This is a genomic window from Paraburkholderia sp. BR13439, assembly GCF_040948805.1.
GTDB classification, from domain to species: Bacteria; Pseudomonadota; Gammaproteobacteria; order Burkholderiales; family Burkholderiaceae; genus Paraburkholderia; species Paraburkholderia youngii.
Genome location: NZ_JBFPKN010000007.1, coordinates 223078 through 336592 on the forward strand (window position 1 = coordinate 223078; position 113515 = coordinate 336592).

The 113515-nt window shown below is 64.1% G+C and carries 103 protein-coding genes and 6 tRNA genes (2 of these 109 running past the window's edge); 74 read left to right on the forward strand and 35 right to left on the reverse strand.

Annotated features, from left to right (window positions below; genetic code table 11):
* On the reverse strand, positions 1-375 hold the 5' portion of the coding sequence (locus AB3X96_RS16710) for a Maf-like protein (protein WP_176366102.1). 240 nt of this gene lie to the left of the window's left edge; only the first 375 of its 615 coding nucleotides appear in the window; its start codon is at positions 373-375; its stop codon lies beyond the left edge, outside the window.
* A gap of 309 nt (positions 376-684) precedes the next feature.
* On the opposite strand from AB3X96_RS16710, the gene AB3X96_RS16715 reads away from it, so the two are divergent.
* The 22 genes from AB3X96_RS16715 (at position 685) to nagZ (ending at position 21063) form a co-directional block, all read left to right on the forward strand.
* A complete protein-coding gene (locus AB3X96_RS16715) occupies positions 685-1341 on the forward strand; it encodes a DUF177 domain-containing protein (RefSeq protein WP_368590557.1) in 657 nt (218 codons plus the stop codon).
* Between the two features lie 102 nt (positions 1342-1443).
* On the forward strand, positions 1444-1623 hold the full coding sequence (rpmF, locus tag AB3X96_RS16720) for a 50S ribosomal protein L32 (RefSeq protein WP_006401275.1): 180 nt from the start codon (positions 1444-1446) through the stop codon (positions 1621-1623).
* Positions 1624-1746: 123 nt separating this feature from the next.
* A complete protein-coding gene (plsX, locus tag AB3X96_RS16725; protein ID WP_013090058.1) occupies positions 1747-2853 on the forward strand; it encodes a phosphate acyltransferase PlsX in 1107 nt (368 codons plus the stop codon).
* Positions 2853-3842, forward strand: coding sequence for a beta-ketoacyl-ACP synthase III (locus AB3X96_RS16730; RefSeq protein ID WP_368590558.1), 990 nt, complete (start codon positions 2853-2855; stop codon positions 3840-3842). Before plsX ends, AB3X96_RS16730 begins: the two co-directional genes overlap by 1 nt.
* A gap of 118 nt (positions 3843-3960) precedes the next feature.
* A complete protein-coding gene (gene fabD, locus AB3X96_RS16735) occupies positions 3961-4896 on the forward strand; it encodes an ACP S-malonyltransferase (RefSeq protein WP_368590559.1) in 936 nt (311 codons plus the stop codon).
* A gap of 112 nt (positions 4897-5008) precedes the next feature.
* Complete coding sequence (gene fabG, locus AB3X96_RS16740) at positions 5009-5758, forward strand: 3-oxoacyl-ACP reductase FabG (protein WP_368590560.1); 750 nt, start codon at positions 5009-5011, stop codon at positions 5756-5758.
* 151 nt (positions 5759-5909) lie between these two features.
* Positions 5910-6149 (forward strand): acyl carrier protein, encoded by a 240-nt coding sequence (gene acpP, locus AB3X96_RS16745; protein ID WP_004197638.1) that lies wholly within the window; start codon positions 5910-5912, stop codon positions 6147-6149.
* A gap of 255 nt (positions 6150-6404) precedes the next feature.
* Positions 6405-7643 (forward strand): beta-ketoacyl-ACP synthase II, encoded by a 1239-nt coding sequence (gene fabF / locus AB3X96_RS16750; protein WP_176105457.1) that lies wholly within the window; start codon positions 6405-6407, stop codon positions 7641-7643.
* Between the two features lie 108 nt (positions 7644-7751).
* The gene (locus tag AB3X96_RS16755) at positions 7752-8168 is read left to right on the forward strand and encodes a hypothetical protein (protein ID WP_176105458.1); all 417 of its coding nucleotides are present in this window, start codon (positions 7752-7754) and stop codon (positions 8166-8168) included.
* A 101-nt stretch (positions 8169-8269) separates the two neighbouring features.
* Entirely contained in the window at positions 8270-8869 is a 600-nt protein-coding gene (gene rpoE, locus AB3X96_RS16760) for an RNA polymerase sigma factor RpoE (protein WP_006051939.1), read from the forward strand.
* 93 nt (positions 8870-8962) lie between these two features.
* Entirely contained in the window at positions 8963-9577 is a 615-nt protein-coding gene (locus tag AB3X96_RS16765) for a sigma-E factor negative regulatory protein (RefSeq protein ID WP_368590561.1), read from the forward strand.
* A gap of 4 nt (positions 9578-9581) precedes the next feature.
* A complete protein-coding gene (locus tag AB3X96_RS16770) occupies positions 9582-10622 on the forward strand; it encodes a MucB/RseB C-terminal domain-containing protein (protein WP_368590562.1) in 1041 nt (346 codons plus the stop codon).
* 37 nt (positions 10623-10659) lie between these two features.
* Positions 10660-12180 carry a DegQ family serine endoprotease gene (locus tag AB3X96_RS16775; protein WP_368590563.1) on the forward strand — a complete coding sequence of 507 codons (1521 nt, stop codon included), beginning with the start codon at positions 10660-10662 and terminating at the stop codon, positions 12178-12180.
* Positions 12177-12449, forward strand: a complete 273-nt coding sequence (locus AB3X96_RS16780) for a glutaredoxin family protein (RefSeq protein ID WP_368590564.1) — start codon at positions 12177-12179, stop codon at positions 12447-12449. The genes AB3X96_RS16775 and AB3X96_RS16780 overlap by 4 nt, the downstream gene beginning before the upstream one ends.
* Before the next feature lie 228 nt (positions 12450-12677).
* On the forward strand, positions 12678-14471 hold the full coding sequence (gene lepA, locus AB3X96_RS16785) for a translation elongation factor 4 (protein ID WP_368590565.1): 1794 nt from the start codon (positions 12678-12680) through the stop codon (positions 14469-14471).
* Positions 14472-14489: 18 nt separating this feature from the next.
* Complete coding sequence (gene lepB / locus AB3X96_RS16790) at positions 14490-15383, forward strand: signal peptidase I (RefSeq protein WP_013090047.1); 894 nt, start codon at positions 14490-14492, stop codon at positions 15381-15383.
* Between the two features lie 192 nt (positions 15384-15575).
* Positions 15576-16859 carry a ribonuclease III gene (gene rnc, locus AB3X96_RS16795; protein WP_368590566.1) on the forward strand — a complete coding sequence of 428 codons (1284 nt, stop codon included), beginning with the start codon at positions 15576-15578 and terminating at the stop codon, positions 16857-16859.
* Positions 16860-16913: 54 nt separating this feature from the next.
* On the forward strand, positions 16914-17813 hold the full coding sequence (gene era, locus AB3X96_RS16800) for a GTPase Era (protein WP_050783920.1): 900 nt from the start codon (positions 16914-16916) through the stop codon (positions 17811-17813).
* Entirely contained in the window at positions 17800-18714 is a 915-nt protein-coding gene (recO, locus tag AB3X96_RS16805; RefSeq protein ID WP_368590567.1) for a DNA repair protein RecO, read from the forward strand. Before era ends, recO begins: the two co-directional genes overlap by 14 nt.
* Positions 18711-19475 (forward strand): pyridoxine 5'-phosphate synthase, encoded by a 765-nt coding sequence (gene pdxJ / locus AB3X96_RS16810; RefSeq protein WP_176105465.1) that lies wholly within the window; start codon positions 18711-18713, stop codon positions 19473-19475. The genes recO and pdxJ overlap by 4 nt, the downstream gene beginning before the upstream one ends.
* A 24-nt stretch (positions 19476-19499) precedes the next feature.
* Positions 19500-19967, forward strand: a complete 468-nt coding sequence (gene acpS / locus AB3X96_RS16815; protein ID WP_368590568.1) for a holo-ACP synthase — start codon at positions 19500-19502, stop codon at positions 19965-19967.
* 67 nt (positions 19968-20034) lie between these two features.
* The gene (gene nagZ, locus AB3X96_RS16820) at positions 20035-21063 is read left to right on the forward strand and encodes a beta-N-acetylhexosaminidase (protein WP_368590569.1); all 1029 of its coding nucleotides are present in this window, start codon (positions 20035-20037) and stop codon (positions 21061-21063) included.
* Positions 21064-21145: 82 nt separating this feature from the next.
* Here the strand turns inward: nagZ and AB3X96_RS16825 are convergent, their stop codons facing one another.
* The 4 genes from AB3X96_RS16825 to earP all read right to left on the reverse strand — a co-directional run bounded on the left by AB3X96_RS16825 (position 21146) and on the right by earP (position 25339).
* The gene (locus tag AB3X96_RS16825) at positions 21146-22528 is read right to left on the reverse strand and encodes a sigma-54-dependent transcriptional regulator (protein WP_368590570.1); all 1383 of its coding nucleotides are present in this window, start codon (positions 22526-22528) and stop codon (positions 21146-21148) included.
* Between the two features lie 187 nt (positions 22529-22715).
* A complete protein-coding gene (locus tag AB3X96_RS16830) occupies positions 22716-22922 on the reverse strand; it encodes a CsbD family protein (RefSeq protein ID WP_176105468.1) in 207 nt (68 codons plus the stop codon).
* Positions 22923-23195: 273 nt separating this feature from the next.
* Complete coding sequence (gene efp / locus AB3X96_RS16835) at positions 23196-23753, reverse strand: elongation factor P (protein ID WP_176105469.1); 558 nt, start codon at positions 23751-23753, stop codon at positions 23196-23198.
* Between the two features lie 392 nt (positions 23754-24145).
* A complete protein-coding gene (earP, locus tag AB3X96_RS16840; protein ID WP_368590571.1) occupies positions 24146-25339 on the reverse strand; it encodes an elongation factor P maturation arginine rhamnosyltransferase EarP in 1194 nt (397 codons plus the stop codon).
* Between the two features lie 244 nt (positions 25340-25583).
* Here earP and uvrC point away from each other — a divergent pair, with 244 nt between their 5' ends.
* The 8 genes from uvrC to AB3X96_RS16880 all read left to right on the forward strand — a co-directional run bounded on the left by uvrC (position 25584) and on the right by AB3X96_RS16880 (position 32107).
* On the forward strand, positions 25584-27815 hold the full coding sequence (uvrC, locus tag AB3X96_RS16845) for an excinuclease ABC subunit UvrC (protein ID WP_368590572.1): 2232 nt from the start codon (positions 25584-25586) through the stop codon (positions 27813-27815).
* Positions 27816-28026: 211 nt separating this feature from the next.
* The gene (gene pgsA / locus AB3X96_RS16850) at positions 28027-28620 is read left to right on the forward strand and encodes a CDP-diacylglycerol--glycerol-3-phosphate 3-phosphatidyltransferase (RefSeq protein ID WP_368590573.1); all 594 of its coding nucleotides are present in this window, start codon (positions 28027-28029) and stop codon (positions 28618-28620) included.
* 199 nt (positions 28621-28819) lie between these two features.
* Positions 28820-28895 (forward strand) — tRNA-Gly (locus AB3X96_RS16855).
* 63 nt (positions 28896-28958) lie between these two features.
* Positions 28959-29034, forward strand: a tRNA-Gly gene (locus tag AB3X96_RS16860).
* A 129-nt stretch (positions 29035-29163) separates the two neighbouring features.
* A tRNA-Cys gene (locus tag AB3X96_RS16865) sits at positions 29164-29237 on the forward strand.
* Positions 29238-29616: 379 nt separating this feature from the next.
* Positions 29617-30366, forward strand: a complete 750-nt coding sequence (locus AB3X96_RS16870) for a TraB/GumN family protein (protein ID WP_176105473.1) — start codon at positions 29617-29619, stop codon at positions 30364-30366.
* Between the two features lie 141 nt (positions 30367-30507).
* Positions 30508-31488 carry a sensor domain-containing diguanylate cyclase gene (locus AB3X96_RS16875; RefSeq protein WP_368590574.1) on the forward strand — a complete coding sequence of 327 codons (981 nt, stop codon included), beginning with the start codon at positions 30508-30510 and terminating at the stop codon, positions 31486-31488.
* A gap of 118 nt (positions 31489-31606) precedes the next feature.
* The gene (locus AB3X96_RS16880) at positions 31607-32107 is read left to right on the forward strand and encodes a GNAT family N-acetyltransferase (protein WP_176105475.1); all 501 of its coding nucleotides are present in this window, start codon (positions 31607-31609) and stop codon (positions 32105-32107) included.
* A gap of 11 nt (positions 32108-32118) precedes the next feature.
* Here AB3X96_RS16880 and AB3X96_RS16885 read toward each other — a convergent pair whose 3' ends face one another.
* From AB3X96_RS16885 to AB3X96_RS16895, 3 genes are read right to left on the reverse strand one after another with little or no spacing between them, the layout of a single operon-like run.
* Positions 32119-33003, reverse strand: coding sequence for a cytochrome c oxidase assembly protein (locus AB3X96_RS16885; RefSeq protein WP_368590575.1), 885 nt, complete (start codon positions 33001-33003; stop codon positions 32119-32121).
* 39 nt (positions 33004-33042) lie between these two features.
* Positions 33043-33504, reverse strand: coding sequence for a copper chaperone PCu(A)C (locus AB3X96_RS16890; protein WP_368590576.1), 462 nt, complete (start codon positions 33502-33504; stop codon positions 33043-33045).
* Positions 33505-33532: 28 nt separating this feature from the next.
* Positions 33533-34159, reverse strand: coding sequence for an SCO family protein (locus AB3X96_RS16895; protein ID WP_368590629.1), 627 nt, complete (start codon positions 34157-34159; stop codon positions 33533-33535).
* A 470-nt stretch (positions 34160-34629) separates the two neighbouring features.
* On the opposite strand from AB3X96_RS16895, the gene otsB reads away from it, so the two are divergent.
* Positions 34630-35379 (forward strand): trehalose-phosphatase, encoded by a 750-nt coding sequence (gene otsB, locus AB3X96_RS16900; protein WP_176124153.1) that lies wholly within the window; start codon positions 34630-34632, stop codon positions 35377-35379.
* Positions 35380-35431: 52 nt separating this feature from the next.
* Positions 35432-36910 carry an alpha,alpha-trehalose-phosphate synthase (UDP-forming) gene (otsA, locus tag AB3X96_RS16905; protein WP_368590577.1) on the forward strand — a complete coding sequence of 493 codons (1479 nt, stop codon included), beginning with the start codon at positions 35432-35434 and terminating at the stop codon, positions 36908-36910.
* Between the two features lie 85 nt (positions 36911-36995).
* On the opposite strand, the gene AB3X96_RS16910 is transcribed toward otsA, so the two are convergent.
* Positions 36996-38831: an ABC transporter ATP-binding protein gene (locus tag AB3X96_RS16910; protein WP_176105481.1), complete on the reverse strand. Its 1836-nt coding sequence runs from the start codon at positions 38829-38831 to the stop codon at positions 36996-36998.
* A 696-nt stretch (positions 38832-39527) separates the two neighbouring features.
* Between AB3X96_RS16910 and AB3X96_RS16915 the strand changes: the two genes are divergently transcribed.
* The 3 genes from AB3X96_RS16915 to AB3X96_RS16925 all read left to right on the forward strand — a co-directional run bounded on the left by AB3X96_RS16915 (position 39528) and on the right by AB3X96_RS16925 (position 42316).
* A complete protein-coding gene (locus AB3X96_RS16915; protein ID WP_368590578.1) occupies positions 39528-40592 on the forward strand; it encodes a glycosyltransferase family 4 protein in 1065 nt (354 codons plus the stop codon).
* Between the two features lie 254 nt (positions 40593-40846).
* Positions 40847-41701, forward strand: a complete 855-nt coding sequence (locus AB3X96_RS16920; RefSeq protein ID WP_368590579.1) for a hypothetical protein — start codon at positions 40847-40849, stop codon at positions 41699-41701.
* A gap of 150 nt (positions 41702-41851) precedes the next feature.
* Positions 41852-42316 (forward strand): DUF2214 family protein, encoded by a 465-nt coding sequence (locus AB3X96_RS16925; protein WP_176105484.1) that lies wholly within the window; start codon positions 41852-41854, stop codon positions 42314-42316.
* A 77-nt stretch (positions 42317-42393) separates the two neighbouring features.
* Here the strand turns inward: AB3X96_RS16925 and AB3X96_RS16930 are convergent, their stop codons facing one another.
* The 5 genes from AB3X96_RS16930 to AB3X96_RS16950 form a co-directional block, all read right to left on the reverse strand.
* Positions 42394-44268 (reverse strand): ABC transporter ATP-binding protein, encoded by a 1875-nt coding sequence (locus AB3X96_RS16930; RefSeq protein WP_368590580.1) that lies wholly within the window; start codon positions 44266-44268, stop codon positions 42394-42396.
* Between the two features lie 509 nt (positions 44269-44777).
* Positions 44778-44852 (reverse strand) — tRNA-Val (locus AB3X96_RS16935).
* Positions 44853-44900: 48 nt separating this feature from the next.
* Complete coding sequence (gene dnaQ, locus AB3X96_RS16940) at positions 44901-45635, reverse strand: DNA polymerase III subunit epsilon (protein WP_176366081.1); 735 nt, start codon at positions 45633-45635, stop codon at positions 44901-44903.
* Between the two features lie 83 nt (positions 45636-45718).
* Positions 45719-46165, reverse strand: coding sequence for a ribonuclease HI (gene rnhA, locus AB3X96_RS16945; protein WP_176105530.1), 447 nt, complete (start codon positions 46163-46165; stop codon positions 45719-45721).
* Positions 46162-47043: a class I SAM-dependent methyltransferase gene (locus tag AB3X96_RS16950; RefSeq protein ID WP_368590581.1), complete on the reverse strand. Its 882-nt coding sequence runs from the start codon at positions 47041-47043 to the stop codon at positions 46162-46164. Before AB3X96_RS16950 ends, rnhA begins: the two co-directional genes overlap by 4 nt.
* 18 nt (positions 47044-47061) lie before the next feature.
* On the opposite strand from AB3X96_RS16950, the gene gloB reads away from it, so the two are divergent.
* The 7 genes from gloB (at position 47062) to AB3X96_RS16985 (ending at position 57279) form a co-directional block, all read left to right on the forward strand.
* On the forward strand, positions 47062-47853 hold the full coding sequence (gene gloB / locus AB3X96_RS16955; RefSeq protein WP_368590582.1) for a hydroxyacylglutathione hydrolase: 792 nt from the start codon (positions 47062-47064) through the stop codon (positions 47851-47853).
* Positions 47854-48010: 157 nt separating this feature from the next.
* Positions 48011-49696: a transglycosylase SLT domain-containing protein gene (locus tag AB3X96_RS16960; protein ID WP_368590583.1), complete on the forward strand. Its 1686-nt coding sequence runs from the start codon at positions 48011-48013 to the stop codon at positions 49694-49696.
* 264 nt (positions 49697-49960) lie between these two features.
* Positions 49961-51202 carry a nitrate/nitrite transporter gene (locus AB3X96_RS16965; protein ID WP_368590584.1) on the forward strand — a complete coding sequence of 414 codons (1242 nt, stop codon included), beginning with the start codon at positions 49961-49963 and terminating at the stop codon, positions 51200-51202.
* Between the two features lie 328 nt (positions 51203-51530).
* Positions 51531-52685: a glutamine-hydrolyzing carbamoyl-phosphate synthase small subunit gene (gene carA / locus AB3X96_RS16970; RefSeq protein ID WP_368590585.1), complete on the forward strand. Its 1155-nt coding sequence runs from the start codon at positions 51531-51533 to the stop codon at positions 52683-52685.
* Between the two features lie 168 nt (positions 52686-52853).
* Complete coding sequence (gene carB, locus AB3X96_RS16975) at positions 52854-56120, forward strand: carbamoyl-phosphate synthase large subunit (protein ID WP_368590586.1); 3267 nt, start codon at positions 52854-52856, stop codon at positions 56118-56120.
* A gap of 152 nt (positions 56121-56272) precedes the next feature.
* The gene (greA, locus tag AB3X96_RS16980) at positions 56273-56749 is read left to right on the forward strand and encodes a transcription elongation factor GreA (protein WP_176105537.1); all 477 of its coding nucleotides are present in this window, start codon (positions 56273-56275) and stop codon (positions 56747-56749) included.
* A 20-nt stretch (positions 56750-56769) separates the two neighbouring features.
* On the forward strand, positions 56770-57279 hold the full coding sequence (locus AB3X96_RS16985; protein WP_368590587.1) for a DUF4149 domain-containing protein: 510 nt from the start codon (positions 56770-56772) through the stop codon (positions 57277-57279).
* Positions 57280-57480: 201 nt separating this feature from the next.
* Here AB3X96_RS16985 and AB3X96_RS16990 read toward each other — a convergent pair whose 3' ends face one another.
* Positions 57481-58008 carry a YhbY family RNA-binding protein gene (locus tag AB3X96_RS16990; protein WP_176105539.1) on the reverse strand — a complete coding sequence of 176 codons (528 nt, stop codon included), beginning with the start codon at positions 58006-58008 and terminating at the stop codon, positions 57481-57483.
* A 197-nt stretch (positions 58009-58205) separates the two neighbouring features.
* Here AB3X96_RS16990 and AB3X96_RS16995 point away from each other — a divergent pair, with 197 nt between their 5' ends.
* The 11 genes from AB3X96_RS16995 to phoR all read left to right on the forward strand — a co-directional run bounded on the left by AB3X96_RS16995 (position 58206) and on the right by phoR (position 70530).
* Positions 58206-58868, forward strand: a complete 663-nt coding sequence (locus AB3X96_RS16995) for an RlmE family RNA methyltransferase (RefSeq protein ID WP_176124230.1) — start codon at positions 58206-58208, stop codon at positions 58866-58868.
* 189 nt (positions 58869-59057) lie between these two features.
* The gene (gene ftsH / locus AB3X96_RS17000; RefSeq protein ID WP_013090008.1) at positions 59058-60947 is read left to right on the forward strand and encodes an ATP-dependent zinc metalloprotease FtsH; all 1890 of its coding nucleotides are present in this window, start codon (positions 59058-59060) and stop codon (positions 60945-60947) included.
* A gap of 83 nt (positions 60948-61030) precedes the next feature.
* A complete protein-coding gene (folP, locus tag AB3X96_RS17005; protein WP_368590588.1) occupies positions 61031-61930 on the forward strand; it encodes a dihydropteroate synthase in 900 nt (299 codons plus the stop codon).
* A 29-nt stretch (positions 61931-61959) separates the two neighbouring features.
* The gene (gene glmM / locus AB3X96_RS17010) at positions 61960-63318 is read left to right on the forward strand and encodes a phosphoglucosamine mutase (RefSeq protein ID WP_368590589.1); all 1359 of its coding nucleotides are present in this window, start codon (positions 61960-61962) and stop codon (positions 63316-63318) included.
* Positions 63319-63714: 396 nt separating this feature from the next.
* Positions 63715-64746, forward strand: a complete 1032-nt coding sequence (gene pstS, locus AB3X96_RS17015) for a phosphate ABC transporter substrate-binding protein PstS (protein ID WP_368590590.1) — start codon at positions 63715-63717, stop codon at positions 64744-64746.
* A 160-nt stretch (positions 64747-64906) separates the two neighbouring features.
* Positions 64907-65908, forward strand: coding sequence for a phosphate ABC transporter permease PstC (gene pstC, locus AB3X96_RS17020; RefSeq protein ID WP_176105542.1), 1002 nt, complete (start codon positions 64907-64909; stop codon positions 65906-65908).
* Positions 65905-66801: a phosphate ABC transporter permease PstA gene (gene pstA, locus AB3X96_RS17025; protein ID WP_176105543.1), complete on the forward strand. Its 897-nt coding sequence runs from the start codon at positions 65905-65907 to the stop codon at positions 66799-66801. Before pstC ends, pstA begins: the two co-directional genes overlap by 4 nt.
* 16 nt (positions 66802-66817) lie before the next feature.
* On the forward strand, positions 66818-67666 hold the full coding sequence (gene pstB, locus AB3X96_RS17030) for a phosphate ABC transporter ATP-binding protein PstB (protein ID WP_018433457.1): 849 nt from the start codon (positions 66818-66820) through the stop codon (positions 67664-67666).
* Between the two features lie 28 nt (positions 67667-67694).
* On the forward strand, positions 67695-68399 hold the full coding sequence (gene phoU / locus AB3X96_RS17035) for a phosphate signaling complex protein PhoU (protein WP_176105544.1): 705 nt from the start codon (positions 67695-67697) through the stop codon (positions 68397-68399).
* A 26-nt stretch (positions 68400-68425) separates the two neighbouring features.
* Positions 68426-69127 carry a phosphate regulon transcriptional regulator PhoB gene (phoB, locus tag AB3X96_RS17040; RefSeq protein ID WP_008922879.1) on the forward strand — a complete coding sequence of 234 codons (702 nt, stop codon included), beginning with the start codon at positions 68426-68428 and terminating at the stop codon, positions 69125-69127.
* 89 nt (positions 69128-69216) lie between these two features.
* Positions 69217-70530: a phosphate regulon sensor histidine kinase PhoR gene (phoR, locus tag AB3X96_RS17045; protein WP_368590591.1), complete on the forward strand. Its 1314-nt coding sequence runs from the start codon at positions 69217-69219 to the stop codon at positions 70528-70530.
* A 118-nt stretch (positions 70531-70648) separates the two neighbouring features.
* Here phoR and ppk1 read toward each other — a convergent pair whose 3' ends face one another.
* The gene (ppk1, locus tag AB3X96_RS17050) at positions 70649-72712 is read right to left on the reverse strand and encodes a polyphosphate kinase 1 (RefSeq protein WP_368590630.1); all 2064 of its coding nucleotides are present in this window, start codon (positions 72710-72712) and stop codon (positions 70649-70651) included.
* A gap of 204 nt (positions 72713-72916) precedes the next feature.
* Between ppk1 and ppx the strand changes: the two genes are divergently transcribed.
* Positions 72917-74569: an exopolyphosphatase gene (ppx, locus tag AB3X96_RS17055; RefSeq protein ID WP_368590592.1), complete on the forward strand. Its 1653-nt coding sequence runs from the start codon at positions 72917-72919 to the stop codon at positions 74567-74569.
* A 96-nt stretch (positions 74570-74665) separates the two neighbouring features.
* On the opposite strand, the gene AB3X96_RS17060 is transcribed toward ppx, so the two are convergent.
* The 3 genes from AB3X96_RS17060 to AB3X96_RS17070 all read right to left on the reverse strand — a co-directional run bounded on the left by AB3X96_RS17060 (position 74666) and on the right by AB3X96_RS17070 (position 76640).
* The gene (locus AB3X96_RS17060) at positions 74666-75478 is read right to left on the reverse strand and encodes a GNAT family N-acetyltransferase (RefSeq protein WP_368590593.1); all 813 of its coding nucleotides are present in this window, start codon (positions 75476-75478) and stop codon (positions 74666-74668) included.
* A 155-nt stretch (positions 75479-75633) separates the two neighbouring features.
* On the reverse strand, positions 75634-76092 hold the full coding sequence (locus AB3X96_RS17065; protein WP_176105547.1) for a histidine phosphatase family protein: 459 nt from the start codon (positions 76090-76092) through the stop codon (positions 75634-75636).
* A gap of 137 nt (positions 76093-76229) precedes the next feature.
* Positions 76230-76640: a hypothetical protein gene (locus AB3X96_RS17070; protein ID WP_368590594.1), complete on the reverse strand. Its 411-nt coding sequence runs from the start codon at positions 76638-76640 to the stop codon at positions 76230-76232.
* 6 nt (positions 76641-76646) lie between these two features.
* Here AB3X96_RS17070 and AB3X96_RS17075 point away from each other — a divergent pair, with 6 nt between their 5' ends.
* A complete protein-coding gene (locus AB3X96_RS17075; protein ID WP_368590631.1) occupies positions 76647-76919 on the forward strand; it encodes a hypothetical protein in 273 nt (90 codons plus the stop codon).
* A gap of 476 nt (positions 76920-77395) precedes the next feature.
* On the opposite strand, the gene AB3X96_RS17080 is transcribed toward AB3X96_RS17075, so the two are convergent.
* The 3 genes from AB3X96_RS17080 to AB3X96_RS17090 form a co-directional block, all read right to left on the reverse strand.
* A tRNA-Pro gene (locus AB3X96_RS17080) sits at positions 77396-77472 on the reverse strand.
* 70 nt (positions 77473-77542) lie between these two features.
* Positions 77543-77701: a DUF3309 family protein gene (locus AB3X96_RS17085; protein ID WP_176105549.1), complete on the reverse strand. Its 159-nt coding sequence runs from the start codon at positions 77699-77701 to the stop codon at positions 77543-77545.
* A 395-nt stretch (positions 77702-78096) separates the two neighbouring features.
* Positions 78097-78273, reverse strand: a complete 177-nt coding sequence (locus AB3X96_RS17090) for a hypothetical protein (RefSeq protein ID WP_018421224.1) — start codon at positions 78271-78273, stop codon at positions 78097-78099.
* Positions 78274-78453: 180 nt separating this feature from the next.
* Between AB3X96_RS17090 and AB3X96_RS17095 the strand changes: the two genes are divergently transcribed.
* A complete protein-coding gene (locus tag AB3X96_RS17095; protein WP_368590595.1) occupies positions 78454-78621 on the forward strand; it encodes a hypothetical protein in 168 nt (55 codons plus the stop codon).
* A 221-nt stretch (positions 78622-78842) separates the two neighbouring features.
* On the opposite strand, the gene AB3X96_RS17100 is transcribed toward AB3X96_RS17095, so the two are convergent.
* The 5 genes from AB3X96_RS17100 to AB3X96_RS17120 form a co-directional block, all read right to left on the reverse strand.
* Entirely contained in the window at positions 78843-80210 is a 1368-nt protein-coding gene (locus AB3X96_RS17100) for an MATE family efflux transporter (protein ID WP_368590632.1), read from the reverse strand.
* 26 nt (positions 80211-80236) lie between these two features.
* Positions 80237-80545: a DUF2288 domain-containing protein gene (locus AB3X96_RS17105; protein WP_013089991.1), complete on the reverse strand. Its 309-nt coding sequence runs from the start codon at positions 80543-80545 to the stop codon at positions 80237-80239.
* Between the two features lie 993 nt (positions 80546-81538).
* Complete coding sequence (locus tag AB3X96_RS17110; protein ID WP_018433468.1) at positions 81539-81865, reverse strand: hypothetical protein; 327 nt, start codon at positions 81863-81865, stop codon at positions 81539-81541.
* 97 nt (positions 81866-81962) lie between these two features.
* The gene (locus tag AB3X96_RS17115; protein ID WP_368590596.1) at positions 81963-82691 is read right to left on the reverse strand and encodes a peptidoglycan DD-metalloendopeptidase family protein; all 729 of its coding nucleotides are present in this window, start codon (positions 82689-82691) and stop codon (positions 81963-81965) included.
* Positions 82692-82843: 152 nt separating this feature from the next.
* Complete coding sequence (locus AB3X96_RS17120) at positions 82844-83752, reverse strand: aldose epimerase (protein WP_368590597.1); 909 nt, start codon at positions 83750-83752, stop codon at positions 82844-82846.
* A gap of 588 nt (positions 83753-84340) precedes the next feature.
* On the opposite strand from AB3X96_RS17120, the gene AB3X96_RS17125 reads away from it, so the two are divergent.
* From AB3X96_RS17125 to AB3X96_RS17145, 5 genes are all read left to right on the forward strand, one after another.
* Positions 84341-85171 (forward strand): undecaprenyl-diphosphate phosphatase, encoded by an 831-nt coding sequence (locus AB3X96_RS17125; protein ID WP_368590598.1) that lies wholly within the window; start codon positions 84341-84343, stop codon positions 85169-85171.
* A gap of 119 nt (positions 85172-85290) precedes the next feature.
* Positions 85291-85367, forward strand: a tRNA-Arg gene (locus AB3X96_RS17130).
* 186 nt (positions 85368-85553) lie between these two features.
* Entirely contained in the window at positions 85554-87119 is a 1566-nt protein-coding gene (locus AB3X96_RS17135) for a methyl-accepting chemotaxis protein (protein ID WP_368590599.1), read from the forward strand.
* Positions 87120-87240: 121 nt separating this feature from the next.
* Positions 87241-87624: a hypothetical protein gene (locus tag AB3X96_RS17140; protein ID WP_176124129.1), complete on the forward strand. Its 384-nt coding sequence runs from the start codon at positions 87241-87243 to the stop codon at positions 87622-87624.
* A complete protein-coding gene (locus AB3X96_RS17145; RefSeq protein ID WP_368590600.1) occupies positions 87621-88070 on the forward strand; it encodes an NUDIX hydrolase in 450 nt (149 codons plus the stop codon). The genes AB3X96_RS17140 and AB3X96_RS17145 overlap by 4 nt, the downstream gene beginning before the upstream one ends.
* Before the next feature lie 16 nt (positions 88071-88086).
* Here AB3X96_RS17145 and AB3X96_RS17150 read toward each other — a convergent pair whose 3' ends face one another.
* Both AB3X96_RS17150 and AB3X96_RS17155 read right to left on the reverse strand, forming a co-directional pair.
* A complete protein-coding gene (locus AB3X96_RS17150; protein WP_368590601.1) occupies positions 88087-89001 on the reverse strand; it encodes a transporter substrate-binding domain-containing protein in 915 nt (304 codons plus the stop codon).
* Positions 89002-89179: 178 nt separating this feature from the next.
* On the reverse strand, positions 89180-90904 hold the full coding sequence (locus AB3X96_RS17155) for a glutamine--tRNA ligase/YqeY domain fusion protein (RefSeq protein WP_368590602.1): 1725 nt from the start codon (positions 90902-90904) through the stop codon (positions 89180-89182).
* Between the two features lie 348 nt (positions 90905-91252).
* On the opposite strand from AB3X96_RS17155, the gene ggt reads away from it, so the two are divergent.
* Positions 91253-93064 (forward strand): gamma-glutamyltransferase, encoded by a 1812-nt coding sequence (ggt, locus tag AB3X96_RS17160; protein WP_368590603.1) that lies wholly within the window; start codon positions 91253-91255, stop codon positions 93062-93064.
* 55 nt (positions 93065-93119) lie between these two features.
* The gene (locus AB3X96_RS17165; protein ID WP_176107976.1) at positions 93120-93680 is read left to right on the forward strand and encodes an alpha/beta hydrolase; all 561 of its coding nucleotides are present in this window, start codon (positions 93120-93122) and stop codon (positions 93678-93680) included.
* Positions 93681-93698: 18 nt separating this feature from the next.
* Here AB3X96_RS17165 and AB3X96_RS17170 read toward each other — a convergent pair whose 3' ends face one another.
* On the reverse strand, positions 93699-94919 hold the full coding sequence (locus tag AB3X96_RS17170; RefSeq protein ID WP_368590633.1) for a CaiB/BaiF CoA transferase family protein: 1221 nt from the start codon (positions 94917-94919) through the stop codon (positions 93699-93701).
* A 323-nt stretch (positions 94920-95242) separates the two neighbouring features.
* Here AB3X96_RS17170 and alaS point away from each other — a divergent pair, with 323 nt between their 5' ends.
* Positions 95243-97867 (forward strand): alanine--tRNA ligase, encoded by a 2625-nt coding sequence (alaS, locus tag AB3X96_RS17175; protein ID WP_368590604.1) that lies wholly within the window; start codon positions 95243-95245, stop codon positions 97865-97867.
* 163 nt (positions 97868-98030) lie between these two features.
* On the opposite strand, the gene AB3X96_RS17180 is transcribed toward alaS, so the two are convergent.
* A complete protein-coding gene (locus tag AB3X96_RS17180; RefSeq protein WP_368590605.1) occupies positions 98031-98951 on the reverse strand; it encodes a LysR family transcriptional regulator in 921 nt (306 codons plus the stop codon).
* A gap of 101 nt (positions 98952-99052) precedes the next feature.
* Here AB3X96_RS17180 and AB3X96_RS17185 point away from each other — a divergent pair, with 101 nt between their 5' ends.
* The 9 genes from AB3X96_RS17185 (at position 99053) to AB3X96_RS17225 (ending at position 107704) form a co-directional block, all read left to right on the forward strand.
* A complete protein-coding gene (locus AB3X96_RS17185) occupies positions 99053-100366 on the forward strand; it encodes a YbfB/YjiJ family MFS transporter (RefSeq protein ID WP_368590606.1) in 1314 nt (437 codons plus the stop codon).
* An 86-nt stretch (positions 100367-100452) separates the two neighbouring features.
* Positions 100453-101484, forward strand: coding sequence for a low specificity L-threonine aldolase (locus AB3X96_RS17190; RefSeq protein WP_368590607.1), 1032 nt, complete (start codon positions 100453-100455; stop codon positions 101482-101484).
* A gap of 126 nt (positions 101485-101610) precedes the next feature.
* Positions 101611-102141, forward strand: coding sequence for an NUDIX domain-containing protein (locus tag AB3X96_RS17195; protein ID WP_176107984.1), 531 nt, complete (start codon positions 101611-101613; stop codon positions 102139-102141).
* A 153-nt stretch (positions 102142-102294) separates the two neighbouring features.
* A complete protein-coding gene (locus AB3X96_RS17200) occupies positions 102295-103443 on the forward strand; it encodes an iron-containing alcohol dehydrogenase (RefSeq protein WP_368590608.1) in 1149 nt (382 codons plus the stop codon).
* 40 nt (positions 103444-103483) lie between these two features.
* Positions 103484-103933, forward strand: a complete 450-nt coding sequence (locus AB3X96_RS17205) for an acyl-CoA thioesterase (protein ID WP_368590609.1) — start codon at positions 103484-103486, stop codon at positions 103931-103933.
* Positions 103934-103937: 4 nt separating this feature from the next.
* On the forward strand, positions 103938-104876 hold the full coding sequence (locus AB3X96_RS17210) for a branched-chain amino acid ABC transporter permease (protein WP_368590610.1): 939 nt from the start codon (positions 103938-103940) through the stop codon (positions 104874-104876).
* Positions 104869-106185: a branched-chain amino acid ABC transporter permease gene (locus AB3X96_RS17215; RefSeq protein WP_368590611.1), complete on the forward strand. Its 1317-nt coding sequence runs from the start codon at positions 104869-104871 to the stop codon at positions 106183-106185. Before AB3X96_RS17210 ends, AB3X96_RS17215 begins: the two co-directional genes overlap by 8 nt.
* Positions 106182-106982, forward strand: a complete 801-nt coding sequence (locus AB3X96_RS17220; RefSeq protein WP_368590612.1) for an ABC transporter ATP-binding protein — start codon at positions 106182-106184, stop codon at positions 106980-106982. The genes AB3X96_RS17215 and AB3X96_RS17220 overlap by 4 nt, the downstream gene beginning before the upstream one ends.
* The gene (locus tag AB3X96_RS17225) at positions 106979-107704 is read left to right on the forward strand and encodes an ABC transporter ATP-binding protein (RefSeq protein ID WP_368590613.1); all 726 of its coding nucleotides are present in this window, start codon (positions 106979-106981) and stop codon (positions 107702-107704) included. The genes AB3X96_RS17220 and AB3X96_RS17225 overlap by 4 nt, the downstream gene beginning before the upstream one ends.
* Positions 107705-107880: 176 nt before the next feature.
* On the opposite strand, the gene AB3X96_RS17230 is transcribed toward AB3X96_RS17225, so the two are convergent.
* Positions 107881-110436, reverse strand: a complete 2556-nt coding sequence (locus AB3X96_RS17230) for a YadA-like family protein (RefSeq protein ID WP_368590614.1) — start codon at positions 110434-110436, stop codon at positions 107881-107883.
* A 637-nt stretch (positions 110437-111073) separates the two neighbouring features.
* Between AB3X96_RS17230 and AB3X96_RS17235 the strand changes: the two genes are divergently transcribed.
* Positions 111074-111151 carry a hypothetical protein gene (locus tag AB3X96_RS17235; protein WP_368590634.1) on the forward strand — a complete coding sequence of 26 codons (78 nt, stop codon included), beginning with the start codon at positions 111074-111076 and terminating at the stop codon, positions 111149-111151.
* Between the two features lie 126 nt (positions 111152-111277).
* On the opposite strand, the gene iolB is transcribed toward AB3X96_RS17235, so the two are convergent.
* The 3 genes in view from iolB to iolD are tightly spaced (at most 19 nt apart) and all read right to left on the reverse strand, a layout consistent with a single transcriptional unit that may run on beyond the window.
* Complete coding sequence (gene iolB, locus AB3X96_RS17240; protein WP_368590615.1) at positions 111278-112078, reverse strand: 5-deoxy-glucuronate isomerase; 801 nt, start codon at positions 112076-112078, stop codon at positions 111278-111280.
* A complete protein-coding gene (gene iolE / locus AB3X96_RS17245; RefSeq protein WP_368590616.1) occupies positions 112075-112983 on the reverse strand; it encodes a myo-inosose-2 dehydratase in 909 nt (302 codons plus the stop codon). The genes iolB and iolE overlap by 4 nt, the downstream gene beginning before the upstream one ends.
* Positions 112984-113002: 19 nt before the next feature.
* On the reverse strand, positions 113003-113515 hold the final stretch of the coding sequence (iolD, locus tag AB3X96_RS17250; protein ID WP_368590617.1) for a 3D-(3,5/4)-trihydroxycyclohexane-1,2-dione acylhydrolase (decyclizing). The gene runs 1461 nt beyond the window's last position; only the last 513 of its 1974 coding nucleotides appear in the window; the start codon falls outside the window, past its right edge; the stop codon is at positions 113003-113005.

The following is a 113515-nucleotide window of genomic DNA, read 5'->3' on the forward strand; positions in this document are numbered from 1 at the left end:
GCTGTCCGTCGCGCTGTCGAACAGACACAGTGCGCTATGGAACAGCACCTCGCGACCACGCATCGCCTGCAACTGCGCGAGCGCCCTGTCGTGCGTGCCGGGTTTGCCGATCTGCAGGCCGTCATAGGTGGCGACCTGGTCGGAGCCGATCACGAGCGCGCGTTCGGCGGCGGCGAGGCCTTTGGCGACCGCGCGCGCTTTGGCTTCGGCGAGGCGCAGCGCAGTGGTATCGGGTGTTTCACCGGCGAGTGGGGTTTCGTCGATCGCGGGCACGACGATGTCGAACGGCACGCGCAGGCGTTCGAGCAACTCGCGGCGATACTGCGAACTCGACGCCAGAATCAGGCGTGGCGGGCGTTTGGAGGAATCAGACATGGTTTGCGGGCAACGGAAGAGGCGGGTCGTACGGGGTCGCGCGAGGCTAGTGTGCGTACGGGCTTAAGTGTTTGACTCGAAAAGACAAAACGGATATGATTTTGGGCTTTTCACGGTATGCTTGCGCCTGAAGGGTCTCGGCGCGTTCAGCGGCTTTCGGCAGCCGGAAGGTCGAAGAAAGCTCGGCAGGTTGAACGCAATGGCCACTGACCCCCCCTGGCTGCCTCGCACACCGGATTATCTTCGCGGCGGATCTGATCGTCCTTCGCGAATCACCCCGGCAACTTGCTTGCCGACGCAGGAGCGCACATGACTCAACATCCTGGCAAACCTGCAGGTCCGTCCGACCCGCATGAACTCGATCTGTTCGAATTTGCGCGAAGTGGGCGTCAGGCTGCGGGTGTCGTGCGCGTCTCGCAACTGCCGCGCATGTTAAACGAAGTCCCGGCGGAAGCGCCAGATCGCGACACCGCGTTCACATGGCAGGCCGAAGGGACGACGCAACCGGAATTGCAGGACGACGGCACCGAAGGTCTCCAGCCTTATCTGCGGCTGGCGATTCATGGTGCCGCGTGGCTCGAATGCCAGCGGTGCTTGACGCCGTATTCGCAGGCGTTCAACGTCGATGCAACTTACCGGATCGTCAGTACGGAGGCGGAAGCCGAAGAGTTTCCGCTCGACGAGGATGAAGTCGAGGTGATCGTGGGCTCGCGCCAGTTCGATCTCATCGACTTGATCGAAGAAGAGTTGCTGCTTTCCTTGCCGCTCGTGCCGAAACACGAGATCTGTCCTGAAGTGCACGAGAGCCTTGTCTCGGGTGCGGACGGCAGCGAAGGGGAGGGTGACGAAGCCGCGCAGCACGAAGCTGGCGATGTCGGCGAGCCGGATCAATCCAGCGAGCGGCGCAATCCGTTTGCGGCGCTCGAGAGTCTGAAGCGCGACGAACCGGGCGGCAAGAAGCACTGAATAGTTGCAGGGGGCGCGATGCTGGCGCATTGGCCATTCGGCCAGTGGTTAAGTCCGTATCGGGCTGTGTTAGAATTCGGAAAATTTTTTGGAGTTTTAGTCATGGCAGTTCAACAAAACAAGAAGTCGCCGTCGAAGCGCGGCATGCACCGTTCGCACGATTTCCTGACGGCAGCGCCGCTGGCCGTTGAGCCGAGCACGGGCGAAGTGCATCTGCGTCACCACATTAGCCCGAACGGCTACTATCGCGGCAAGAAAGTTGTCAAGACGAAGAACGACTAATCGTCGACTGCGATGCGCCCTGTGGCGTTTCGCGTAGCGATCGGCTCGCTTGACATTTTCCCGGTTCGGCAAAAAGGCGGCATTCAACTGCCGCTTTTTTGTGTCTGAAATTCGTCGCACTCCATGACAGTAAAGCTCACGATAGATTGCATGGGAGGCGACCACGGCCCGTCCGTGACCGTTCCCGCTGCCGTCAACTTCGTTCGTTCGCATCCCGATGCGCAGTTGCTGCTCGTCGGCATTGAAAGTGCGATTCGTGCGCAGCTGAAGAAGCTCAAGGCTCAGGATCTGCCGGCGCTGACCGTCGTGCCTGCTACCGAGGTCGTCGCGATGGACGATCCGGTCGAGGTCGCGCTGCGCAAGAAAAAAGATTCGTCGATGCGCGTGGCGCTGAACCGCGTCAAGGAAGGCGAGGCGCAAGCCTGCATTTCCGCCGGCAACACCGGCGCACTGATGGCGGTCTCGCGTTATGTGCTGAAAACGCTGTCGGGTATCGAACGCCCGGCCATCGCGTTCGCCCTGCCCAATCCCACCGGCTATACGATGATGCTCGACCTGGGCGCCAACGTCGACTGCGAGCCGCAGCACCTGCTGCAGTTCGCCGAGATGGGGCACGCGCTCGTGTCCGCGCTCGAAGGCAAAGAGCGGCCCACCATCGGCCTGCTCAACATCGGCGAAGAAGTCATCAAGGGCAACGACATCATCAAGCGCGCCGGCGAACTGCTGCGTGCGAGTACACTGAACTTTCATGGCAATGTCGAAGGCGACGACATCTACAAGGGCACCGTCGACGTAATCGTCTGCGATGGCTTTGTCGGCAATGTCGCGCTGAAGACGTCGGAAGGTCTCGCGCAGATGCTGTCCAACATCATCAAGGAAGAGTTTGGCCGTTCGTGGCTGACCAAGGTGATGGCGGTGCTCGCGCTGCCGGTATTGATGCGCTTCAAGAAACGCGTCGACCATCGGCAATACAATGGCGCCGCGCTGCTCGGCTTGCGCGGTCTCGTGATCAAAAGCCACGGTTCCGCCGATGCCTACGCGTTTGAGTGGGCTATCAAACGCGGGTATGATGCCGTCAAAAACGGCGTGCTGGAGCGCCTTGCGCGAGCGATGGAAGAGAACGCAGGTTCTCTCGAACAGGCGGCGCGCGACGCAAGCGGTGCGGGTCACGCAAGCCCGATCGCAGGCCAGCCGGCCGAGCCCTACGCTGCGCAATCCTCGAAGGCATAATGGCTCAATCCACAATCTACTCCCGCGTGCTGGGCACCGGCAGCTATCTGCCGTCCAACCGCGTCACCAATCAGGATCTGGCTGAGCGTCTCGCCAGGCAAGGTGTCGAAACGAGCGACGAATGGATCGTCGCGCGCACGGGCATCCATGCCCGCCACTTCGCCGATCCCGACGTCACGACCAGCGACCTCGCGTTGATCGCCTCGCAACGCGCGATCGAAGCGGCGGACATCGATCCCCAGTCCATCGATCTGATCGTCGTCGCCACTTCCACGCCGGACTTTGTGTTCCCGAGCACCGCCTGCCTGCTGCAGAACAAGCTCGGCATCAAGAATCAGGGCGCCGCGTTCGACGTGCAGGCGGTCTGCTCAGGCTTCGCTTACGCGGTCGCGACAGTGGACAGTCTGATTCGCACCGGTCAGCATCGCACGGCCCTCGTGGTCGGCGCGGAAACCTTCTCGCGCATCCTCGATTTCAACGACCGCACCACCTGCGTGCTGTTCGGCGACGGCGCCGGCGCGGTGATCCTGCAGGCCTCCGACGAACCGGGCGTGCTCTCGAGCGCGCTGCACGCGGACGGCAGCCATTCGAACATTCTGTGCACGCCGGGCAACGTGAACGGCGGCGTGGTCGCTGGCAGCGCGTTCCTGCACATGGACGGCCAGGCGGTGTTCAAGCTTGCCGTCAACGTGCTGGAGAAGGTCGCAATCGAAGCATTGGAAAAAGCCGATCTGAAGCCCGAGCAGATCGACTGGCTGATTCCGCATCAGGCCAATATCCGCATCATGCAAAGCACCTGCCGCAAGCTCGGCCTGCCGCAGGAGCGCATGGTCGTCACGGTGGGCGAGCACGGCAATACGTCGGCGGCGTCCATTCCGCTTGCACTCGACGTCGCGGTGCGCGACGGCCGCATCAAGCGCGGCCAGAACGTGCTGATCGAAGGCGTCGGCGGCGGCTTCACGTGGGGCGCGTCGGTCATTCGCTACTGAGCGCGACGACGCATCGCAGGGCGTAGCTGGCGGCGCCTGCGCGGCCGGACCAATACCGCGCGCCATCGTGCAGCCGCGGCCGGCAGCCACATCCGATTAAACAGATTTTGGGGACGATATGAAATTCGCGTTCGTTTTTCCTGGGCAGGGCTCGCAGGCGGTCGGCATGCTCAATGCATTCGCCGGTCACGCAGTCGTGCGTGAGACGGTTCAGGAAGCCTCCGACGCACTCAACCAGGACCTCGGCAAGCTGATCGCCGAAGGCCCCGCCGAAGATCTCAATCTCACCACCAACACCCAGCCGGTCATGCTGACCGCGGCCTACGCTACCTATCGCGCGTGGCAGCAGGCGGGCGGCCCGGCGCCGGCGATCGTCGCCGGCCATAGCCTCGGCGAATACACGGCGCTCGTCGCGGCCGGCGCGCTAGCTTTCCGCGACGCGGTGCCGCTCGTGCGTTTCCGCGCGCAGGCGATGCAAACCGCGGTGCCGGTGGGCGAAGGCGGCATGGCCGCGATTCTGGGCCTCGACGACGACACGGTGCGCGCGGTCTGCGCGGAAGCGTCGGTCGCGGGCGTCGTCGAAGCGGTCAATTTCAATGCGCCGGCGCAAGTCGTGATCGCGGGCCACAAGGCCGCGGTCGAGAAAGCCTGCGAATTCGCGAAGGCGAAAGGTGCGAAGCGCGCGCTGCCGCTGCCGGTGTCGGCGCCGTTCCACTCGTCGCTGCTCAAGCCGGCGTCGGATCAATTGCGGGAATACCTCGCGAGCATCGACGTGCAGGTGCCGTCGATTCCCGTCATCAACAACGTCGACGTCGCCGTGGTCAACGAGCCGGCCAAAATCAAGGACGCGCTGGTGCGCCAGGCGGCTGGTGCGGTGCGCTGGGTCGAATGCGTGCAGGCAATGGCCGCGCAGGGCGTCACGCACGTGATCGAATGCGGCCCGGGCAAGGTCCTTGCGGGTTTGACCAAGCGCATCGACGGCAATCTCGGCGGCGCATCGGTGTTCGATCCGGCATCGCTCGAAGAAACGCTGAAGCTCGTGACGGCAGGCTGAGCGCTTTCGCGGGCGGGTATCGGCAGAGCCGTGCCGCGCTGGCGCGGCATCCCTCGACAGACGAATCAACAAGAATCAATGAGCCCTATTTGAAGGGCATCCGGACTGACAGATGGAAAAGACTCTCGACAAGCAGATCGCAATCGTAACGGGCGCATCGCGCGGAATCGGCCGTGCGATCGCGATGGAACTCGCGCGTCAGGGCGCGACGGTCATCGGCACCGCGACCAGCGAAAGCGGCGCGACGGCGATCACCGAGGCGTTCAAAGCGGCCGGGGTGAGCGGCCGCGGCGCGGTGCTCGACGTCAACGACGTGGCCGCGGCCGAAGCGCTGATCGACGGCACGGTCAAGGAATTCGGCGCGCTGAACGTGCTGGTGAACAACGCCGGCATCACGCAGGATCAACTGGCGATGCGCATGAAGGACGACGACTGGGACGCGGTGGTCGACACCAACCTGAAGTCGGTGTTCCGTCTGTCGCGTGCGGTGCTGCGCCCGATGATGAAAGCGAAGGGCGGTCGGATCATCAATATCACGTCGGTGGTCGGCTCGGCCGGCAACCCTGGCCAGATCAACTACGCGGCCGCGAAGGCGGGCGTCGCGGGCATGACGCGCGCGCTCGCGCGCGAGATCGGCAGCCGTGGCATCACGGTCAATTGCGTGGCGCCTGGCTTCATCGATACCGACATGACCAAGGCGCTGCCCGAAGAGCAGCAGACCGTGCTGAAAACGCAGATTCCGCTCGGCCGTCTCGGCAGCCCGGAAGACATCGCGCACGCGGTCGCTTTCCTCGCCTCGCCGCAAGCGGGCTACATCACCGGCACGACGCTGCACGTGAACGGCGGCATGTACATGCAGTAACCAAATTCGGTTACTATCCGCGCCTTGATGCGTTCGCAGAAGCACGAGGCGCATGCGTTGACAGGAACCCGAAGCGCCGCTTTTTTGCCGGGTCAAACCTGATAAAATGCGCGCACCTGTATTTTTGAACTTCTTTTCCCTTGGAGGGGTAATGGACAATATCGAACAGCGCGTCAAGAAGATCGTCGCGGAACAACTGGGCGTTGCGGAAGCGGAAATCAAGAACGAAGCGTCGTTCGTGAACGATCTGGGCGCGGACTCGCTCGACACCGTTGAGCTCGTGATGGCCCTCGAAGACGAATTCGGCATGGAAATTCCGGATGAAGAAGCCGAGAAGATCACCACCGTTCAGCAAGCGATCGACTACGCTCGCGCGAACGTCAAGGCCTAAGGTCATTCGCGCCTGCGTTTCTGCACGGGTCGCGCATGACGCCCTGCCGTGCCGCTTGCCGGCGCCAGCAGGGTCGGCGCTATGGGGTGTGTCCATTGACACGTCATACGCCACGCCGCTTGCCACGCAGGAGCCAGCGATGTTGACAGCGCAACTTTCCGCGCGATTGCCGACTTAAACAGCCACAGGGCACACAGGGCGATTCCTGTGGGCGCTGTGGCTTTTGCTTTTGTCATCTATGAAAAAGGGGTTACCGTGAGCCGCCGTCGTGTTGTTGTTACAGGCCTGGGGCTGATTTCGCCTGTTGGCAATAATGTTGCCGATGGCTGGGCCAATCTGGTCGCCGGCAAGTCTGGGATTGCCAATATCACGAAGTTCGATGCGTCGAACTTCTCGACTCGTTTCGCCGGCGAGGTGAAGGGCTTCAATATCGAGGACTACATCCCCGGTAAGGAAGCGCGCCACATGGATACGTTCATCCACTACGGCGTGGCCGCGGGCATCCAGGCGATGCAGGACAGCGGGCTCGAAGTCACCGACGAGAATTCGGAGCGCATTGGCGTAGTGGTCGGTTCGGGCATCGGCGGTCTGCCGATGATCGAAATCACCCAAACCGAATTGCTCAATCGCGGCCCGCGCCGCATTTCGCCGTTCTTCGTGCCGGCTTCGATCATCAACATGATCTCCGGCCACCTGTCGATCAAGTTCGGCATCAAGGGTCCGAATCTGTCGATCGTCACCGCGTGCACGACCGGTCTGCACTGCATCGGCGAGGCTTCGCGCCTGATCGAATACGGCGACGCCGACGTGATGATTGCCGGCGGCGCGGAATCGACCGTGTCCCCGCTCGGTATCGGCGGCTTTGCGGCGGCGCGCGCGCTGTCGCAACGCAATGACGATCCGGCAACCGCTAGCCGTCCGTGGGACAAGGACCGCGACGGCTTCGTGCTCGGCGAAGGCGCGGGCGTGATGGTGCTCGAAGAATACGAGCACGCGAAGGCGCGTGGCGCGAAGATCTACGCGGAAATCGGCGGCTACGGCATGAGCGGCGATGCGTACCACATGACCGCGCCGCTCGAAGACGGCGACGGCGCACGCCGCTGCATGCTCGCGGCGCTGAAGAACGCGGGCATCAACGGCGATCAGGTGAACTACCTGAACGCGCACGGCACGTCCACGCCGCTCGGCGATCTGGCGGAAACGACCGGCATCAAGCGGGCGTTCGGCGACCACTCGAAGGACATGGTCGTCAATTCGACCAAGTCGATGACGGGTCACCTGCTGGGCGGCGCCGGCGGTCTGGAGTCGGTGTTCACGGTGCTCGCCGTGCATCACCAGGTCTCGCCTCCGACCATCAACATCTTCAACCAGGACCCGGCCTGTGATCTCGATTACTGCGCAAACACCGCGCGGGACATGAAGATCGACGTCGCGCTGAAGAACTCGTTTGGGTTCGGCGGTACGAACGGCACGCTGGTGTTCAAGCGCGCCTGATCAAGGGTGACGCATCAGTTCGCGACGCCGGCCTTGCCGGCGCTTTCCCCCGCACCGGCAACGTTGAGCAGGACGACGCAGCGGATTGCGTTGCGTCGCTCTGTCGCAATGCGTGCCGCGGCGGGGGCGTTCGTGCTGATTGCGACGTTAGCCGTCTATACCTGTCTCGCGCCACGCTTGGGCGCGTGGCAGGCCGCTGCGTTGACGCTCGCCGTCGCAGCGGTCCTTGCACTGTGCGCGGCTAGGCATGACGCGGCGCAGCCCACCGCGCTGCATATCGCGATGGGCGAGATTTCCGCCTGGAACCGCGCAGGTGAATTGCTCGCGCGAGGTCGCGTCGTCGGTTGCGCGCAGTGGAGCAGCCGTTTGTTGGTGCTCGCGCTCGCGCCCGAGAGCGGTCGAAGGCGTGGCCTCATGCGTGCGCCGCTGGGCCGTACGCGCTCCCTGCTGCTCGCCGCCGACGCGCTGCCGCCGAATGTTTTCCGCGAACTTTCCGTGCTGGGCCGGCGTGCGGCCGGCGCCTGACTGTAACGACTGTAACCGCTGTTACCGTAGTAACGTGCCCTCACGAGGGGGACGCTACAATGGTCCCCCGCCATGCGCCCTATAGTTAACGGATTTATCAGGTGAGCGAAAAAGAAATTGATCAGGTGCTGGTCGAACGCGTCCAGAAGGGCGACAAGGCCGCGTTCGAGCTTCTGGTCTCCAAATACCACCGCAAGATTCTCCGGCTGATCTCGCGCCTCGTGCGGGACCCCGCCGAAGTCGAAGACGTCGCACAGGACGCATTTATCAAGGCGTATCGCGCGTTGCCGCAGTTTCGCGGCGAGTCGGCGTTTTATACGTGGTTGTACCGGATTGCGGTTAATACCGCGAAGAACTACCTTGCCACCCAGGGCCGGCGCGCGCCGACCTCGACCGAAGCGGATGCTGAAGAAGCTGAAACTTTCTCCGACGCTGACCAACTAAGGGATATCAACACGCCTGAGTCGATGTTGATGAGCAAGCAGATCGCCGAGACGGTCAATGCTGCGATGGCGGTTTTACCGGAAGAATTGCGCACCGCCATTACTCTTCGAGAAATTGAGGGTTTGAGCTACGAGGAAATCGCTGAGATGATGGGTTGCCCGATTGGCACGGTCAGATCACGAATTTTCCGCGCTCGCGAAGCCATTGCGGCAAAATTGCGACCGCTGCTTGACACACCCGAAGGCAAGCGCTGGTAGAGGTTTTTGAACGTCCAGCAGGCTTGGCGGGACAGCGGCGCAATATCTGGATTAGTGGTGTCACTACGGGGTAATTGGAAGATGGGGAGCATCATGGGGTCGGTCTCGATGCAATCGCAAGCGGGCTCGCGCGGCGAGCGTCTGTCCGCTTTCGTCGACGGTGAATTGTTTGGCGAAGAGCATCTGAATCTGGACAAGTTTCTTGCGGAACTGGACGGCGATGATCGCGCCGCCTGGTCGAGCTACCACCTGATCGGCGACGCGCTACGTTCCGACGATCTGGCAGTCAGCCCCGCGCGGAGCAGCGCCTTTCTCAGCGGTTTTGCCGCGCGCCTCGAAAGCGAGCCGCATGTGCTGGCGCCAGCCGCCGCGTCCGCGTCGGTCACGCGCCGCCTGCTCGGGCTGCGCCGGCGAGTCGTGCCGGCTTTTGCCGTCGCTGCCGCGGCCGCTACCTTGACCTGGATCGTCGTGCCGCAGCTGCAGGGCGCGCCGGGTGGTCCGGGTGCCCAGCTCGCTTCGCTACAATCGCACGCCGACCCGGTGCAGCGTGTCGCCATGGCCTCGGTGCCCGCGCAAGACTCCAACATCATTCGCGACGCGAGCCTCGATCAATACTTCGAAGCTCATCAGCAATTCGCGCAGCAACCGGCGATGGCAGGCTCGATGCCGGTGATTCGCGCTGCCTCAGTCTCCACGCAGGGCCAATAGTTTGATGCAGACTCCGCGGTTCAATAAAACGACTATCTGGGGGCGGTTGCCAGCATTTCTATTCTGTGCAGCCGTGTTGTTGTCCGCTACACCGCGGGTCTTTGCTCAAGACGATCCGGTCGTCGCCCGTCGCACGGCCGCGGAACTGCTCGACCGCATCCATCAGGCCGCCCAACAGCAGAACTACGAGGGCGCCTTCGTCTATCAGCGCGGCAATTTCGTGCAGACGTCGCGCATTGCGCATTACTCCACGCATACGGACGGCGAGTTCGAGCAGCTCGAAAGCCTCGACGGCAAGCCGCGCAAAATGCTGCGCCACAACGACGACATGTACACGTTCCTGCCGGAACGGCGTATCGTGGTCTTCGAAAAGCGGCAGAACAAGGATTCATTCCCCGCGCTGCTGTCCGTGAACGGCGAGCAGGTACTGTCCGTCTACGAGCCGAAGATGCTGGGCGATGACCGCGTCGCGGGCGTCGACAGTCTGGTGATGGAACTGGATCCGAAAGACGCGTACCGGTTCGCGTACAAGCTGTGGGCCGACAAAAAGACCGGTCTGCTGCTGCGCGCGCAGACGCTCGACCCGAGCGGCCAGGTGCTCGAGCAACTGTCGTTTTCGCAGGTCCGCATCGGCGTGCCGGTCGACAAGGCGGGCATCGTCAACGGCATCCGCAATCTCACGGGCTGGACGGTCGTGCGTCCGCCAGTCGAGCCGGTCGACATGGCCGCGCAGGGTTGGCTAATCAATCCGTCGGTGCGGGGTTTCCATATCATCCGTCAGTTGCGCCGTCCGATGGCGTCGCGCGAGGCGGGGCAGCCGCCGATCCCGGTCGACCAGGCCGTGTTTTCCGACGGCCTCGCGGCGATTTCGGTTTTCGTCGAGCCGGTCGAGAACAACACGCGCAAAGAGGGCACGGGCGATAGCGGCGCGACGCACGTTCTGGTCAAGCGTCAGGGTGACTTCTGGATTACCCTGCTCGGTGAGGTGCCCCAAACCACATTGCAGCAATTCGCGTCTGCCATAGAATACAAAGCTCCGAAGTAACCCTTCCGAATCCTGAAATCCCTCGGCTTGCTACGATATGACGACTTTCTCGGTGCGCAAATTCCTCGCGGCCGTAGTGGTGGCGGCGTGTTTGCCGCTTGTGCCGCATATGGCATCAGCGGCTCCCGCTGCCAATCTGCCCGACTTCACTGACCTCGTCGACAAGGTCGGCCCGGCGGTCGTCAACATTCGCACGACAACGCGCGTGTCGAACGGTAGTTCCCGCGGCGGCCTGCCGCCGGGTATGGACGACGGCGATATGTCGGAGTTCTTCCGGCGCTTCTTCGGGATTCCGTTGCCGCAGTCACCGCAATCACCGCGCGGTGGTGATAACGGCGGTGGCGGTGGAGGGGGTGGCGGCAGCGGCGGCAGTCCGGATTCACAGGACAACACCGACCCCGAACAGAACAGCGGGGTGGGCTCGGGCTTCATCCTGTCGGCGGACGGCTACGTAATGACCAACGCTCACGTCGTCGACGACGCGGACACGATCTACGTGACGCTGACCGACAAGCGCGAATTCAAGGCGAAGCTGATCGGGGTCGACGACCGTACCGACGTCGCGGTCGTGAAGATCAACGCGTCGAATCTGCCGACCATCACGATCGGCGATTCAAACAAGGTGCGCGTCGGCGAATGGGTCGTCGCGATCGGGTCGCCGTTCGGTCTCGAAAACACGGTGACGGCCGGTATCGTCAGCGCGAAGGGACGCGACACCGGCGACTACCTGCCGTTCATCCAGACCGACGTAGCCGTCAATCCGGGCAACTCGGGCGGCCCGCTAATCAACATGCAAGGCGAAGTGATTGGCATCAATTCGCAGATTTACAGCCGCACCGGCGGTTTCATGGGCATTTCGTTCGCGATTCCGATCGACGAAGCGATGCGCGTGGCCGATCAGCTGAAGAGTTCGGGCAAGGTGGTGCGCGGCCGCATCGCGGTGGCGATCGGTGAAGTGACGAAAGACGTCGCCGATTCGCTCGGTTTGCCGAAGGCGCAGGGCGCGCTCGTCAGCAGCGTCGAGCCGGGCGGCCCGGCCGACAAGGCCGGCGTGCAGCCGGGCGACATCATCCTGAAGTTCAACGGTCATTCGGTCGACACCGCCACGGACCTGCCGCGCATGGTCGGCGATACGAAGCCGGGCACGAAGACGTCGATCTCGATCTGGCGCAAGGGTCAGACGCGCGAACTGCCGATCACGATCTCGGAAATGCAGTCGGACAAGGTCGCGAAAGCGGATCAGAAGAAGCCACAGGCGCCGAAGCAGCGCGCGACCAACGCGCTTGGCATCGCGGTCAGCGACATTCCCGCCGATCAGCAGAAAGCGCTGAAGATTCAGAACGGCGTGCAGATCGACGCGGTCGACGGTCCGGCAGCCCGTGTCGGGCTCCAAAAGGGCGACATCATCCTGCGGGTTGGCGACATGGATGTGACGAGCGCGAAACAGTTCGACGAACTGACCTCACACCTCGATTCGCAGAAGATGGTCGCGTTGCTGGTGCGTCGCGGCGACAACACGCAGTTTGTGCCGATCCGTCCGCGCAGCGCGCAGAAATGACAAAGACGGCATCGCTCACGCTCTATGGGCGCGCGTGGTGCCATCTGTGCGAGGACATGCGCGCCGCGCTCGAGCCGTTGCTGGCCGAGTTCGGTGCGCAACTGGCGGTGATCGACGTCGACAGCGATCCGTTGCTCGAAGCGCGTTACAACGAGTGGGTGCCGGTGCTGGTATGCGATGGCGTCGAGTTGTGCCACTACCATCTCAACGAAGCGCGAGTGCGCGCAGCATTGGCGGCGCATGCGTCGCGTGTGGCCGCGGCGTCCTGATGTACATCCGCGCGGCATGGCGATTCGCGCGATCCATGCGCGTGTTTGTCGCGACTCGCCACGATGCGCAGGGTAAATTTCTCGCATCTTCTACGCCGTCTTGAGGCCCGCGCTATGCAAGATGCGCCGGCCGAGGGGCTTTTCGGCTAAAATAGATAGGTTTTTCACCTACTTACAAGGCGTGCTCCGCTATTGTCCGGGCGCGCCTTTTCGCTTGATCGGCACTGAATGGATCATATTCGTAACTTCTCGATCATTGCGCACATCGACCATGGCAAGTCGACGCTCGCCGATCGCATCATCCAGATTTGTGGTGGTCTGTCCGACCGCGAGATGGAAGCTCAGGTGCTCGACTCGATGGATCTCGAGCGCGAGCGCGGCATTACCATCAAGGCGCAAACCGCCGCGTTGTCGTATCGCGCACGCAACGGGCGAGTCTACAACCTGAACATGATCGACACCCCCGGGCACGTCGACTTCTCGTACGAAGTCAGCCGCTCGCTGTCCGCGTGCGAAGGTGCGCTGCTCGTCGTCGACGCGAGTCAGGGCGTGGAGGCGCAAACCGTCGCCAACTGCTACACGGCCATTGAACTCGGCGTCGAAGTGGTGCCGGTGTTGAACAAGATCGATCTGCCGGCGGCGAACCCCGAAAACGCGATCGCCGAGATCGAGGACGTGATCGGCATCGATGCGACCGAAGCCACACATTGCAGCGCGAAGACCGGCCTCGGCGTCGAAGACGTGCTCGAAGCGCTGATCGCGAAAGTACCGCCGCCGAAGGGCGATCCGGAAGCGCCGCTGCAGGCGCTCATCATCGACTCGTGGTTCGACAACTACGTCGGTGTCGTGATGCTCGTGCGCATCGTCAACGGCACGCTGCGCCCGAAGGACAAGATCCGCCTGATGGCAACCGGCGCGCAGTATCCGGTGGAACATATCGGCGTGTTCACGCCGAAGTCGAAGAATCTCGAATCGCTGTCGGCGGGGCAGGTGGGCTTCATCATCGCCGGCATCAAGGAACTCGCGGCGGCGAAGGTCGGCGACACGGTTACGCTGGTGAACCAGCCGGCGGCCGAGCCGCTGCCGGGCTTCAAGGAGGTGAAGCCGCAGGTGTTCGCGGGTCTCTATCCGGTCGAAGCGAACCAGTACGACGCGCTGCGCGACTCGCTCGAAAAGCTGAAGCTGAACGACGCGTCGCTGCAGTACGAGCCGGAAGTGTCGCAAGCGCTCGGTTTCGGGTTCCGCTGCGGCTTCCTCGGTCTGTTGCACATGGAAATCGTGCAGGAACGTCTCGAGCGTGAGTTCGACATGGACCTGATCACGACGGCGCCGACCGTGGTCTACGAAGTTCTGCAGCGCGACGGCACGACCCTGATGGTCGAGAATCCGGCCAAGATGCCGGAGCCATCGAAGATCGAGGAAGTGCGCGAGCCGATCGTCACCGTGAACCTCTATATGCCGCAAGACTACGTCGGCGCGGTGATCACGTTGTGTACGCAGAAGCGCGGCAACCAGATCAACATGCAGTATCACGGTCGTCAGGTCCAGCTGACGTACGAAATCCCGATGGGCGAAGTCGTGCTCGATTTCTTCGATCGTCTGAAGTCGATTTCGCGCGGTTACGCGTCGATGGATTACGAGTTCAAGGAATACCGCGCGTCGGACGTCGTGAAGGTCGACATGCTGATCAACGGCGACAAGGTCGATGCGCTGTCGGTGATCGTGCATCGCTCGCAAAGCCAGTATCGCGGCCGCGAAGTGGCAGCGAAAATGCGCGAGCTGATTCCGCGTCAGATGTACGACGTAGCGGTTCAAGCCACGATCGGTTCGAACATTATCGCGCGCGAAAACATTAAAGCGTTGCGTAAGAACGTGCTGGCAAAATGCTACGGCGGTGATATCACGCGTAAGAAGAAGCTGCTTGAAAAGCAGAAGGCAGGCAAGAAGCGAATGAAGCAGGTGGGCTCGGTTGAAATCCCGCAAGAGGCTTTCCTCGCTATTCTGCGTGTCGAAGACAAATAAGTTGAATAACGGAACCCTATGAATTTCGCGCTGATTCTTTTTGTGCTCGTCGTTTTGACGGGTGTCGCATGGGTCGCGGACAAACTGGTTTTCCTGCCGAAACGGCGCCGCGAGGCAGAAGCCGCAGTCGCCGAATTTGATCGTCAGCAGGCGCGCATCGGCGAGCGTTTCGCCGATGAAAACGCCGCGCAAACCCGCGCGCGTTTGCGTGACGATAAGCTGCGTCAGCCGTGGTGGCTCGAATATACGGCGAGCTTTTTTCCGGTGATTCTGGTGGTGTTCGTCGTGCGCTCGTTCGTGGTCGAGCCGTTCAAGATCCCATCCGGCTCCATGGTGCCGACGCTGCTGGTGGGCGACTTCATCCTCGTCAATAAATTCGAATACGGTCTTCGATTGCCGATCACCAACACGAGGATCACGCAGGGCCGTCCGGTCCAGCGCGGCGACGTCGTGGTGTTCCGTTATCCGAAAGACGAATCGGTCGACTACATCAAGCGTGTGATTGGCCTGCCGGGCGATGTGGTCGAGTATCAGGACAAGAAGTTGACCGTCAACGGCAAGCCGGTGCCAGAAACGCCGCTGCCCGATTATCTCGACGAAGAGCGGCTCGGCTATGCGAAGCAGTTCCAGGAAGATATCGACGGCCGCAAGAACGCGATTCTGAATAATCCGGCGGTGCCGCCGTTCATCGTTGGTGCGGAAGACTTCCCCTATCGCGACAACTGCCAATACAACGCACGTGGCGTGATCTGCAAAGTGCCGCCGGGCAACTTCTTCATGATGGGCGATAACCGAGACAACAGCGCGGATAGCCGGTACTGGGGTTTTGCGCCTGAACGCAATATCGTCGGCCGCGCATTTTTCATCTGGATGAACTTCAGCGATCTGCGACGCATCGGCTCCTTCCAGTGAGTCGTGTGCATTGATCGCTTCGTGATCACTTCATGAGCGATCACACGCCGCGCGAATAACCGGCACCGGTTATCTCGGTCGCGGCGTGTTGTCATGCTACTTTAAGAACTCGCGGTAACGTCGCTTCACCACGCTTTTTCCTCTGGCGCCCCGCCTTTCCGCCGGGTCAGGCGCCCGCGTTATACTCTGCCCATGCCTCTATCTCCGTTGGAAAGCCGTTTGCGCTATGAATTTCGCAATGCGGAATTGCTGCGCCAGGCTTTAACACACCGCAGTCACAGCTCCACGCACAACGAACGGCTCGAATTTCTCGGCGACTCCGTTCTGAATTGCGCGGTGGCTGCGCTTTTGTTCCAACGTTTCGGCAAACTCGACGAAGGCGATCTGTCGCGCGTGCGTGCCAATCTGGTCAAACAGCAGTCCCTTTACGAGATTGCTCAGGCACTCAATATCTCCGAGGGCCTGCGCCTCGGCGAGGGTGAATTGCGCAGCGGCGGCTTCCGCCGGCCGTCCATCCTTGCGGATACGCTCGAGGCGGTGCTCGGTGCGATATTTCTCGACGGCGGCTTCGACGCTGCGCAGACGGTCATCAAACGCCTGTACGTGCCAATCCTCGACCATATCGACCCGCGTACGCTCGGCAAGGACGCTAAGACGCTGCTGCAGGAGTATCTGCAGGGCCACAAGATTGCGTTGCCTACCTATACGGTCGTCGCCACCCATGGTGCGGCGCACAATCAGCAATTCGAAGTCGAATGCACGGTGCCAAAGCTCGACGTCAAGGTGTCCGGCTCGGGCGCGAGCCGTCGCGCGGCGGAGCAGGCGGCCGCAAAGAAAGCGCTCGACGAAGTAATGGCCGCGGCGCCTGCCGTAGTTGCGAAGCCGAAGCGTTCGAAAAGCGCGCGCGCCGCGAAAAACGCCGAGCAGGACATCGTGCCGGGTGTGACCGGCGTGCAGGCCGCACTGGATTTACGCACACCGGATCGCAAGAGCGCGCGCGGCGAAGGGCGGGCGCCTGCTGCGGTTGAAGCCCACGCCGACAAGTCTGCCGCGGAAAAGTCAGCGGTTGAAAGGGCTGCAGCCGAGCGTGCAGCGCCGGGCGCCGCCGGTGCGCCGTTGGCTGTCATCCGTGCCGCGCATGTGGAGTACAGCGGACATGACAAGCCGGAGCGCGCCGAGAAGTCCGAAAAGGCGGAGAGAGCCGACAAGGTTTCGGTGCACTCAGGCGAGAAACCTGTCGACAAGCCGGCCGAAAAACACTCAGCGGACAAAACCCCCGACCTCAAAGCCGACGCGCCGTCACACGCGCGCAGCGCAGAGCGTCAGCGTAACCGCGAAGCCGCGCCGGGCACTACCTCATCGAGCGTTTCCGCCGCGCCCGCATCGGTTGTCTCGGCGGCCCCGGCCGCACCTGCCGAACACGAACCCGGCGTCGCCGGCGCGGTGCAAACGCGCGTCGCCGATGCGGGCCATTGATTGCCATCGGCGTGCGCGTCGCGCGCGCCGACCTGAACCTGCCGTAGTCCGAATATGAACGCTCCCACTCCCACTGGTTTTCGCTGCGGCATGGTCGCGATCGTCGGCCGCCCGAACGTCGGCAAGTCCACGCTGATGAATGCGCTGGTCGGCCAGAAAGTCAGCATCACGTCGCGCAAGGCGCAGACCACGCGCCATCGCATCACCGGCATCAACACGCTCGAAGACGCCCAGTACATCTTCGTCGACACGCCCGGTTTCCAGACCAAGCACAGCGGCGCGCTAAACCGCTCGCTGAATCGCGCCGTCACGTCGACGCTGACCTCGGTCGATGCGATCCTGTTCGTCATCGAAGCAGGCCGCTTCGGCCCCGACGACCAGAAGGTACTCGACCTGATCCCGGCGAAGGTGCCGACGTTGCTGATCGCGAACAAGCTCGATCGCGTGTCGGATAAAGACTCGCTGTTCCCGTTCATGCAGCAGATGAGCACGCTGCGCGAGTTCAACGAGATCGTGCCGCTGTCCGCGAAAAATACCGACGACATCAAGCGTCTGATGGCGACCATCAAGCCGTTCCTGCCGGAAGGCGAGCCGATCTACGGTGAGGACGACCTGACCGATCGCAGCGAGCGCTTCCTTGCGGCCGAAATCCTGCGCGAGAAAGTCTTCCGCTGGACCGGCGACGAACTGCCGTACACCAGCACCGTGCTGATCGACAAGTTCGAAACCGAAGGGCGACTGCGCCGTATCTTCGCGACGATTCTCGTCGATCGCGACACGCACAAGGCGATGATCATCGGCCAGAAGGGCGCGAAGCTGAAGCAGATCAGCACCGAGGCGCGCCTCGACATGGCGAAGCTGTTCGACGGGCCGGTGTATCTCGAGACCTTCGTCAAGGTGAAGAGCGGCTGGGCCGACAACGAAGCTGGGCTTCGTGCGTATGGGTACGAATGACGCGTGGATGACGCTCAATTCAGACGAGGCTCCGGACCAACCGGAGCACGAGCCGTCGCGACCCGCGCGTAGCGCGAGGCAGTCGTCGGCTCAGGCAAAAGGCGCGAAAAGCGCGAATAGCGCGCCGGCCGGCAATGGCGAGCCGCGCAAAGCGCCGGCGCGTCGCGCGCCGCGCACCTCCCTATCCGAATACCGGATCACCGAGCAGCCCGCGTTCGTGCTGCATAGCTACCCGTATCGCGAGACCAGCCTGATCATCGACGTGCTGTCGCGCGACCACGGTCGTCTCGCGCTCGTCGCGAAGGGCGCAAAGCGCCCGCACTCCGCGTTGCGCGGCGTGCTGCAAACGTTCCAGCCTTTGTCGCTCGCATGGTCGGGCAAATCCGAAATGCGCACGCTGACCGGCGCCGAGTGGGTCGGCGGCATGCTGCCGCTGACCGGCGACGCGCTGCTGTGCGGTTTCTATGTCAACGAACTGCTGGTGCGCTTCTGTGCGCGCGAAGACCCGCATCCGCAGTTGTTCCATCACTACGTCGTCACGCTGACTCGTCTTGCGCACGATGAGCCGCCGGTGCAGGTGCTGCGCTCGTTCGAGCGCGTGCTGCTGCGCGAGACCGGCTACGCGATGGCGCTCGACCGCACGGTCGCGCGCAAGGCCGTGCTCGTCGACGGCCGCTACGTGTTCGATCCCGAGCGCGGCGTGCGCGAGGCATCGGACGAATGGCCCGCGCAGTGGCCGGTGGTATCGGGACAAACCTTGCTCGATATGGAAAAGGACGATTACCATCGAGCGCAGACCGTCGCGCAAAGCAAAACGCTGATGCGCTTCCTGCTCAACACCTATCTCGGCGGCGCGTCGCTTGCTACCCGCCAGATCCTGATCGACCTGCAGAACTTATGAGCTTCTTCCTGACTTCGCCGACCGTGATCGACCTCGGCGTGAATATCGACCACGTTGCCACGCTGCGCAACGCGCGTGGCACGTCCTATCCCGATCCGATCCGCGCCGCGCTGATGGCCGAAGAAGCCGGCGCCGATGCGATCACGCTGCACCTGCGCGAAGATCGCCGGCATATCGTCGACGCCGACGTACACAAGCTGCGTCCGCTGCTGAAAACGCGTATGAATCTCGAATGCGCGGTCACGGCCGAAATGCTCGACATCGCGTGCGAAGTGCAGCCGCACGACGTGTGCCTCGTGCCGGAAAAGCGCGCGGAGCTGACGACCGAAGGCGGTCTCGACGTCGCCGGCCAGTTCGAGGCGGTGCGCGCCGCATGCAAGCAACTGGCGGATGCCAACTCGCGCGTGTCGCTGTTCATCGATCCCGACGAAACGCAGATTCGCGCCGCGCACGAAGCCGGCGCACCGGTGATCGAGCTGCACACCGGCCGTTACGCGGAAGCGCACGATCCCGCCGAACAGCAGCGCGAATACGAGCGCATCGTGCGCGCCGTCGAATTCGGCACGACGCTCGGCCTCAAGGTGAACGCGGGCCACGGCCTGCACTACACGAACGTGCAGCAGATCGCGGCTATCGACGGCATCGTCGAACTCAACATCGGCCATGCGATCGTCGCGCACGCGATCTTCGCGGGCTGGGACAACGCGGTGCGCGAGATGAAGGCGATCATGGTCGCCGCGCGTCTCGGCGCGCGCGCGTAACCCAATCTCGCGACGGACGCACGCATGGCAATCTACGGAATCGGCACCGACATCGTTCAGGTCAGCCGTGTCGCAGCGGTGATGACTCGCACCAATGGCCGTTTCGCTGAGAAGGTGCTCGGTCCCGACGAACTTCGCGTCTACCACGCGCGTCAGGCCCGTTCGGCGGCGCGCGGTCTCGCGTTTCTCGCGACACGTTTTTCGGCGAAAGAGGCGTTCTCGAAGGCAATCGGCCTCGGCATGCACTGGCCGATGAGCTGGCGCGCGTTGCAGACGCTGAACCGACCGAGCGGCGAGCCGATGGTGGTCGCCTCCGGCGAGCTGGCCGATTGGCTCGCCGCGCGCGGCATCACGGCGCGCGTGACGATCAGCGACGAGCGTGATTACGCGGTGTCGTTCGTGATCGCCGAGACGCAGCGGCCGGACGAGACGGAAGGTTCGTTTGCCGCGCCGGCGTCGCGGGCTTCGTCCGCGCACTCCGCCACCGAATGAAAACGTTGAACGCGGCCGCTCACGGTCGCGTTTGTCTTTGCGACAGACTCTTTTCCAGCGGAATTCGATGAAAACCACACCCGGACCGGTGATGCTCGACGTGGTCGGCAAAACGCTGAACCGCGATGACAAAAGGCGTCTCGCTCACCCGATGACCGGCGGCGTGATCCTGTTCGCGCGCCACTATGAGAGCCGCGCGCAACTGGTCGCGCTGACCGATGCGATCCGCGCGATTCGCCCGGATCTGCTGATCGCGGTCGATCACGAAGGCGGCCGCGTGCAGCGCTTTCGTACCGACGGCTTCACGGTGCTGCCGTCGATGGGCAAGCTCGGCGCGTTGTGGGACGAGGACGTGCTGCACGCGACGAAGGTGACGACCGCGGTCGGCTACATCCTCGCCGCGGAATTGCGCGCATGCGGTGTCGACATGAGCTTCACGCCAGTGCTCGACCTCGACTATGGGCACTCGCAGGTGATCGGCGATCGCGCGTTCCATCGCGATCCGCGCGTGGTCGCGTTGCTCGCGAAGAGCCTGAATCACGGTCTCGCGCTCGCCGGCATGAGCAACTGCGGCAAGCATTTTCCGGGGCACGGATTCGCGCAGGCAGATTCGCACGTCGCGATGCCCGTCGACGAACGCCCGCTCGACGAGATCCTCGGCAACGACGTCGCGCCGTACGACTGGCTCGGTCTGTCGCTTGGCGCGGTGCTGCCCGCGCATGTCGTCTATCCGGCGGTCGATGCGAAACCGGCCGGCTTCTCGCGCATCTGGTTGCAGGACATCCTGCGCGGCAAGCTCGGCTTCGAAGGCGCGATCTTCAGCGACGATCTATCGATGGAAGCGGCGCGCCAGGGCGGCACGCTGACCGAAGGCGCGCAAGCCGCGCTGGAGGCCGGCTGCGACATGGTGCTGATCTGCAACCAGCCGGACGAAGCGGAGAAGGTGCTCGACGCACTGCGCGTCACGCCGTCGAAGGAATCGCAGCGGCGGCTGAAGCGCATGCGGCCGCGCGGCAAGGCGCTCAGGTGGAGCAAGCTGATGGCCGAGCCACGGTACGCCGAAGCGCAGAAGCTGGTTCGCAGTACCTTTGCATAAATGGCAATGGCGCCTTGAAGCAATTCAAGGCGCCATTTTTTTTATCAGCTTCGACTGGCTCGAACCGCCGTCGAGCAATCGCTCAGTTCAAGCGCATGCGCTGCAGCTTGTTGTAGAGCGTCTTCGGGCTGATTCCCAGCAACGACGCGGCGCGATGCCGCGTGCCGCCGACCGCATCGAGCGTCGCTCGAATCAGCATTTCTTCGACATCCGCGAGCGGCGTGCCGACCGTCACCTGCACGCGGCTGCCGTTCAGATCGCGGCCGTTGGCCGTGCCGGCTTCGTCGGCGCGCAACGATTCGATCACGTCGCCCGATGCCTGATAGGCGCGCCGCACGCGTTCCTGCAGCTCGCGCACGTTGCCCGGCCAGTCGTACGCGAGGCATTCGCGCAGGAAGTTCGGCCCCGCCTGCTTCGCGACCTCGGGCGTGCCGCGCGCGGTCGCTTCCACATTCAGTTCGTCGACGACTGCCTGCGCGATCAGCATCGGATCTTCGCCGCGCTCGCGCAGCGGCGGCAGGTTGACAGCGGCGGCCTCGAGACGCAGCGCGAGGTCCTGATGCAGCGAGCCGTCCGCGACCGCCGCGCGCGGGGGTTTGCGCGTCGACGCGATCAGTCGGAAGTCGGTCACGATCTGGTTGCTACCGCCCACGCGCATAAAGGTCTGCGAATCGAGCGCGCGCAACAGCGCTTCCTGCTGCGCGCGCGGCAGCTCGGTGATTTCGTTGATGAACAGCGTGCCGCCGCTCGCCTGTTCGAAGAGGCCTGGCTCGCGCTGCTCGGCGCCGCCGAACGCGCCGCGTTCGTGGCCGAACAGCATGCTGTCGAGCGAGCGATTGAGGCCGCCGGCCGCCGCGCCGCGGCAATCGAAGGTGACGAATGGGCCTTTGCGACGGCGGCTCATGTCGTGCAGCGTGTGCGCGGCGATCTCCTTGCCGGTGCCGGCTTCGCCGGAGATCAGCACCGCCGCTTCGGTCGGTGCGAGCCGCTCGATCGTGTCGTACACGTGCTGAATCGTGCTGCTGCGGCCGAGCATCGAACCGAAGCGTCCCAGTTGACGCAGCGATGCGCGCAGCGCCTGGACTTCCTCGGTCAGTTCATAAGGCCGCGGAATGCGCGCGAGCAGGCTGCGCAGACGCGGGATGTTGACCGGCTTCAGCAGATAGTCCCAGATACCGTGCCGCAAGCCCTCGATCGCACTCTCGACGGTCGCATTGCCGGTCATCACGATCACCGGAAGCGCGCCGCCTGGCGGATGCGCGGGCAGATGCTGCAACAAATCGAGTCCGCTGCCATCCGGCAGATTCAGGTCGACGAGCACGACGTCCGGAATGAAGCGCGTCAATGCGCCGCGCGCCTCGGCGAGCGTGGTCGCGGTGTCGACTGAAAAGCCGTCGGCGGCGAGGATTGCCGACAGCCCGGACAGGCTATTGGGATCGTCTTCAACAATCAGGGCGTGTGGCATGGCGAGCGCAATTTTATGAATGGGTTGAATGCCCGGCACCGCCAACGCTGATGGCGCGCACCGCGGGCTCCTGGGGGCTCGATGACAGGGCTAAACGAACGGTCCTTGTTCGGTGAAAAAACGACAGCCGCCGGCACTGCGTCTTGAGCGGCGCGGGCCGGCGCCTGTAGTTCCTTCACTGCTCCTGTCAGAAATCCCGGTTGCTATCGAAAAACCGGCGCACTTCGAGTTCCGCCTGTTCACGGGTTTTGCCATAGCGTTCCTGAATCAGACCGGCGAGCTTGTCGGCTCGGCCTTCGGCCTTGGTCAGCTCGTCGTCGGTCAGTTCGCCCCATGCGGCCTTCGCCTTGCCGACCATCTGTTTCCATTTACCTTCAGCAATGTCGTTGTTCATGGTGGCTCTCCCAAGGTGGAAATTGAGCGGTACTCGCCTAACTCTCTCCACCTAGCAGGGATCGTGCCAAAAAGCTTGGATGAAATGGATCAAGGGCCTGCCGCGCGCGCGACGCGAATTCAGGAAGTCGCGATGGCAATTTTGAGAAATTTGCCGGTAAAGTTTTCCTAAACCATACACGGCGCGACAGAAAAGAAAAAGCGCCCAAAAATTGAGCGCTCTGGGTGCAGGCCGGCAGGGCGCCGGCGCTGGCGGGATGACGCAGGCCGCCGTTTAGGCGCGGCTGCGGTACTCGTGCGTACGGGTGTCGATTTCGATCTTGTCGCCGATGTTGCAGAAGAGCGGCACTTGCAGTTCGAAGCCGGTGTTCAGCTTGGCGTTCTTCAGGACCTTGCCCGACGACGTGTCGCCCTTGACTGCCGGTTCCGTGTAGATGATTTCGCGAACCAGCGTGGTCGGCAGTTCGACCGAGATGGCCTTCTCGTTGTAGAACACGACTTCGCAAGCCATGCCGTCTTCGAGGTAGTTCATCGCGTCGCCCATCATTTCGGCTTCGACCTCGTACTGGTTGTAGTCGGCGTCCATGAACACGTACATCGGGTCGGCGAAGTACGAGTACGTCACTTCCTTGCGCTCGAGCACGACGACGTCGAACTTGTCGTCCGCCTTGTACACGGTTTCCATGCCTGCGCCGGTCAGCAGGTTCTTGAACTTCATTTTGACGACGGCGGAGTTGCGGCCCGATTTGTTGTATTCGGCCTTTTGCACGACCATTGCGTCTGCGCCGATCATCACGACGTTGCCGGTGCGGAGTTCCTGTGCGGTCTTCATAAAACTGTCCTGTACGAGATAAATAGCTTAACTGTTGCTCAACGGCATAGGTGCCAAGCGGCTTCGGCGTTTCGCCACCGCCTGCCGCGCGCCGCTCGAAGCGACCGCAGCCCGGATGCGTGAAACGGGACCGGCTCACGGCGAAAATCGCGGCGTGATGCCCCGGCGTTTCCACCTGTCCGTTACCTGAGTTTTTACCCTGTTCGGGCGTGTACACGAGTGGCGCCGATCTGCAACACGCCCAAACATACGTCCCTTTTTTGACATTCGCGTGCCCGACCAGGAGATTGGGACACGTGCTGTGTTTTTCGAGGGGACCGGTCAGACGGGCTGACCATGGGGTTGCTGCTCGAATCGGGCCGCGCTTGCGTCGTCGGCCGTTGGATAACCGCTTATTTTAACTGAGTTTTTGCGAACGAGGTCAGATTTCCGGCGAGATCGCCGACTTGCGCGAGTTCGACCGCCCAGGCGGCGGCGCGCCGCTTAAGCGCCGGATAGTGGCGCTGGAATTCCGCCCAGTCCGGCTGACCCGCGCCGTTCCACGCGTGCCAGAAACGCCCGAGCGCGGCGCGGGCGTCCCTGGACAGCGTGCGCGTGTAGTGCGCGAGCGCGGCGTCGAGCTTTGGCAGATGGGCGTCGTCGGCCTGTGGATAGATGTGCCAGACGAACGGCTTGGCGGCCCACTGCGCGCGCACGAACGAGTCCTCGCCGCGGACGAAATTGATGTCGCTCACCCATAGCAGTGCGTCGTAGCCCGGCTGTTCGGTGAAGGCGAGTGCGTCCGCGCTGAGGTTGCCGCGCGTCGCATGGGTGCCCTCCGCAAACGACGGTAGGCCGAAAAAACGCGCGAGCGCGCCGGAAATGCGACCTTCGGGCACCAGCAGCACGATCGGGCTTGCGCTGTCGCGCCATTGTTCGAGCAGACTGTCGACGGTCGGGTTTTCGTATGCGAACAACGACACGACGGTCGCGTCGGGGGGCGGCGGCGCGTGGCCCGTGACGTTGCGCCACCAGTCGGTGCGCGCGGCCGGCGAGCCTTCGAACGCGGCGCGCGCCGCGTCGAGATCGCGCTCCTTCAAGACGCCACCGGTGCCGGGGCCGAGGCCGGGAAAAAAGAAGAACTTGCTGAGCGCGTAGCGCGGATGCGGCGACGGCCGCAAATGAAAATCGGCGATCCAGTCCTCGGCGCTCAGATATTCGAGGTTGAACCACAGCGGCGTGCGCGCTCGCTCGGCCATCGCCGTGATATAGACGGGAGGCAGTTCGCAGCCGAACGCCTCGATCACGATGTCGGCGACTTCGAGCGTGTCGCCCGCATGGGACGGCTCGTGCCAGTGCTCGATGACAATGCCGTCGAGCGTTTGCCGCGCACGCTCGAGCACGAGCGACGGGCACAGCCTCTTGAACGCATGCAGATCGTCGACGAACACTCGCACCTGCCAGCCATGCTCGTGCGCGAGTTGGCGAGCGAGGCGCCAGCACACGCCGATGTCGCCGAAGTTGTCGATGACCGCGCAGAAGATATCGCAGGCGATCGGGTTGGCAGGGGCGGCGGGTGATCCGGAAGCGGGTGCGACGGAGGACATGGCGGCTCGGCTGGCTCGGTGACTCCGGCGACGCGGAGCGGGTTCGAACGAACGCGGAATGTTCTAAACTGGCGATTCTAAAGCCTCGCTCGCGATCGCGCGCGGTTTGTCCGCCACGCGGGCCGCATGGCGCGACGCGCGACACGACCCCCGGTGCATGGTGCCGGGCACCCGCCGGCGCAATCGGCGCAATCGGTGCAAGCGGCGAGGCAGCGCGAGACAGTCCCACCCCAATCGATCCCGCATGACCGAACCCGAAGCAACCGACGTCCCCGACACCTTCGAGCCGAAAAAAGTGCTCGCCCAATTGCCGCATCTGCCCGGCGTGTACCGCTATTACGACATGAGCGGCGTGGTGCTCTACGTCGGCAAGGCGCGCGATCTGAAGAAGCGCGTATCGAGCTATTTCACGAAGACGCAGCTGTCGCCGCGTATCGCGATGATGGTTACGCGCATCGCGCGCATCGAGACGACGGTCACGCGTTCCGAGGCCGAGGCGCTGCTGCTCGAAAACAACCTGATCAAGGCTCTCACGCCGCGGTACAACATCCTGTTTCGCGACGACAAGTCGTATCCGTATCTGAAGTTGACCGGCCACAAGTTTCCGCGCATGGCCTATTACCGCGGCTCGGTCGATCGCAAAAACCAGTACTTCGGTCCGTTCCCGAGCGCGTGGGCGGTGCGCGAGAGCATCCAGATCCTGCAGCGCGTGTTCCAGCTGCGCACCTGCGAGGACTCGGTGTTCAACAACCGGACGCGGCCGTGTCTGCTGCATCAGATCGGCCGCTGCACGGCGCCGTGCGTTGCGAATATCAGCGAAGAGGACTACGCGCGCGACGTCGCCAACGCGTCGCGCTTTCTGCTCGGCCGCCAAGGCGAGGTGATGAAAGAGCTCGAGCAGAAGATGCACGCGTTCGCGAGCGAGCTGAAGTTCGAACAGGCCGCGGCGGTGCGCAACCAGATGAGCTCGCTGTCGACGGTGCTGCATCAACAGGCGATCGAAGTCGGCAGCGATAGCGACGTCGACATTCTTGCGGTGGTCGCACTGGGCGGCCGCGTGTGCGTGAATCTCGCGATGGTGCGCGGCGGGCGGCATCTCGGCGACAAGGCGTACTTTCCCGCGCACGTGGAGAGCGCGTTGACGGCGGAAGAAGGCGGCCTGGAAGAAGACGGCGATCAGGACGATGCATCGGCGGGTGGGCAAGCAGTCGCGCCGTCGGCCGCAGCGGCGAGGGTCACGGCCGATGCGCTCGCGATCGCGCAGGACATGCCATCGGAAGACGAAGACACCGATGGTAGTGACGAAGAAGCGCTCGACGAGGCTACCGAAGCGACCGCGGACGCCATCAGCGACGAAGGCACGGACGAAGGCGCCGACGGGAACCCAGGATCCGGCCCGGCGGCGAAGGGGCGCAAAGGCCGCGCGCCCGGCGGCGTCGAATCCGAAGTGCTCGAAGCGTTCATCGCGCAGCATTACCTCGGCAATCGCGTGCCGCCGGTGCTGGTGGTCAGCCACGCGCCGGCGCGCGAACTCGTCGACGTGCTGATCGAGCAGGCGGGCCACAAGGTGAGCGTGCTGCGTCAACCGCAGGGACAGCGGCGCGCGTGGCTCGCGATGGCCGAGCAGAACGCGCGGCTCGCGCTCGCGCGGCTGCTCTCCGAGCAGGGCTCGCAGCAGGCGCGCACGCGCGCGCTGACCGACACGCTCGGCATGGAGTGCGACGACCTCGCGCATCTGCGCATCGAATGCTTCGACATCAGCCACACGATGGGCGAGGCGACGCAGGCGTCGTGCGTCGTCTATCACCACCACAAGATGCAGTCGTCCGAGTATCGCCGCTACAACATCACCGGCATCACGCCCGGCGACGATTACGCGGCGATGCGCCAGGTGCTCACGCGCCGCTACGAGAAGATGGTCGCGCAAGCCGCCGCGAACGCGAGCGACGAAGCCGCCGAATCGCAAAGCGACGCGGCCGCCGATCCGTCGCTCGCCGCCGATGCCGCCGAGCCGGCCGCGGCCGGCGGCGTGCTGCCGACCATCGTGCTGATCGACGGCGGCAAGGGGCAGGTGGAGATCGCGCGGCAGGTGTTCACCGAGTTGGGGCTCGATACCGGCATGCTGGTCGGCGTCGCGAAGGGCGAGGGGCGCAAGGTCGGTCTCGAGACGCTGATTTTCGCCGACGGCCGTGCGCCGCTCGAACTCGGCAAGGAAAGCGCCGCGCTGATGCTGGTCGCGCAGATCCGCGACGAAGCGCACCGCTTCGCGATCACCGGCATGCGCGCCAAACGCGGCAAGACGCGCCAGACCTCGCGGCTCGAAGAACTCGAAGGCGTGGGGGCCAAGCGGCGTCAGCGCCTGCTCGCGCGGTTTGGCGGCTTGCGCGGTGTGGTGGCGGCGAGCGTCGAGGATCTCGCGAGCGTTGAAGGTATTTCGCAGGCGCTCGCCGAGCAGATCTACCGGCAACTGCATTGAATCGACGAGCCGCGTTGCGCTGTTATCGGCACCACGGCCCGCTGGAGCCGACGCGTCGCGCAGCGGATGTGCCGGCTGGCGCGTCCGCGAACCACGCGCCGGGCGCGGCCCGCTTGCCGCCTCCGCGCGGCCATGCCCGGGCCGCTTGCTTGTGGCAGGCCTTGCGACACGGCACAATTGCAACTCACTCGTCAGACGCTGCGCCTGCCCCATGCCGTTTAATTTCCCGATATTCCTGACCTGGCTGCGGATCGTGCTGATTCCGCTCGTCGTCGGCGTGTTCTATTTGCCTGACATGATGATGAGCCCCGCGCACCGCAATCTCGCAGCCGCGACGATCTTCATCCTGGCGGCGCTCACCGACTGGTTCGACGGCTTTCTGGCCCGTAAATGGAATCAGACCTCGGCGTTCGGCGCGTTTCTCGATCCGGTCGCCGACAAGCTGATGGTCACTGCGGCGCTGCTCGTGCTCGTGCAGCTCGCGCGGATCGATTCGGCGATCGCGCTCGTGATCGTCGGACGCGAAATTGCGATCTCGGCGCTGCGCGAATGGATGGCGCAGATCGGCGCATCGAAGAGCGTCGCGGTGAATTCGCTCGGCAAGTTCAAGACCGCTTGCCAGATGGTCGCGATTCCGATGCTGCTGTTCTATGGTCCGCTGCCGCTCGGCGGCGGCGCGACGGTCGACACACGGGTGTGGGGCCTGTGGCTGATCTATCTCGCCGCGTTCCTGACGATCTGGTCGATGCTGTACTACATGAAGCTCGCGTGGCCGCAGATTCGCGAGCGCGGTGGTGTCGCGTGATGGCGTGAACAAAAAGGAGCGCGCGGACGCAAAAGTGTGATCGAACCCTTCGCTACTACGAGCGAAATATTTCTTTAAAACAGATGGGCCAAAAGGGGTTGACACGTTTCAGTCGTTTCTCCATAATCTCGTTTCTCCGATGCACGCAACGCGAAACACCGGAGACGCGGTAAAGCAGTAGCAGTAAATGCAGTACGACGCGGGAATAGCTCAGTTGGTAGAGCGCAACCTTGCCAAGGTTGAGGTCGCGAGTTCGAGCCTCGTTTCCCGCTCCAGTTTTCGAAGCATCGCGTTGTTTGGCGAAGTAAAAAACGCAGCGCGGTGTGAAGCAGTTCAATGCGGGAGTAGCTCAGTTGGTAGAGCGCAACCTTGCCAAGGTTGAGGTCGCGAGTTCGAGCCTCGTCTCCCGCTCCATACATCAGGGGAAGCAACGCTTCCCTTTTTGTTTGGAAGGCCGGTCGTTCTGAACTTTCCAGAGCTTCGGTTCTTCTGGTGACCACCAGATAAATCTGCGAACCCGTGTCTAGGTTCCAGTCCGCTTGCGGCGCGATAGCAAAGCGGTTATGCAGCGGCCTGCAAAGCCGTTTAGGCCGGTTCGACTCCGGCTCGCGCCTCCAGTCTTTGATGTAAAGCGAAAGCCCCGACTTGTCGGGGCTTTTCTTTTTTCTATTTCCTCTTTCGCCAGCTTTTGCCGACCGTCGTCAGCGATGTGAGCGAACCGGTCGATCCCATCGCGTGCTGTAGACGTCGCTTCGAATCGATCAGAAACGGAGAGCGGATTTGATTGGCGGCAGGGCAGCGTTGTTCAGGAACCAGCATGACCGCATTTTTCGGCGTATCGCTATTGCCGGGTTTGACTCCGGCTCACACATGAGCAGCGCATTCTGATTAATGGCGTGTCCGGCTCACGGAGAAGGACAAAGCACGTCGGCGCGCCGCATCCGGAACGGACGATAGAATCACGGCACCGTCATCGCCCGCTCTCATTCAAGCCGCATGTATTTCCACCTCACCGGCACACAGGTCCGCTTGCTCGGCTCGATGCATCTTTTTCCCGCGACGAGCCGTCGAACGCCGCCATGGATCGCCGACGCCTATGACTGGGCTGAGACGCTCGTATTCGAATCCGATCCAGCGACGATCCTGCCGTTTCTCAAAGCCGACGCACACCCCGCTGCCGCACAACTGCGACCCTTGATGCGCGACGAGGCCTGGACCCAACTGCACGTGCTATGGCCAACCGATGGTCTGCTCGCGCCGCTTGAAACACTGCGTCCGTGGGCCGCGCTGATCGTCGCGCCCACGCTGCTGCAGCAGGTCGTCGAGGGTGTCGAGCCGCGCATGTTGCGCTCGGCGATCGCGCAGGCGAAGCCGTACCGCTATCTCGAGTCCGCACAGGACGTCGCTGTCACGCTCGAATCGATTCCGCTCGAGGCCATTGCCGCCGCGCTCGACATGCTGATGGCCGATCGTGGCGAGCCGCAGCGCACGCTCGAACGGATGCACGCGGCGTGGCTGGACGGCGATCTGCAAGCGATACAGCAAATCGCCGTCGAATCGCCGATGTTCAATCTGCCCGGCATCCGTCAGGCGATTCTCGACGTGCGCAATCGCGCATGGGCTGCGCGGCTGAACGAATTGCTGGACGTGCGCGAGCGCACGCTGGTGGTCGTCGGCGCGCTGCATCTGTGCGGTCCCGACAATCTGCTCGACTGTCTCGCGCGACCCCTGCAAGCAGTGTTCTGAGCGCGTGCGCGGATTTCGCGACTGCACACGGCCCTGTCGACCGCCCGGACGACTGGCCGTTTCCTCAATTCCACGCGCCGGAATGCCGCTATACACTAATCCTTACCCCTTAGAACATCCGACACCCGCCGACCTCACTCCATGCTCGTTCCTCCGATCCCCAGCAATGAAAGCGCCCGTCTCGACGGATTGCACGCACTGCATATTCTCGACACGGCGCCGGAAGAGCGCTTTGATCGCCTGACCCGCCTCGCGCGGCGGCTGTTCGGTGTACCGATCGCCGTCGTCAGTCTCGTCGATGCGAACCGGCAGTGGTTCAAATCGTGCATCGGCCTGGAGGCGAGCGAGACCTCGCGCGACGTGTCGTTTTGCGCGCACGCCATTCTCGGCGACGATATTTTCATGGTGCCCGACACGCTCGCCGATCCGCGCTTCAACGACAATCCGTTCGTCACCGACGAACCGCAGATCCGCTTCTACGCAGGCTGTCCGCTGCAGGTTGCGAACGGCGGCAAGGTCGGCACGCTGTGCCTGCTCGACACGAAGCCGCGCATGCTCGATGACGAAGATCGCGCGTTGCTGCGCGACCTCGCGCGCATGGCCGAACAGGAACTCGCCGCGATCCAGCTGGCCACGCTCGACGACCTCACGCTGCTGTCGAACCGACGCGGTTTCGAAGTGCTCGCACAACACGCGCTGAACGTCTGTCGGCGCATGAATAAGCCGGCGTCGCTGCTGTTCTTCGATCTGAACGACTTCAAGCAGATCAACGACACGCTCGGACACGCCGAGGGCGACCGCGCGCTGCAAGCCTTCGCCGAGGTGCTACGCGCTGCGCTGCGCGAAAGCGACGTGATCGGGCGGCTCGGCGGCGACGAGTTCGTCGCGCTGCTGACCGGCGCCAGCAACGTGGAGACGCATGAAGTGACGCAGCGTCTCGAGCACCTGCTCGACCAGCGCAATGCCGAGTTGCTGCGCGGCTATCAGATCCACTTCAGCGTCGGCCAGGTGACGTACGAGCCGACGCGCCACGGCACGGTCGCCGAACTGCTCGCCGCGGCCGATGCGGCGATGTATAGCCACAAGCAGGCGTCGAAGGCGCGCTCGGCGCAACGGCACTGACGGGCGCCCGACCCGCGGCCAATCTCCAGCCGACTCGCGCGATGGCCGAACACAGGCACGCGCGGCATAATTGCGGATCGTTGCCCGCGCTGTCGCGCATTGACCCTGAAAGCTACCGATGACTGATTTGCAGCACACCGCCGCCGCACGGCTCGCCCAACTCGAATGGCGTTGGAAGCCGTTTGCGGACCTCACGAGCGTCGAAGTCTATGAGATGCTGGCCGCCCGCAGCGCGGTGTTCGTCGTCGAACAGAACTGCGTGTATGGCGATATCGATGGGCTCGATGTCGAAGCCTGGCATCTGCTCGCGTATGGCACTGGCGGCGACGCGGCGCTGCCGCCGTTGGCCGGCTATTTGCGCGTGTTGTTGCCCGATGCGACGGATGCCGACGTACGCATCGGCCGGGTGTTGACCACCGCGTCGTTTCGAGGCATCGGTCTCGGCAATACGATGCTCGAACGCTCGCTCGCGCATATTCGTGCGCAGTGGCCCGATACGCCGATCCGTCTGCACGCGCAGGCGCATCTGCAAGGCTTCTACGGTGCGTTCGGCTTCGAGCCGGTCTCGGAGATTCACGACGAAGACGGCATCCCGCATGTGTGGATGCGCTCGCCCTGAACGCGAGCGGGTCAGCGAGGCCCGTTCGCGGTCGTCGACGCCACATGCGTGAGCCCGCGCGCCGCTTTCGCACGCCGCTCGGCGCGCAGGCGTCCGCGCGCCGACAGCCGCATCCAGTGACGCAGCGCGATCAGCGCGCCGACCACGCTCATCATCGAACCCGGAATCCATAGCAGCAGCCCGCCGATCTGCTGATCGCGCATCGGGCTCAGCCATGTGAACGCGCGGCCGCAGATCGAATAGATAGGATACAGCTCGTGCGGCGTAAAGAAGATGAACGCGCCGAGGATGATCTGCGGCGGAATCGCCGCAATGACGACGAGTACGCGCTTGCCCGGCGACAGACGCGCGGGCGGCGCCGGACGCGGATCGAGCACGAGCCACCAGAACAGCAGGCCGTCGATCGCCATACTCCAGTTCATCACGCGATAGATCCGCCAGTCGAGCATCGCGATGAAATGGATCGGCGACAGCAGCCAGAAATAGATCAGCCCGACGAACAGCGTGACCGCCACGACCGGGTGCATGACCACATCGAGCGCCCCGCGCACGAGCGGAGTTTGCAGCGCGGGCCGCACGAAGCGCTGTCGCCAGCGCAATGGAATGCCCGCGCGCAACGCCGCGCCTGGATACGACAGCGCAATGAAGAACGGCCCGAGATGGTGCAGCACCAGATGCTGCAATCGATGCATGAAGAACTCATGCTCAAAGAAATAATCGAGCCGTGTATGCAGCACGACATACAGCGCGACCAGCCCGAACCAGAAAGACAGACGCCGCGCGAACGACAGCCGCGCCTTGCGCGCGCCGCGCACGAACAGGATCGCGGGAATCAGCAACGCGATCACGACGGTCGGCGAAAACTCCCAGGGATCGAGCCAGTAGAGCAGGTTCATGGCGATGGCGTGTGCGGTGGCGGCGGCCCGTGTTGCCGCTTACTTGGTCTCGCCCGGCCCTTTGACCGCGAACGGCGCTCTCAACGTTTCACCATCGGAAAACTTCAGCGTCAGATGCACGGTGTCGCCCGGCGCGACCTTGTGCTTAGCATCCTCGAGCATCAGGTGATAGCCGCCCGGCGTGATCGCGACCTGGCCATGCGCGGGCACCGTCAGCTTGTCAACCATCACCATCTTCTGGGTCGAACCGTTCGATACGGTTTGATGCAGCATCGCGTCGCCGTAGTCGTCGCTCGATACGTCAACGAGGTCGATCGGCTTGTCGCTCGCGTTGACGAGCGTCGCATAGCCGGCCGCGGGCAGGTTGTTCGGCAGCCACCGGACCCACGCGTCCTTGATGCTGATCGCGTGAGCATCAGCCGCGTGCGCGGCGGACGCGACGCCAAAAGACAGCACGAGCGTGCAGGCGAGGGAAGCGAATGGGTTGAGCTTGATCGTCATGGTGGATTGGAGTGGGATCAAAGAAGAGTCAGGATTGGTCATCGATGATGCGGCGCAGGTCCTGCGCAATCGCATCGGGCGTGTCGTGATCGGTGGCGAGCAGGCGCGCGCGGCCCTGGCTGTCGAACACATAGACGGCGGAGCTGTGCGTGACCTCGTAGTTGCCGTTCGGGTCGCGCTTTTCCATCTGATACGCAACACGATAGCGCTGCGCCAGCGACTCGATCTGCCAGTCGGTGCCGGTCAGCCCTTCGGCGTGCTGCGCGTCGAACGCGCCGACATAGTCGTGCAGGGCCCGCGGCGTGTCGCGCGCGGGATCGACGGTGATGAACAGGATGCGCACTTTCTGCGCCTCGGGGCCGAGCTTGCCCAGCACCTGCATCAGACGGCCCATCGTTTCGGGGCAGACGTCCGGGCAATGCGTGTAGCCGAAGTAGACCAGTGAGGTGCGGCCCTTGAACGAAGCGGCGCTGACGGGCCGGCCGGTGTCGTCGGTCAATGAAAAGTCCAGATCCGGCAGGTGCCCGGTCACGTTGGTCAACCGCCACGGCTCGGCGCGCTGCGTGCAACCGGGCAGTGTGGCGAGCGCGACCAGCGTGCCCAGCGCCGCTGCCGCCGCAAACCGGCGTGCCACCCCGTGCGTCAACCGGTGCATGGACCGGTTGGATCGTGAGCGGGACAGCTTTGGCTGCGGGCGCTGGGGTGGAAAGATCGGGAACAAAGCAGGGTTCAATGACTCGATTGGGGAGCAGGCCACACGAATCGATGGAGCGGGGAGGCGCACCGTCGCCCGATCATGCCGTGCAAGATTCGCGCGCGGCACGCAATTGAGCGGCAGGTGCAACGATGCGCATTACGCCGACGGTCTGTGTGGCAGCGACTGTAGCGCAAAATTGGCGCCAGCGTCGCGCGGCGCGCCGGGCGTACGATTTGCGAGTCAATATGACGCAGCAAGCTGAAAATCGGGCGAAGCCCGATTGTTGCGCCTTGAATGCAATCACCGCGAGCGGGCGGGCATACGGCCCGCCGGGCTTGAGCCCGGCTTACTTTCTCGAAAAATTGACCGATGCGCGGTAAGATGCGCACACTTTTCCGGCCCAGATGGCTGAAAGGCGAACCCAGGCAATGCAAGCACTTCCGGCTGTTCTGTCTCCGAGCGAGACGGCATTTTTCTTCGACTTCGATGGCACGCTCGTCGAACTCGCCCCCACGCCGGACGGCGTGCTCGTGCAGCCGCGCGTGATCGACCTGCTGCGCGAACTGCGCAGCCTGACGAATGGCGCGGTCGCGGTGGTGTCCGGGCGCGGCATCGACAGCATCGACAGTTTTCTCGGCATGCCCGATCTGCCGGTCGCTGGTCTGCACGGCGCCGAGCGGCGCGATGCGAACGGCGACACGCAGCGAATCGGCTTTCACGACCAGCGCCTGTTGCGCATGGAGCAGGTGCTCGCGCAAGTCGTCAACGAGCATCCGGGCATGCTGCTCGAGATCAAGGGCGCGGCGCTCGCGCTGCACTACCGCAATGCGCCGGACCGCGAGCCGGTCGCGCGCGAGGCAACCGAGCGGCTCGTCGCCGATTACCCCGCGTCATACGTGCTGCAGCCCGGCAAGATGGTCTACGAGATCAAGCCGAAGGACGTCGACAAAGGCCGCGCGACGCGCGCGTTCCTGGAGGAGCTACCGTTCACCGGCCGCACGCCCGTGTTCGCCGGCGACGATCTGACCGACGAGAAGGGCTTCGCGGTCGTCAACGAACGTGGCGGTCTGTCGATCAAGGTTGGCGCGGGCGAAACGATGGCGCGCACGCGCGTCGAGTCGGTGTCCTCACTGCTCGACTGGCTCGAAACGATTGTCGCGGCGGCGCGCGGCGCATGACGCCGGCGCGACGTTCAACAAAAACAACATACTGCATCGGGAATCGCGCTTCATGAGCCGACTGATCATTGTTTCGAACCGGGTGGCGCCCATTTCGGAGGGCGGCCCGGCGGCGGGCGGTCTGGCGGTCGGCGTGTACGACGCGCTGAAAGAGACCGGCGGCATGTGGTTCGGCTGGAGCGGCGACGTGCTCAGCTCCGGCCAGCCGCAGATCAAGCTCGAGGAGCGCGGCCCTGTCACCTTCGCGACCGTCCCGTTGATGCGCCGCGACTACGACCAGTACTACCGCGGTTTCTCGAACGCGACGCTGTGGCCCGCGTTCCACTATCGTTCCGACCTGCTGCACTACGACCGGCACGACTTCGAAGGCTACTGCCGCGTCAACGCGTGGCTCGCGCAGCAACTCGTGCCGCTCTTGCGCGAAGACGACGTGATCTGGGTGCACGACTATCACCTGATCCCGTTCGCGCAGGCGCTACGCTCGGCAGGGGTGAAGAACCGCATCGGCTTTTTCCTGCACATTCCGTTTCCGGCCGCGCAGGTGCTGCTGACGGTGCCGCCGCATCGCGAGCTCGTCGAGGCGCTGTGTTCGTTCGACCTGCTCGGCTTCCAGACCGGCCCCGATCTGCGGGCGTTCTGCGACTACGTCACTAACGAGGCGGGTGGCTCGATCGGCCCGTCGCCGAAAGGTCCGCTCACCGTGCATGCGTTCGGCCGCACGCTGCGCGCGTCGGCCTATCCGATCGGCGTCTATCCGGACGAAATCGCCGAGCTCGCGAAGGCGGGCGAGCGCGGCAAGCCGGTGCGCACGATGAAGGCGACGCTGCATTCGCGCAAGCTGATCATGAGCGTCGACCGGCTCGATTATTCGAAGGGGCTGGTCGAGCGATTCCGCGCGTTCGAGCGCCTGCTCGAGCATACGGCCGCGCAGCGCAACAAGGTGTCGTTCCTGCAGATCGCGCCGCCGACGCGCGCCGACTTGCACGCGTATCAGGACATCCGGCTGCAGCTCGAAGGCGAGTCGGGACGGATCAACGGACGTTTCGCCGAGCTGGACTGGACGCCGATCCTGTACATCCACAAGCAATACGAGCGCTCGGTGCTGGCGGCGCTGTTCCGCACCGCGCACGTCGGCTATGTGACGCCGTTGCGAGACGGCATGAACCTCGTCGCGAAGGAATACGTGTCGGCGCAGGATCCGGAGAATCCCGGCGTGCTGGTGCTGTCGCGCTTCGCGGGCGCGGCGCAGGAGCTCGACGGCGCGCTGATCGTCAATCCGGTCGATATCGACGGCATGGCGGAGGCGCTGGCGCAGGCGCTCGACATGCCGCTCGCCGAGCGCCAGGCGCGCTATCGCGACATGATGGCGCAGCTGCGCGAGAACAACGTGTCGGTGTGGCGCGATAACTTCATGCGCGATCTGCAGAGCGTCGATGGCGCGAAGCGCGCTAGAAGCGGGAAGGCGCGCGCGGCCACGGGTGCGGGTCACGCCGGGCGGAAGAGGGCTGCGCGCGAGCGCGTGACCGGCTAAGCTAGCCGCGAAGCCAGACAGCAAAAAGCCGCTCCCTGGAGCGGCTTTTTGCATGCGACGCGCAGCGCCTGGACCCTGCGTGGCGTCAGGCCACGTGCTGTTCGTCGACTTTTTTGCCGCCGATATGCAGCGTCTGGCCCTTGCCATACTGCTTGGCGAGCAGGTCGCGATAGAGGCCCGGACGCTGACGCAGTTCTTCCGGCGAGCCGTCGTCGATGACCTTTCCGGCGCTCATCACGATGATCCGGTCGAAGTTGTTCAGCGTCGATAGACGGTGTGCGATCGCGATCACGGTACGACCGACCATCAGGCGGTCGAGCGCCTTCTGGATCGCTTCCTCGGACGCGCTGTCGAGCGCTGACGTGGCTTCGTCGAGCAGCAGGATCGGCGCGTTTTTCAGAATCGCGCGCGCAATCGCGATGCGCTGGCGCTGGCCGCCCGACAGCTTCACGCCGCGGTCGCCGACGATCGTGTCGTAGCCTTCGGGCATCGCTTCGATAAAGTCCGCGCAACGCGCCTCGCGCGCTGCGGCGAGCACTTCCTCGCGGCTCGCTTCCGGGCGGCCGTACGCGATGTTCTCGTACACCGTGCGATGGAACAGGGAAATGTCCTGGGGCACCAGCGCGATCGCGTGGCGCAGGCTGTCCTGAGTGATCGACGCGATGTCCTGGCCGTCGATCTTGATCGCGCCACCCTGGGTTTCGTAGAAGCGCTGCAACAGCGCGAGCACCGTCGATTTGCCGGCGCCCGACTTGCCGATCAGGCCGACGCGCTGGCCCGGCTCGATATTGAGGTCGAAGTGATCGAGGATCGGCCGGCGGCGCGGATAGGCGAACGTGACGCCGTCGAACGTGACGCGGCCGCCCTGGGGCACGAGTTCGGTCGAGTCGTCGCGATCGGGCATGCCGTGCGGTTCGAGCAGCGTGCGCACCGCCTCCGCGAGTCGCGCGACGTGCTGGGTGACGTCGACGAGCGCGACCGCGAGATCGCGCGTGCCGTGCAGGATCGTGAAACCGAGCGAGCTGACGAGCACGATGTCGCCCGAAGTCGCGCGCCCCTGGTCCCACAGCCACAGCGCCCAGCCGAGCAGGCCGGCCGACAGCAGCGCGGTGATCACGGCGTGCAGCAGACGCAGCTTTTCCAGGTACAGCAGGCTTTGCTGGCGCGCGTCCATTTCCGACTTGACCGTTGACGCAAAACGTTGCTGTTCGCGGAACGTCATGCCAAACGCGCGGACGAGGCCCATGTTGCTGATCACGTCGACGAGCTCGCCGTCGACCGATGCCGCCTTTGTCGCAAAATTATGGTGACGCGCGGAGCCGCGGCCCGCGAGCTTGTACAGCACGACCGCCAGGATCGCCGAGCACAGCATCAGGCCGGCGGCCATCAGCGGGTTCACCGAGATGATCATCACGATCGCGCCGAGCACGGCGATACACGGCGGCAGCACGTTCCACGCGGTGGTGTTTTCGGCGGTGTAGACGGCGTTCGAGGTCGCGGTGATGCGGCTTGCCAGCATGCCGGGCTGCTTTTCGGCGTAATAGGTCGGCGAATGGCCGCTCAGGTACTGGAACAGGTCGCGCCGCAAATCGCCCGTCACGGCGACGAACGTGTGTGCGGCGAACCAGCCGCCGAGCCGCCATAACAGGTTATCGGCGGCGATCAGGCCGACGAGGATCGCGAACGCGCCCCACAACGGCCCCGGATGATGGCGGCCACCGCCGAGCACGTCGATCAGATGTTTGATCGCGTATTGCGAAGCGAGTGCACAGCCCACGGCCGCAAACACGCTGCACAGCACGATCGCGTGCGCGACCGGATGGCGGCGGATAAAGCGGAAGAGAAACGCAAGCGGCCGGTGCGCATAGCTCGCGAGCTTTGCGTTCTGGGCGTTTCGCTGGGCGATGGTCAAGTGTTCCAATTGAGCTGAGATCGATGTGTTGCGGGTTGTGCATGCAATGCGCGGACCACACGGACAAGCATGGCTCTCCGTGAAGCCGATGCTTCGCATTGTAAACATGCAAAGACGATTGCGCCCTGTGTATCCGGGCTTTGACGCGATTGATTTCGCGATAGACCTCCGCGATCTGCGTCGTCTCGACACGCCAGCCGACGGGCCCTTCAGGCAGATTGCGGAAAATTTCAAGATATAATTACAGTTTGCATTCAACCGGGCCGTGGCGATTTTGCAATTCCTACCGGCAACGTTTGATGCGCGAGAGTTCACCGCTTGGTACGTCGTACCTCCCCGAACCTCGTGGACACTGTAGAACTGTCTTTGAAAACAAGGGTTTGCAAAGTGTTTCGCGTTTGTAACAACGTAAAGACTTTGAAATGTTGTGGTGCGGCGACAATTCGGGCATCGATAATGCGTGCTCGTTAGCCCCGGCAAATTTTCTGACAGTTTGTCAACGTAGGTGCCCCATGCGCGTTTACTCGCACATGCGCAGACGCTGATCCACTTGTCTGGGCTCTTGACCCAAGCGATCCATCGCAGGATTTCTCAAAAGAATCAGGCCCGCGCCGGTATCTCCGGCCAGACTGCCCTGGCGAGCAAGCGAGTCGCTTTTTCCAAATGCAGTACCTTTGCCTGATTTTTTACTAGGAGTTCGTCAATATGCGAATCGCTCAAATCGCTCCGCTGCACGAGGCGGTTCCTCCCAAGCTGTACGGTGGTACGGAACGCGTGGTGTCCAATCTGACCGAGGCGCTGGTCGAGCAGGGCCACGACGTCACGCTGTTTGCAAGCGGTGATTCGCAAACCACGGCGAAGCTCGAAGCTTTCTGGCCGCAGGCGCTGCGCCTCGACCCGACGATCCGCGACGTGATGGCGCCGCACATGCTGCTGCTCGAAGAAGTGCGCCGCCGCGCGGACGAATTCGATGTGCTGCACTTCCACATCGACTACTACCCGTTCTCGCTGTTCGCGCGTCAGCCGGTGCCGTTCCTGACGACGATGCACGGCCGTCTCGACCTGCCGGAACTGCAGCCCATCTTCAATACGTTCAAGGACGTGCCGGTCGTGTCGATTTCCGACAACCAGCGCATCCCGCTGCAACAGGCGAACTGGCTGCAAACCGTCTACCACGGTCTGCCGGAAAACGTGCTCACGCCGATCCCCGACGTCGAACCAGGCTACCTCGCATTCCTCGGCCGCGTTTCGCCGGAGAAGGGTCTCGACCGCGCGATCCGCATCGCCGGCCAGGCAGGCATGAAGCTCAAGGTCGCCGCGAAGATCGACAAGGCCGACCGTGCCTATTACGAAGAAGTGATCAAGCCGCTGATGGCGCTCCCGCATGTCGAGTACATCGGCGAAATCGGCGAAGCCGAAAAGCGTGAGTTCCTCGGCAACGCGCATGCGCTGGTGTTCCCGATCGACTGGCCGGAGCCGTTCGGCCTGGTGATGATCGAGGCGATGGCTTGCGGTACGCCGGTGATTGCGTTCAATCGCGGTTCGGTGCCGGAAGTGATCGAAAACGGCGTGTCGGGTTTCGTCGTCGAAGACGAAATCAGCGCGGTCGCTGCGCTCAAGCGTCTGCACACGCTGCCCCGCGCTGGCGTGCGCAAGGCGTTCGAAGCACGCTTCACGTCGAAGGTGATGGCGAAGAACTACGTCGCCGTCTACGAAGACCTGCTACGCAGCAAGCATCGCACGGTGCTGCGCGAAGTCAACGCGGGCTGATTGGCGGTTGATTCGCCGCGGTTGTTTCGCGGTAGATGAGACGCCGGCAGCAGGAATCACGCTTCCTTCGCTGCTCTGAACGCCCCGCCGGCATGTTGCCGGCGGGGCGTTGTTGCATGCGCGCCGCGTTTTTCGTCGGTGCACCGATGAAAATACCGGTTTCCGCGCGGCGCGAACGAGCCAGGCTCGGTAATATCCCTATAATTGCCGTGCCGCAAATTGGGCTGCGGTGCCGCCGACGACAGGAGGATGCCTTGGCGAGAACGAAAGAGACGCGCGCGAACGCCGCGCCCGGCGCCGGAACGATTTTTACGTTGCGCGCCATCGGTCTCGTGCTCGCCGCCCGCTGGCTTTTCTCGATGTCCGAGATGAGGCTGACCACCGCGCTGACCGCGATGGCGTCTTCGCCGTGGGCATGTATCAACCTCGTCTTTCTGTTCCTGCTGATCTTCCTGCCCGGCGCGCGCGCCGTCGCCGAGCGTCCGTTCCATCCGTTGCCGCAATGGCTGCGTCAGGCGCTGCGCCTGTTCGCGTTCCTCGGGTTTCTGTTTGCGCTGTGGTCGGTCGGCGCGTTCGTCGCGAGCGCGGGCTGGCGTCGCGCGATGCAGGCGGTCGCGGCCACCAACGGCTGGCTCGTCGCGGCGCCGGTGCTGTATGCGATCGTCTTGTGGATCTGCCGGCCGCTGCCGTTGTGGCGCACCAATGTGGCGGCGCGGCGCTTTGCGATCGGCCGCTATGCGGTTTCGCTCGATCCGGTGACGCGCACCGTCGTCGTGTGGGCCGAGCGGCGCAAGGTGGGGCAATACGATGCGCGCGAATTGTCGGTGCGCTGGGCGAGCGGTTCCGATGCGCGCGCGACGCCGGCGCCCGCGCCCGCAGTTGCGTTCGGCGCGGCGGGCGAGGCCGGTGCGTCGGCGGCGCCGATGCCGTCGGTCGCGGCGCCCTCGCTGGCGCGCAGCACGTTCGGCGTACGTCCGAAGGTCGAGTTGCTGTGGGATTCGCCGGCCGCCGCGGGGCACAACCGGCAGACCGTTTTCCGCGCCGCGCTGACGACCGAAGGCGATCGCGTCGCCGCCCGCGCGCTCGATACGACGCTGCGCCAGGTCTGACGCTGCACGTTTTGTGCTATCGGTCACGTCGCGTGGCCATTGCACGCATCCCGAAGCGAAGCTTCGTCGATAATGCAATCAAGGCGCCCGGCCTGCCGGCGGGCGAGTGGGACACTCATCGATCGTATCGCGTCTTTCGCAGGAGTCGCTATGCTGGTTCGCTGGTTGCTTGCCGCCCTTCATCTGCTCGCTTATGGCTTTGCGCTCGCGTCGATTCTCAGACGCACGTGGTCGCTGCGTCGCGCATCGGTGCCCGCCGCGCTGCGTTCGGTGTTTCGTGCCGATTCACGCTGGGGCATCGCCGCGCTGGTGCTGATCGTGACCGGCCTGATGCGCGTGTTCGGCGGCTATGAGAAGGGCGCCGACTACTACCTGCACGAACCGCTCTTTCACGTGAAGATGACGTTGCTGGTGCTGATCCTGATCCTCGAAGTGCCCACGATGCTCGGCCTGATGCGCTGGCGGGCGTCGATCCGCAGCGGCGCGGCGCCGAATCTGAAGAAGGCGCGTTCCTACGCGCATTTCAGCGTGATCCAGACCGTGCTGCTGGTTCTGATGGTGTTTGCGGCGACGGGAATGGCGCGCGGCATCGGGCTGCCGGCCGGCGCGGTGTAGCGCGGCAGGCCTTCTTTCCATTGCGACGGGCTGGTGGCGCGCGCCAAGCGTTGCGCCTCGTGCAGGCCTGCGTCGCGCTAGCCGACCAGCAAGCCAGAATCGTCGACCCGGTCGGCCTTGACCTCTGCCGACTCGCGCACGAGTTCCGGCTCGCCGAGACCCTTGATCAACTCCAGCGCCTGACGCTCGAACAAGCGACGGTACAAGCCGTTGTCGCGTTTGATCAGCGCGACGTGGCTGCCTTCCTCGATCACCTTGCCCTTGTCCAGCACGAGCAACCGGTCGAGCGCGCGCACCGTCGACAACCGGTGCGCGACCACCAGCGTGGTGCGCCCCTGCATCAGCCGCTCCATCGCGCGCTGGATCAGTACTTCGCTTTCGCTGTCGAGGCTCGACGTGGCTTCGTCGAGAATCAGGATCGGCGCGTCGGCGAGAAACGCCCGCGCGATCGCGACGCGTTGACGCTCGCCGCCCGATAGCTTGATGCCGCGTTCGCCGACCAGCGTGTCGTAGCCGTTCGGCAGCGCGGCGATGAAGTCATGCGCGCTGGCGAGCCGCGCGGCGCGCTCGATGTCGGCGCGGCTCGCGCCGGGCCGTCCATACGCGATGTTCTCGGCAAGCGAGCGGTGAAACAGCACCGGCTCCTGCTGGACGATCGCGATCTGGCTGCGCAGCGACGCTTGCTGGACTTGCGCTATGTCCTGGCCGTCGATCGTGATCCGCCCGCCCGAAATGTCGTGAAGGCGCTGGATCAGCTTGATGAAGGTCGTCTTGCCCGAGCCTGAATGACCGACCAGCCCGACGCGCTCGCCCGGCGCGATGCGGATGGAGAAGTCGTCATAGAGCGGCCGGCTGTGCGCGCCATAGTGAAACGACACATGCTCGAAGCGGATTTCGCCGTTGCGGATCGCGATCGGACCGGCACCGGGACGATCCTCAATGCCGAGCGGCTGGCTTTCGAGCGACACCAGTTCCTCCATGTCGTTGACCGAGCGCTGCAGGTTGCGGATGTGCATGCCGATGTCGCGGAGGTAGCCTTGCAGCATGAAGAACATCGTCAACGCGAACGTGATGTCGCCGACGCTCGCTTCGCCGCGTGCCCACAGCAGCAACGCAACGCCGAGAATCGCGGCCTGAATCGCGGCCAGCATGCCGCCCTGGAGGCCGCCGTTGAGCGTGCCGCGCACCCACGTGCGGCGCGTGCGCTGCCGCCATTTGCCGATCACGTACCCGAGGCGCGCTTCCTCGCGCGCTTCCGCGCCGAATGCCTTGACGACGCCGTTGCAGCTGACCGCATCGGCGAGCGCGCCGCCCATGCGCGTGTCCCACGCGTTCGCGAGACGCGCGGACGGCGCGACGAAGCCCAGCGACACCGTCACTGTCACGCCGATGTACAGCAGCGAGCCGATGCCGACGACGACGCCCATCATCGGCCAGCGCGAACCGAGCAGCAGCGTCGCGCCGACCAGCATCACCAGCGACGGCAGCAACGCGATCAGCAGCGTGTCGTTCAGCAGGTCGAGCGCCCACATGCCGCGCGTGATCTTGCGCACGGTCGAGCCGGCGAAGCTGTTCGCGTGCCAGTCGGTCGAAAAGCGCTGCACGCGATGAAACGCGCGTGCGGCGATCTCGCTCATCATCTTCAGCGTGAAGCGGATGATGTTGAAGTACACGCCCTGACGCAGCAGCGTCGCGGTCAGGCCGAGCGCGGCGAGCACGCCGAAGGCCTCGAGCGCGTGATGCCAGATGGGCGCCGACGACGCCGGACCGGCCGCGATCGCGTCCACCAGACGTCCGGCGAAGACCGGCGTGAGGATGTCCGCGCCCGCCGTGAACAGCGCGAGGGCCGCGATCACGACGATGCGCCACGGCTGTTGCGCCCAGTGACGGAAAGTGAAGCCGAGGACATCCTTGAAGGCTTGTCCGCGAAAGTCGAGTTTTTTGTTGGCCATTTGCTTTCGACCCGGCGACGCACGAGCGCGCCGAGGTTCCAGTCAGAAGCGAAAAAGGGTAGACAGCCAGCGGATGCCGGAATGCGCGCGGGAACGCGCGAAAAAATACGGCGGCAAACAACGGCAACGGAACAACGGACTGTCTGGAGTGAACGCGGCGCGCCTGTCGAGGCGGCGGCGCATCTGCTGCGATGCTGCGGCGTTTAAGGTCGCAGCGGTCGTGGCGGACGGGCTGACGGTCGTGGGACCATGCGAGGGAGCGCGCGATACACTGCGAACATGTGGCGCCTCCCTGAGATGGTTCAAGATGGAAAAACCGGACAGAGCCGGACCGGGTGAATGCCCGTCTGCCGAATATAGCAACAGTGCGGGGTGCTCGCCAACCTACGGAACGACGTGGTTCTGCAGCCAGTGAAATCTCGTGCTGCGCACGAGCCGGCAAATAGAAAAAGGGCTTACGCATTGCTGCGTAAGCCCTTTTGTCTTCGGTGATCGACACACCAAGAATCTGGTGGGTAGTACTGGGATCGAACCAGTGACCCCTGCCGTGTGAAGGCAGTGCTCTACCGCTGAGCTAACCACCCGAAGAGATCGAAATTATGTCAGGGAATTTGGGGTTCGTCTAGTCTTTTTTAAGCAGTTTGCTCATCAGTTGCTGGCGCGGGTTCAAGACGCCATACGCTCGCACCCTTGATCGCCTTGTCGAGATCGTCGAGCACGGCTTCGTGCGCGGCGCGTTCGTCGTCGCTCGCGGTGATCACGACCAGTTCCAGCGATTCGAGCGCTACACGCGGCGTATCTGTAGCGCCGCCGGTCTGCGCTTCGCCGAGCATGTCGATGACGAGGCTTTCCTGGCCCCGCGTCATCGCCAGATAGACCTCGGCGAGCAATTCCGAGTCGAGCAGCGCGCCGTGCAGCGTACGGTGCGCATTGCTGATGCCGAAGCGGTCGCACAGCGCATCGAGCGAATTACGCTTGCCGGGGAACATCTGCTTGGCTTGCGCGAGCGTGTCGATGATCTCGCCGCAGTGCGTGCTCACCGGCGGCAGACCGAGCAGCGCGAACTCGGCGTCGAGAAAGCCGATGTCGAATGGCGCGTTGTGGATGATCAGGTCCGCACCCTGGATGAAGTCGCGGAACTGGTCGATTATCTCCGCGAACTTCGGCTTGTCGCTCAGAAATTCCGTCGTGAGCCCGTGCACCGCGAGCGCGCCCGGATCGCTGTCGCGCTCTGGGTTGATATAGAAGTGCAGGTTGTTGCCGGTCAGTCGGCGGTTCACTAGCTCGACGCAACCGAGTTCGAGAATCCGGTCGCCGCCGCGGGCGTTCAGGCCGGTAGTTTCGGTGTCGAGGATCAGTTGACGCATGTCGGATTAGCCTGCTTCGAAAAAAGTGCAGTAAAAAAGCGAAGAGGGCGGCGCGCGTCGTTGGGCCGCTGCGCGCACGCTCCTTACATTTCGGCGAGCGACGCCACGCCGCGATTGGCCAACTGATCGGCGCGCTCGTTCTCCGGGTGGCCGTTGTGGCCGCGCACCCAGCGCCATTCGACTTCGTGCTGCGCGACGAGCGCATCGAGCCGCTTCCATAGATCGGCGTTCTTGACCGGCTGCTTCGCCGCGGTGACCCAGCCTTTCTTCTTCCAGCCGTGAATCCACTCGCTGATGCCTTTCTGCACGTACTGCGAATCGGTGTGCACGATCGCCTTGCAAGGGCGCTTCAACGCCTCGAGCGCGGAAATCACGCCCATCAGCTCCATGCGATTGTTGGTCGTGTTGGCCTCGCCGCCGAACAGTTCTTTTTCCTGGTTGCCGAAGCGCAGCAACGCGCCCCAGCCGCCAGGGCCGGGATTGCCCTTGCAGGCGCCGTCGGTATAGATGTCGATGTGGTCCGGTGTCATTCGGTGTGGTTACGTGTGTTCGGGGTGGCGGCGGGCGCGAGGCCTGCCGCGAGCACGGGCTTTTTCACTTTGAGCGGCCCGACGAGACGCATGCCGCGCACGCGCTTGATCGCCTTGATCATGTAGGTTGCGCCGAAAATCGGCCACCAGCGGTCGCCAGCGGCTTCCATGAAGCCGTAGCGCGCGAGCCATTGATCACTCGCGAGCGGCGGACGATAGCAGCCGAAGCGCCCGCGTTCAAGATCGAAGCCGAGCAGCTTGATCCAGTCCTTCAGACGCGTGAACGCGATCAGGTCGACGGCCGAAGGCACGAACGGGCGGCCTGTCATCTTGCCGATCGATTGCCGTACGCCCCACAGCGACAACGAGTTGAAGCCGAGGATGATCAGTTGGCCTTCGGGCACCAGCACGCGTTCGGCTTCGCGCAGCAGCCGATGCGGGTCGCTGGTGAATTCGAGCGTGTGCGGCATCACGAGCAGGTCGACGCTTTGCGCTTCGAAGGGCAGATCGAGCAGGTCGCACCAGACCGCGCTGCGGCCGGCCGGCGCGTGCAGCCCCGGCGCGCCTGGCGCTGCGTTGACGGGATTGTCGCCACCAGGGTTGCCCGCGCCGCCGATGCCGCCGGCGCTGCCACGACGTGCCGCCGGCGGATACGTGTACGGCGCGCTCGCGCCGCTCGCCGCGTCGAGCACGAGGCCGCGGCACGGCATCCGGTTTTCGCGCAACGCGTCGAGCTGCGGCAGGCCGAGTTGCAGCGCATGATAGCCGAACACGTCCGACACCACGCGATCGAGCTGGGTTTGCTCCCAGTCGAGCACGTAGCGGCCTGGCGGCGAATCGGTCCAGGCGGGCCAGTCTATAATCGCTCGGTCAGTCATATTAAAAATGCGTCGCCTATGAATGCGCTCGAGTACGTGCCGGTCCCGGCGTTTGAAGACAATTACATCTGGGTCATTGCCGACGGACACCATGCGGTCGTCGTCGATCCGGGCGAAGCCGCCCCTGTGCGCGCCTGTCTGGCCCAACGAGGCTGGCGGCTGAGCGCTATTTTACTCACGCACCATCATCAAGACCACGTCGGCGGGGTGGCCGACCTGCTGAACGGCCAGGACGTGCCTGTCTACGGCCCCGCCGGCGAAGCGATCGCGCACCTTACGCATCGTCTCAAAAGCGGTGATCACGTGACGATCGCGGCACCCGCACTCGAATTCAGCGTGCTCGACGTGCCCGGCCACACCAGCGGACACATTGCCTATTTCCAGGTGGCCGATACGCGCGGCACGCCGCACGTGTTTTGCGGCGACACACTGTTCGCGTGCGGTTGCGGGCGCCTTTTCGAAGGCACGCCGCAGCAGATGCTGAATTCGCTCGATGCGCTCGCCGCGCTGCCCGGCGCAACCGAAGTGCATTGCGCGCACGAATATACGCTGTCGAACATCCGCTTCGCGCTCGCTTGCGAGCCGCACAATGCGGAACTGCTGGCGTGGCGCGACAGGGCGAACGAACTGCGCTCCCGCCACCAGCCGACGCTGCCGACCACCATCGCGCACGAGCGCGCGGTCAATCCGTTCCTGCGCGCAGACGAGCCGGCGATCCAGTCGAACCTCGAAGCACAATTGCACGAAACGGTCTCTGACAGGCTGAAGGCCTTCACCTTGATGCGCGAATGGAAGAACCGCTTCCGTTGATCCGGAGCGCATTCGGCAGTTCTTCACGCGATGAATCGGAAAAATTCGCCAAGCCCCAGATTTGGTTGATTTTTTTCTTGATTTTCCAATTGACGGAAACGTTGACGTTTCGTACTATCGGCTGCAAATTCCAGCCCTTGTGGAAACCGAGACGTTCATGCGATTTATCTTAAGCGCGTTATTGGTCCTGACACTCGCCGCGTGCGCGAGTCAGGGACCGACGACGAATACCGCCAATAACCCCGCCAGCCAGCAAGCCGTAGCCGACGCACTTCGCAAGAACGCCACCGCTAAAGAAACCATCAATGTCGACCAGGGCTCGGTCAATCAGTTGACGAGCGAGGACGCCGATCTGTGGGGCCGCATTCGCCGTGGCTTCCAGATGCCCGATCTGCAGAGCGACCTCGTGGACATGCAGCTCAACTGGTATCTGCAACGCCCCGATTACGTGCAGCGCATGACCGAGCGCTCGCAGAAATATCTCTATCACATCGTCGAAGAACTCGAGTCGCGCCATATGCCGACCGAGCTCGCACTGCTGCCATTCATCGAGTCCGCGTATAGCCCGCAGGCTTTGTCGGTCGCCAAGGCGGCGGGCATGTGGCAATTCATGCCGGGCACGGGCCGTACCTACAACCTGAAGCAGAACATGTGGCAGGACGAGCGCCGCGACGTGCTCGCGTCGACCAGTGCCGCGCTCGACTACCTGTCGAAGCTGCACGATATGTTCGGCGACTGGCAGCTCGCGCTCGCCGCGTACAACTGGGGTGAGGGCAACGTGCAGCGCGCGATCGCGCGCAACGAGGCGGCGGGTCTGCCGACCGACTACCTGAGCCTGCGTATGCCGAACGAAACGCGCAACTACGTGCCGAAGCTGCAGGCGGTCAAGAACCTCGTGATGAACCCGCAGGTGTACGGGCTCGCGCTGCCGGCGATTCCGAACCACCCGTACTTCGTGACGGTCACGACCTCGCACGATATCGACGTCGACGTCGCCGCGCGGCTTGCCAACATGTCGACCGACGAGTTCCGCTCGCTGAACCCGTCGTTCAGGAAGCCGGTGATTCTCGGCGCGACGCAGCCGCAGATTCTGTTGCCTTTCGACAACGCGTCCGCGTTCGAGCGCAATCTGAAAACGTACTCGGGCTCGCTGTCGTCCTGGACCACCTACACCGTCGACGCACGGGCGACACCCGCGGCGATCGCACAGAAGATCGGCGTCGACGCAGACACGCTGATGGAAGTGAACAAGATTCCGGTCGGCATGCGCCTGAAGCCTGGCTCGACGATCGTCGTGCCGCGCGGCTCGGACGACGACGAGGACATCAGCGCCGACATCGCCGAAAGCGCGGTGCTCGCGATGGAACCCGACGTGCCCGACACGCGCAAGATGCTGATCCGCGTGCGCCGCAATCAGTCGATGGCCGCCATCGCGCTGCGCTACGGCGTGTCGGTCGGTCAGCTGAAGGCATGGAACAAGACACATCGCGATCAGGTTTCGCGCGGCCAGGTGGTCGTGCTGCACGTGCCGGTCGGCAAGCCGGTACCGAGCGAGCCCGGGCCGGAAAAGATCGCCGCCGATGTGCAAGGCGGCAGTGTGCAGAAGATTGGCGTCCATGCCGCAGACGCACGCGGCGATTCGCGCTACGATAAGAAGAAAGGGCGCGGCCACTCTGCCATCGTCAAGGTCTCCCAGCCGGGCGGCAAGGGTGACAAACCGGCGGCGCCTGCCAGCAAGGGCAAGGTCGAGAAGGTGTCGGCCTCGGTGCCCGGCAATGCGTCGAAGGCCGCGGCTGAGAGCCGCCCGAAGACCGTGGCCAACGCGAAGAAGAAGGGTAAATAGACCAATAGCGGCTCTCACGGTAGTGACCACATGCGTTGCGGGGGCAGCGCATGGATTGCGCTCCGATCACGCACCGTGTTCATCCAACGCCGTCACCTCAGGGTGACGGCGTTTTTCATTGCGCGGACGGTTCCTGCGGGTTTGCCGTATTTACTTTATTGTTCGTGCTTCGGCCGCGTTGGCCGCGGGACGCCGTTCTGTCCTGATCCGTCGGAACCTCGGGTAAGGTTCTTGAGGTCCATTTCCAGGTTTTCTTCCTGATTTATGTCGTCGACCCAACTGCGCGTCTTTCTGCTTTTTTCCGCCGGCTACTTCGTCTCTTACGTGTTTCGCGGCGTCAATCTTGGTTTCGCGCCGTTCATCACGCGCGATCTCGGTCTGTCAGCCGCCGATCTGGGTGTGCTGACGAGTCTGTATTTCCTCGGCTTCGCGGGAGCGCAGATCCCCGCTGGCGTGCTGCTCGACCACTTCGGCGCGCGTCGCGTGACGGCCGTCACGCTGCTCTTCGCCGCGCTCGGCATCTGGGTGTTCGGCGCGGCGCACAGTCTCGGCATGATGATGGTCGGGCGGCTGCTGATCGGCGTCGGCGTCTCGGTATGCCTCGGCGCCGCGTTCAAGGCGCTCGCGCAGCATTTTCCGGTCTCGCGTTTGCCATTGATGAACGGGCTCGTGATGGCGATCGGCGGTTTCGGCGGCGTGATGGTCGGCTCGCCGCTCACGTGGGTGCTCGGCTTCTCCAGTTGGCGCTCGGTCTGCGCCGGGCTCGGGGTGCTGACGGTGGTGGTCGCGCTCGCGCAATGGACGCTCGCGCCGGACGCGCGCGACACGCATCGCCAGACGAGCCTCGTTGCGCAGTTCAAGGGCACGTGGCATATCCTGCGCAGCGCCGCATTCTGGAAAATCGCGTCGTTCTCGGTCGTTACGCAGGGCGTTTTCTACGCGATGCAGTCGTTGTGGGTCGGAGCATGGCTGCGCGACGTACAAGGCTTCGAACCGCACGAGGCGGCGGCGCTCGTGTCGATTCTCGGCTTCGCGATGATGGCGGGGTGCGTCGGTTTCGGCGCGGCGGCGCGTAGTCTCGAGCGGCGCGGTCTCTCGTTGTACGCGTTCTGCGGCATCGGCATGGCGTTATACGTGCTGACGCAGATGCTGATCATGTTCAATGCGCCATTGCCGGCGAGCCTGTTGTGGGCCGCGTACGGAATCTTCGGTGGCACTGGCATTCTGAGCTACGCGGTGATGGCGCGACATTTCCCGCCGCAGATGATCGGCCGGGTCAACACGACGCTGACGCTGATTATTTTTCTGCTGATCTTCGGTTTTCAGATCGGCGTTGGCGCGGTGCTTTCTCACTGGCCGGCGAGCGGCGGGCACTATCCGGCGGTCGCGCATCTGAGCGCGTGGGAAATCCTTGTCGCGCTGCAGGTGCTGAGCGCAATCTGGTACGCATTGCCGGGACGGCAGCTTGCCCGGTCCGGCGAAATGCGCGCGGAGCAGGAAGCCTGAACGGCCGCACGGCGCGCCGCCCCAAGTCCTTGTCCTATCTCAGATTTGGAAGGAAGGGCGGTTTCAGGCTATAATTTCAAGGTTTGAGCTTATCAACCCGCACCCTAGCGCCTACCTCCCCCATACCGTTCATCCGCCGCGCGCCATTGGCGTAGCAAGAAGGGCCCCGCACCCAGCCGAAGTCGTCCACACAATGGGACTCATCGCGCCCCTTGCATCGTTACCGGCAGCTCGCGAGCGAGTCTGCGCGCGCATCCAGAATGTGTTTCGCTGCGGCTCGAAATCGGATAGACAGGTGGCAACAGGGTGTTCCCCCAAGGAGTCTCCCGTGTTGCCGTCATTTTCTCCCGCTCTTCTCGCGCTCGCCGACGGCACGGTCTTTCGTGGTTATTCGATCGGGGCCCCCGGGCACACCATCGGCGAAGTCGTGTTCAACACCGCCATCACCGGCTATCAGGAAATCCTGACTGACCCGAGCTACGCGCGCCAGATCGTGACCCTCACGTACCCGCATATCGGCAACGTCGGCGTGAACGCCGAAGACGTCGAAGCGACGAAAGTCCATGCCGCCGGCCTGATCATCCGTGATCTGTCGGTTCTCGCGTCGAACTTCCGCATGGAGCGTACGCTCCCGCAATATCTGCAGGACGAAGGCGTGGTCGCCATCGCCGGCATCGACACCCGCAAGCTGACCCGCCTGCTGCGCGACAAGGGCGCGCAAAACGGTGCGATCCTCGCTGGGTCCGACGACGAAGCCAAGGCCATCGAACTCGCGCGCTCGTTCCCGGGCCTCGCCGGCATGGACCTCGCGAAGGTCGTGTCGACGCCGGAAACCTACGAGTGGACCAAAACCGAATGGCGCTTGGGCACGGGCTACGGCGAGCAGAAGGCGCCGAAGTACCGCGTGGTCGCATTCGATTACGGCGTCAAGCAGAACATCCTGCGTATGCTGGCCGAGCGCGGCTGCCATGTCACCGTGCTGCCGGCGCAAGCGAGCGCCGCCGACGCGCTCGCGCTCAACCCGGACGGCGTGTTCCTGTCGAACGGCCCCGGCGACCCGGAGCCGTGCGACTACGCGATCGCGGCGACGAAGGAGTTCATCGAGCGCGGCATTCCGACCTTTGGCATTTGCCTTGGCCACCAGATCATGGGCCTTGCGGTCGGCGCAAAGACGATGAAGATGAAGACCGGCCACCACGGCGCGAATCACCCAGTCAAGGATCTCGAAGACGGCCGCGTGGTGATCACGTCGCAGAACCACGGCTTCGCGGTCGATGCCGACACACTGCCCGCCAACGCGCGCGTGACCCACGTATCGTTGTTCGACGGCACGCTGCAGGGCTTTGCGCTGACCGACAAGCCGGCGTTTTGCTTCCAGGGCCACCCGGAAGCGTCGCCCGGTCCGAACGACATCGCGTATCTGTTCGATCGCTTCACCGCGTTGATGAACGCGCAGAAGAGCGGCAAGAGCGCAGCGGCTTGAAGCACTAAAGGCCGGCCGTAAAGCCAGCCCGAGACGGAAACGAAAGCGGCTCGCGGCGGCCGCGGCGCCCCGCGGCACGATGCGGCGGGCGCGCCGCAAACAGCGTGCGCAACGTGAAAACGGCGCGCGCCGACGGAAAGAATTCAGGAATACATTAGCGAGAGCGTTATGCCCAAGCGGACAGACATCAAGAGCATCCTCATCATCGGCGCGGGTCCGATCATCATCGGCCAGGCGTGCGAGTTCGATTACTCGGGCGCGCAGGCATGCAAGGCGCTGCGTGAGGAAGGCTACAAGGTCATTCTCGTCAACAGCAATCCGGCGACGATCATGACCGACCCGAACACGGCCGACGTGACCTATATCGAGCCGATCACGTGGGAAGTGGTCGAGCGCATCATCGCGAAGGAGCGCCCGGACGCGATCCTGCCGACGATGGGCGGCCAGACCGCGCTGAACTGCGCGCTCGATCTGCACGCGCACGGCGTGCTGGCGAAGTACGACGTCGAGCTGATCGGCGCGTCGCCGGAAGCGATCGACAAGGCGGAAGACCGCCAGAAGTTCAAGGACGCGATGACCAAGATCGGCCTCGGTTCGGCCAAGTCGGGCACCGCGCATTCGATGGAAGAAGCGCTGCAGGTCCAAGCGAAGATCGCCGCGGAAACCGGCAGCGGCGGCTACCCGGTTGTGATCCGTCCGTCGTTCACGCTGGGCGGTTCGGGCGGCGGCATCGCGTACAACCGCGACGAATTCGAAGAGATCTGCAAGCGCGGTCTCGACCTGTCGCCGACGCGCGAACTGCTGATCGAAGAGTCGCTGCTCGGCTGGAAAGAGTACGAGATGGAAGTGGTCCGCGACAAGGCGGATAACTGCATCATCGTCTGCTCGATCGAAAACCTCGACCCGATGGGCATCCATACCGGCGATTCGATCACGGTCGCGCCGGCGCAGACGCTGACGGACAAGGAATACCAGATCCTGCGTAACGCGTCGCTGGCGGTGCTCCGCGAGATCGGCGTCGACACGGGCGGCTCGAACGTGCAGTTCTCGATCAATCCGAAAGACGGCCGGATGATCGTGATCGAAATGAACCCGCGCGTGTCGCGTTCGTCGGCGCTGGCGTCGAAGGCAACCGGCTTCCCGATCGCGAAGGTCGCGGCCAAGCTCGCGGTCGGCTACACGCTCGATGAACTCAGGAACGAAATCACCGGCGGCCAGACCCCGGCGTCGTTCGAACCGACGATCGACTACGTCGTCACGAAGATCCCGCGTTTCGCGTTCGAAAAATTCCGCGAAGCCGATTCGCGCCTGACCACGCAGATGAAGTCGGTCGGCGAAGTGATGGCGATCGGCCGCACATTCCAGGAGTCGTTCCAGAAAGCGCTGCGCGGTCTCGAAGTCGGCGTCGACGGTCTCGACGAAAAGACCGCCGATCGCGACGAGATCATCCGCCAGATCGGCGAAGCCGGTCCGGATCGCATCTGGTATGTCGGCGATGCGTTCCGCGTCGGCATGAGCGCGCAAGAGATCTTCGAAGAGACCGCGATCGATCCGTGGTTCCTCGCGCAGATCGAACAGATCGTGCTGAAGGAAAAGGCGCTGGCGGGCCGTACGCTCGCGAGCCTGTCAAAGGAAGAGTTGAAGTATCTGAAGCAGAGCGGCTTCTCGGATCGGCGTCTCGCCAAGCTGCTCGGCGCGAAGCCGGCGGACGTGCGCGCACGTCGTATCGAGTTGAACGTGCGTCCGGTGTATAAGCGCGTCGACACGTGCGCCGCCGAGTTCGCAACGAAAACCGCGTACATGTACTCGACCTACGAGGAAGAGTGCGAAGCGAATCCGACGAACAACAAGAAGATCATGGTGCTGGGCGGCGGCCCGAACCGGATCGGCCAGGGTATCGAGTTCGACTACTGCTGCGTGCACGCCGCGCTCGCGATGCGCGAAGACGGCTATGAAACGATCATGGTCAACTGCAACCCGGAAACCGTGTCGACCGACTACGACACCTCCGACCGTCTGTACTTCGAATCGCTGACGCTCGAAGACGTGCTCGAAATCGTCGACAAGGAAAAGCCGGTCGGCGTGATCGTGCAGTACGGCGGCCAGACGCCGCTGAAGCTCGCGCTCGATCTCGAGGCCAACGGCGTGCCGATCATCGGTACGTCTCCGGACATGATCGACGCGGCCGAAGACCGTGAGCGTTTCCAGAAGCTGCTGCAAGACCTCGGCCTGCGTCAGCCGCCGAACCGTACCGCGCGCACCGAAGACGAAGCGCTGAAGCTCGCTGACGAAGTCGGCTATCCGCTCGTCGTGCGCCCGTCGTACGTGCTGGGCGGCCGCGCGATGGAAATCGTCCACGAGCCGCGCGACCTCGAACGCTATATGCGGGAGGCCGTCAAGGTATCGAACGATTCGCCGGTGCTGCTCGACCGCTTCCTGAACGACGCGATCGAATGCGACGTGGATTGCATTTCCGATGGCGACGCCGTGTTCATCGGCGGCGTGATGGAGCATATCGAACAGGCGGGCGTGCACTCGGGCGACTCGGCCTGCTCGCTGCCGCCGTATTCGCTGTCGAAGGAGACGGTTGCCGAACTGAAGCGCCAGACGGCCGCGATGGCGAAGGCGCTGAATGTGGTCGGCCTGATGAACGTGCAGTTCGCGATCCAGCAGGTGCCTTCCAAAACAAATGCGGCTGATGGCGCGAAGGACGACATCATCTACGTGCTCGAAGTGAACCCGCGCGCGTCGCGCACGGTCCCGTACGTGTCGAAGGCGACCAGCTTGCCGCTCGCGAAGATCGCGGCGCGCGCGATGGTCGGCCAGAAGCTCGCCGCGCAAGGCGTGACGAAGGAAGTCGAGCCGCCGTACTTCAGCGTGAAGGAAGCGGTGTTCCCGTTCGTCAAGTTCCCGACGGTCGACCCGGTGCTCGGACCTGAAATGCGTTCGACCGGCGAAGTGATGGGCGTCGGTCAGACGTTCGGCGAGGCGCTGTTCAAGTCGCAACTCGCGGCGGGTTCGCGTCTGCCGGAGTCGGGCACGGTGCTGCTGACCGTGATGGACGCCGACAAGCCGAAGGCGGTCGAAGTCGCGCGCATGCTGCACGAGCTCGGCTACCCGATCGTCGCGACCAAGGGCACGGCTGCCGCGATCGAAGCGGCCGGTGTGCCGGTCAAGGTCGTCAACAAGGTAAAGGACGGCCGTCCGCACATCGTCGATATGATCAAGAACGGCGAGATCGCTCTCGTCTTCACGACCGTCGACGAAACGCGCGCGGCGATCGCCGATTCGCGTTCGATTCGCATGAGCGCGCAGGCGAACAAGGTCACCTACTACACGACGATGTCGGGCGCACGCGCGGCGGTGGAGGGTCTTCGTTATCTGAAGAACCTGGAAGTCTATGATTTACAAGGACTCCACGCTCGCCTAAACTAAGGCTTCGATACCTGTCCAAGATGTAAGTGCCGCGGTTAAGCGGCGTTCCGCAGGTGCTGTGGCCCGGATCTGTACATGGGCGGCGGCTTTCGCGGAATGCACTTAACCGCGGTGATTTTTTTTATGGCCGTTTTTTGCCTCCAGAGTTGTTTATGAGCACTATTCCATTGACGAAGCGCGGAGCAGACATGCTGCGCGATGAATTGCAGCGCTTGAAATCGGTTGAGCGTCCGGCCGTGATCAACTCGATCGCGGAAGCGCGCGCCCAGGGCGATCTGTCGGAAAACGCGGAATACGACGCTGCGAAGGAAAAGCAGGGCTTCATCGAAGGCCGCATCGCCGAAATCGAGTCGAAGCTCGCGGGCGCGCAGGTGATCGATCCGGCGCAAGTGGAAGCGGACGGCCGCGTGGTGTTCGGCGCGACGCTCGAACTCGAAGACCTCGAGTCGGGCGCGTCGGTCAAATATCAGATCGTCGGTGACGACGAAGCGGACATCGACCACGGCCTGATCTCGATCAGCTCGCCGATCGCGCGTGCGCTGATCGGCAAATCGGAAGGCGACGTCGCGTCGGTGCAGGCACCGGGCGGCATTCGTGAATACGAAATCATCGCGGTCAGCTACATCTGAGGATGGCGCCGGTGTCTCTGATGCCGCATCGTTTATTCCGCCTGTTGACGGTGGTGTGGGTCGGTAGCCTGTTGACTATCGGCTACGCGGTTGCGCCCGTGCTGTTCACGTCGCTCGACCGCATGACGGCGGGTGCCATTGCCGCGCAGCTGTTTCGGATTCAGGGTGTGATTGGCGTCGTGTGCGGTATTTTGCTGCTCGGTCTTGCCAATCTGCTCGTGCGGCGCGGTAGTGGCGTGTATCGCCGCCTGCGCTGGCTGCTCGCCGGTATGCTCGTATGCGTGCTGGTTGGCTATTTCGCGTTGCAGCCGTTCATGAACGCGATGCGCGTCGCGGCGCTCGGGGCGGGCGGCGACGTCGGACATTCCGTTCATGCGACGCGCTTCGGCATCCTGCATGGCGTGTCGAGTATGTTCTATCTGATCGAGAGCCTGCTAGGTGCTGCGCTCGTGTGGCTGCTGCCGGTGCATGTCGGTACCGCGGCCGACGAAGAGGGCGCGCGCGGAGTCACGGGGAAGGTGGCGGGCTGAGGCTCGCGGGTGGCTGTTGGTGTGACGCGGCGCTATGTCCGCCGGTCGATGCCGAACCGATGCCCGCGATGAACTTCATGTTGCGACGAATCGCCGCTATTCCGGCGGCCAGCTACGGTTCATTGGCGCTGTTTCGGGCCTTGCGCCCAAGCCCGCCAACGCGCGGTGCGGAGCGGGTCCGCACCTTCGCCGCGTGTGCTCTTACTTCGACTGATGCGAACGCTTCGCGCTGGTTTGACGCTTCTTCGCGCGCTTGATGTTGCCGCCCTGCGTCACGCGTTCATTGCCGCGCACCAGCACCGCTTTCGCTCGCGGCTTGCGCATCGGCACGTCGGTCGGCTTCACCACTTTGACGATGCGCGGTGCGCGGCCCTTGGCCGGCCGGGCTTCTTCAGCTGCCGCTTCACGGGCGCTCGGCAACGCGCCGCGCTTCGCTTTTGCCGCCGGTTGTGCCGATTCTGGCTTCCAGATCACGAGCAACTTGCCGATATGCTGAATCGGTGCCGCGTTCAGCGTGTCGCAGATCTCTTCGTAGATGGCGATGCGCTCCTCGCGCTCATCACCGAACACTCGGATTTTGATCAGTTGATGCGCTGCGAGGTGCACCCTGATTTCGGCGAGTACAGCGTCGGTCAAGCCTTCGGCCCCGACGAGCACGACCGGTTTGAGCGCATGTGCCTGGGAGCGCAACTCGGCGCGTTGGTCGGAAGAGACTTTGAGGGCTGGCATGGAAAGTGGAAGACTCGACTAAAATGGCGGCTCCTGCGCTTTCGTCCGATCGCCGAGCGATTCGGGCGGGTTGATTCAGCAGGGTGCGCGTCAGAACAACAGAATCGCGGATGGCCGCCAGTCTGGCGGTGGCCGCGCGAATTAACCGCGTATTATCCCCTAAAGCGCGACTTGACGCAGCAATAGTTCAATCTTTAATGGCAAAAAACAAGTTCAATACCGCGTGGCTGCACGACCACATCAACGATCCGTACGTCAAAATGGCGCAGCGGGAAGGTTATCGTGCCCGCGCGGCCTACAAGCTCAAGGAAATCGACGAACAGGACAAGCTCATCCGCCCCGGACAGGTGATCGTCGATCTCGGTTCCTCGCCGGGCAGCTGGAGCCAGTACGCGCGTAACAAGCTCGCCGGCGGCTCGCAGCGCAACGCGGAGCGCGAAGGTGGCATCGACGGCACGATCATCGCTTTGGACATTCTGCCGATGGAGCCGGTAGCCGACGTGCACTTCATCCAGGGGGATTTCCGCGAAGACTCGGTGCTGGTCCAGCTCGAAGAGTTGGTCGGCGCGCGCCAGGTAGACCTTGTAATTTCGGATATGGCACCCAACCTGTCCGGTGTGGCGATCGCGGACGCGGCGCGGATCGAGCATTTATGCGATCTCGCGCTCGAATTCGCACAAAATCACCTGAAGCCCGATGGTGCCCTTTTAGTCAAATGCTTTCACGGCAGCGGATATAGTCAGATTGTCGAAAAGTTCAAGCGCCAATTCAAGGTGGTGGCGGCCCGCAAGCCGAAGGCGTCGCGGGATAAATCGTCAGAAACATTTATTTTGGGTAAGCATTTGAAGCGTCTCGCGTAGGGATGCGGCGAGCCGGTTCCATTTCTGCCAATAACTAGCCCGATGCGTCGGAGACCGGCGTCAAGCTGGCCCGCTACCCTATTTCCGTGGTAGTGAAACGCTATGGCAGGGGTCTGCGGACTGGATTAGAATGCTTTCGTGGTGCCGCAAGGCAAATGTAGGCGCCCGTCTAAGTGAAGGAGTGGTGCTTTGAACAACAATATGTTTTCGAAAGCAGCAGTGTGGCTGGTAATCGCACTGGTGCTGTTTACGGTGTTCAAGCAGTTCGACAAGCCCCGTGTCCAGGAAGGCGTTTCCTATTCGCAGTTCATGGACGACGCGAAGAACGGCAAAGTCAAGAACGTCATTGTCCAGGGGCGGAACCTCACGGTCACTCCAGCAGACGGCCAGAAGTACCAGATCGTGTCGCCCGGCGACATCTGGATGGTCGGCGATCTGATGAAGTATGGCGTACAGGTGAGCGGCAAGGCTGACGACGAACCCAATGCACTGATGTCCGTGTTGTATTACCTCGGGCCGACGATCCTGATCATCGGTTTCTGGTTCTACATGATGCGACAGATGCAGGGGGGCGGCAAAGGCGGGGCCTTCTCGTTTGGCAAGTCGCGCGCGCGGCTGATCGACGAGAACAACAACGCAATCAATTTCACCGACGTTGCCGGTTGCGACGAAGCCAAGGAAGAAGTGTCGGAGCTCGTCGACTTTTTGCGCGATCCGCAGAAATTCCAGAAGCTCGGTGGTCGTATTCCGCGCGGCGTGCTGCTCGTTGGCCCGCCGGGAACCGGTAAGACGCTGCTCGCACGCGCGATCGCCGGCGAGGCGAAGGTGCCGTTCTTCAGCATTTCGGGTTCGGATTTCGTGGAAATGTTCGTCGGCGTCGGCGCGGCTCGCGTGCGCGACATGTTCGAGCAGGCCAAGAAGCACGCGCCGTGTATCGTGTTCATCGACGAAATCGACGCGGTCGGCCGTCATCGCGGCGCCGGCATGGGCGGCGGTAACGACGAGCGCGAACAGACGCTGAACCAGATGCTCGTCGAAATGGACGGCTTCGAGGCGAACTCGGGTGTCATCGTGATCGCCGCGACGAACCGTTCGGACGTACTCGACAAGGCGCTGTTGCGTCCGGGCCGTTTCGACCGCCAGGTGTACGTCGGTCTGCCCGATATCCGCGGCCGCGAGCACATCATGAAGGTGCACCTGCGCAAGGTACCAATTTCGAACGACGTCGATGCGGCAGTGATCGCGCGCGGCACGCCGGGTTTCTCGGGCGCCGATCTCGCTAACCTCGTCAACGAAGCAGCACTGTTCGCGGCGCGCCGCGGCAAGCGCATCGTCGAAATGACCGATTTCGAGGACGCGAAGGACAAGATCTTCATGGGTCCGGAGCGCAAGTCGGCCGTGATCCGCGAAGAATCGAAGCGTGCGACCGCGTATCACGAATCGGGTCACGCGGTGATCGCGAAGCTGTTGCCGAAGGCCGATCCGGTGCACAAGGTCACGATCATTCCGCGCGGCCGTGCGCTGGGCGTCACGTGGCAGTTGCCGGAGCATGATAACGAAACGTACTCGAAGGACTATTTGCTCGACCGTCTTGCCATTCTGTTCGGTGGTCGCGTCGCGGAAGAACTGTTCCTGAACCTCATCAGCACCGGTGCGTCGGACGACTTCAACAAGGCGACCCAGACGGCTCGCGCGATGGTTGCCCGCTTCGGTATGACGGATGCGCTCGGACCGATGGTCTATGTCGACGACGAAAACGACGCTTCGCCGTTCGGCCGCGGCTTCACGCGGACCATTTCGGAAGCGACGCAGCAGAAGGTCGATGCGGAAATCCGTCGTGTGCTGGACGAGCAGTACAATCTGGCGCGGCGCCTGCTGGAAGAAAATCGCGACAAGGTCGAAGCGATGACCGCCGCATTGATGGAGTGGGAGACGATCGACGCCGATCAGATCAACGACATCATGGCCGGCCGTCCGCCGCGTTCGCCGAAGAGTTCGCCGCCGTCGGCAAGCGACGCCTCGTCGGGCGGCAGCGCGGGCACCGAAGTCAAGCCGGGCAGCGCAACCGCGCCGGCCTGATAGGTAGCCAGTAGAAAGTGCGGGCCGGTGTGCTACACACCGGCCCGTTTTGCATTGATCCGTTCAAAGTGAAGCATTGTTACGTGTCGAAAGTCGATTGTTCTTCCGTACCCCTTCCAGAGCCGCTGCAGTGCGGCCGCTTCAAGCTGACGTTTGAACGCCCGTTGGTCATGGGCATTCTGAACGTCACTCCCGATTCCTTCTCCGATGGCGGCTTGTACGCGATGCGCGGCGATGCGCTGCGCCATGCCGAGCGCATGATGCTCGAGGGCGCGGACATTATCGAGATCGGCGGGGAATCGACGCGTCCTGGCGCGCCGCCGGTGCCGCTCGACGAAGAACTGGAGCGCGTGATACCACTCGTCGAGCAACTGCGTGGCGCGAATGTGCCGTTGTCGGTCGATACGTACAAGCCAGAAGTGATGCGCGATGCGTTGAACGCGGGCGCCGACCTGATCAACGACGTCTGGGGCTTCCGCATGCCCGGCGCCATCGACGCGGTGCGCGACAGCGACTGCGGCCTTTGTGTAATGCATATGTTAGGTGAGCCGCAGACCATGCAGCGCGGCGAGCCGCACTATGCCGACGTTGTCAGCGAAGTGCGCCAGTTCCTCGAGGAGCGTGTCGCGACTTTGCAGCAGGCGGGGATTGCGCGCGAGCGAATCAGCGTCGATCCGGGTTTCGGTTTCGGCAAGATCGTCGTCGAGCACAACTACGCGTTGCTTGCGCATCTGCGCGACACGGCGCCGCGCGCCGCGTCGCCATATCCGATCCTTGCGGGCATGTCGCGTAAATCGATGGTTGGCGCGGTGACAGGGCGGCCGGCGCCGGAGCGCGTGGCCGGCAGCATCGCCGCAGCGGTGTGCGCGGCGGAGCGGGGCGCCGCGATTCTGCGCGTACACGACGTCGCGCAAACAGTCGATGCATTGAAAGTATGGGCAACCCTGCGCGACGCTGCCAAGCAGAGCCGCGCGCACGGTTGAGCCCGCAGCCAGATACAGGGAGAACAAATATGGCACGTCGTTACTTCGGAACGGACGGCATTCGAGGCAAGGTCGGCGAAGGCCCGATCACGCCGGAATTCGTGTTGCGGCTCGGCTACGCGGCCGGCAAGGTACTCGCGGGCGCCGATCAATGGGCGAAGACAGGCGCTCGCCCGACAGTGCTGATCGGCAAGGACACGCGCGTCTCGGGCTACATGCTCGAAGCCGCGCTCGAATCGGGCTTTTCGGCGGCCGGCGTCGACGTGATGCTGGCCGGCCCGATGCCGACTCCCGGCATCGCCTATCTGACGCGCGCGCTGCGGCTTGCCGCGGGCGTCGTGATCAGCGCGTCGCATAACCCGTACTACGACAACGGTATCAAGTTCTTCTCGGCCGACGGCAACAAGCTGCCGGACGACGTCGAGGCGCAGATCGAGGAGCAGCTCGAGCTGCCGCTCGCGTGCGCGGCTTCCGAGCAGTTGGGCAAGGCGCGTCGTCTCGACGACGCGGCCGGCCGCTACATCGAGTTCTGCAAGAGCACCTTTCCGGCCGCGTACGACCTGCGCGGCATGAAGCTCGTCGTCGATTGCGCGCATGGCGCCGCGTACGACGTCGCGCCGCACGTGTTCCATGAGCTCGGCGCGGAAGTGATCCCGATCGGCGTCTCGCCGAATGGCTTCAATATCAACGACGGCGTCGGCGCGACCGCGCCGGATGCGCTGGTGCGCGCGGTGCGCGCGAACCACGCGGACCTCGGTATCGCGCTCGATGGCGACGCCGACCGTTTGCAGGTCGTCGACGAGTCAGGCCGCCTGTTCAACGGCGACGAGCTGCTGTACGTGCTGGTCAGGGACCGTATCGCGACCGCCGGCCACGTGGAAGGCGCGGTCGGCACGCTGATGACCAACATGGCCGTGGAGGTCGCGCTGCAGAGAGCCGGCGTCAAGTTCGTGCGCGCCGCGGTCGGCGACCGCTATGTGCTCGAACAGCTTCGCGAACACGGCTGGCAGCTCGGCGCCGAAGGTTCGGGCCACATTCTGTCGCTCGATCGCCATTCGACCGGCGACGGCATCGTGTCCGCTCTGCTCGTGCTGGCGGCGATGCAGCGCAGCGGCAAGTCGCTCGCGGATCTGCTCGACGGCGTCACGCTGTTCCCGCAGAAGCTGATCAACGTGCGCATGAAGCCCGGCGCGGACTGGAAGGGCAGCGAAACGATTCGTAGCGCGATCAAGATGGCCGAAGGCGCGCTCGACGGGCGCGGTCGCGTCCTGATCCGCGCGTCGGGCACCGAGCCGGTACTGCGCGTGATGGTAGAGGCGCAGAACGTCGCGGACGCGCTCGAGCATTCGGAAGCGATTGCGCAAGCCGTGCGGGTAGCAACGGCCTGATCTGTTCCCCAACAGGCGGCGGGCGGTGGCGACCGCTTGCTGCCCGACGGTCGCTCTGAGAGCTTCGGCGACCCGCGTGCCATGACCTTCGTCGCCGGCTTCACCCCGATAACCCTCCACGCTCCAGCCGCCAAAAGGTCGGTGCATCCCGCACCAAAACGTCTCTCCGCACCGAGCGCAAACGTTGGCGCCCCGTCTTTTTCGTCTAACTTGAAAAATGCGATGCAACGAGCATCGCAATCGCGGGAATTCGCCGGCTCCCGAACCTTTCATCGGGTAATGTGACTGTCACATCTGATTCACGATCAGTCACGTTTTTGTCATAAAGAGACCCTAAGCTTCGCGGTGTTCGAGTTTCCCGCTCACACCACACGCTCACACTCCATTGGAGGTCTCATGAAATTGATGCAAACCGTGTTCGCTGGCGTCGCTGGCGCGCTTTTCGCAATCGCAGCGCAAGCCGCAGACATCACCGGCGCGGGCAGCACGTTCGCGGCACCGATTTACACGAAGTGGGCCGACGCTTATCAGAAGACCGGCGGCGGCAAGGTTAACTATCAGGGCATCGGGTCGTCGGGCGGCATCAAGCAGATCGAGGCGAAGACCGTCGATTTCGCTGGTTCGGACGCTCCGCTGAAGGACGACGAACTCGCGAAGCAAGGCCTGTTCCAATTCCCGACGGTGGTTGGCGGCGTGGTGCCGGCAGTCAACGTGCCGGGCGTGAAGCCGGGTGAACTGGTGCTGTCGGGTGAAGTGCTCGGCGACATCTATCTCGGCAAGATCAAGAAGTGGAATGACCCGGCAATCGTCGCGCTGAACGCGAAGGTCAAGCTGCCGGATCTGGACATCGCCGTGGTGCGCCGCGCCGACGGTTCGGGCACCAGCTTCATCTGGACGAACTACCTGTCGAAGGTCAACCCGGAATGGAAGACGAAGGTCGGTGAAGGTGCGACGGTCAACTGGCCGACCGGCACGGGCGGCAAGGGTAACGACGGCGTCGCGGCATTCGTGCAGCGTCTGCCGGGTTCGATCGGCTACGTCGAATGGGCGTACGCCAAGCAGAACCACATGAACTACGTCGCGCTGAAGAACGAAGCTGGCGCAGTGGTTCAGCCGCAGACGGACACGTTCAAGGCAGCGGCTGCTGGCGCTGACTGGTCGAAGTCGTTCTACCAGATCCTGACGAACGAGCCGGGCAAGAACGCATGGCCGATCGTCGGCGCGACGTTCGTGCTGCTGCACACGACGCAGGAAAAGGCACCGCAAGGCGCGGAAACGCTGAAGTTCTTCGACTGGGCGTTCAAGAACGGCGGTCAGGCTGCGAACGATCTGGACTACATCTCGCTGCCGGAATCGGTGGTGTCGGAAATCCGCACGCAGTGGAAGCAGAAGGTCAAGGATTCGGCAGGCAAGACGCTCGCCGAGTAACAGGCGTAAGCTGGCGCGGTATGTCTGAATCGCGCCTGGTAGCACCCCGGCCGTCCTCGTACGAGGACGGCCTGTGACTTTCACGCGGCACGCGCCGCATGCATCACCGCCCGCCCGACAAGTGTCGTCCGGCAACTGGAAACAGGTCCCTCAGGCTCTCATGTCCGATATTCATTTAGCGTCCGGCACGAGCCGGGCCACTCCGCCTGGCAGCGCGTCGCAGCAAAAAGCGCCTGGCCGCTCCGGCGATGTGATCTTCGGCGGCCTCGCACGCCTTTCCGCGATCGTCACGCTGCTGCTGCTCGGCGGCATCATCGTGTCGCTGATCATCGCCTCGATGCCGTCGATTCGCGAGTTCGGTCTCGCGTTCCTGTGGACGGCGGTGTGGGATCCACCCAGCAAGCAATTCGGCGCGCTGGTGCCGATCTACGGCACTCTCGCGACGTCGATCATCGCTCTCATCATCGCGGTGCCCGTCAGCTTCGGCATCGCGCTGTTTCTGACCGAATTGTCGCCCGCGTGGCTGCGTCGGCCGCTCGGCATCGCGATCGAACTGCTCGCCGCGATTCCGTCGATCGTGTACGGCATGTGGGGCCTGCTCGTGTTCGCGCCGATCTTCGCGGTGTGGTTCCAGAAGCCTCTCGGCGCGGTGCTCGGCGGCATTCCGATCGTCGGTGCGCTGTTCTCGGGTCCGCCGATCGGCATCGGCATTCTGTGCGCGGGCGTGATCCTTGCGATCATGATCATCCCGTACATCGCGGCGGTCATGCGCGACGTGTTCGAAGTGACGCCGGTGCTGCTGAAGGAATCGGCCTACGGTATCGGCTGCACGACGTGGGAAGTGATCTGGAAGATCGTACTGCCATACACCAAGACCGGTGTGATCGGCGGCATCATGCTGGGCCTCGGCCGCGCGCTGGGTGAGACGATGGCGGTCACCTTCGTGATCGGCAACACCAATCTGCTCGACAATATTTCGCTGTTTTCGCCGGGCAACAGCATCACGTCGGCGCTCGCCAACGAGTTCGCGGAAGCGGACCCGGGCCTGCACACGTCGGCGCTGATGGAACTCGGCCTGATCCTGTTCGTGATTACATTCATCGTGCTGGCGATTTCGAAAATCATGCTGCTGCGTCTCGAGAAAGGGGAGGGCGCGAAATGAGCGGGCCGTCCCTGAATATGCCGGGTCTGAAGGACCCCGCGACGCTCGAAGCGATGCGCGTGCGTCTGCAAGGGCGCCGTCGGATGACCAACGCGATCGCGCTGACGCTGTCGCTCGCGGCGATGGCGTTCGGCCTGCTGTGGCTCGTGTGGATTCTCTATACGACGCTGCATCTCGGGATCGGCGGTTTGTCGGTCGAGCTCTTCACGCAGTCGACGCCGCCGCCGAACACCGATGGCGGCGGTCTTGCGAATGCGATCGTCGGCAGCCTGTTGCTGGTCGCGCTCGCGACCTTCGTTGGCACGCCGATCGGCATCATGGCGGGCGTCTATCTCGCCGAATACGGCCAGAAGGGCTGGCTTGCGAACCTCACGCGCTTCATCAACGACATCCTGCTGTCGGCGCCGTCGATCGTCATCGGTCTGTTCGTCTACGCGCTCGTCGTCGCGAAGATGGGCCACTTCAGCGGCTGGGCCGGCGTGCTCGCGCTGGCGCTGCTGCAGATTCCAATCGTGATCCGCACGACCGAAAACATGCTGAAGCTCGTGCCGAATGCGATGCGGGAAGCCGCGTTCGCGCTCGGCACGCCGAAGTGGAAGATGGTGCTGTCGATCACGCTCAAGGCGTCGATCGCGGGCATCGTCACCGGTGTGCTGCTCGCCATCGCGCGGATTGCCGGCGAAACCGCGCCGCTGCTTTTTACCGCGCTGTCGAACCAGTTCTTCTCGGTCGATATGGGCCAGCCGGTCGCGAACCTGCCGGTCACGATCTACAAGTTTGCGATGAGCCCGTTCGCGCAATGGCAATCGCTCGCGTGGGCCGGCGTCTTCCTGATCACGCTCGCGGTGCTGGGACTGAATATCCTCGCGCGCACGATCTTCTCGAACAAGTAAGGGCGGAGTGAATCCGATGAACATGGCAGAAACCCAACTCAATCCGGTCGGGCACGCAACCGCGCCCGCGGGCTCCGACCCCGAACACAGCGCTCACGCGCAAACGCCGTCGCGTCCGAAGATCGAGGTCAAGGATCTCAACTTCTTCTACGGCAAGTACCACGCGCTGAAGAACATCAATCTGCAGATTCCGGAAGGCAAGGTGACCGCGTTCATCGGCCCGTCGGGTTGCGGCAAGTCCACGCTGCTGCGAACCTTCAACAAGATGTACGCGCTGTATCCGGAGCAGCGCGCGGAAGGCGAGATCGTGATGGACGGTGAAAACCTGCTGACCACGCGCCAGGATATTTCGCTGCTGCGCGCGCGCATCGGCATGGTGTTCCAGAAGCCGACGCCGTTCCCGATGTCGATCTACGACAACATCGCTTTCGGCGTGAAGATGTTCGAGAAGCTGTCGCGCTCGGAAATGGACGACCGCGTCGAATGGGCGCTGACCAAGGCGGCGCTGTGGAACGAAGTGAAGGACAAGCTCGGCCAGAGCGGCTACGGTCTGTCGGGCGGCCAGCAGCAGCGTCTGTGTATCGCGCGCGGTATCGCGATTCGCCCCGAAGTGCTGCTGCTCGACGAGCCGTGCTCGGCGCTCGACCCGATTTCGACGGGCCGTATCGAAGAACTGATCGCCGAACTGAAGAGCGACTACACGGTCGTGATAGTCACGCACAACATGCAGCAGGCGGCCCGCTGTTCGGACTACACTGCCTATATGTACCTCGGTGAACTGATCGAATTCGGCGACACAGAAAAAATCTTCATCAAGCCGGTCCGCAAGGAAACCGAGGACTACATCACCGGTCGCTTCGGCTGATCCGCCGGGCAATACAACGGAGTACGACATGTCCGATAAACATCTGTCCAGCCAGTTCGACGCCGACCTGAACCTCGTTTCGTCGAAAGTGCTCGAAATGGGCGGCCTCGTCGAATCGCAGATCGTCAACGCGATGCAGGCGCTCAACGAATTCGACCTCGGTATGTGCGAGCAGGTCATCGCCGCCGAAGACCGTCTGAACAAGATGGAAGTCGAGATCGACGAGGAGTGCAGCAACATCATCGCGCGCCGTCAGCCGGCCGCGCGCGATCTGCGCTTGCTGATCGCGATCTCGAAGACCATCACGAACCTCGAGCGCGCCGGTGACGAAGCCGAGAAGATCGCGAAGCGCACCAGGCGTCTGATGGAAGACGGCGCCTCGCGCACCATCAACATCGCCGAGATCAAGCTGTCCGGCGAGATGGCCGTGTCGATCCTGCGCCGTGCGCTCGACGCGTTCGCGCGTCTGGACACGGTCGCCGCCGCGCAGATCGTGCGCGACGACAAGGCGATCGACGAGGAATTCCGCGCATTCGTGCGCAAGCTGATTTCGTATATGACCGAAGATCCGCGTTCGATCTCGGTGGGCCTCGACTTCCTGTTCATCGCCAAGGCGATCGAGCGGATCGGCGACCACGCGAAGAACATCGCCGAATTCATCATCTACATCGTCAAGGGTACCGACGTGCGGCACCAGTCGCGCGACGCGCTCGAACGCGAAGCGCTCAGCTAATCCAGAGATAAGGAACAGAGGTGCCGATGCCCAGCAGCATTCTCGTCATTGAAGATGAGCCCGCCATTTCCGAATTGATTTCGGTCAATCTTCAACACGCCGGACACTGCCCGATTCGCGCGTACAACGCGGAGCAGGCGCACAACCTGATCAGCGACGTGCTGCCCGATCTCGTGCTGCTCGACTGGATGTTGCCGGGCAAATCGGGCATTTCGTTCGCGCGCGATCTGCGCAACAACGAGCGCACGAAGCATATCCCGATCATCATGCTGACCGCGCGCGGCGACGAGCAGGACAAGGTGCTCGGCCTCGAGATCGGCGCCGACGACTACGTGACGAAGCCGTTCTCGCCGAAGGAACTGATGGCGCGCATCAAGGCGGTGCTACGCCGCCGCGCGCCGCAGCTGACCGAAGACGTGGTCGCGATCAACGGCCTGAAGCTCGATCCGGCCACGCACCGCGTCGCCGCGCATGCGGAAGGCAGCGAGATCAAGCTCGATCTCGGCCCGACCGAATTCCGTCTGCTGCACTTCTTCATGACTCACCCGGAGCGCGTGCACAGCCGCACGCAACTTCTCGACCAGGTGTGGGGCGATCACGTGTTCGTCGAAGAGCGTACCGTCGACGTGCATATCAAGCGTCTGCGCGCGGCACTCAAGCCGGCCGGGTGCGATGCTATGATTGAAACGGTACGCGGCAGCGGCTACCGGCTGGCGAAGAGCGCCTGATAGCCGTCGTCGGCGGCGCACTGCACTGCGTAGCTGTTGAGCCGCCGCACCTCCTTCCTGCGCTGTATTTTCTCTTCGATCGCTAGACCATGAACATCATCTGGGCGCGCTCCATCGTGTCGGTCGTGCTGCTTGCTGTTCTGTGCGCGGTGGTCGGCGCACTGGTGAACGTCAAGGCAGGGCTCGCTCTCGCCATCGTCATGCTGCTCGCACAGAGCGTTTTCAGTACCTTCCATAAGCAGCGTCTGTGGCGTCTGCTCGATGCGCCGGTGTACGGCGAAGTGCCGAGCGCCCCCGGCATCTGGGGCGAAATCTACTACCGTCTGCACAAGCTCGCGAAGCGCTGGCACGCCCAGGTGCGCCAGGTCGAGCAGCAGCATTCGCGTTTCATCCAGGCGATCCAGGCGTCGCCGAACGGCGTCGCGATGCTCGACGATCACGATCAGATCGAATGGTGCAACGCGATTTCCGAAAGCCACTTCGGGCTCGATGCGAAGCGCGATCTGCGCCAGCACATCACGCATCTGGTGCGCCATCCGGATTTCGTGCGCTATCTGAATTCGCATCGGTACGAGGAAATGCTGATCATGCGCGGCATGGGCGACAAGCGCCAGAACGTGCTGTCGGTGCAGGTGTTTCCGTATGGCGACAATCGCAAACTGGTGCTGTCGCAGGACATCACCGAACTCGAGCGCACCGATGCGATGCGGCGTGACTTCGTCGCCAACGTGTCGCACGAACTGAAAACGCCGCTTACCGTGCTGTCCGGTTTTCTCGAGACGATGCGCGAGCTGCCGTTGGGCGAGGCCGAGCGCGCGCGCTATCTCGACCTGATGGAGCAGCAGGCGTCGCGCATGCGTCATATCGTCAGCGATCTGCTGGTGCTCGCGACGCTCGAAGGTGACAACAAGCCGCCGAGCGATCAGATGATCGACATGCAGGCAGTATTGCGGCATCTGCACGACGACGCGCAGAGCCTGTCCGGCGATCATCACAAGATCGTCTTCGAAGCCGACGAAGCTTTGACCGTCACCGGCGTCGAAACCGAGATTCTCAGTGCGTTCGGCAACCTGGTGACGAACGCGATCCGCTATACGCCGGACGGCGGCTCGATCAAGGTCAACTGGCGTGCGCAGGGAGGCCATGCGGTGTTCTCGGTCATCGATAGCGGCCTCGGCATTCCGGCCGCCGATATTCCGCGGCTCACCGAGCGCTTCTATCGCGTCGATCGCAGCCGTTCGCGCGACACGGGCGGCACTGGGCTCGGTCTTGCCATCGTCAAGCACGTGTTGCAACGGCACGATGCGCAACTTGAAGTGAAGAGCGAAGAAGGGCGCGGCAGCACGTTCACGGTGCGCTTTCCGGTGTATCGGACCGCGCGCTGTCAAACCGCGCAGGTTTGAGCGCGGCAGTCGTCCGACTAGTCGATCCAACAAAAAAACCGCCTGAAACAGGCGGTTTTTTTATGCGCGCAGATTATCAGGTGCCCGCCGTCGCGGCGAGCACCCGCGACGCGGGCGACTACGAACAGAACTTGCCGAGCAGGCTCATCTGCGCATTGCGCGACGCCTTGCCCGGCCGGCGCCGGCGATAGTGACCATCGCTTTGCATCAACCAGGCCGACTGGTTGTCGCCGAGAAACGCCGATAGCCCTTCCGCGATCACGCGCCGTTTCAGCCGCCGGTTGTTGACCGGGAATGCGACTTCGACGCGCCGGAACAGATTGCGATCCATCCAGTCGGCGCTCGACAGATAGACCTGCTCCTTGCCGCCGTCGTAGAAGTAGTAGATGCGATGATGTTCGAGAAAGCGCCCGACGATCGAGCGCACCGTGATGTTCTCGGAGAGTCCTTGCACGCCCGGCTGCAGCGAGCACACGCCGCGCACGATCAGATCGATCTTCACGCCGGCCTGCGCTGCCTCATACAGCTCGGCGATCACCGTCGGCTCGAGCAGTGCGTTCATCTTCGCGACGATGCGCGCCTTCCTGCCCGCCCGTGCGTGCTCGGCTTCCTTGCGGATCGCTTCGACGAGCTTCGGATGCAGCGTGAACGGCGACTGCCACAACTCATGCAGCTTCAGTTCGCCACCGATGCCGGTCAGCTGCTGGAACACATGGTGCACGTCCTCGCAGATCTTCTGATCGGCGGTCATCAGACCGAAGTCGGTATAAAGGCGCGCGGTGCGCGGGTGATAGTTGCCGGTGCCGAGGTGCGCGTAGCGCTTCAGGGTCGACTTGCCGCCCGCCAATACGCGTCGCACGATCAGCATCATTTTCGCGTGGCACTTGTGGCCGACCACGCCGTAGACCACGTGCGCGCCGACCGCTTCGAGCTGCGAGGCCCAGTTGATATTGGTTTCTTCGTCGAAGCGCGCGAGCAACTCGACGACCACCGTGACTTCCTTGCCGTTGCGCGCGGCCTGCATCAGCGCGTCCATCAGCGGCGAGTCGGTGCCGGTGCGATAGATGGTCTGCTTGATCGCGACCACGTTCGGGTCCTTGGCCGCCTGCAGCAGCAGCTCGAGCACCGGCTGGAAGCTCTCGTACGGATGATGCAGCAGCACGTCGCCCTGATCGATCACGTCGAACATGCTCGTGCTGTTGGCGATCTGCGTCGGCGTCGACGGAATATGCGGCACGAACTTCAGATCCGGCCGGTCGACCATCTCGGGCAGCTGCATCAGCCGCACTAGATTAACGGGGCCGTTCACGTAGTAGCAGTCCTTGTTCGACAGACCGCTTTCGTCGAGCAGGCGCCGCACCACGTGCGCGGGCGTGTCCGCCGACACTTCGAGCCGCACCGCATTGCCCAGATGCCGCGCCGGCAGTTCGCCCTGCAACGCGACGCGCAGATTGGTGATTTCGTCTTCGTCGACGAACAGTTCGCTATTGCGGGTGATGCGAAACTGATTGCAGCTGCGCACGACGAGGTTCGGAAACAGTTCGCCGACGAAGCGTTGCAACAGCGAGCTCAGCAGCACGAAGCCGTGCGGATAGCCCGACAGTTCCTGCGGCATGCGCACGAGCCGCGGCAGCGCCCGCGGCGCCTGCACGATGCCCATCATCGCCTGGCGGCCGAATGCATCCTTGCCTTCGAGTTCGACGACGAAGTTCAGGCTCTTGTTCAGCACGCGCGGAAACGGATGGGCGGGATCGAGACCGATCGGCGTCAACACCGGCAGCAGTTCGTCGACGAAGTAGTTGCGCGCCCATTCGGTCTGCGCGTCGCTCCATGCTTCGGTGCCGTGGAAATAAATACCTTCCTCCTCGAGCGCGGTGAGCACCGTGTCGTGCAGCATCGTGTACTGGCGATGTACGAGCTTCTGCGCACGCTCGACCACGAGGTCGTACACGTGTTGCAGCGACATGCCGTCCGGCGACAATGCGCCGGGGTTGTCGCGCATCTGTTCCTGAAGCCCGGCCATGCGGACTTCGAAGAATTCGTCGAGATTGCTACTGGTGATGCAGATAAACCGGAGACGTTCGAGCAGGGGGACGGCGGGATCGGCGGCTTGCGCCAACACGCGCTCGTTGAAACCCAGAATGCCCAGCTCGCGATTCAATAAGGGATAGCGGACGGACATCGGTGGCGAGATTGGAATGTCTGAAATGGCGACGGAAAGACGCTCGGAAATTCTCACGATTCGGTGACGTCCTGATGACATCGGCGGTGTTTTAAACATTTTATGCCGCAATCGTCGGCTGTCGTCAATATGACGCGCTACCTATGCGACGATACCGAACTCCCTGCGCCGCGAGGTGACACCGTGAAGGCTGCTACGCTTAGAATGGCGTCTTTGAACAGTGCGGCCGGCCGCGACGCGCATCATGCGTCGAAGGGGCCGGGCAGGCGCGTGGCGCTGCCGGCGTCCGCCGCCACGCCCGCAGCCGCAGCCGCCGCGCTCGCGCGCATGGAGTACGCTTACCCGATGGTCACTATCCCTCATCTCCTCGCCGCCGTGGATCTCGGTTCGAACAGCTTCCGGCTCATCGTGGGCCGGGTCGAGGAAACCGACGCGGGCAGCCAGATCTATCAGGTCGACGCCTTGCGCGAGCCGGTGCGGCTCGCGGCCGGGCTATCGAGCGACAAAATGCTCGATCGCGCCTCGCAGGTGCGTGGCTGGGATGCGCTGAAGCGCTTCGGCGAGCGTCTGCGCGATTTTCACCCCGACCACGTGCGCGCGGTCGCGACCAATACGCTGCGCATCGCGAAGAATGCGGGCGAGTTTCTCGGCGAAGCGCAGGCGGCGCTCGGTTTTCCGATCGAAGTGATCGCGGGGCGGGAGGAAGCGCGCCTGATTTATGCAGGCGCCGCGCACTCGGTGCCAGCGAGCGCGGGCAAGCGGCTCGTCGTCGATATCGGCGGCGGTTCGACCGAATTCATCATCGGCTCGCACTACACGCCGATCAAGATGGAGAGCCTGTATATCGGCTGCGTAAGCCATAGCCGTACGTTTTTTCCGGCCGGCAACGTCGACGAATACACGATGCGTCAGGCCGAGCTCGCCGCGCGCCGCGAAATCCAGATCATTTCCGCCGAATACAAGAAGACCGGCTGGGAGCAGGCGATCGGCTCGTCGGGAACCGCCCGCGCGCTCGCCGAGCTGGTCGAGGCGAACAATTTCAACGATGCCGGCGTCACGCACGGCATTTCGCGCGGCGGCCTCGAGCGGCTCAAGCGCGCGCTGATCAAGGCCGAAAACGTCAACCGGCTGAAACTGATCGCGCTGAAGAGCGACCGCGTGCCGGTGCTCGCGGGCGGCCTGTCGATCATGATCGCGGTGTTCGACGAACTGGGCGTCGACTATGTCGACACCACCGACGGCGCGCTGCGTCTCGGCGTCCTGTACGACCTGCTCGGCCGTTCGCAGCACGAGGACATGCGTACGGTGACGGTCGGGGGCTTCATGCGCCGCTATGGCGTCGATCGTGCGCAGGCGGGGCGTATCAGCGATCTGTCGACGAGCCTCTACGACCAGTTCATCGAGCCGGACGAAGAACGCCGCGCGGAAAACCGCATGTTCATCGGCTGGGCGGCGTCGCTGCACGAAATCGGGCTGTCGATCTCGCATAGCGCTTATCACAAGCATTCGGCGTATATCGCAAGCAACGCCGACATGCCGGGCTTTTCGCGCACCGATCAGGCGCGGCTCGCCGCGCTCGTGCTCGGCCACGCGGGCAAGCTCGGCAAGCTGTCGCAGACGCGCGACGTCGAATGGCCGCTGCTGTTCTGCCTGCGGCTCGCAGCGTTGCTGTGCCGTCGACGCGCGGACGTCGGCCTGCCGGGTATCACGGTTGCTCAGGCGAACGGCGGTTACGAGGTGCGTTTGCCGAACGAGTGGGTCGCCAACAATCCGTTGACGGACTACAGCCTGATCCAGGAAGCAGCGGAGTGGGAGAAAGTCGGGATTCCGTATCGCGTGGTTTATACGGACGATTGACGCGGCGCCGATCGGCGCACGCTTCGATTCGCGGCGTGCGCGTGCACAAAAAAGCCCTGCAAATGCAGGGCTTTTTCGCTTCCCAGGTGATGCAGCTTATCGCGGCAACGCATCGCCGAGGAAGTGTCGCGCGTAGCGGGCGTTGATATCGGACAGGCGGAACAGCGTCAGGAAGTCCGCGGTATTGAAGTCGGGGTCCCACGCCGGTGCGCCGCAAATCTTCGCGCCGAGTCGCAAGTAGCCCTTCACGAGCGGCGGCGGCGCGACGGCGGCGCCGGTCTGCAGGTCGTCGACCGGCAGCGGCGTATGCGGGAACGCGCGATATTCGGGCGCGGTCAGCGCGTTGTCGCGCAGCGAGCAATACAGGTTCGCCGCATAGTGGCCGCCGTCGGCCATCGCGACGCTCGCGCAGCCGAGCATCGTCTCGTAGCCGTTGTGCTTCATGTACGCGCCGAGCCCTGCCCACAGCGACATGATCACCGAGCCGCTGCGATAGTCGGGATGCACGCACGAGCGGCCGACCTCGACCATCTTCGCGCGCAGATGCGTGAGACGCGACACGTCGAACTCGCTTTCCGCATATAGACGGCCGATGCGCGCGGCCTGATGCGGCGGCAATGCGCGATACGTACCGACTACTTTCAAGGTGTCGAGATCGCGTACCAGCAAATGATCGCAGTACGAATCGAAGGCATCGACGTCGAGGCCGGCGGGGCCGCTCAAGCGCGCGCCCATTTCGTCGGCGAAGACGCGATAGCGTAGACGCTGCGCTTCACGCAGATCTTCGTCGGTACGCGCCCACGACACTTGCAGGCGATGCTGCGCGGTAACCGTTTCCTCGGCGCGCGGCAGACGGCGCGGTTCGAAAAGCGAGGCGAAGGGCAGGGTGGGCGTCGGCAGTTCTCGCATTGGCTGTCCTGGTCGAAAAGAGGGAGGATTTCTTTTTTCGCCAATGTAGTAACGCGCGGTGACGCTCGCATGGCAAAGCTGTGACGATTGGATGACTGCCCGTAAGCCCTCGCGTGTGTGCCTGTCAAGTCGGACGCGTCGCGCGACGCGTGCGCTCAAATCAGATCGGGACTGATGGCGGCGCGCAACACTGCCTCCTCTTCGCCGTGGCGCTCGCGGCTCTCGATCCACCAGATGCCCGCTTTTTTCAGCGGCCAGCTCGCGCGGCTGTCGCCGAGCAGTTGCGCGGCGACGTGGCCGAGCGTCGGTTGATGGCCGACGATCACCACGGTCTGCGCGATGCCGCCGGGCCAGCCGGCCGCTTCGAGGACATCGTTCGCACTCGCGTTCGGCGCAAGTTCGCGCACGACGCGATACTGGTCGCTCAACGTCTCGGCGGTCTGGATCGTGCGCACGGCGGGGCTCGCGAGGACGACCGCGTCCTCGGGTAGGCGGGCGCGCAGCCATTTCGCGGCGTTCTGCGCCTGCTTGCGGCCGCGCGTGGTGAGCGCGCGCGCGAGATCGCTTGCGGCGACATCTTCTGCTTCGGCATGACGCCAGAGGATCAGGTCCATGGGAGTCTCCTTTTGAGCGGCCTGGGATGGCGTTGCGGCGGGTCTGAGCGGCTTGGCAACGAGGTGCGTGCGCAAGCACTGTCGCATGCACGGGTGATGGTTTGCAAGGCGAGTGCCTGATGGATCGGCTATCGGCGTCAACGTGAACGCGGGCCAAAAAAGCAAAAACCCGCGAAGCCGGAGGTTTCGCGGGTTTCGACTTGCTTTTCGTGGTCGGAGCGAAAGGACACCAAGACGCGCTGCTTCGGCCTGCGCGTCACGTCGCCAGGCGCGCGTGCCTGCATTGTCGAAGGCCGCCTGCACGGCCGCACGATCCGCTGCACCATTGGCGATCCTGCAACTGGAAACGGGAGGACGCCCGCCAGCATGCCGCCGACCTGCGCATGCTGGTCGACATGGGCATTGACCCGCGCGAACAGGAAGCCCGGCAGCGCGCCGCCGCCGACGCGAAGCGCGAGGCGGTACCTGAACGAAGGTTCTAAAAGGTACTTCCAAAACCGAAATGAGCCTGAGCGAACTCGCTCTGTTTCGTCCAACTTGATGATCATCCGGTGATGATCCGTCACCCTCAGGCATTCGCTGTTAAGCGGCGCACGATTCAGATCGTATCGGGTTCAATATCGGGCGGAAACGCGTCCTTCGACACTCCGTTCAGGCTCTACCCGGCGAAAATGCTGGGATATGACCGCGACACGTTTGGCGACATGATTCATGCGATGAAATATGATCTCAGGCTGCGAGGCGATGACAACGTCATTTGGCACGATAGTGGGGACGTCGAATTTAGAAAAAGCATCATCGGCAATATGCACGACTATGCAAACTGATCTTCATACGATGAACGTACATCAACTCGCACATGCATCATTTTCGATAGCCGGGGATGATTTGGATCCGATGTTTGGACCAGATATTTCGGCGTTTCGCCGGACACGGCGATAGTCAAGGGGAAGCGGTTTATGACTCCGCCGGGGCGATTGAGCAGCGTGCCAGCTACTCGCAGACAAGGGCGCACAGATGCGTTTCTTCTGTTATTGGGACAACGAGAGCGGCGACCGCGTGCCTGAAGTGCCTCGCTCGAATGCACAAGCCGATCCTCGTATGCAGCAAGGCCGCGCCTTAACGCTGCACGCGCCGAAAACAACGCGGCTGGCGAAAATGATAGCTTTTGATAGCAGATTTTAGACGACGGATCGCGACGAAGGCCGATTCGCGTTGGTCGAATTTGCCTACACAGCGCCTGGACGGACCCAGAAAGCAAAAAGCCCAGCCGGTTAAGGCTGGGCTAAGTGCTTGATTCCAATGGTCGGAGCGAAAGGATTCGAACCTTCGACCCTCTGATCCCAAATCAGATGCGCTACCAGGCTGCGCTACGCTCCGACGAATCCGAGAGTATAGGGGGTACGGACAGGAGCGTCAATGCCTTGGCTTGCGCTGGCTCCTCGGTGAGCTATATACGCCCCATCAACAGCAGAATGATCACGACGATCAGCACGACGCCGACGAGCCCAGTCGGTCGATAGCCCCAGCCGCTGCTATACGGCCAGCTTGGCAATGCGCCGATCAACAGCAAGATGAGCACGATTAGCAGGATGGTTCCGACGGTCATGGCGTTCTCCTTTTCGAGGGGCCGCGAAATCGCTGGCCGGATCGTCACGCTGGTTTGGCGCATGCGCGCCGCGACAATCGACGCGCGTATCGCGCGCCTGTTGCTGGATCGGAACCCGCAAGGCATGTGCCAATCACCGATGAAGATCGATGCGGCGAGGCCTTGGACGAAGGTGAAAAAAGGAGGGAGCGGCGCGCGTAGCGTCACCGTTTGATGTAGGTATGTCCAAGGAACTCACAAGGGATCGCGCACGTGCAGCGGACGACGACGCGCGCGGCGCATGCATGCGCCGCAACGCCGGTCATCGCATCACAGAGCGGACGCGCAACTGAGGCACTGCGATATGCCAGTGACCCGGTTAGAGGGACACGATCCGAGTTCGAAGATCATCCGCGTCAATGCCGTGGACGCCTCCAATGCGGCATATGCAGATGCTGATGCGTCCAGTGATGCAGCATGCCCTCGCCGTCGTGTTCTCGCCGGTAGGCCCGCGATTCGAAAATCGACAACGCCACCAGCACGATCAGGCCTATGGCGAGCCCGATCAGGCCCGCGATCGATTCACCGTCCATGGCAGTCTCCCGCTAGGTTCAGCCATGAACCCATAGTAGCGCAGGTCTGGCGAAATCTCACGAAACGGAACGACCGCGGCACGAGCCGGCGTGATGGCGTCGCGGAACGCGCTTTGCGGGTAGACTCTCGGCGCGCCGGCGGACGTCCGCCATCCCATTTGTCCCGGAGAAGATTGCAAAATGACCCGCGTTCTGACTGTTGCCTTGCTGTTGTGCGCCGGCGTCGCCGGCTGTGCGGACAATCCGTCCGCGCATCGCGGCAGCCCGCCCCATGATCCCGCCGACTACCACGGCGTGCCCACCGACGATCGGCCGCCCGCGATGGTGCCCGCGCCCGTCGCACAGTGAGCGCTCGTCGAAGTGAAAACGATCGGGAAAGGGCGGGGCGGGAAAAGCGAAGCACCGGCGCGGGCACGCCGGCACTTCTGACCCGTGCCGACTGTTCGCGCGGAGAGCACGGGCTGAAGACATTCTAGGACGCGTTCGTTATGCGATATGTATGCGCTTGTTTCAAGCCGTAACGTTCCGTCGTCCGCCGAACAGCCAACGGAGCGCGGCGCGCCGCGCTACTACGCCGCCGCGATCCTTCGCGACACGCCCGGCAGGTAACGCGCGAGCGTCGCGCCGCGCGTGGCCATGAAGATCAGCAGCGCGATCCACAGCCCGTGATTGCCGTGCCACGCGAGCAATGCCCACGATGCCGCCACGAACACCACGAGCGACACCACCATCGCCATCATCAGTTCGCGCGTGCGCGTCGCGCCGATGAACACGCCGTCGAGCAGGAAGCCCCACACCGAAATGACCGGCGACAGCGCCGCCCACGGCAGATAGGTTTCGGCCGCGGCGCGCACGGCGGCCTGATCGGTGAGCCGCTCGATGATCCATGCGCCCGCGCCCCAGTACACGAACGAGAAGCCGATCGCGCCGAGCGCCGACCATAGCGCGGTGACCTTGACCGCCTGCGCGAACGCGTGACGATCGCGCGCGCCGATCGCCGCGCCTACCAGCGCCTCGGCCGCATGCGCGAAACCGTCGAGCCCGTACGCCATGAAGGTCTGGAAATTGAGCAGCAATGCGTTCGCGGCGAGCGTCGCGTCGCCTTGCCGCGCGCCGAGATGCGCAAACCAGCCGAACGACGACAGCAGGCACAGCGTGCGCACGAAAATGTCGCGATTCAGCACGACGAGCCGCTTCAGCGCGGCGGCGTCGAACAAGGCGGCGCGATTCAGCGCGGGCAGGCCGCGCGGCCTGCCGTGCCATAGCAGCGCGAGGCCGAGCACGAAGCCGAGCGCGTCGGCAGTCGCGGTAGCCGCGCCGATGCCAGCCACGCCCCAATGAAACGCGTACACGTACAGCAGCACCGCGACGATGTTCACGCTATTGATGAACACCTGCGACAGCAACGCGAGCCGCACCCGCTGCGTGCCGAGCAGCCAGCCCAGCACCACATAGTTGCCGAGCGCGAGCGGCGCGGCCCAGATCCGCGCGTGGCAATAAGCCTGCGCGTGCCGCTGCACGGCGTCGCTGCCGCCGATCGCTCGCAGCGCGTAGTCGATCAGCGGTTGCTGCACGAGCAGCACCAGCGCGCCGATCGCAGCCGCCATCAGCAGCGCGCGCACGACGCTGTTGCGCAGCTCGTCGCCGTGGCCCGCGCCGTGCGCCTGCGCGACGAGGCCGGTGGTGCCCATGCGCAGGAAGCCGAAGCCCCAGAACACGAAGTTGAAGAAGAGGCCGCCGAGCGCGACGCCGCCGAGGTACGAGGCGCTGTCCAGATGACCAGCGACGGCGGTATCGACCGCGCCGAGGATCGGCTGCGTCAGATTCGCGAGGACGATCGGGAACGCGAGCGCGAGCACCCGGCGATGCCAGCGCACCGGCAGCGCAGGCGCGCTGGCCGAATGCGCGGCGGTGTCGGAAGGCTCGGCGGGGGGCATGCCGGCATCGGACGTCCTCGCGTCGCTCAAGAGCGCTCCTGCACGCACACCCACGGCGAGACCACGACCGCCCACAGCTCGGGGTCGCGCGCGGCGAAATCGGCGGCCGTCTCCGACTGCACGCGCTCGACGAGGCCGGAAGACAACCATTGGGCGACCTGGGTGGTGTCGTCGTTGGCGATCGCTTCGGCGACGCTCACGAGATCAAGGTCGCGCGCGACGTGCAGCAGGATGCCGCGCGCAAAGAAACGTTCGAGTTCGCTCCAGCCGATCTTGGCGGTTTCGCCGAGCAGCTTCGCGTACAGGGGGCTTTGGGGGGCGTCGTTGGAAGTCATCGTAGGCGGGGTCGGACGGGGCCGTCACTATAAACCATTGGCGCAGACCGCCGGGCCGCGTGGCGGGCTTGCGCAACGCGCCGAGCGGTCTTTTAATGCATCGCCGGACTGAGTCGGATTCTGAACCTGGATGCCGGCGGATTCAACGACAACGGCGCACGAGCCTTGCCGCCAATCAGCGTCCGATTAATCGTCCGAATATTCAAACTTGAAACGCGAGTTTGAATGCGGTTTCAGGATTGCCGGTGGAATTGTTGATGTTAAAACTTTCGCTATTGCGAATTTGTTGTGAGGGAATATCGAGGATTATTCGAAAGTGTTGGCGCGGCTAATCGATGCGTTACGTGCGTTTCCGCACCAAGTTTATATTCGCAAGCGAAAACGGTTTATTGGCGAACGAGTTAGTCTTATTCGGACAAATGTCTTTCCTCTGCTGTTTTGCAGGGAATTTATTCGATCGGCCAGGAACATTGACTGGTGCGAGCCTCGGGGAATCCAGTTTGAATGACCTGGCGGGTTGCGTATCCCGGCTGCGGCGCATTTAGCCGGTCTCATTTCGACATTTCCGATTCACGGATTGCGTAATCCGTACGCCGTGTAACATTGACCGCAAAATTATTGGATTGCGCTTGTAAATGCAGATTGTTAGATTTCGTTCTGGCGCATGGTGAACCGGTCCTTTGCCGATATGCGCCGAACCCCCGTTAGCCCGGCTTCGTGCCGGGCTTTTTTTTGAACGGATTTACGCGGGTGTTTAACCACTGCGGCGATCTTCACCGCGAATTCACACACATGGCCGATGATGGCCGATTATTTTTTGCGGCGCGAGGCTCATGACCGGGGTGATCATCTTTGTCGGCGTATGGATGATCGCGCTCGCGTTGCTGCTGCGTTTCGCCGCTCGCATCGATCCGCGCTCGGGACGCCGGCGACGCCACTAAGCGGTGACGCTATCCCGCTGGGCGGCCGCGCGCACCGCACGGTGTGCCTCCTTTACTGCTTGCAGCGAATGACCATCGAACGGTTTTTCACATTCGCGCCGAAAATCCCGCCGATGGTGCCGCCGGACGTCGCGCCGTTGTCGACGTCTTTCGACACCACGTCGTACCCGTAGTTGCCGCAGGTTTCGCCCGCGCGCTTGTAGCACTCGGCCCAGCTCGTGCTCGCGTCGCTGCCGCTGCAGTTGATCGCGAAACCCGTGTCGCCGCTCGGCAGATAGGTCATCGTGGTCGTGGTCGAGCAGCCGCCGAGGCCGCCAAGCGTCAGGAGGCCGAGACTGATCGTTGCGGCCGTCGCGACGCGCGCCAATGGGCTTTTCATTTCAGATTCCTTGCAAATAACGGAAGGGCGTGGCGCGCAGCCACGCCGCTTCGAATTGAGCGTTTATAGCACGGCGGGTTCCCGCGCCCGCCGCTGCCTAGCGCGGCGGCAGTTCCTTCGACGGATCGATCGAGCGGCCCTGGTAGCGCAGCTCGAAATGCAGCATCACGCGATCGGTATCGGTGTCACCCATTTCGGCGATTTTCTGGCCGCGCTTGACCGATTCGCCTTCCTTCACGAACAGCGCGCGGTTATGCGCGTAAGCGGTCAGATAGTCGGCGTTGTGCTTGAGGATCAATAGATTGCCGTAGCCCCGCAGACCGTTGCCTGCGTAGACCACGGTGCCGGGCGCCGCCGCGACGATCGGTGTGCCGGCCGCCGCGGAAATATCGATCCCCTTCGAGTTGCCGCCGTCGAAACGGCGGAACACGGTGCCGTCGGCCGGCCAGACCAGCGAAATCGGCGCGGGCGCGGTGGCCGGCGCAGTGTCCGCCGGCGCGGGACGCGGCGCGGCCGACGCGCTCGCGCTGCCGCTGCTGCTGCCACCACTACCGCCGCCGCTACGGATTGCGCCGCTCGTCGACGCCGTTCCGCTCGGTGGCGCGACACGCAGCACCTGGCCGACCTCGATGTTGTCCGGATTGGTCAGGTTGTTCCAGCGCGCGATGTTCTGCACCGATTGCCGGTTGCCGCGCGCGATTTTCGACAGCGTGTCGCCCCGTTCGACCCGGTAGTAGCCCGGCGCCACTGGCGCCGACCCGCACGCGGCGAGCAGCGCGAACAACGCCGCGCAACCGAGTCGTTTGATTCTTGTCGTTTCCAGCATTGGACCTCGCAAAGCGCTGCCGCGCGCCGATCCCGATCACGCGGCACAGACAGACAAAGCGCTCGATTCTAACGGTTTTGTGTTGCGCCCCCTGGCGTGGGGGCGAGGGAGTGGGCGGCCGCTTCGAGCGGCTCGCCGCCCCCGTCGGCGTATCAGCTGGTCTTCTCGACGCTAATGCGCAGGGCCGCCGTCTCGGTTTGTCCCGGCTCGAGCCAGCGCAAACCGCGGCCGTTATGGATCGCATCCGGCAGCCCGAGCCACGGCTCCACGCAGTAGAAGTCCGACTGCGGCGTTTCAGTCCACGTCGTGACCGAGTACCAGGGCACCGAGCCGGGCCGCTGCAGATCGATCGTAATCACGCGATTGATGCCCGGCGCCTCGACCCGCACCGGTCGATCGGGCGTGCTGCTCAGGCAATGGAAGTGGTCGTAGATGCGGTCTTCGTCCAGCGTGTAGCTCGCTTCGCCAGGCTCGGCGGGGCTGATCGAGCCATCCCCGAGCTGACGGCAGCGTTCAGTGCGCGGCAGCTCGATCGTCGTCTGCGCGCGCTGCGTGTGCGGCAGCGTGAAGTAGAAGTGGTGGCCGGCGTAGTAGGGCAGGCGCGTGTGGCCGGTATTGGTGGTGGTCAGCGTCACGTCGAGCGTGCGCGGATCGATCAGCTCGTAAGCGGCCTCGAAGCGAAAGCCGAACGGATAGACGGCGCGGGTCGCTTTACTGTCGGTCAGAACCATGCGCAGGCCGGCGCCGTGCACGTCGGCGTGGGGCTCGAACGGCAGGTCGCGCGCGAAACCGTGCATCGGCATCTCGCGCACGGTGCCATGCGCGTCACGCCAATAGCCGATCTTGCCGTCGACGAAGTGACGGCCGAGAAACGGAAACAGCAGCGGATTGCCGCCGCGAATCCGCGCGGGCACGCTCCAGTCGGCGTGCTCGGGCCAGTGGATCACCTCTTCGCCGTCGATCGTCCACGACAGCAGGCGGCCGCCGGCTTGCGGCGAAAAGCGGAGCACGGAGGCGTCCTGGGCGATCTCGAGAATGTCCTGTTCCGGGGAGAGGGGCATGGTCAGTAGGTATCCAGATAGAGGTTGAGGGTCGTCCAAAGCGGTCGGCTGCGTCGGCCGTCGCAATCCGCATTGAAGCGGCGTTTTGCGCCACTCGCCGCGACTGCGTCACCCGCGGTGAAACCGCGATTTTGCGCTGCTTTGCGCTACGGGGAAACCCTTCCCGGGAAATTGCGGGTGTCGGAAAAGGGCGAATCCTATTGATAATCCGTCTGAGCGTCCGGTCTATCCGACTCCCGGGCGAATCGGCTCAGGAGGCATCATGGATCTCGCAATGGCAATGGCCGTTTCTTTGTTCGGCATATTCACGGCTAGCACGTACTACTTCTTCCACTCGCTCAAGCGCTGATCCCGCTGGGTTCATCCTCGGCGTTCGCACTACGCGCGCGACGAATCCGCTGCTCGTTTCCTTGCCCTCGCGTAACAACCGTATCGAGTTGTGACGCAGCGCGTCAATATTTCCCCGAATGTGGTCTAACCGCTTGGCGCTGACAGTGCAGCCAGGCATAATCGGTGCGCCTTTTGACGCGCCGGCTCCCTTTTGCGCGGCGCGCAGTTCCCCGACATTTTCCTTACAAGGACCGCCGCGTGAACCTGTCGTTTCTGATATTCCTGAGCGTGCTGCAAGGCGTGACCGAACTGTTTCCGGTGAGCAGCCTTGGCCACACGCTGCTCGTGCCAGCCCTGTTCGACATGCACATCGACAAGCATGCGCCGCAGTTGCTGCCGTTCCTCGTCGCCCTGCATCTGGGCACCGCGTTCGCGCTGCTGTGGTACTTCCGCGCGCGCTGGTGCGCGCTGGTGCGCGGTTTCTTCGCGTCGCTCGGCGGCCGCCGCAACGACGACGGTCACATGATGTGGGCGCTGATCATCGGTACGATTCCGGCGGGTCTCGTCGGTCTCGTGCTGGAAAAGCGCCTCGAGGCGATTTTTCACGATCTGCGAATCGTCGCGTTTGCGTTGATCGTAAACGGCGTGCTGCTGTGGTTCGGCGATCGCCTGCAACGCGCGCGCGCACATCGGGCGCCGGAAAAGCTGACGTTCCGCCAGGCGTTCTTCGTCGGCCTCGCGCAGATCGGCGCGCTGATTCCGGGCTTCTCGCGCAGCGGCCTGACGATGATCGCCGGCAATGCGGCCGGCCTCACCACCGAGAAAGCCGCCGAGTTTTCGTTTTTGCTCGGCACGCCGATCATTTTCGCGGCTGGCGTACTCGAACTGCCAAAGCTGCTCCACGCGCCGAGCCAGCTTGCCGACGCGGCGCTCGGCGGCGTGCTGACCGCGATCGCCGCGTACCTGAGCGTGCGTTTCCTGATGCGCTACTTCGAGGGCCGCGGGCGTCTCGCGTCATTCGGTTTGTACTGCGCGATCGCGGGAATCGTGTTCCTCGGCTGGTTCATGCTGCATCCGCAGCCGGTCTGAGGGCGGCGGGCGATCGGTTATAATCCGGGCCCGGTTGCTTGCAGGTCAGTTAAAATTTTAGTTTGTGCGAAATCGGGCGGCTCGCCGCGAGTGCCGGTTTCATGCGGATAGCGATCCATACGGCAGTAGCTCAGCTGGATAGAGCATCGGCCTTCTAAGCCGAGGGTCGGGGGTTCGAGCCCCTCCTGCCGTACCAGAATCATCGAAGGGTTACAGGCCTCGCGCCTGTAACCCTTTTTGTCTTTTTGCTGTCTTTTCGCACCTCGCGCGGATCATTGAACGCGACGCCGAGCTTGCTTCGGGTGTTTCCGGACTCAGGAAATCGCGCGCGACGCCGTTAGTTCGACAGAACCGTTTGACGCGCCGCGATGGAGGAATCAGCGTGAACCGACTCAGCCTCAACACCAAACTCTGGCTCGCGTTGCTGATCACGTGGCTCGGCCTGCTCGGCCTCGGCGGCTGGGCCGCGTGGCAGTCGCGCGCGACGATGCTCGCTGAGCGCAAGTCGGCGGTGCAGAACGTCGTCGAGAGCGCGTACGGCATCGTCGCCGACTACGCGCAGCGCGCCGACCAACACGAGCTGACGCCCGATGAGGCGCGCCAGCAGGCGCTCGCCCGCCTGTCCGCGATGCGCTACCCCGGCAGCGGCTACATGATCGTGACGACCGCGACGCCGGTCGTGATCATGCATCCAGTGCTCGCCGATCTGCGCAACAAGGACGTGTCGCACTACGCGGACACCGACGGCAAGCTGCTGTTCGTCGAGATGGTCAAGGTGGCGCAGGCGCAGGGGCAGGGCTTCGTCGATTACATGGGACGCCTTGCCGGCCACGACGAGCACGTGCCGAAGATCAGCTTCGTCAAGCGCTTTGCCGCGTGGGACTGGTATCTGATTTCGGGCGTCTACGTGAACGACATCGACGCGGCGTTCCGCGCCGACCTGCTGCGCTATCTGCTGACGATCCTCATGATCGGCAGCGTCAGCACCATCGCGCTCGTGCTGATCATCCGCAACGTCAAGCGCAGTCTCGGCGGCGAGCCCGCCTACGCGGCGAGCGTCGCGGAGACGATCGCCGACGGCGATCTATCGTGCCCCGTCACACTGGCCGGCAACGATCAGGAAAGCATGCTGTTCGCGATGCAGCGCATGCAAAGCCGCCTCGCCGACGCGATCAGGCGTATTCGCGGCGGCACCGAAACGATCACGGTCGCGGCGGAAGAGATCGCCGCGGGCAATCTCGATCTGTCGGCACGCACGGAACAGCAGGCGTCGTCGCTCGGCGAAACGGCCGCGAGCATGGAGCAGCTGACGGCGACCGTCAAGCAGAACGCCGACAACGCGCTGCAGGCCAACCGCATGGCGCACTCCGCGTCGCAGCTCGCGGGCGAGGGCGGCGAGGCCGTGCAGCACGTCGTCGCGAATATGCAGAGCATCGCGGCGAGTTCGGCGCGCGTCGTCGATATCATCGGCGTGATCGAGAGCATCGCGTTTCAGACCAACATCCTCGCGCTGAACGCGGCCGTCGAAGCCGCGCGCGCCGGTGAGGAGGGTCGCGGCTTCGCGGTCGTCGCGGGCGAGGTGCGCAATCTCGCGCGCCGCAGCGCCGACGCGGCCAAGGAGATCAAGACGCTGATCGAGGATTCGGTCGCGCGCGTCGGCAGCGGCAAGGCGCTCGTCGAGAAAGCGGGCGGCACGATGGATTCGCTCGTCGATGCGGTGAAGCGCGTGACCGACATCATCAGCGAGATTTCCGCCGCGTCGGACGAGCAGAGCCGCGGCATCGAGCAGGTCAATCTCGCGATCGCGCAGATGGACGAGACCACGCAGCAGAACGCGGCGATGGTCGAGCAGGCGGCGGCCGCCGCGCAGTCGATGCAGGAGCAGGCGCAGATGCTGCGCGACGTCGTCAGCACGTTCCGCCTGCAGGGGGCGGCCGCCGCGCGTTGATGGCCGCGTCGATGGCGCGCTGCCTGCAGAAGTGTGCATGCTATGCTTTTGAGGTCAGGATCAAAAGCCCAAAAACCGCGTGCGCCCGTGCGCGACGTGCGCACTTCAAGGAGAGTCCCACATGTCGACGCGAACCCGTGTGCTGTTCCGCCTTGGTGCCGCAGGCCTGCTGCTCGGCGCGGCGATCGGCGCGCAAGGGGCGAACCTGGCCTTTCTGAACGACACGCCGATCACCTACATGAAGCAGCGCGACAACGACTCGATCAAGCACGCGGTCATGAGCGCGCTCAATGACAGAAAGGACGGCGACAGCTTCACGTGGGTCAACGACGGCACCGGCAATAGCGTGAAGATCGACGCGACCATCACGATGGACAGCACCTCGACCGACGGCGGGCGCACTTGCCGCATCCTCGGCGTCGTACTCAATGCGAAAGGGCAATCGATGAACCTGCGTCCGAACTTCTGCAAGGTAGGCGGCGCCTGGCAACTGCAGAAGCGATGAGCCCGCGAATCGTCTCGTGCGGGGTCGTGCTGCTCGATCCCGACGGGCGCGTGCTGCTCGCGCACGCCACCGAAACGACGCACTGGGATATTCCAAAAGGGCAGGGCGAGGACGGCGAGGCGCCGCACGTCACCGCGCTGCGCGAGATGGTCGAGGAGACCGGCATCGCGCTCGAGGCTGGCCGCCTGAAGGATCTCGGCCTGTTCGTCTATCGGCGCGACAAGGACCTGCATCTGTTCGCGGCGCGCGCGCGTGCCGGCGAACTCGATCTGAGCACGTGCACCTGCACGTCGCTATTTCCGCGCCGCTCGGACGGCACGCTGATCCCGGAGATGGACGACTACCGCTGGGCGTCGATCGAAGAGGTCCCGCACTATGCGAGCCGTAGTCTGACGCGGCTCTTCGAGACGACACTGTCGCTCGCGGAACTGCACCGGTCGCTATAGAGGGCGCGCGCCGCGTTTAATCGAGCGCGTGGTCGTTAGGATGCGCGAACAACGCGCGGTTCTGCTCCGACAGCGGGAAATTGACATTGATGCCGCGCGGCGGAATCGGCTGCGTGAACCACTGCCGGTACAGACGCTCCGCGTCGCCGGACGTCTGCGAGCGCACGATCACGCGATTCACGAGCGCCCGGAACGGCTCGTCGCCCTTGCGGAACATGCACGCATACACCTCATAGCCGAGCGGCGTCCCCGTCACGATGAAATCGTCGGGATGCGGGTCGGTCGCCTTGAAACCGTAGACGATCGGCTCGTCCATCACGAACGCCACCGCGCGGCCGTCCTTCATCGCGTTGAAGGCCTCCTGATGGTCGCGCACGCTCATGATGCGCATGTTCAGCTGCTTCTCGGTGTTGAGGCTGCGCAGCAGGCGCTCGTCGGACGTGCCCGCGGTCGTCACGACCGGCTTGCCGGCCAGATCGGGGAAGTCGGTGATGCCGCTGTTCTTGCGCGTGATCATGCGCACCGCGTACTGGAAAAAGCTGTCCGAAAACGCGGCGACGTTTTCGCGCTCGACCGTGTGCGTGGTCGAGCCGCATTCGAGATCGATCTGATTGTTCAGCAGCATCGGCGTGCGGTTCGACGAAGTCACCGTAATTTCGTGAACCCGCAACTGCGCGATGCCGAGCGTCTTCCTGATTTCATCGACGATCTGCATCGCGATCGCCTGCGAGTAGCCGACCGTGCGCTTGCCGTCGAAGTACGAGAACGGGATCGATGCCTCGCGCACGCCTAGCACGACGACGCCGTCGTCGTGGATCTTTTTCAGCGTGCCGGTCAGTTCATCCGCGCGTGCGGGGCCGGCGAACGCGACCACGCCACAGGCGGCCAGCGCAAGCAGCACGCGGTGCATGCCGCGCACGAGATGCGGCATGCCTGAGCCGCGCGGGCCCCGTCCGCCCCGAACCATACCTTCAGACCCTTCCCCGCAGCGGCCTGCAACCTTCATCGGGCCTCCCGGACCGGCGCGCCCAGGCGAGCGCGCTGTGATATCGATCTAACATCCTGCAACCCGGATGGCCCGGCAGCGCCGGGCCGTCGCTGACGCGAGCTTAGGCCGGCTTGCCCCAACTGTCGCGCAGACTGACGATGCGGTTGAATACGGGCTTACCCGGCTTCGAATCGACGCGATCGGCAACGAAATAGCCGTGCCGCTCGAACTGGTAGCGCTGCTCCGGCAGCGCGTGGCGCGCGCCGGTTTCGAGGTAGGCCTGGACCACGCGCTTCGAGTCCGGATTCAGCGCTTCGAGGAAATCGCGGCCGCCGGCGTCCGGTTGCGGTTCCTTGAAGAGCCGGTCGTAGATGCGCACTTCGGCCGGGCACGCGGCCGCCGCGCTGACCCAGTGGATGTTGCCCTTGACCTTGTAATTGTTCGCGCCTTCGGTGCCCGATTTGCTGTCCGGGAAGTAGTTGCAGTGCACCGCGACGATGTTGCCGTTCTCGTCCTTGTCCGCGTGTGTGCATTCGATCACGTAGCCGTAGCGCAGGCGCACCTTGTTGCCCGGGAACAGGCGGAAGTAGCCCTTCGGCGGCGTTTCCGTGAAATCCTCGCGCTCGATCCACAGCTCGCGAGAAATCGGAAACTCGCGCACGCCCTGTTCCGGATGATGCGGATGCACCGGTGCGTGGCACGGCTCGGTGAGGCGTTCGGGGAAGTTGTCGATGATCAGCTTGACCGGATCGAGCACGGCGGCGATGCGCGGCGCCTTCTCGTCGAGATCGTCGCGCAGCGCGCCTTCAAAGACGCTCATGTCGATCCACGAGTCGACCTTGGTCACGCCGATGCGCTCGCAGAACAGCTGGATCGATTCGGGCGTGAAACCGCGCCGGCGCACGCCGACGATGGTCGGCATGCGCGGGTCGTCCCAGCCTTCCACATGGCCTTCGTTGACGAGTTGCAGCAGCTTGCGCTTGCTGGTGATCGCATAGGTCAGGTTCAGGCGCGAAAACTCGATTTGCTGCGGCAACGGACGCTTGAAGATGCCGGCTTCGGCGAGCTCGTTCAGGATCCAGTCGTACAGCGGACGGTGATCTTCGAATTCGAGCGTGCACAGCGAATGCGTGATGTTTTCGAGCGCGTCCGAGATGCAGTGCGTGTAGTCGTACATCGGGTACACGCACCAGGTGTCGCCGGTACGGTAGTGATGCGCGAAGCGGATGCGGTAGATGACCGGGTCGCGCATGTTGAAGTTCGGCGACGACATGTCGATCTTCGCGCGCAGCACGTGCTCGCCTTCCTTGAACTCGCCCATTTTCATGCGGCGGAACAGGTCGAGGTTTTCCTCGACCGAACGCTCGCGGAAACGCGACGGCGTGCCGACTTCGGTGGCCGAGCCGCGGTTCGCGCGCATTTCCTCGGCCGACTGACTGTCCACGTACGCCTTGCCGCGCTGGATCAGCAGCTCGGCGAACTCGTACAGCTTGTCGTAGTAGTCGCTCGCGTAGTACAGATGCTCGGTGCGGTCCTTTTCCCATTCGAAGCCGAGCCAGCGCACCGAGTCGATGATCGACTCGACGTACTCGACGCTTTCCTTCTCCGGATTGGTGTCGTCGAAGCGCAGATGGCACACGCCGCCGTAGCTGCGCGCGACGCCGAAGTTCAGGCAGATGCTCTTCGCGTGACCAATGTGCAGATAGCCGTTCGGCTCCGGCGGGAAGCGCGTTTCGACGCGCTGGCTCCATTTGCCGGTGCGGTTGTCGTCGTCGATGATGTTGCGGATGAAATTGGATGCCGCGGGCGCGTCGTTGCGGTCAGCGTCTTTGCGTTCGGTATTCATGCGAGAAGGTGAGAGTCCGTGGGGGCGCGTGATGCGCCCGCTTAGCCGTCAATTCTACCTGACGAGCCCGCTCGCGGCAGGCGCTTGCGGCGTGCAGCCAACGGTGGGGCGGGTCTGGCGCGGATGCCGCCGTCACCGGGGCAGGCGCGCGGGGCTGTAACAGGAGGTAAAACGGGTTGGCGACGCGCGCCGCGCCGACTTAGGATGCGCTGCTGCGCGCGGCCCGCGCACCCGCGCTGGGCCTTCGCGCGGGGCAGGCTGCCTGAGCTGTCCACTCTGTTCTTCATCGCTTGCACGAGGCTCCTCTGCTCGTGCGCCATGCTCGCCTCGTTGCCGGAGTTCTCTCGGATGTCTATCCCGATGCACGGCGCGTTTCGCGCGCCTTTTGCCCGCGCTTTGGCTAGCGCCCGATTTTCTTGCCGTACTCGTCGCGTGCTTGCTTCGGCCTGGTTTGCCGCGCTGGCCGTGAACGTGGCTGCGCCGCTGTCCGCCGCTGCGAAAACACCGCCGCCGAAGCCGGCGCTCGATGGGTCGGCCGTCGCCGCGCCGGACGGCTACAGCGCGGACACCGCGCAGCAGATCTTCGCCGAAGGCGGCAACGCGGTCGATGCCGCGGTCGCGATGGCCTTCACGCTCGCCGTCACGAGGCCCGATGCGGGGAACCTCGGCGGCGGCGGTTTCATGACGCTGCTGGTCGACGGCAAGCCATATTTTCTCGATTATCGCGAGCGCGCGCCGCAGCAGGCGAACCGCGACATGTACCTCGACGACAAGGGCAACGTGGTGCCTGGCATGAGCACGGTCGGTCATCGCGCGGCGGCCGTGCCGGGCACTGTCGATGGTATGTGGCAAGCGCAGCGGCGCTTTGGCAAGCTCAAATGGAAGCAGGTGCTCGCGCCCGCGATCCATTACGCGACCGAAGGCTTCCAGGTCGGCCCGCGCCTGCAGCAGCGACGCGACGCGGCCGCGAAAAGTTTCGCCGGCAAGACCAATTTCGACGCCTATTTCGGCAACCTGAAAGCGGGCGCGACGCTGCGCCAGCCGGAACTCGCGCAGACGCTTGGGCGAATCGCGAGCGACGGCGGCCGCGAGTTTTACGAGGGCCGCACGGCTCAAATGATCGCCGCGCAGATGTACGGCCACGGCCTGATCACGAGCCAGGATCTGAGCCAGTACAAGGCACTCTGGCGCGAGCCGCTCGCGGCCGACTGGCACGGCTACCGCGTGATCACCGCGCCACCGCCGAGCTCGGGCGGCGTCGGGCTGATCCAGTTGCTGAAAATGCGGGCCGCTGTGCAGCCGGCGTTCGACGGTCTCGCGTTGAATTCGGCGCCGTACATCCATCTGATCGCGCAGATCGAGGATCGGGTATTCGCTGACCGGCAACGCTATATCGGCGACCCGGACGCATCGGCGGTACCGGTCGCGAAGCTGATCGACGACGCCTACCTTGCGCAGCGCGCGGCCGAAGTCAAAACCGGCGAAGCGCCCGAAGCGGCCCCGGAGAAGCCTGGAGTCGACGGCGCCGCGGCGACGGAAAAGGCGCAAACCACGCATTTCTCGGTGGTCGACAAGTGGGGCAACGCGGTGGCCAACACCTACACGCTGAACGGCGATTTCGGCTCGGGCGTCGTGGTGGACGGCGGCGGGTTCCTGTTGAACGATGCGATGGACGATTTCCTGATCAAGCCGGCCGGCGCCGGGGCGACGGGCGCGTCGGGCGCGGCCTCGGCATCCGGCGCCGCCGATGCCGAGGCCGAGCCGAACATGATCGCGCCGGGCCGCCGCCCGATTTCGTCGATGACGCCCACGCTGCTGCTGAAGGACGGCAAGATCGCGCTGGCGATCGGCACGCCCGGCGGCTCGCGCATCCTGACGACGATCTTCCAGGTGATGACGAATCTGTTCGACTTCGAGATGTCGCCGACGGACGCGCTCGCCGCAATGCGTTTCCATCATCAGCTGCTGCCGCAAAAGACGATCTACTTCGAGCCGTACCATGCCGCGCCGGATGAGCTCGCCACGCAATTGAAGGAGCTCGGCTATACGGTCGAGCAGCAGCCGTTCAACGGCGACGTGCAGATGATCCGCGTGAACGGCGCGACGCCCGAGCCAGCGAGCGATCCCCGTGGTGCCGGCGTGGCACGCGTGATACGGTAGACGCCCCGCCGCGCTATCCCGCGAGCGGGCCATAAGCCGAACACGGGGAAGCACGATGACCGAACAACAACCAACCAAACTAGTACTGCCGGGCTATCTGGACTCCGGCCCAGGCCACTGGCAAACGCGCTGGCAAGCGCTCGATCCCGCGTTCGTCCGCGTGCGGATGCCGGACTGGGACCACCCTTCGCGCGACGCCTGGTGCCGCACGCTGGCCGCCACGCTCGATTCCCTGGACGCGCCGGTTGTGTTCGCCGCTCACAGTCTCGGCTGTCTGACCACGGCGTTCTGGGCCTCGCAGTACGCGAGCGCGGCGCAACTCGCGAAAGTGGCCGGCGCGCTGCTGGTCGCCGTGCCCGATCCGGCCGAAGCGCATTTCCCGCGGGACGCGACCGGCTTTGCGCCGGTGCCGCTCGAGCGCCTGCCGTTTGCGACGATCGTCGTGGCGAGCAGCGACGATCCGTATGGCGGCGTGCCGTTTTCACAAACCTGCGCGAGCGCGTGGGGCAGCCGCTGGATCGGCATCGGCGCGCGCGGCCACATCAACGCCGATAGCGGCCTCGGCGATTGGGACGAGGGGCGGAGCTGGCTGGCTTCGCTAACGCGTGTGCGCTGAGTCTCGCCGCCTGGTCGATCAGATCACCGCTTTTCGCTTCAACTCCGCAATCGTCTGCGCGTCGTATCCGAGCAGGTCGCGCAGCACGCGCTCGGTATGCTCGCCGAGCAGCGGCGGATGGCTCAGCGCCTGCGGCGGCGTGCCGGTCATGTTGATCGGATTGCGCACGAGCTTGACCGTGCCGCCCGACGGATGCGGCAGAGCCACCTGCAGGCCGCGCGCGACCACCTGCTCGTTGTCGAACACTTCGTCGAGGTTATTGATCGGCCCGCACGGCACGCCGGCCGCTTCGAGCGTCGCGATCCATTGTTGCTTGCCCTGCAAGCGGACCATGTCCGCGAGCATCGGCACGAGCAGTTCGCGGTTGCGCACGCGCGCGGGGTTGGTCGCGAAACGGTCGTCGTCGGCGAGTTCAGGGCGGCCGCCCACCTCGACGAACTTGCGGAACTGTCCGTCGTTGCCGACCGCGACGATGATCCAGCCATCGCTCGTCTGGAAGGTCTGGTAGGGCACGATGTTCGGATGCGCGTTGCCCCAGCGCACCGGCGGCTGGCCGCTCGCGAGGTAGTTCGAATTCATGTTGGCGAGCATCGCGACCTGTACGTCGAGCAGCGCCATGTCGATGTACTGGCCTTCGCCCGTGCGGTCGCGGTGCGTGAGCGCGGTCAGCACGGCGATCGTCGAGTACATGCCGGTCATCAGGTCGGCGATCGCGACGCCGGCCTTCTGCGGGCCGCCGCCCGGCTGGCCGTCGCGCTCACCGGTAATGCTCATGAAGCCGCCGATGCCCTGCACGATGAAGTCATAACCGGCGCGCTGCGCATACGGCCCGGTTTGCCCGAAGCCCGTGACCGAGCAGTAGATCAGGTCGGGCTTCACCGCTTTGAGCGATTCGTAGTCGAGGCCGTATTTCTTCAACTGGCCGACCTTGTAGTTTTCGAGCACGACGTCGCATTGCGCGGCCAGTTCGCGCACGATCCTCTGGCCCTCGGGCGACGCGATGTCGAGCGTGACCGAGCGCTTGTTGCGGTTCGCCGCGAGATAGTAGGCGGCTTCGCGCGTGTCCGCGCCGTCCGGCGTCTGCAGATACGGCGGCCCCCAGTGGCGCGTGTCGTCGCCGACCTCGGGGCGTTCGATCTTGATGACGTCGGCGCCGAAATCGGCGAGCGTCTGCGCGCACCACGGACCGGCGAGCACGCGGGTGAGATCCAGCACGCGGATGTGACTGAGAGCGCCCATGTTCCTGAATGTCTCCTGATGGTTGCAGGCCGCGCGGCGAGCCGCCATGCGCCATTTCGCGCGAAGTTTCGTGGAAGTCATCTTAAGCGATTCCCGCTCGCGGGCGCAGTCAGCCGAACGTCATAGCGCCGCTCGGACGATGGGACACGCGAGTGTCGCCGCGGGCGCATGCCGTGCTGGCCGGATGGCCAGCACGGCATGCGCGCAGTGCCGCGCACGCGTGCCGATCCCGTATAATCAGTCGTTTAAAGAAACAGACAGTTGGCGCATCCCATCGACCGCCAGTCTTCGTCAGGAACCGTCAGGACCGTCCCCCGCACGCTATGAAAGCCGCTGAAATCCGCGAGAAATTCCTCAAGTTCTTCGAATCGAAGGGCCATACGATCGTCCGTTCGTCGAGCCTCGTGCCCGGCAACGACCCGACGCTGCTCTTCACCAATTCGGGGATGGTGCAGTTCAAAGATGTGTTCCTCGGCGCGGAATTGCGTCCGTATTCGCGCGCCACGACCGCGCAGCGCAGCGTGCGCGCCGGCGGCAAGCACAACGATCTCGAGAACGTCGGCTACACCGCGCGTCACCATACGTTCTTCGAGATGCTCGGCAACTTCTCGTTCGGCGACTACTTCAAGCGCGACGCGATCCACTACGCGTGGGAACTGCTGACCGAAGTCTACAAGCTGCCGAAAGACAAGCTGTGGGTCACCGTCTACCAGGAAGACGACGAAGCGCACGACATCTGGGCGAAGGAAGTGGGCGTACCGGTCGAGCGCATCATCCGCATCGGCGACAACAAGGGCGCGCGCTACGCGTCGGATAACTTCTGGCAGATGGCCGACACCGGCCCGTGCGGCCCGTGTTCGGAAATCTTCTACGACCACGGCCCGGACGTGTGGGGTGGCCCGCCGGGATCGCCCGAGGAAGACGGCGACCGCTACATCGAAATCTGGAACCTCGTGTTCATGCAGTTCAACCGCGACGCGCAGGGCAACATGACGCCGCTGCCGAAGCAATGCGTGGACACCGGCATGGGCCTCGAGCGTATCGGCGCAGTGCTGCAGCACGTGCACAGCAACTACGAGATCGACCTGTTCCAGGCGCTCATCCAGGCCGCCGGCCGCGAAACCGGCGTGACCGATCTGACCAACAACTCGCTGAAGGTGATCGCCGATCACATCCGCGCGTGCTCGTTCCTGATCGTCGACGGCGTGATTCCGGGCAACGAAGGCCGCGGCTACGTGCTGCGCCGCATCGTGCGCCGCGCGATCCGCCACGGCTACAAGCTCGGCAAGAAGGGTTCGTTCTTCCATCGCCTCGTCGCCGACCTCGTCGCGCAGATGGGCGAAGCCTATCCGGAACTGGCGCAGGCCGAGAAGCGCGTGACCGACGTGCTGCGTCAGGAAGAAGAGCGCTTCTTCGAGACGATCGAGCACGGCATGTCGATTCTCGAAGCCGCCTTGGCCGATCTCGACGCCAAGGGTGGCAAGACGCTCGACGGCGAACTCGCGTTCAAGCTGCACGACACCTACGGCTTCCCGCTCGACCTGACCGCGGACGTCTGCCGCGAGCGCGAAGTGACGGTCGACGAAGCCGCATTCGACGATGCGATGGCGCGTCAGCGCGAGCAGGCGCGCGCGGCGGGCAAGTTCAAGATGGCCCAGGGCCTCGAATACTCGGGCGCGAAGACCACCTTCCACGGCTACGAAGAAATCGTCTTCGACGACGCGAAGGTCGTCGCGCTGTATGTGGACGGCGCGTCGGTGCAGCAGGTGCAAGCCGGCCAGCCGGCGGTCGTCGTGCTCGATCACACGCCGTTCTACGCGGAGTCGGGCGGCCAGGTCGGCGACCAGGGCGTGCTCGCGAACGCCAGCACGCGCTTTGCCGTTGCCGATACGCTGAAGGTGCAGGCCGACGTGGTCGGCCATCACGGCACGCTCGAGCAGGGCACGCTGAAGGTTGGCGACGTCGTCAAGGCGGAAATCGACGCGGTGCGCCGCGCTCGCACGGCGCGCAACCACTCGGCCACACACCTGATGCACAAGGCGCTGCGCGAGGTGCTCGGTTCGCACGTGCAGCAAAAGGGCTCGCTCGTCGACGCCGACAAGACCCGCTTCGACTTCGCGCACAACGCGCCGATGACGGACGAACAGATCCGCCGCGTCGAGGAAATCGTCAACGCGGAAGTGCTGGCGAACGCGCCCGGTATCGTGCGTTTGATGTCGTACGACGATGCGGTGAAGGGCGGCGCCATGGCACTGTTCGGCGAAAAGTACGGCGACGAAGTGCGCGTGCTCGACCTCGGTTTCTCGCGTGAGCTGTGCGGCGGTACGCACGTGAATCGCTCGGGCGACATCGGCTTCTTCAAGATCGTGATGGAAGGCGGCGTCGCGGCCGGTATTCGTCGCGTCGAAGCGATCACCGGTGACAACGCGGTGCGCTACGTGCAGGAGCTCGAAGCGCGCGTCAACGCGGCAGCGGCCGTGCTGAAGGCGCAACCGGCGGAACTCACGCAGCGCATCGGCCAGGTGCAGGACCAGGTAAAGGCGCTCGAGAAGGAACTGAGCGCGCTTAAGTCGAAGATGGCGTCGAGCCAGGGCGACGAACTCGCCGGCCAGGCGATCGAAGTGGGCGGCGTGCATGTGCTCGCGGCAACGCTCGAAGGCGCGGACGTGAAGACGCTGCGCGAAACGGTCGACAAGCTCAAGGACAAGCTGAAGAGCGCGGCGATCGTGCTCGCGTCGGTCGAAGGCGGCAAGGTCAGCCTGATCGCCGGTGTGACCGCCGACGCCAGCAGGAAGGTCAAGGCGGGCGAACTGGTCAACTTCGTGGCCCAGCAGGTGGGCGGCAAGGGCGGTGGCCGTCCGGACATGGCGCAGGCTGGCGGTACCGAACCGGCCAACCTGCCGGCGGCGCTCGCGGGCGTCAAGAGCTGGGTCGAAGGACAGCTTTGAATCTGATGGTCGGTTGAGTCCGGCTCGACGTGAAGTCGAGCCGGGTTCGACAAAGGGGCCACGCGGCGCGCCAGCAGGATCGGCGCGTTGCGTGGCCCCTTCGTTTTTGCCGAAGCCGTTCGGCTTGCGTCGAACCGGCTCGCCGGCGCGGCGGATTCAACGATCAGACCGCATTCGTATCCACGGGCGCCGCCGCATCCGTGTCGGCCGTCCCTTCCTGCGACGCGACCAGCGCGCGCCGCAACGCATTGAGCGCCGACGAAAAATGCCCGCGTCGCCAGACCAGCAGCGTGTCGATGGTGCCGATATCGGGCAACTCGTGCACCGCGATATTGCTCGTGTCGGGCTGCAGATCGAGCACCGAGCGCGGTGCGACCGCGACGCCCGCGCCGGCCGCCACGCACGCGACGATCGCGTGATACGAGCCGAGTTCCAGCACGCGCTCCGGCCGCACCCCGTGCTCCAGATACCACTTCTCGATATACGCGCGATAAGCGCAGCCGCGCTCGAACGCGATCAGCGTCGATAGCGCGATGTCGCGCACTTCGCGGATCGGCCGATGGCCGCGCGGCGTCAGCATCACGAGTTCCTCGCGGAAGATCGGCACGGTCTCGAACACATCGCCGAGCGTCGCGGGGTCGAGCGGCGTCGCGACCAGCGCCGCATCGACCTCGAATTCGCGCACGCGCTCGATCAGCCTGCCGGTCGTGCCGGTCTCCAGCTCCAGTTCGACGGCCGGCCATTGCTGGTGATATTGCGCGAGCAGGGCCGGCAGACGCGTCGCCGCGACGCTTTCCATCGTGCCGAGACGCAGCCGGCCGCTCGGGCGATCCTCGCGCACCGCGTGACGCGCCTCGTCGGCGAGCGCGAGCAGCCGTTCGGCGTAGGGCAGCAGCGTCTCGCCGGCCGGCGTCAGCACGAGCCGGCGGCCGTCGCGGATGAACAGCTCGGTGCCGAGCTGCTCCTCGAGTTGCTTGATGCGCGTGGTCACGTTCGATTGCACGCGATTAAGCTTCGCCGCGGCGCGCGTCACGCCGTTTTCGCGTACCACCGCGCGAAAAATGGTCAAAGCGGCCAGATCCATGATTCTCTCCCGGCGATGAATGACATCCTAATTATTCATTTTTAGTGATTGAAAGGTCAAGCTAATATGGATTCACACCATCGCTGCTCGACCGTCCGATCATGAACGACCTTGCTTCCCACGCGTACTCGCGCTTCCACGAACCGCACGCGGGCCGGCGCGCCGCGCTCGCCTGCATGGCCGCGCTGGCCGTCGCGCTCGGGATCGGGCGCTTTGCTTTTACACCGCTGTTGCCGCTGATGCTGCACGGCGCCGCGCTCGGCCAGCCGCACCTCGATATCCAGCATGGCGGCTGGCTCGCGTCGTTCAATTACGCCGGCTATTTCGTCGGCGCAATGACGTGCGCGGCGCTGCGGGCCGAGCCCGCGCGCATGGTGCGCGTCGGACTCGCCGCGACCGTGCTGCTGACGCTCGCGATGGGCGTCACCGGCCAGTTCTGGGTGTGGGCGCTGGTGCGCTTCGTCGCCGGCGCGGTCAGCGCGTGGACCTTCGTGTTCGCGTCGCAGTGGGGCTTGCGGCGGCTCGCCGAACTCGGCGCAAATGAGTGGAGCGGGGTGATCTACACCGGGCCGGGCGTGGGCATCGTCGGGACCGGCCTGCTGGTCAGCGTCGCGGGCGGCTATGGCGCGGTGGTCGGATGGATCGGCTTTGCGTTGATCGGCGCGGTGCTGACCGTGCTGGTATGGCCGGTGTTCGGGGAGACGCGGCGCGTGGGGGCGGCGAAGCCTGCCGTTGCGAGCTCCTCCACCGCAAAATCCGCTACCGGATCACGCGCTGGCGCAAACCCGCCGCCCCGTACGGCCGGCGTTCGGACGAGTCATGCCGTTCACCGCAGCGACGCGTTCTGGCTGGTGCTGCTCTACGGTATCCCGGGCTTCGGCTACATCATCACCGCGACCTTTCTGCCGGTCATCGCGCGCCACGCGTTGCCGGGCTCGGCATGGCCGGACCTGTTCTGGCCGATGTGCGGTGCCGCGCTGATCGTCGGCGCGTTGCTCGCCGCGCGTTTGCCCTTGCATTGGGACAACCGCACGCTGCTCGCGGGCTCGTATGTGCTGCAGGCAATCGGCATCGCGTTGGGCATCGTGTGGCCGACGGCGGGCGGTTTTTCGCTCGGCAGCATCCTGATCGGCCTGCCGTTTACCGCGATCACGCTATTCGCGATGCGCGAGGCGCGGCGGCTGCGCGGCGACGACGCGGCCGGGCTGATGGGTTACGCGACGGCGGCCTACGGCATCGGACAGATCGCGGGTCCGTTGGTGGCCGCGCCGATTGCCGCCCACACGGGATCGTTTTCGCTGGCGCTGTGGCTCGCCGCGGGCACGTTGCTGGTGGGGGCGGTAGGGCTGATCGCGGTGATGCGCGTGCCGCGCGGACCGCGCCGTGGTCGCATGCCGGATTGCGGTTGCAACTAGCACCGAAAACAAATCTCGCACGAGCGCACTAAAATGACCGCTTTCCGTCATTCCCTCGCGCCTGTCGCCGGGCGCGTCGCTCGACCATGCAACATTTCGCGTCCGACAACTATGCCGGCATCTGTCCCGAAGCGCTCGACGCGCTGATCGCCGCCAACAACAGCGGGCACGAACCGGCCTATGGCGACGACTCATGGACCAACCAGGTCTGCGACCGTCTGCGCGACCTGTTTCAGACCGATTGCGAAGTGTTCTTCGTGTTCAACGGCACGGCGGCCAATTCGCTCGCGCTCGCGTCGTTGTGCCAGTCGTATCACTCGGTGATCTGCCACGACCTGGCACACATCGAGACCGACGAATGCGGCGGTCCCGAGTTCTTTTCAGGCGGCTCGAAACTGCTGACGGCGCCGGGCATCGGCGGCAAGCTCACGCCCGATGCGATCGAGTCCATCGTCACGCGGCGCGCCGATATCCACTATCCGAAGCCGAAGGTCGTCACGCTGACGCAGTCGACCGAGGTCGGCACCGTCTACAGCGTCGAGGAAGTGCGTGCGATCGCGGCGATCGCGAAGCGCCGTCATCTGAAGGTGCACATGGACGGCGCGCGTTTCGCGAATGCGGTCGCCGCGCTCGACGTGCATCCGTCGGAAATTACGTGGCGCGCGGGCGTCGACGTGCTGTGCTTCGGTGGCACCAAGAACGGTCTTCCAGTGGGCGAGGCGGTGGTGTTCTTCGACCGCGCGCTCGCCGACGATTTCGCTTATCGCCTGAAGCAGGCGGGGCAGCTCGCATCGAAGATGCGCTTCATCTCCGCGCCGTGGCTCGGCCTGCTCGACAACGACGTGTGGTTGCGCAATGCCCGTCACGCGAACGCGATGGCGCGTTTGCTGGAGACGCGGTTGCAGGAAATCCCGGGCGTGAGCATCATGTTTCCGAGTGAATCGAACGCGGTGTTCGCGCAGTTGCCGCCGCATGCCGCGAAGACGATGCGCGCGCGTGGCTGGAAGTTCTACGAGTTCATCGGCGCGGGCGGTTGCCGGCTGATGTGCGCGTGGGACACGCAGCCCGAAACGGTCGAGCGTTTCGCCGCCGACGTGCGCGAACTTTGCGTCGCGTGATCGAAGACGCGTGAAGCTGCCGGAGCCCGGGTAACAAATGGCGCCTCGACGCACCAATCGGCACACACGCAAAGCCACTCCACTACGACCCGCCAAAAAACACGAAACAACGAGACGTCCCCCGCCATGACCGAGTACCGATTCTGTCCCCGCTGCGCGAAGCCGCTGACCGAACGCACCGACCCCGAGCACGACGGTGGCCGCGTCCGTCAGATCTGTCCCGATACCGAGTGCGGTTACGTTCATTGGAATAATCCGCTGCCGGTCGTCGCCGCGATCGTCGAGTACGAGGGCAAGATTCTGCTTGCGCGCAATGCCGCATGGCCCGAGGGCAGGTTCGCGCTGATCACCGGCTTCCTCGAAAACGGCGAGACGCCGGAGCAGGGCATCGCGCGCGAAGTGATGGAGGAGACCTCGCTGCATACGGAGTCGGTCGAGCTGATCGGCGTGTACGAATTCATCCGCAAGAACGAGCTGATCATTGCGTATCACGTGAAGGCGCATGGGACGATCGCGCTGTCGCCCGAACTGCTCGAATACCGGCTCGTCGAGCCCGCGAAGCTGCGACCCTGGCGCGCGGGCACGGGGCAAGCGCTCGGCGAATGGATGCGGCGGCGCAATTTGCCGTTCGAATTCGTCGAGCGTCCGGGGCTGTGAAGCGCTCCGCCCACTGAGCCGCAACATTGGCCAGCGCACAGACAACGCAGAGAACTTGGAGACAGCCCACAGCACAGCCATCGACGCATCACCGAATCGTTCATCCACGTCAATCAGCGGTCAATGAGCGCACGCTCAGGGAGAAGCAACGGCATGGCCTACATCTACTACCTGACCCATATTCATCTGGGCTACGACGCACTGTCGCAACTGTCGTCCGAGTGCGCGCGCATCGGCATCAAGCGGCCTCTGGTGATCAGCGACAAGGGCGTCGTCGCGGCCGGCATCGCGCGGCAGGCACTCGATGCGCTGAAGCTCGGCGACGTGCCGCTGTTCGACGACACGCCGTCGAATCCGACCGAGGAAAAGGTGCTCGCGGCCGCCCAGGTGTATCGCGACGAGCGCTGCGACGGGCTGATCGCGGTGGGCGGCGGTTCGTCGATCGATCTCGCGAAGGGCGTCGCGATCGCCGCCACGCATCCGGGGCCGCTCACGCAATACGCGACGATCGAAGGCGGCAGCGCGAAGATCACCGACGCCGTCGCGCCGCTGATCGCGATTCCGACCACGGCCGGCACCGGCAGCGAAGTCGCGCGCGGCGCGATCGTGATCCTGAACGACGGCCGCAAGCTCGGTTTTCACTCGTGGAGTCTGCTGCCGAAATCGGCGCTGTGCGATCCGGGTCTCACGCTCGGCCTGCCGCCGGGGCTCACCGCGGCGACCGGCATGGACGCGATCGCGCATTGCATCGAGACTTTCCTCGCGCCGGCCTTCAATCCGCCCGCCGACGGCATCGCGCTCGACGGTCTCGAACGCGCATGGCACAGCATCGAGCGCGCGTGCGCGGACGGCAGCGATCGCGAGGCGCGCCTGAACATGATGAGCGCGTCGATGCAGGGCGCGATGGCGTTCCAGAAGGGCCTCGGCTGTGTGCATTCGCTGTCGCATCCGCTGGGCGGTTTGAAGGTGAACGGCCGCACGTCGCTGCATCACGGCACGCTGAACGCGGTCGTGCTGCCCGCGGTGCTGCGCTTCAACGAGCGCGCGCCGAGTGTGGTGGCCGAGCGTCGCTATGCGCGCATGCGTCGCGTGATGGGGGTGCCCGAGCATGCGGATCTCGCGCAGGCGCTGTTCGACATGACCGCGCGACTCGGCCTGCCGACCGGCCTCAGGCAGATGGGCGTCGACGAAAGCATGTTCGACAAGGTCGTGCAGGGCGCGCTGCTCGATCATTGCCATCGCACGAATCCGCGCGAGGCGAGCGCCGACGACTATCGCCGCATGCTGACCGAGTCTTTGTGACCGAGCCCCGCATCCTCGCATCCACCAACCGCCAGGTCCGATGAACAAACCCGCCCCCGCCGGCCGCGCCGCGTATCCGCACTTCCTGCCGATCACCACGCGCTGGATGGACAACGACGTCTACGGCCACGTGAACAACGTCGTCTACTACAGCTATTTCGACACCGTCGTGAACGAGTATCTGATCCGCGCGGGCGTGCTCGATTTCGAGCACGGCGCGACGATCGGGCTCGTCGTCGAGACGCGGTGCAACTACTTCGCGCCGCTCGTGTTTCCCGATCGCATCGACGCGGGCTTGCGCGTTGCGCGGCTCGGCACGTCGAGCGTGCGCTACGAGGTGGGGCTGTTCCGCGACGGCGACGCCGCGCCCGCCGCGCAGGGGCATTTCGTGCACGTCTACGTGGATCGCGCGACGCGCCGGCCGGTGAACCTGCCCGCCGAACTGCGCGCGGCGCTCGAACCTTTGTGCGTCGCCGGGCCGGCGGACTAGACGCGTGCAGTCGTTCATCATCACTCTGCTCAACGGCCTGAGCTACGGGCTGTTGCTGTTCATGCTGTCGGCCGGGCTGACGCTGATCTTCAGCATGCTCGGCGTGCTCAACTTCGCGCATGCGAGCTTCTACATGCTCGGCGCGTACGTCGGCTTTTCGGTGGCGGCGCGCGCCGGTTTCTGGAGCGCGCTGGTAGTCGCGCCGCTCGTCGTCGGTCTGCTCGGCGCGGCGCTCGAGCGCTGGCTGCTGCGGCGCGTGCGGCGGCACGGTCATTTGCCCGAACTGCTGCTGACGTTCGGCGCCGCGTATTTGCTCGGCGAACTCGTCAAGCTCGGCTGGGGGCTCAGTCCGTTGTCGGCGAGGATTCCGGCCGTGCTCGACGGTCCGCTGTTCTCGCTGTACGGCGCGGTTTTCACGCGCTATCGCGCGTTCATGATGGCGGTGTCGCTCGCGATGCTCGCGGCGCTCGTCACCATGCTGCGGGTGTCGAAGACGGGCTTGATCGTGCGCGCCGCGCTCACGCATGCGCAGGCCGTCGAAGCGCTCGGCCACAACGTGCCGCGCGTATTCACCGGCGTGTTCGCGGCTGGCACCGCGCTCGCCGCGCTGGCTGGCGTGATCGGCGCGCCGCTGTTCGTGATCGAGCCGGCGATGGCGGAGTCGCTCGGCTCGATCGTGTTCGTCGTGGTCGTGATCGGCGGGCTCGGGTCGCTGAGCGGGGCGCTGGTCGCGTCGCTGCTGGTGGGGTGCTTGCAGACGCTGGCGGTCGCGAGCGATCTGTCGTTGGGCGACGCGGTGTCGCTCGCCGGCGCGGTGCTGCCGCCCGCATGGGACGCGCTGACGCTCGCGCAAGTCGCGCCGCTGCTGCCGTACCTGCTGCTCGTCGCGGTGCTGGCGACGAGGCCGCGCGGGCTGTTCGGACGGCGTGACGATCATGCATAGGCGGAGTGGGTCGTCAGATGCGGTGGAAGGCAGGGTGCCGCCTGGCAGGCCCGGCCGCGCGCTCGCGCCTTGGCTCGCGCTCGTCGCCTTTCTGGCCGTGCCGCCTTTCATCTGGCCGCACAGCTGGCTGCTCGCCTACCTTGCGCAAAGCGCGACGATGATCGTGTTCGCGCTGTCGTACAACCTGCTGCTCGGCGAGACCGGGCTGCTGTCGTTCGGACATGCCGCCTATGCGGGGCTCGGCGCGCTGATCGCCGCGCGCGTGTTCAACGCGACCGGCGTGCCGCTCGTGCTGCTGCCGTTGGTCGGCGGCATCGGCGGCGCGCTGTGCGGCGTGCTGTTCGGCTTTATCGCGACGCGCCGTGCCGGCACCGCGTTCGCGATGATCACGCTCGGTCTCGGCGAACTCGTCGTCGCGGCCGCGTGGACACTGCCGGGCTGGTTCGGCGGCGAGGCGGGCGTCGCGATCGATCGCGCGAACGGGCCGCTCATCGGCGGCTGGAACTTCGGTCCGGCGCGCGAGGCCTATGCGCTGATCGCGCTGTGGTGCGTCGTCGCGAGTGTCGCGATGTTCGTGCTGTCGCGCACGCCGTTCATGCGGCTCGCGAACGCGGTGCGCGACAACCCGGCGCGCGCGGCGGCGATCGGCTGCTATCCGCGCCGGGTTCGCTACCGCGTGGTCGTGCTGTCGGCGTTTTTCGCGGGCATCGCGGGGACGCTCGGGCTGATCAATATCGAACTCGTGTCGACCGAGAGCGTCGGCATGGTGCGCTCGGGCACGGTGCTGATCGCGACTGTGATCGGCGGCACGGCGGCGTTCTTCGGGCCGGTCGCGGGAGCGATCGTGCTGACGTTTTTCAGCGTGGTGGTCGCGAGTGTCACGCGGGCGTGGTTGTTCTATCTCGGGCTGTTCTTTGTCGTCGTCGTGATGGCCGCGCCGGACGGGCTTGCTGGCTTTGCGTCGCGGCAGGTGGCGCGGATTGCGGCCTATGGCTGGCGAGGTTGCCGGGCCGCCTATCTGTGGAGTGCGGCGGCGGGGCTGCTGTGGCTCGCGGCCATCGTGATCGCGGTGCAGTGGGCCTATGCGGCGCAGTTTGGGGCGGACGAAGGCGCGGCGTTTAGCGCATTGTTCGGCGCCGGTGCGGGTACTGATGTCACCGTCGCACCGACGCTGTCGCCGCTTCCTCTGGCGCTGACACTCGTTGCGCTCGCTGCCCTGGCTACGTTGTCCACACGCCATGCGCTGCGCGCGCATGCACGCGTCACCGCGCACGCACGCGCGGCACGATCCTCCGGAGCCGCACGATGATCCCCGCACTCGCGCTCTACGGCATCGAAAAGCGTTTCGGCGCGACACCGATCCTGCGCGGTGTCGATCTCGCCATCGAACCCGGCGAGCGGCACGCGCTGATCGGCCCGAACGGCGCGGGCAAATCGACGCTGTTCAACCTGATCGGCGGCGGCGCGCGGCCGAGCGCGGGGCGTATCCATCTGTTCGGCGCAGACATCACGCGGCTCGCGCCGGCCGCGATCGCGCGCCGCGGCCTCGCGCGCAGCTTCCAGAGCACCAGCGTGTTCGCGCGGCTGTCCGTGTTCGACAACCTGCGCTGCGCGGCGCAGCTTGCCGAGCGCGATCGTACGCGCTGGTGGCAGCGTCTGAGCGGCGCCGCCGCGATCGATGCGCGCGCTGCCGCGGTGCTCGACGCGGTCGGCCTCGGCCCGCGCCGCGACGTCGCGGCCGGCACGCTCAGCTACGCGGAGCAGCGCGCGCTCGACCTCGGCATCGCGCTCGCGGGCGGCGCGCACACGCTGCTGCTCGACGAACCGACGGCGGGCATGAACCGCGCGGAGGCGGCGCGCGCGATCGAGCTGATCCGCGACACCACCGCGGGCCGCACGCTGCTGATGGTCGAGCACGACATGGACGCGGTGTTCGCGATCGCCGATCGAATTTCGGTGCTGGTGCAGGGGCGCATCATCGCCAGCGGGTCGCCGGCCGCGATTCGGGCGGACGCGGCGGTGCGGGCCGCGTATCTGGGTGAGCGCTTCGATCCGGGCTCAGGCGCTTGGGCCGGTGACGAGCCGGACCGCGGAGCAGGCCGATGAGCGCGCTGCTCGACATTCGCGACCTGAACGCGTGGTACGGCGCGAGCCAGGCGTTGCACGGCGCCACGCTGAGCATCGAGCCCGGCGAAGTGGTCGCACTGGTCGGCCGCAATGGCTCAGGCCGCTCGACGCTCGCACGCGCGATCATGGGCCTCGTGCGCTGCGAGGGTGAACTGCGTTTCGCGGGGCGCTCGCTCGCGGGTCTGCGCACGTTCGAGATCGCGCGGCTCGGCCTCGGCTACGTGGCCGAGCATCGTGATGTGTTCGCCGCGCTCAGTGTCCATGAAAACCTGCTGCTCGGCATTGCGCCAGTTGCCGCATCGCGTGCGCGCGGGCGCGCGCCGCGCTTCACGCTCGACGACGCGTATGCGCTGTTCCCGGTGCTCGCCGAGCGCAAGCGCACGCGTGCCGGCGCGCTGTCGGGCGGCGAGCAACAGATGCTGGCGCTCGCGCGGGCTCTGCTTGGAGACCCCGATCTGCTGCTGATCGACGAGCCCGGCGAAGGGCTCGCGAGTCTCGTGATGCGGCAGGTCGCGGATTGTCTGCGCGCATTGCGCGAACGGAGTGTCGCGATCCTGTTGATCGAGCAGCGGCTCGTGATCGCGCAGGACATCGCGAGCCGAGTCGCGGTGATGGGGCATGGCGAGATCGTGTTCGACGGCGCGCTTGCGTCGTTTTTGTCGCGTGACGATGTGATGCGGGAGTGGCTCGGAGTGGGCTGATGCCGGACTTTTCGAGCGCTGACCGGCTGATGGCGGAACTTGCACCGCAGGAATGCGCCCATGTTGGGCGCACCAAATAAAAAAGGAGTCTTGCCAGGAACGGCAAGACTCCTTCAACACACTCGCTCAACAACTATTCGACTGACCGGCCTCCTGCTTTTTGCGTTACATGGCTATCAGAACTCGTAGCCAACCTGCGCACGTACACCTGCATCGCCAGTTGAAGTGACCGACATCGCAGTGTTGACGAGCCACTTGTTATTTCTCGAGCGATACGTGGCGCCTACTGCAGCTGCGCTACCACCCTTATAAGTCGCGCCTCCCGCCGCGACGATCGTTTTGCCCGGACCCGACGGCGTCATGTTCGGCATTGCCATTGCCGCTGCGATGCCTGCATAAGCGTTCTTCGCGACGTCGTTGATTGCCTGGTTGGTGGCGTTGATACGCTGATCTGTGTAGTTGTTGGCCTGCTGCACGCCCTGGGCAACCGAGCTGTTCATCTGACCGACATTGACCGCATCCGTGTCCGCCGTACCCGCTGCAACGTTGGTGATCTGACGCTGCTGCGTGGCCGAACCCACCGACACCGAGTTGTCGCGGTCCGTCGACGAACCCTGACCCAACGCCACCGAGTTCGCATTGGCGGCCTGCGAGCCCGTGCCGATCGCCGTCGAGTTGACGCCGCTTGCCGCTGCGTTGGCACCGACTGCCGTCGCGTTGTCGCCCGGGGCTGCCGCGCCTGCTCCAGCCACCGTGCTGGCCGCACCGATACCAGGCGCTGCTGCATTGACCACCGCGTCGTTGCCGCCGCCCGAAGACGAACCATTCGAGGCATGAGAATTCGAGCTGCCCGGCTGGACGTTGGACAGCTGGCTGCCCAGATTCCACACCTGCCCGTTAAGATCCGTCACCTGGTCCTGCAACGCCGACAACTGGCCGAAGTTCACCGCGTCGTACTGGCTCGTGCCGTTGGCCACGTTGGTCAGGATCACCGGACCCGTGCTCTGGCCTCCCCCCAGCGTCACGGCACCGAGGTTCACCGAGCCGTCAGCTTTACGGTCGTACTGCACCGCGCCGGACAGTTGCGTGCCGACATCGCCCACCTGGCTCTGCAGCTTCGTGATGTCCGTGGTGTTCTGCGTGACCCGGTCGTCCAGGTTGGTGACGGCATCGCCAACGCTATGTACCGTCGTACCACCTACGCTGTAGCTCGGTGCGCTTACCGTGCCGTCCGCGTTCACGGTCGAACCGCCGCCCAGCGCTTGAGCCGTGCTCGCCGCGGTGGTGTACAGCTGGCTGCCGTTGATCGCGTCGACGCTCGATGCGTTCACTGCGCCATTGGCCACGCCCGTCACCGTGCGGTTGCCCGCCGTGCCTGCCACGTTCATCACCGTGCCGTCCATGTCCTTCGCCACCGTGATGTCGCGGGTGTTCGCGTCCTGCTGCACCAGACCCACCGTGCCTTCAGCAAGCTGGTTCTGCACGTTCGCGATGTTGGTCGTGTTCTGCGCGATGTCCTCCGTGTTCTGCGTCGTGCGACCGTCGAGGTTGGTGACGGCTTCGGCCACGCTATGCACCGTCGTGCCGCCCACGCTGTAGTTCGGCGCGCTGATCGAGCCATCCGCAAGCACGATCGAACCACCACCCAGCGCCCGGGCCGTGCTCCACGCCGTGCCGTACAGCTGGCCGCCATTCACCGCGTCCACGCTGGTTGCCCTCACTGCGCCATTGGCGACGCCCGTCACCGTGCGGTTGCCCGCCGTGCCCGCCACGTTCATCACCGTGCCGTCCATGTCCTTCGCGACGGTGATCGCTCGGGTGCTTGCGTCCTGCTGCACCAGACCCACCGTGCCATCGGCCAGCTGGCTCTGCATGTTGGTGATATCCGTCGAGTTCTGCGCGATGTCACGCGTGTTCTGCGTCGCGCGACCGTCGATGTTGGTGACGGCATCACCTACGCTATAGACCGTCGTACCGCCCACGCTATAAGCAGGCGCTTTGACGGAACCGTCCGCATTCACCGCAGCACCACCACCGAGCGCGTTGGTCACTCCCCTAAGCTGCGACACGACCACCGCGTCCGAGTTTTGCGTGCCGGCTGCCACGTTCGTGATCTGACGCGTAGCCGCAGCACTGCCAACCGACACGGAATAGGCGCGGTCGGCGATCGAACCCGAGCCCAGCGCCACCGACTTTTCCGCAGTTGCGCTCGCGTATTCGCCGATGGCGATCGCATTGTCCGTCGTCGCTGCCGCACGGGCACCGAACGCTATGCTCGAGGTGCCTGAGGCGATCGCATATTGGCCGATTGCATTGCTGTTAAACCCGGAAGCAGTCGTATGCCAACCGATAGCGTTCGAAGCTTGCCCTGACGCGGTCGCCTGAATGCCAATTGCAGTCGCATTCAGTGTGTTCGCGACGCTTGCGGCTCCGATCGCGGTAGTTCCCTGCGCGGATGCAGTCGCCGCCGAGCCAACCGCGACAGAGTCCGCGCCTGTGGCAGAGGCGGAATCGGTGTCTGCTCCGGAGTAGGGCCCATTTGTCGCCTCGACCGGCGTGCCGATCACGGCCGATGCAGCCGTGCCCGACATCCCGGCCAGCACGACGGCTGTGGCGATCGTCCCAGCCACAGTCCGCGACTTGCTTCGCTTGCCACGCACCGACATATTCTCGGAAGCTGCCACCCAAGATCCGAGCGCTTCATTCCAGATGCTGATGTAGGACTTGTTCATGATGTGATTCCTATCGGAGTTAGATATAACGGTAGGTATGCGAAGTAATCGAAGACTGTCGTCGCGCTTTTGGGTTTTCCAATATCAGCTAGGAAATTGCAGGCTTGAGGCAACAGAAACAACCTGCAACGCTGCCCGGATCAACCCGAATCGGCTTCGGCTAAATCTCTGAAACTGAGTGCAGTTTAGATTTTTGAGATAGAAACAAAATAAGCCGAGTCTGAGATTAGGGATTGGTATGTCGGCAGCACTGCTTGTTAATGCGGGGAAGCGCGCGACGTCAGATATTCCGTCGGCACGACGGCCAAAAGGGGGATTGCGTTTGATTGAGCAAAGAATCCCGGCAGACGCTTCAGCCCGCCCCAAGCTCCTCGGATAGCCAATCCTGAAAGCTTTTCAGCTTGGGGCAGGTCCGCGCGCGATTTGAGCAGGTTCAGCGTATAGCCGTTTACCTTCAACCCATCGAGTCCCAACGGCGCGACGAGTGTCCCGGTTTACAGATCGCGTTGAGCGAGCAGCAGGCTCTCAAGACAGAGGCAGCGGGTGGCCGAGATCGCGAAAGCGTTCGGCATGCGGCCGCTGTTCGCCGCGCACAAGGACCGCGACGGTAGGGCCGCTGTACACGCCGTGGGACGAGATGCTGGCGACGAGCGACATGATCACCATCCACAGCCCGTTGACACCGCAGACGCGCGGCATGCTCGCCGCGCCCTGATTCATGCGTGGTGAACCCGCCAATCTGGTTGTGTGACGGGCAGGGCCCTGACGGTCCCGCCGCGTCGAGGCCGACCGCGTCGAGGCCGACCGCGTCGAGGCCGACCGCGTCGAGACTCACGGATGGTCAAGCATCCTTATTGATGATCCACTCGTGTGCCGGATCGTTATGGAAATGCCAGACCCGCTGGCTGCCCGCCATCACGTTCAGATAATACGAGTCGTAGCCATACGGCACGATGACCGGGTGATAGCCGCGCGGCACCATCACGACGTCGTGATCCTCGACGGCCATCGATTCGTCGATATCGCGTGAGTCGGTGTAGACGCGCTGAAATGCGAAGCCTTGCGGCGGATCGAGCCGGTGGTAATAGGTTTCTTCGAGCGAGCTTTCGTGCGGAATGTTGTCGGTGTCGTGCTTGTGCGGCGGATAGCTCGACGCGTGACCGCCCGGCGTTCTCACTTCGACCAGCAGCAACGATTCCGCCGGCTCGGTCTGCGGAAGAATGTCGCACACGTAGCGCGTATTCAGCGACTTGCCGCGCGTCGAGCGCTTCATCGACGCCGGCTCGATCAGCCGCGCCGGATACTCGCCCTTGGCCGGCGCGCTAGCGACACCAATTTCCGCGTCGCGGTTCGCGCGCACCGTCGCGCGCACGTTCGGCGGCAGATACACCGCGTACGGCGCCGCGTCTTCGAACACGCTGTCGCGCGATCCGAGCGAACTCCACGTCGTATCCGGCGTTTCGATATCGACCGCGCCGCTCAGCACGACGATGCACGTTTCGCGCGCCGGTTCGAACACGTATACGAGTTCTTTCGCGCCGACCCGGTACGCGGCGAATCCTACATAGCGCCAGCAGGCCGACTGCGGCGTGACGCGCGCGATCGTCTGGCCTTCGCGCTCTGCCTTTATCAATAAGCTCATGCTGCCTCCTTGCCGAGCGGCGCATCGACGAGCGCCCGCAAAGTTCCGTACCCCTTCTGCGCATAATCGAACGACGGGGCGACCACTGGGTCCTGCTCCGCCTCGACGACGAGCCAGCCGCAATAACCATGCCGCTTCAGCCGGTCGATCAGCGCCGGAAAATTGACCGCGCCGTCGCCGGGCACCGTGAACGCGCCGGCGATCACCGCATCGAGAAAACTCCAGTTGCGATTGCGCGCGAGCTTCATCACGGCGGGGCGCACGTCCTTGCAGTGCACGTGACAAACGCGCGCGATGTGCTTGTCGAGCACGGCCACCGGATCGCCGCCCGCGAACGTGATGTGCCCGGCGTCGAACAGCAGGCCGACCGCGTCGCTGGTATGCGCCATCAACTGACCGACGTCGGCTGGCGTTTCTACATACGCGCCCATGTGATGATGATAGGCGAGCCGAACGCCACGGCTCAGCGTATAGCGCGCGAATTCATCAACGCGTGCCGCGTAATCGGCCCATTGCGCGTCGCTGAAAAAGCGCGGCCGTTGATACAGCGGGCGCGGCGCGCCCTGGATCGAATCGGCGACTTCGCCATACACCATCACGGTCGCGCCGTTTTGCGCGAGCAATTCCAGATGCGGGCCGACCGCGTCGATTTCTTCCGCGACGCTGCGTTTGGCCAATTGTCCCGAGTACCAGCCGGACACGAGCGCGAGGTCGTATTGCGCGAGCAGCGTTTTCAGCGCTTGCGGCTCGCGGGGAAACTTGTTGCCGAGCTCGAAGCCCTGATAGCCGATCTGGCGACCCTCGGTCAGCGCGACTTCGAGCGGCGTCTCGCCGCCGAGCGACGGCAGGTCGTCGTTCATCCACGATAGCGGATTGATGCCGATGCGTACGTCGAAAGCAGTCATGCCGAAGTCCTCATGGTTCTCACTCTTGATCGGCGCCCTGTGGCGGCGAAAGCGGTGCGGATGGCGCCGCGCGCGCCGCGAGTTGCGCGTCGTACTTCGCGCGGGCGTCGCGCACTTCGGTGCGCGTCGATACTTCGGGCACCGCGACTTCCCACCACCAGCCGCCGTCTTCGGTGGTGCGAGCCGGGTCGGTGTCGATGCTGATCACGTACGTGCCCTTGGCCGCCCGTGCGCGTTGCAGCGCCGCTTCGAGTTCGGCGAGATTGCGCGCATGTTCGGCTTGCGCGCCGAGCGCGCGCGCATGCGCAGCGAAATCGATGCGCGGCACGCCTTCCGGGCCGTGCGCGCAATCGTCGAGCAGATTGTTGAACGGTGCGCCGCCGCAAGCCTGTTGCAGCCGGTTGATGCAGCCGAAGCCGCGATTGTCGAGCACGACGACGATCAGCTTCGCGCCGAGCATCACCGAGCTCGCGATCTCGCTGTTCATCATCAGATAGCTGCCGTCGCCGAGAATCACGATCACCTCGCGCTC

What these genes read in the sequence shown, in the direction of transcription:
- AB3X96_RS16715 (WP_368590557.1), top strand. Translation starts at nt 685, where the DNA reads ATGACTCAACATCCTGGCAAACCTGCAGGTCCGTCCGACCCGCATGAA.
- rpmF (WP_006401275.1), top strand. Translation starts at nt 1,444, where the DNA reads ATGGCAGTTCAACAAAACAAGAAGTCGCCGTCGAAGCGCGGCATGCAC.
- plsX (WP_013090058.1), top strand. Translation starts at nt 1,747, where the DNA reads ATGACAGTAAAGCTCACGATAGATTGCATGGGAGGCGACCACGGCCCG.
- AB3X96_RS16730 (WP_368590558.1), top strand. Translation starts at nt 2,853, where the DNA reads ATGGCTCAATCCACAATCTACTCCCGCGTGCTGGGCACCGGCAGCTAT.
- fabD (WP_368590559.1), top strand. Translation starts at nt 3,961, where the DNA reads ATGAAATTCGCGTTCGTTTTTCCTGGGCAGGGCTCGCAGGCGGTCGGC.
- fabG (WP_368590560.1), top strand. Translation starts at nt 5,009, where the DNA reads ATGGAAAAGACTCTCGACAAGCAGATCGCAATCGTAACGGGCGCATCG.
- acpP (WP_004197638.1), top strand. Translation starts at nt 5,910, where the DNA reads ATGGACAATATCGAACAGCGCGTCAAGAAGATCGTCGCGGAACAACTG.
- AB3X96_RS16755 (WP_176105458.1), top strand. Translation starts at nt 7,752, where the DNA reads ATGCGTGCCGCGGCGGGGGCGTTCGTGCTGATTGCGACGTTAGCCGTC.
- AB3X96_RS16765 (WP_368590561.1), top strand. Translation starts at nt 8,963, where the DNA reads ATGGGGTCGGTCTCGATGCAATCGCAAGCGGGCTCGCGCGGCGAGCGT.
- AB3X96_RS16770 (WP_368590562.1), top strand. Translation starts at nt 9,582, where the DNA reads ATGCAGACTCCGCGGTTCAATAAAACGACTATCTGGGGGCGGTTGCCA.
- AB3X96_RS16775 (WP_368590563.1), top strand. Translation starts at nt 10,660, where the DNA reads ATGACGACTTTCTCGGTGCGCAAATTCCTCGCGGCCGTAGTGGTGGCG.
- AB3X96_RS16780 (WP_368590564.1), top strand. Translation starts at nt 12,177, where the DNA reads ATGACAAAGACGGCATCGCTCACGCTCTATGGGCGCGCGTGGTGCCAT.
- lepA (WP_368590565.1), top strand. Translation starts at nt 12,678, where the DNA reads ATGGATCATATTCGTAACTTCTCGATCATTGCGCACATCGACCATGGC.
- lepB (WP_013090047.1), top strand. Translation starts at nt 14,490, where the DNA reads ATGAATTTCGCGCTGATTCTTTTTGTGCTCGTCGTTTTGACGGGTGTC.
- rnc (WP_368590566.1), top strand. Translation starts at nt 15,576, where the DNA reads ATGCCTCTATCTCCGTTGGAAAGCCGTTTGCGCTATGAATTTCGCAAT.
- era (WP_050783920.1), top strand. Translation starts at nt 16,914, where the DNA reads ATGAACGCTCCCACTCCCACTGGTTTTCGCTGCGGCATGGTCGCGATC.
- recO (WP_368590567.1), top strand. Translation starts at nt 17,800, where the DNA reads ATGGGTACGAATGACGCGTGGATGACGCTCAATTCAGACGAGGCTCCG.
- pdxJ (WP_176105465.1), top strand. Translation starts at nt 18,711, where the DNA reads ATGAGCTTCTTCCTGACTTCGCCGACCGTGATCGACCTCGGCGTGAAT.
- acpS (WP_368590568.1), top strand. Translation starts at nt 19,500, where the DNA reads ATGGCAATCTACGGAATCGGCACCGACATCGTTCAGGTCAGCCGTGTC.
- nagZ (WP_368590569.1), top strand. Translation starts at nt 20,035, where the DNA reads ATGAAAACCACACCCGGACCGGTGATGCTCGACGTGGTCGGCAAAACG.
- AB3X96_RS16825 (WP_368590570.1), bottom strand. Translation starts at nt 22,528, where the DNA reads ATGCCACACGCCCTGATTGTTGAAGACGATCCCAATAGCCTGTCCGGG.
- AB3X96_RS16830 (WP_176105468.1), bottom strand. Translation starts at nt 22,922, where the DNA reads ATGAACAACGACATTGCTGAAGGTAAATGGAAACAGATGGTCGGCAAG.
- efp (WP_176105469.1), bottom strand. Translation starts at nt 23,753, where the DNA reads ATGAAGACCGCACAGGAACTCCGCACCGGCAACGTCGTGATGATCGGC.
- earP (WP_368590571.1), bottom strand. Translation starts at nt 25,339, where the DNA reads ATGTCCTCCGTCGCACCCGCTTCCGGATCACCCGCCGCCCCTGCCAAC.
- uvrC (WP_368590572.1), top strand. Translation starts at nt 25,584, where the DNA reads ATGACCGAACCCGAAGCAACCGACGTCCCCGACACCTTCGAGCCGAAA.
- pgsA (WP_368590573.1), top strand. Translation starts at nt 28,027, where the DNA reads ATGCCGTTTAATTTCCCGATATTCCTGACCTGGCTGCGGATCGTGCTG.
- AB3X96_RS16870 (WP_176105473.1), top strand. Translation starts at nt 29,617, where the DNA reads ATGTATTTCCACCTCACCGGCACACAGGTCCGCTTGCTCGGCTCGATG.
- AB3X96_RS16875 (WP_368590574.1), top strand. Translation starts at nt 30,508, where the DNA reads ATGCTCGTTCCTCCGATCCCCAGCAATGAAAGCGCCCGTCTCGACGGA.
- AB3X96_RS16880 (WP_176105475.1), top strand. Translation starts at nt 31,607, where the DNA reads ATGACTGATTTGCAGCACACCGCCGCCGCACGGCTCGCCCAACTCGAA.
- AB3X96_RS16885 (WP_368590575.1), bottom strand. Translation starts at nt 33,003, where the DNA reads ATGAACCTGCTCTACTGGCTCGATCCCTGGGAGTTTTCGCCGACCGTC.
- AB3X96_RS16890 (WP_368590576.1), bottom strand. Translation starts at nt 33,504, where the DNA reads ATGACGATCAAGCTCAACCCATTCGCTTCCCTCGCCTGCACGCTCGTG.
- AB3X96_RS16895 (WP_368590629.1), bottom strand. Translation starts at nt 34,159, where the DNA reads ATGCACCGGTTGACGCACGGGGTGGCACGCCGGTTTGCGGCGGCAGCG.
- otsB (WP_176124153.1), top strand. Translation starts at nt 34,630, where the DNA reads ATGCAAGCACTTCCGGCTGTTCTGTCTCCGAGCGAGACGGCATTTTTC.
- otsA (WP_368590577.1), top strand. Translation starts at nt 35,432, where the DNA reads ATGAGCCGACTGATCATTGTTTCGAACCGGGTGGCGCCCATTTCGGAG.
- AB3X96_RS16915 (WP_368590578.1), top strand. Translation starts at nt 39,528, where the DNA reads ATGCGAATCGCTCAAATCGCTCCGCTGCACGAGGCGGTTCCTCCCAAG.
- AB3X96_RS16925 (WP_176105484.1), top strand. Translation starts at nt 41,852, where the DNA reads ATGCTGGTTCGCTGGTTGCTTGCCGCCCTTCATCTGCTCGCTTATGGC.
- AB3X96_RS16930 (WP_368590580.1), bottom strand. Translation starts at nt 44,268, where the DNA reads ATGGCCAACAAAAAACTCGACTTTCGCGGACAAGCCTTCAAGGATGTC.
- dnaQ (WP_176366081.1), bottom strand. Translation starts at nt 45,635, where the DNA reads ATGCGTCAACTGATCCTCGACACCGAAACTACCGGCCTGAACGCCCGC.
- rnhA (WP_176105530.1), bottom strand. Translation starts at nt 46,165, where the DNA reads ATGACACCGGACCACATCGACATCTATACCGACGGCGCCTGCAAGGGC.
- AB3X96_RS16950 (WP_368590581.1), bottom strand. Translation starts at nt 47,043, where the DNA reads ATGACTGACCGAGCGATTATAGACTGGCCCGCCTGGACCGATTCGCCG.
- gloB (WP_368590582.1), top strand. Translation starts at nt 47,062, where the DNA reads ATGAATGCGCTCGAGTACGTGCCGGTCCCGGCGTTTGAAGACAATTAC.
- AB3X96_RS16960 (WP_368590583.1), top strand. Translation starts at nt 48,011, where the DNA reads ATGCGATTTATCTTAAGCGCGTTATTGGTCCTGACACTCGCCGCGTGC.
- AB3X96_RS16965 (WP_368590584.1), top strand. Translation starts at nt 49,961, where the DNA reads ATGTCGTCGACCCAACTGCGCGTCTTTCTGCTTTTTTCCGCCGGCTAC.
- carB (WP_368590586.1), top strand. Translation starts at nt 52,854, where the DNA reads ATGCCCAAGCGGACAGACATCAAGAGCATCCTCATCATCGGCGCGGGT.
- greA (WP_176105537.1), top strand. Translation starts at nt 56,273, where the DNA reads ATGAGCACTATTCCATTGACGAAGCGCGGAGCAGACATGCTGCGCGAT.
- AB3X96_RS16985 (WP_368590587.1), top strand. Translation starts at nt 56,770, where the DNA reads ATGCCGCATCGTTTATTCCGCCTGTTGACGGTGGTGTGGGTCGGTAGC.
- AB3X96_RS16990 (WP_176105539.1), bottom strand. Translation starts at nt 58,008, where the DNA reads ATGCCAGCCCTCAAAGTCTCTTCCGACCAACGCGCCGAGTTGCGCTCC.
- AB3X96_RS16995 (WP_176124230.1), top strand. Translation starts at nt 58,206, where the DNA reads ATGGCAAAAAACAAGTTCAATACCGCGTGGCTGCACGACCACATCAAC.
- glmM (WP_368590589.1), top strand. Translation starts at nt 61,960, where the DNA reads ATGGCACGTCGTTACTTCGGAACGGACGGCATTCGAGGCAAGGTCGGC.
- pstS (WP_368590590.1), top strand. Translation starts at nt 63,715, where the DNA reads ATGAAATTGATGCAAACCGTGTTCGCTGGCGTCGCTGGCGCGCTTTTC.
- pstC (WP_176105542.1), top strand. Translation starts at nt 64,907, where the DNA reads ATGTCCGATATTCATTTAGCGTCCGGCACGAGCCGGGCCACTCCGCCT.
- pstA (WP_176105543.1), top strand. Translation starts at nt 65,905, where the DNA reads ATGAGCGGGCCGTCCCTGAATATGCCGGGTCTGAAGGACCCCGCGACG.
- pstB (WP_018433457.1), top strand. Translation starts at nt 66,818, where the DNA reads ATGAACATGGCAGAAACCCAACTCAATCCGGTCGGGCACGCAACCGCG.
- phoU (WP_176105544.1), top strand. Translation starts at nt 67,695, where the DNA reads ATGTCCGATAAACATCTGTCCAGCCAGTTCGACGCCGACCTGAACCTC.
- phoB (WP_008922879.1), top strand. Translation starts at nt 68,426, where the DNA reads ATGCCCAGCAGCATTCTCGTCATTGAAGATGAGCCCGCCATTTCCGAA.
- phoR (WP_368590591.1), top strand. Translation starts at nt 69,217, where the DNA reads ATGAACATCATCTGGGCGCGCTCCATCGTGTCGGTCGTGCTGCTTGCT.
- ppk1 (WP_368590630.1), bottom strand. Translation starts at nt 72,712, where the DNA reads ATGTCCGTCCGCTATCCCTTATTGAATCGCGAGCTGGGCATTCTGGGT.
- ppx (WP_368590592.1), top strand. Translation starts at nt 72,917, where the DNA reads ATGGCGTCTTTGAACAGTGCGGCCGGCCGCGACGCGCATCATGCGTCG.
- AB3X96_RS17060 (WP_368590593.1), bottom strand. Translation starts at nt 75,478, where the DNA reads ATGCGAGAACTGCCGACGCCCACCCTGCCCTTCGCCTCGCTTTTCGAA.
- AB3X96_RS17065 (WP_176105547.1), bottom strand. Translation starts at nt 76,092, where the DNA reads ATGGACCTGATCCTCTGGCGTCATGCCGAAGCAGAAGATGTCGCCGCA.
- AB3X96_RS17070 (WP_368590594.1), bottom strand. Translation starts at nt 76,640, where the DNA reads ATGATCATCAAGTTGGACGAAACAGAGCGAGTTCGCTCAGGCTCATTT.
- AB3X96_RS17075 (WP_368590631.1), top strand. Translation starts at nt 76,647, where the DNA reads ATGATCCGTCACCCTCAGGCATTCGCTGTTAAGCGGCGCACGATTCAG.
- AB3X96_RS17085 (WP_176105549.1), bottom strand. Translation starts at nt 77,701, where the DNA reads ATGACCGTCGGAACCATCCTGCTAATCGTGCTCATCTTGCTGTTGATC.
- AB3X96_RS17090 (WP_018421224.1), bottom strand. Translation starts at nt 78,273, where the DNA reads ATGGACGGTGAATCGATCGCGGGCCTGATCGGGCTCGCCATAGGCCTG.
- AB3X96_RS17095 (WP_368590595.1), top strand. Translation starts at nt 78,454, where the DNA reads ATGACCCGCGTTCTGACTGTTGCCTTGCTGTTGTGCGCCGGCGTCGCC.
- AB3X96_RS17100 (WP_368590632.1), bottom strand. Translation starts at nt 80,210, where the DNA reads ATGCCCCCCGCCGAGCCTTCCGACACCGCCGCGCATTCGGCCAGCGCG.
- AB3X96_RS17105 (WP_013089991.1), bottom strand. Translation starts at nt 80,545, where the DNA reads ATGACTTCCAACGACGCCCCCCAAAGCCCCCTGTACGCGAAGCTGCTC.
- AB3X96_RS17110 (WP_018433468.1), bottom strand. Translation starts at nt 81,865, where the DNA reads ATGAAAAGCCCATTGGCGCGCGTCGCGACGGCCGCAACGATCAGTCTC.
- AB3X96_RS17115 (WP_368590596.1), bottom strand. Translation starts at nt 82,691, where the DNA reads ATGCTGGAAACGACAAGAATCAAACGACTCGGTTGCGCGGCGTTGTTC.
- AB3X96_RS17120 (WP_368590597.1), bottom strand. Translation starts at nt 83,752, where the DNA reads ATGCCCCTCTCCCCGGAACAGGACATTCTCGAGATCGCCCAGGACGCC.
- AB3X96_RS17140 (WP_176124129.1), top strand. Translation starts at nt 87,241, where the DNA reads ATGTCGACGCGAACCCGTGTGCTGTTCCGCCTTGGTGCCGCAGGCCTG.
- AB3X96_RS17145 (WP_368590600.1), top strand. Translation starts at nt 87,621, where the DNA reads ATGAGCCCGCGAATCGTCTCGTGCGGGGTCGTGCTGCTCGATCCCGAC.
- AB3X96_RS17150 (WP_368590601.1), bottom strand. Translation starts at nt 89,001, where the DNA reads ATGCCGCATCTCGTGCGCGGCATGCACCGCGTGCTGCTTGCGCTGGCC.
- AB3X96_RS17155 (WP_368590602.1), bottom strand. Translation starts at nt 90,904, where the DNA reads ATGAATACCGAACGCAAAGACGCTGACCGCAACGACGCGCCCGCGGCA.
- ggt (WP_368590603.1), top strand. Translation starts at nt 91,253, where the DNA reads ATGTCTATCCCGATGCACGGCGCGTTTCGCGCGCCTTTTGCCCGCGCT.
- AB3X96_RS17165 (WP_176107976.1), top strand. Translation starts at nt 93,120, where the DNA reads ATGACCGAACAACAACCAACCAAACTAGTACTGCCGGGCTATCTGGAC.
- AB3X96_RS17170 (WP_368590633.1), bottom strand. Translation starts at nt 94,919, where the DNA reads ATGGGCGCTCTCAGTCACATCCGCGTGCTGGATCTCACCCGCGTGCTC.
- alaS (WP_368590604.1), top strand. Translation starts at nt 95,243, where the DNA reads ATGAAAGCCGCTGAAATCCGCGAGAAATTCCTCAAGTTCTTCGAATCG.
- AB3X96_RS17180 (WP_368590605.1), bottom strand. Translation starts at nt 98,951, where the DNA reads ATGGATCTGGCCGCTTTGACCATTTTTCGCGCGGTGGTACGCGAAAAC.
- AB3X96_RS17185 (WP_368590606.1), top strand. Translation starts at nt 99,053, where the DNA reads ATGAACGACCTTGCTTCCCACGCGTACTCGCGCTTCCACGAACCGCAC.
- AB3X96_RS17190 (WP_368590607.1), top strand. Translation starts at nt 100,453, where the DNA reads ATGCAACATTTCGCGTCCGACAACTATGCCGGCATCTGTCCCGAAGCG.
- AB3X96_RS17195 (WP_176107984.1), top strand. Translation starts at nt 101,611, where the DNA reads ATGACCGAGTACCGATTCTGTCCCCGCTGCGCGAAGCCGCTGACCGAA.
- AB3X96_RS17200 (WP_368590608.1), top strand. Translation starts at nt 102,295, where the DNA reads ATGGCCTACATCTACTACCTGACCCATATTCATCTGGGCTACGACGCA.
- AB3X96_RS17205 (WP_368590609.1), top strand. Translation starts at nt 103,484, where the DNA reads ATGAACAAACCCGCCCCCGCCGGCCGCGCCGCGTATCCGCACTTCCTG.
- AB3X96_RS17215 (WP_368590611.1), top strand. Translation starts at nt 104,869, where the DNA reads ATGCATAGGCGGAGTGGGTCGTCAGATGCGGTGGAAGGCAGGGTGCCG.
- AB3X96_RS17220 (WP_368590612.1), top strand. Translation starts at nt 106,182, where the DNA reads ATGATCCCCGCACTCGCGCTCTACGGCATCGAAAAGCGTTTCGGCGCG.
- AB3X96_RS17225 (WP_368590613.1), top strand. Translation starts at nt 106,979, where the DNA reads ATGAGCGCGCTGCTCGACATTCGCGACCTGAACGCGTGGTACGGCGCG.
- AB3X96_RS17230 (WP_368590614.1), bottom strand. Translation starts at nt 110,436, where the DNA reads ATGAACAAGTCCTACATCAGCATCTGGAATGAAGCGCTCGGATCTTGG.
- AB3X96_RS17235 (WP_368590634.1), top strand. Translation starts at nt 111,074, where the DNA reads ATGCTGGCGACGAGCGACATGATCACCATCCACAGCCCGTTGACACCG.
- iolB (WP_368590615.1), bottom strand. Translation starts at nt 112,078, where the DNA reads ATGAGCTTATTGATAAAGGCAGAGCGCGAAGGCCAGACGATCGCGCGC.
- iolE (WP_368590616.1), bottom strand. Translation starts at nt 112,983, where the DNA reads ATGACTGCTTTCGACGTACGCATCGGCATCAATCCGCTATCGTGGATG.